This is a genomic window from Shewanella sp. MR-4 (genome assembly GCF_000014685.1).
Taxonomy (GTDB): Bacteria; Pseudomonadota; Gammaproteobacteria; order Enterobacterales; family Shewanellaceae; genus Shewanella.
In genome coordinates, this window is sequence record NC_008321.1 from 2833089 (window position 1) to 2948431 (window position 115343).

A 115343-nucleotide genomic window follows, 5' to 3' on the forward strand; every position below is an offset into this window, starting at 1 on the left:
AGTATTATCGTGGCGCACAATGCCGCCTTCGATCATGGCTTTGTGAGTAAAGCGATTGAGCGTTGTGACTTAAAACGCTCACCCTTCCACCCTTTTGCCACCTTTGATACGGCAACACTCGCAGGCTTAGCTATCGGCCATACCGTGCTGGCCAAAGCCTGCATCATGGCGGGGATCCCCTTTGATAATAAAGAAGCTCATTCAGCACTTTACGATACCGAGCGCACGGCGGAGCTGTTTTGCTATATAGTCAACCGCTGGAAGCATTTAGGCGGTTGGCCACTCTTAGCCGCTGGTGAGTCAGAGGATACAGATGGTGAAGAATAAGCGTTAATGCTTATAACCGCTGTCACACGCCCAATAAAAAAGCTGCCCAAAGGCAGCTTTTTTATTGGGCGAAAATCAGCAAATTACAGAGAGCTTGCGTTTTCTGCTAAGTAAGCCGCAACACCTTCGGTGCTTGCGTTCATACCTTTGTCGCCTTTTTCCCAACCTGCTGGGCAAACATCACCGTGCTCTTCGTGGAATTGCAGCGCGTCGATCATACGCAGCATTTCGTCAACGTTACGGCCTAATGGCAGATCGTTAACCACTTGGTGACGTACCATACCTTCTTTGTCGATCAGGAATGAACCACGGAAAGCCACGCCAGCTTCTGGGTGCTCAACATCGTATGCTTTACAGATGTCGTGTTTAACGTCTGCTACTAAAGTGTATTTCACTTGGCCAATACCCCCTTTTTCTACTGGGGTGTTGCGCCATGCGTTGTGAGTGAATTGAGAATCGATAGACACACCGATCACTTCAACACCACGCTTAGTGAACTCTTCCATGCGGTGATCGAAAGCGATCAACTCTGATGGACAAACGAAAGTGAAGTCAAGTGGATAGAAAAATACAACCGCTGGCTTACCTTTGATGGCCGCAGTTAAGTTAAAGCTATCTACGATTTCGCCAGAACCTAATACAGCTGCAGCAGTAAAATCAGGAGCCGGACGGCCTACTAATACGCTCATTTTATATCTCCATCTATGAGTTGAACTAACTATTAAAGTAAAACATCCCTTAAACACACTTGCGCTTACTTGCACGAGTGTATTTGAGAGCGCTTACCAATCAAATCTTTAGGCATTATAAGTCGTGCGTTTTGCCTTACAACCTATTTAAGACCAATATCACATTTTTCAAGGGCATTTTGACACTACTGCTTAAGGATAGAGCAATCTGGACGAGTGGTAAGCGTTGTTGAACACATTCGTCTAACAGTAAAAACCCACCCAATTCACATTTTCAGTTATTTTTCAGATTAAGCCGCCGTAAACTGGACAGACACTGCCTTTGCAGTCGAAAATAGTCCCTTTGGTTTACAGAATTAAGATATTGTCTATGAATGCAGTCGTTATTGCTGTGTGTTTGATGTTAGCCCTTAGTTTAGCGAGGGTGAATGTGGTTGTTGCGCTCACCATCAGTGCTCTCGTAGCCGGTTTAGTGGGGGGAATGGACCTACATCAAACAATTGATGCCTTTAATACCGGATTAGGTGGCGGCGCGCAAATTGCCCTCAGTTACGCCTTACTCGGAGCCTTTGCCGTGGCACTATCCCATTCGGGTTTAACGACACTGATCTCAAACTCCATCATTAAAAGCCTAGGTAAGGAACCTAATGCCACCAACACCAATTGGGTACGCTGGTTATTGCTATTATCCCTGCTCCTGATGTCGATGGCGTCGCAAAATATTCTGCCAATTCATATCGCCTTTATTCCGATACTCGTGCCACCACTGCTACATGTGATGACCAAGCTGAATATCGATCGCCGTCTGGTTGCCTGCGTGTTGACTTTTGGTCTCGTGACCACCTATATGATTTTACCCGTGGGCTTTGGCGGTATTTTCCTTAATGATATTTTGCTGTCTAACCTTACCAGTAATGGCTTAGTCGCCGTTCGCGAGCAAATTCCGCCAGCGATGCTGATCCCCGCAGCAGGTATGGTGACAGGTTTGTTGTTTGCCGTATTTGTAAGCTATCGCAAACCTAGGGTTTACGATGAAACTAAGGTACTGGCTGCCGAACCTGAAGAAACCCTCAATAAACGCAATATCGCTATCGCCGTTGTAGCAATACTTGCAACCTTGTTTGTCCAGCTTGAAACCGATTCGATGATCTTTGGTGCCTTAGTCGGCTTTATGATCTTCAGTTTTTCAGGCGCGCTTAAACACGTTGCCGATCAAGATATCTTCACTCAAGGCGTGCGCATGATGGCCAATATTGGCTTTATTATGATCTCCGCCGCAGGCTTTGCCGCAGTAGTGAAAGAAACCGGTGAAGTCGGCACGCTTGTCTCATCACTAAGTTCATTGATTGGCGACAATAAGGCCCTCGCCGCCTTTTTGATGTTACTGGTCGGCCTTTTGATCACTATGGGCATTGGCTCGTCCTTCTCGACCATTCCGATTATCGCAACCATTTACGTGCCATTAGCCTTAAGTTTTGGATTTTCCGTGCCCGCTACTATTGCGTTAGTCGGTACGGCTGCGGCATTGGGCGATGCAGGTTCGCCAGCGTCAGACTCAACACTTGGCCCGACGTCGGGCTTAAATGCCGATGGTCAGCACGACCATATTCGCGACAGCGTGATCCCAACTTTTATTCATTACAATATTCCCCTGCTTGTCTTTGGATGGATTGCCGCGATGGTGCTCTAGGGCTTAGACTCATGGGCGTTAACATACAAAAGCGTGGATAATTCCACGCTTTTGTATTTGCTAGGCACACAAGTCAGCTACGAATAACGACCGTCCCAGCTAAATAGTCATGAATGGCCCTGTTTTTCTCATTAAATAACATGGTAATGATTTCGAGTAGATGCCATATAAGGAAAGAAATACTTAAACCTATGATGGTATAAAGCTTCCAACTCGACATATCCTCTGCAGTCTCAAGCGGAAAAAATACACTGAAAAACACAAGTAAAATTAACATGATGATGGGAACACTATCCCTTAATAGGGCCTGATTAAAACTAATGGGTCTTTCAGTTTTATAGTCAACTACCTTGATATCAAAGATCATTTTCCCAAACGTTTGGCCATAAAGGGTGTGGAGCAGCACGGAATACAATGCAAATATCCAAGTATCGAAATAACTTAACGCGACTTGGAATACGGGCGCTACGTGCATAATCGCAGATACAATAATAACAGAACAAAGACTGATGATTACGCTATCGATTATAGAGGACCAAAATCGAGGACCAAACGTAGCGTACTTTTCTAATTCCGCTTGTTTATCCATGCACGATTTAATCTCAGGATCCTGAAGTTTTAGCGAAATAAGCGCATCAACCTCCGCCGCTGTATCAGGATATTTGTCGCGATTGATATTCCTTTGGACATCAATCAGTTCATCCAAGGTGTAGTTATTATAATTTGGAACAAAATCCATTAAATGCATTCTCCGTGCACATTTGTCTTCGCCTCAACCAAAAGCAATGATTAACGCTAGGCATATCATTAAACACAGAAAAATAGCATTGCCACCGTTCTAACTCAACAATTCATTAACACGTCAAAATATCAAAACTCAAGAGTCTTTAGATAAAAGCGCATAAAAAAGGGAGCCTAAGCTCCCTTTTGCAATTTAAGATAAGGATTAACCTATCAACAGATTATTTAGTACCAAAAATCTTATCACCCGCATCACCTAAACCAGGCAGAATGTAGCCCTTCTCGTTTAAGCATCTGTCGATAGCCGCAGTATACAGCTCAACATCTGGGTGAGCCGCTTCAAGGGCTTTAATCCCTTCGGGCGCAGCGACTAACACTAAAGCTTTAATCGACGTACAACCGCGTTTTTTCAGCAGGTCGATAGTCGCAATCATAGAGCCGCCGGTTGCCAGCATAGGGTCAACGATCAGCGCGATACGCTCGTTCATGTCGCTGGCCAGCTTCTCAAAATATGGCACTGGCTCTAAGGTTTCTTCGTCGCGGTAAATACCCACAACCGAAATACGCGCACTTGGAATATGCTCAAGTACGCCGTCCATCATGCCTAAACCCGCACGCAGGATAGGCACAACAGTCACTTTCTTGCCCTTGATCTGATCCACATCCACTGGACCATTCCAGCCTTCAATCGTAACAGTTTCGGTTTCGAAATCTGCGGTAGCTTCATAGGTTAATAAGCTGCCCACTTCGGCGGCTAGCTCACGGAAACGTTTAGTGCTAATGTCACCTTCACGCATCAGGCCGATTTTGTGACGCACTAACGGGTGTTTAACCTCGACAACTTTCATTTTTCTCTCCTACTGTTGTTCGCGAAATATCTTAGGCAAATTTTTCAGATTTTAGATGATTTGTTTATTGGGTAAAACATAAAGTTTTGCCATTCGAGCTAATCGTGAGCAATATCCCAAGAATTATTGCCTATCGCTTAAGATACACCCATTAAGACGCTATTTTATGACCAATTGCAGGATAGAAAATGTGAAATATCCCGCTGTGAAGCTAAAAATACTCCCGGCAAGTCGATAAATCCAAATCATGGCTTTCGACCCCTAGCACAAGCTGGTAGAATACCGCCGCATAAAAATCCAATAACGATGTACCCGAGAGGATCCTCCGTGAGCACTCCTACCCCACTGAGCTATAAAGACGCTGGCGTTGATATTGATGCTGGTAATGCACTGGTAAGTAACATTAAAGCGGCTGTTAAACGTACCCGTCGTCCAGAGGTAATGGGCAACTTAGGTGGTTTTGGCGCATTGTGTGAATTACCCACTAAATACAAGCAACCTGTTTTAGTGTCAGGCACCGACGGTGTTGGTACTAAATTGCGTTTAGCTATCGATTACAAAAAACACGACACAGTCGGTATCGACTTAGTGGCCATGTGTGTGAACGACTTGATCGTTCAAGGCGCTGAGCCGTTGTTTTTCCTCGATTACTACGCAACGGGCAAGCTCGATGTAGAAACAGCAACCTCTGTTGTTAACGGCATCGGCGAAGGTTGTTTCCAATCTGGTTGTGCGTTAATCGGCGGCGAAACCGCTGAAATGCCAGGCATGTATGAAGGCGAAGATTACGACCTCGCAGGTTTCTGTGTGGGCGTGGTTGAAAAGGCCGACATCATTGACGGGAGTAAAGTGGCTGCGGGTGACGCCTTAATCGCCTTAGCCTCAAGCGGTCCTCATTCAAATGGCTATTCATTAGTTCGTAAAGTATTAGAAGTCAGCCAAGCGGATCCTCAACAGGACCTCAATGGCAAGCCATTGATCCAACATCTGTTAGAACCAACCAAAATTTACGTTAAATCATTGCTCAAGCTGATCGAAGCATCGGACGTGCACGCAATGGCGCACATCACTGGCGGCGGTTTCTGGGAAAACATCCCCCGCGTACTGCCTGAAAACTGCAAAGCCGTTATCCAAGGTGATTCATGGCAATGGCCTGCTGTTTTCAATTGGTTAATGGAAAACGGTAACATTGCAGAATATGAAATGTACCGCACCTTTAACTGTGGTGTCGGCATGATCGTTGCGCTGCCAGCTGATAAAGTTGATGCCGCACTGGCACTGCTCGCCGCCGAAGGCGAACAAGCTTGGCTAATCGGTGCTATCGCTGCTCGCGAAGGCAATGAAGAGCAAGTGGAGATCCTGTAATGCCCCAAAGCTGTCGTGTAGTTGTATTAATTTCCGGAAATGGCAGTAACCTGCAAGCCGTTATCGACGGTTGTGACGATAATTTGCAGGCCGAAGTTGTCGGAGTGATCAGTAATAAACCCGATGCTTACGGTTTAATTCGCGCCCATCATAGTGAAATTGATACCAGCTGCGTGATTGCTCATTCAGGTGAATCTCGCTCTGATTACGATGCACGGTTAATGGCAACGATTGAAAAGTACCAACCCGATTTAATCGTGTTGGCTGGATTTATGCGTATTCTTACCAACGATTTTGTGAATCGTTACTTAGGACGCATGATCAATATCCATCCTTCATTGCTGCCTAAATATACCGGATTAAACACCCACCAGCGCGCCATCGATGCGAAAGACACTGAACATGGCGCCAGTGTGCATTTTGTCACCCCAGAGCTGGATGCAGGCCCTGTGATTTTACAGGCAAAAGTCCCTGTTTATGAGGATGATACCGCTGAGATGCTCGCCGCTCGTGTCCATGAGCAAGAGCATGCGATTTATCCTTTAGTGGTGAAATGGTTCAGCCATCAACGACTCAAGATGCAGGACGGTCAAGCCTATCTCGATGGCACGTTAATCGGACCTAACGGCTACGCCCCCGATTAAACACTGCCTCACGAAAAAAAAAGAGACCCTAAGGGTCTCTTTTTTTTCGTCTTGTCATACAAAATCATTGTTTTCTCGCCTAATGTGGCATTAGATAAGCTAACGAAAAGTGATTTTGTTCGGCATACAAGAGACTATTAGATGAAAAATATTATCTGCGATATCGATGGTGTACTCCTGCACGACAATAAGCTGATCCCCGGCAGTGATAAATTTATCCACCGCGTTCTCGACCAAGGCAATCCCCTCGTTATTCTGACCAATTACCCGGTACAAACGGGCAAAGATCTGCAAAATCGCCTCAGCGCCGCCGGGATAGACGTACCAGAAGAATGTTTTTACACCTCTGCCATGGCCACCGCCGACTTTTTAAAGCATCAGGAAGGCAGTAAAGCTTTTGTGATTGGTGAAGGCGCCCTCACCCATGAGCTCTACAAGGCAGGCTTTACCATTACTGACATTAATCCCGACTTTGTGATTGTGGGTGAAACCCGCTCCTATAACTGGGATATGATCCATAAGGCCGCAGGATTTGTCGCCCGCGGTGCCCGTTTTATTGCCACCAATCCCGACACTCACGGCCCCGCTTACAGTCCGGCCTGCGGCGCCCTGTGTTCACCGATAGAGCGGATTACTGGCAAAAAGCCCTTTTATGTGGGCAAGCCCAGCTCGTGGATTATCCGCTCGGCGCTCAACCATATCAACGGTCATTCCGAAAATACCGTGATCATTGGCGACAATATGCGCACCGATATTCTGGCGGGGTTTCAAGCGGGGCTTGAGACCATTCTGGTCACCAGCGGCGTGAGCAAGCTTGAAGATATCGATAAAGAGCCTTTCCGCCCTAATCATGTATTCGCCTGCGCTGGCGATATTGATGTAGTTTAATCCTTAAATCGTCCGATTCTCAGCACCTTAGCGTGCTGAGAACCACAACAGACCTGATACGGTAAAGCAACATTAAGTAACATTTTTCCCCCTGGCTCTCCCTTGTCCCCCATAAGCGCTTGCTTCATGATAAGGCGCGACATACCCCTTTGATATATGCGTGAAATACGCCCTAAAAACAACAGTAGGATTAACCTATGCGACGTTTGTATCCTGTCTGCGCGCTAGCCATGCTCAGCGCCTGCAGCCCTAATTCGGCCCAGCCCGATGCCAACAGCAGTGCAGCCCTGAAACCCGTGCAAATGAATGAAGCACGTTTTAGAGACGATATTAAAAACCTTTCCTCCGATGAGTTCGAAGGCCGCGCCCCCACCACCCACGGTGAAAAGCTCACCTTAGACTATCTGTCTAAAGCCTTTGCCGAGATGGGACTCAAAGGCGCCTATCAAGGCAGCTTTTTACAACCTGTACCTATGGTGAGTTATACCGCCTACGATGCGCAGCAAATCAGCTTGGCAGGATTGCCGTTAACCTATCGCAAAGATATCGTGTTAAATAGTCGCCACGATAACGGCGGCGTCAATATTGAAAACGCGCCCTTAGTGTTTGTTGGCTACGGTGTGAATGCGCCTGAATATGGCTGGAACGATTACCAAGATGTCGATATGAAAGGGAAAATCGCGGTGATCCTTGTGAACGATCCCGGTTTTGCCCGCCCTGACTCAGGTAAGTTTAACGGTAAAGCCATGACCTACTATGGTCGCTGGAGCTACAAATTTGAAGAAGCGAGCCGCCAAGGCGCGCTCGGGGCATTGATCATTCACGATACTGAGCCTGCGTCCTATCCTTGGTCCGTAGTTGAAAATAGCTGGACTGGCGCACAGCAAGATTTAGTCCTCAGCAAAGCCGAGCAAGACAGTCGCGTGCAAGTCGAAGGCTGGTTAACCTTAGATGCTGCTACACAATTATTTGAAAAAGCGGGTTTATCCCTACCAACGCTGATGGCGCGCGCCGCCGATAGTCCGATTAACTTACCCCTTGAGCAAACGGCCAACATCGCCTTTAAAAACAAAGCCGAATACGCCAACAGCTATAACGTTGTCGCTACCCTTCCCGGCACTCAGCAAGCCGATGAGCAAATCCTGTTTACGGGCCACTGGGACCACATTGGCAAAGATGACAGTAAAGAAGGCGATAAAATTTATAACGGTGCCATGGACAACGCATCGGGCATTGCGGGCATTTTAGAAATCGCCAGACAACTGGCCGATAACGCCAAACTGGGCCACGGCTTAGCTCGCTCGGTGACCTTTATCGCGACAACGGGTGAAGAGCAAGGTTTACTCGGCTCACGCTATTACGCCGCCAACCCAATCTATCCCATTGATAAAACAGTGGCAGTGCTCAACTTAGATAGCACCAATATCTATGGAAAAACCAAAGACTTCACTATCGTCGGTAAAGGCAAGTCCGAGCTTGAAAACTACTTAGTCGATGCCGCCAAACAGCAAAACCGTATTGCTTTGGGTGAAAAGAATCCTGCATCGGGTGGTTTCTTCCGCTCTGATCACTTCAGCTTTGCCAAACTTGGCGTACCTGCGGTCTTTGCCGGTGGCGGCAGCGAACCCATAGATGCCGCAACAGCAAGCTATAAGACTCAGATGCAGGCGACCATGAAGGGCTGCTACCACAATGTCTGCGACGAATACCATGAAGACTGGGATCTGAGCGGTGCGATTCAAGATCTCGAAGTTTACTATCAAGTGACTCGCAACTTAGGTAACAGCCAAGATTGGCCTGGCTATTATCAAGGCACTGAGTTTAACAGCCTGCGTCCTGCCAAAACGGAACTTGCCACGGCCGCAAAGTAAGCACTTGAAAACGATTCATCACTGAAACATCCCTATAAGGCACCTTGAGAGGTGCCTTATTATTTTACCAGCCGCCCCACTTTATAGTCACAGTTTGACCTTGACGGTAGCAACACGTGCAATGACCGCCGATAAGCTGGTTATTAAATCGGCAACATTTGCGCTTGGATCACTATCTTGCTCACATTTATGATGATTTTGCCAAAAACGGATTTTCTTGAGTCAACATTACGCATTTGCCAATATCCCGCTTTGCAACCAATGAACAAAAACACTTTATTCATAAAAATACGAAATAAATTAAATAAAAACCAATCAAAAGCATTTTAAAGATAAAATAAACTCACCAAAAACACCTAAAACCGAACGAATCATCAAAAATAACATTTGGCAAAATCCCAAATCGCTGGCACATTGATACTCAATTGAGACATCCTCAAATGAAATACAGCGGTTTAGGAGTTGCATTATGTGTTCGATTTTTTCAATTTTAGATATTCAATCCGATGCGAAAGAGCTGCGCCAAGTAGCACTGGAAATGTCCAAACTGATGCGCCATCGCGGCCCCGATTGGTCAGGCATTTACGCCAGCGATAAAGCAATTTTGGCCCATGAGCGCTTGGCGATTGTCGATATTGAACACGGTGCGCAGCCACTGCTTACTGAAGACGGCAGCCTTATCCTCGCGGTCAACGGTGAGATCTACAACCATAAAGAACTCAAAGCCCAGCTCGGCGATAAATACAGCTATCAAACCAACTCTGACTGCGAAGTCATCTTGGCGCTATATCAAGAATACGGCACTGAATTCCTTGATAAATTAAACGGTATTTTCGCCTTCGTTCTCTACGATAAAGCCAAAGATGCCTACCTTATTGGCCGCGACCATATGGGCATTATCCCGCTCTACACTGGGCGTGATGCGGCGGGTAACTTCTACGTGGCCTCCGAAATGAAAGCACTGATGCCCGTCTGTAAAACCGTGGCCGAATTCCAGCCTGGGCAATATCTGTACTCAAGCATCGGTGAGCCAGTGCAATACTACACTCGCGATTGGCAGAGTTTTGATGCGGTGAAAGATAACGGCGCCAGCCAAGAAGAATTACGCGATGCCCTCGAAGCCGCCGTTAAGCGCCAATTGATGTCCGATGTGCCCTACGGCGTGTTATTGTCTGGCGGTTTAGATTCATCAGTGATCTCGGCGATTACCCAAACCTTTGCCAAACGCCGTATCGAAGATGACGATCAAAGTGGGGCTTGGTGGCCACAGCTACACTCCTTTGCCGTGGGTTTAAAGGGCGCACCCGATTTAGCCGCCGCTAAAAAGGTTGCCGATGCGATTGGTACCATTCACCATGAGATCAACTTTACCTTCCAAGAGGGTTTAGATGCGATTAAGGAAGTCATCTACCACCTAGAAACCTATGATGTGACCACCATTCGTGCCGCGACACCTATGTACCTGATGGCCCGTAAAATCAAGGCGATGGGGATCAAAATGGTGTTATCGGGTGAAGGGGCCGATGAACTCTTTGGCGGTTACTTGTACTTCCATAAGGCACCAAACGCGCAGGCCTTCCATGAGGAACTCGTGCGTAAACTGGATAAACTGCATTTGTTCGATTGTCTGCGCGCCAACAAAGCCATGGCGGCATGGGGACTCGAAGCCCGCGTACCTTTCCTCGATAAGGAATTTATGGATGTGGCGATGCGTATCAACCCTGAGGCAAAAATGTCTAAGGATGGCCGGATTGAGAAACACATTCTGCGCCAAGCCTTTGAGCATAAATTGCCAAAAGAAGTCGCCTGGCGTCAAAAGGAGCAATTCAGCGATGGCGTGGGTTACTCTTGGATCGATGGTTTAAAGGCCCATGCTGCAGAGCAAGTAGACGACCTGCAACTGGCCAACGCGAAGTTCCGCTTCCCGTACAACACGCCAGAAACCAAGGAAGCCTATTTTTACCGTTGTTTCTTTGAGGAGCATTACCCCTTAGCTAGCGCGGCCGAAACCGTGCCCGGTGGCAAGTCAGTCGCCTGCTCTACTCCAGAAGCGCTGGCATGGGATGAAAGCCTACGCGGCATTATCGACCCTTCTGGCCGTGCCGTACGCTCAGTGCATGCCGCCAGCTATTAATCGCCAACGCATGTCATCAAAATAAAAGCCACCCTAGGGTGGCTTTTATCTTTCACTCATTTCTTTAAAAGTGGGATCTAGCTCTGCCACGCTAGGCAAATGCAAAGACGGCCAAACAATATTGCCTTAAGTGCTTTAGCAAGATAAAAACCTAATGACCTATGCCGATATTGCCAGTGGTGAAACGGGTGTCACATCTTTAACCTTGGCAATTTGCCGAGAGGACGTTGCAAGAAACGCCTTCCCCGCCTTTATCCCTTGCTGGTAATCAATCCGTAAATCCGCATCTGTGCTACCTAACAACTTGCTCTGCAATGGCGCCTTCGCAAAAATCTGCACAATTTCGACATCATCGGGAGGATTAGCAATAAAATCTAACTCGGCCTGATAGGCCTCTTCATGCTGCACTAAGTAATCAATGGTCTTAGGGCAAAAACCAGAAACACAGATCCACGATTTAAGCTTATGTACCCAAGCCGATTGAGCTTGAAAGTCTGCATTGACCGTCCTCACTACCACAATTTTGCGCGCACCCCGTTTATACGCCTCACGCACGGGCAGCGGCGCCGCTAAACCGCCATCGAGGTAAAAGTCTTGCTCGGGTTCGAGTGTCGCATCGCTATGATTGGCAGATTCAATCCCTAGCCAAGGCGTTAACCTCACTCCCTGTTTATATAAAAAAGGCAATGCACTAGAGGCTTTAAGTAACTCACGCCAGTGCTCATGACTGGTTGGACTCAAGAAATACCCTTGGCGATCGCTAACTCTCGTGGTGGTGATAAGGAGTTCTCGCCCATTGAGGGATTGACTCGCCGCGGCTAAATCCAGCTTAAAGCTGCCACGCTGAGTCTGCTCGAAATACCAGTCGAGATCGATAACATTCGCACCAATCAGACCGCGCCCTAGTTGATAGAAACGTTTATGGCGCGTTAGCCCCCGGATTAGTTTTTTGGCGTAACCCTTTTGTCTGGCTAAAAAGCTGGTCAAGTTTTGCGAGCCTGCGGAGGTGCCAATCAATAAGTCGAAGGGGTCGAACTCCGCCTCAAGCCAAGCATCGAGTACGCCTGCGGTAAAAATGCCACGCTGGCCGCCACCTTCTGCAATTAACGCCACTTTCGGCGCGGTAACAGATTGAGAGGCAGAAGATAAATGGCTAATCGGCGGCATAACTGACCTTATCGCAACAAAGACGCAATGGAGAATAGATAAGCTCAGTCTAAACAAAGATTGCGACAGAAAAAACCGGATAGAATCAATCGCGGTAATCGAAAATTAAAATAAGCTGCGAATGAGATGCATGATGCTGGCGTTATCATCTGGCGTGAACGACTCGCCAATCACGGGATGATTAAGGGTGCTGGTGAGAGTGAATGATTAACCATGCCAGCCGCACAGGATAAAACTAATCCTTGGCAGCGCATTCGCATGAGAAAACATGATAAAGAGATGAGCGAGTGATCAAATAAACATCGAGTAAAAGATAACGAGCCAACCCGAGTTAGCTCGTTATCTGTAAGGGTCTATCCCACTAGAACTTATGGCTCAGTTCAAGTGTGACATTGCGAGGCTCGCCAGGGAAATGACCATTGCGCTCACTAAATCCGCTGACAGCATATTCCTTATCGAAGATATTCTTCAGATTTACGCGCACTTGGGTTTGGTCCCACTGGGTCGTCCAGCTCATATCAAACACAGTATGGGGTTTTACCGTTTGACCATTGAGGCTAAATTGCTCGCCCACATAGTCCATCCCAAAGGCGATGGCCGAATCAATCGCTTGAATATCATAGCGTGTCCATAACCCTGCTTGATGTCGCGGCGCATTGGCAAAACGTTTACCGCCACCGAAGGTGTTGGTCAGGCTGTCGTTGGTCACGCCTTTGATCACTTCGGTATCGTTATAGGCATAGTTAGCGGTCATGGTCAGGTTATCGGTTAAGTCCCCCACCAGCGTCCATTCGACGCCTTGACTGCGCACTTCGCCTAAATTCACTAAGTCAGGAATTCCATCATCCTTGCCGGTATCGAGCGGGTTCGCCTGAGCCACGTTTTGTTTTTCAATACGATAGAGCGCGAGTGTGGTCATAAACTGGCCATCCAACCACTCGTTTTTCATCCCAAGCTCAATTTGATTACCGGTTTCAGGGTCAAGATAACCATCACCCCCTTCCTGCTCCTGATCGCTCAATGAGGCGGGATTAAAGCTCTCTGAATAGTTCAAGTAAAAGGACATAGACTCGAGTGGACGATAATTCAGGCCCGCCCTTGGGGTAATGGCATTATCGCTAAAGGAGAATCCGGTCTTCTTGTTGTAATCTTCAAACTGGCTAAAACGCAGACCCGCAATCAGTGACCACTGTTCGTTAAAATGCAGATGCTCTTGCAGATACAGGCCAAAACGGTTGGCACGGGTACCGTCAGTATCCATGTCTTTTAACTGATAAGTACTAGGATCAGTCTCACCGTAGTTAAGCTCATAAATATTCAGGTTACCGACGCCGGTTTTATCCGTCGCCAGTTTGTAATGGTACTCGGTTTCAACATAGTGATAATCGCCGCCGAACAGGAACTCATGCTCAAAACCTAAGGCATTAAAACGATAAACAAAGTCATTGGTTAAACTGATTTCATCATTAGCACGGGCTTGCACCCGATATTCACGTTTGATCGTGCCATCCGCGCTGTTAGCTTTGCCATCACCGTTGACATCAACCCAACCTCGGGACTCGTGGTACTGCTGATCGGAGTCATTCGTGAGATAACGGAGCTGCGTTTTCACCGAAAAATCATCCGTAAATTGATGATCGAGAATCGCTTGCAGCACCAAAGCATCCATCTTTTGGAAGTCGCTCTTCTCGTTAGCATTGTAGGAAGGATCAACCAGGAAATTCCCCGCATCATCCACGGGTACACCACGGAGTCGATTACCGCCCAAATCCTGTTTGATCAGATCGAATGTGGTGGTGAGCTTGGTATCTTCACTGATTTCATACAGTAAGCCACCCGCCACTTCGGCATTCATGCTATCGGCATTGTTACGAAAGCTATTTTCCTGCTGATAATAGCCCCCTAAACGATAGGCTAAATCCTCAGTTAAGCCACCGGTGAAATCCAGCGAGCCGCCCATCATGTCGTAACTGCCTGTGCTTAGGGTGAGCTCTTTACGCTCAACAAACGTCGGCTTTTTAGTGACATAGTTGATCATGCCGCCGGGTTCACCGCCGCCATAGAGTGCCGATGCGGGGCCTTTTAACACTTCAACCCGCTGCACGTTGAACAGTTGTGGCACCGAAAAGCCGGAATACGGATCGCCACGTACGCCGTCGTAAAACACGTTGGCATCGTCGCGAAAGCCACGAAAGGTCACACCGGAATAGCTAAATTCACTTACCCCCGCTATGGAGCGGTATAAGTCGGTAATATTGCGAGCGGCTTGGTCGTCAATCAGTTGTTCGGTCAGCACTTGTACCGACTGCGGCAGCTCCATCACATTGATTGCCGTTTTTGTACCAATTTCCGTCTCTTTATCGACGTACATTTGCATGGCGCGACCACGTACCACAATCCGCTCGGGCGCTTTAGTGTCAGTCTGAGCACTGGTTTGCGCTAAAGCTTGAGTGCTTGCTTGGGTAGCGGCTTGTGCCGCTGAAGCATTTTCTTGCTCGGGTTTGCTCTCTTGAGCGTTAGACGCTGCCGCCAAGACCAAATGCGGCATCAGGGCAAGCGTTAGTATTGAATAGGCAAAACGAGATTTCACAAAGTCCCCCAACCTCGAGTAGACCTGTGGTCTACTCCTGTCATCTTAAGTTGGCGTCATTATAAAGTTTGAATCATAAATGACAATAATTCTCATTTAAATTTACATCGACGGGGTTTTGTAACAATTGTAAAGATGGGCGTGTCACTCAAATGCAAGAGCGCAATTCTTATCTAGGCCAACGCCAGCATCAAAAAGCCAGCATCACTCTGCTGGCTTATTACTGTTTTTACTGGATATAACGCTTTGAATGTAAAGACTTAAAAAATAGCCTCGTCGAGCGTTGTTAACATCTCACTTGCCTGCTCCAACTGTTTACGCAGGCTACGGCTTTGCACGGCCCAATACGCCATATAAAAGTCCGCCGTTTTCAGTTTAGCTTGATAAAAGTCGGTCTCTTGCGTGCCATTTTCGAGCGCAGTCAGGGCAATCTTAGCCATACGAGCCCACATCCACGCAAGGGCGGTAATGCCAAATAACTCCAGATACGCCATCGATGCCGCGCCGATAATGTCGGGATTGCTCGCTGCATGGGTCGCTAAATAACCACTCGCCTTTTGTAAATCGGTGGCGCAATCCATTAGCCCGCTCACATAGGGCTGCATTTGCGGATCTTTGCCCTGTGATTGAATGAACTCAGTCACTAGCGCTGACCATTGCTGCATGGCAGCGCCGCGATCGCTCAGCAGCTTACGCCCAACTAAATCGAGCGCCTGAATGCCATTCGTGCCTTCATAAATCAAAGCGATGCGGCTATCACGCACAAACTGCTCCATTCCCCACTCGTGGATATAGCCATGACCGCCAAACACTTGCTGGGCATCCACACAGGCATTAAAGCCACGATTAGTGATAAAGCCTTTCACCACCGGGGTAAATAACGCCGCTAACTGGGCAGCCACTTTCGCCTTGGCAGGATCGCTATGGCGCTCAGCCTCATCGAGCCACAGTGCCTGCTGGCCAACGAGTGCACGGGCACCTTCATTAAAGGCTTTTTGCGATAACAACATCCGGCGCACATCACCGTGTACCAAAATCGGATCGGCGGCTTTTTCAGGCGCTTTAGCGCCACTGATGGCGCGGCTCTGCAATCTGTCCTTGGCATAGGCTAAAGCGTTTTGATAGGCGATTTCGGACACGCCTAACCCCTGCATCCCAACACCTAAGCGTGCTTGGTTCATCATGGTAAACATCGCGCGCAACCCTTGGTGGGGTTCGCCGACTAACTCACCGAGTGCCCCCTCAAATACCATCACGCAGGTTGAGTTGCCATGGATCCCCATTTTGTGCTCAAGACCGCTAGCATAGAGGCTGTTCGCCTCTCCTAAACTACCATCACTGTTCACTAACACTTTGGGCACGGCAAACAGTGAAATCCCCTTCACACCTTCGGGCGCGTCGGGTAAACGGGCGAGTACCAGATGCACTATGTTATCGGTAAATTGATGGTCACCCGAGGAAATAAAAATCTTCTCCCCAGTGATGGCAAAGTAGCCGTCCGCCGCGGGAACGGCCTTAGTGCGCAATAGCGCTAAATCGGTTCCGGCATGGGATTCGGTGAGGTTCATGGTGCCAGTCCATTCACCACTCACTAATTTGGCTAAGTATTTCTGTTTAAGTGCCTCACTGCCGTGGGCGTGAATGGCCGAATAGGCGCCATGGGTAAGGCCGGGATACATGGCAAAAGCCATGTTGGTCGAGGTTTGCATCTCGGTGGCAAAAATCCCGACCACTTCGGGCAGTCCTTGACCACCATAGGCGGGATCGCAGGTCAGTGTCGGCCAGCCATTGTCGACAAATTGCTGATAGGCGTCGGCAAAACCTTCGGGGGTAACCACTTTACTATCCACGAGTTTGCAGCCCTGCACATCCCCCACGCTATTTAACGGCAACATCACCTCAGTACTGAAATCCGCCATACCTTGAAGGATGGCATCGACCAGATCGGGGGCGATTTCATCGAAGCCTTTAAGAGCATCTTGCTGATAAATATGCAACATTTCATCGAGGATAAATTGATAGTCACGTAGTGGTGCTTGATAGACTGGCATAATCGCTTCCCTTTCTTGTTTTATGGCAATGGACTAAGTGCTCTGACCACTTTAGCTAAATCTGTTGAAAAAGGAAGCATCTGAGACTCTGTGCAGTACTTTTGTTTACACAATCGAACAGCGAAACCGTAAATTGATCGCAACAAAGGCTTATGCTCAAGTGCAAAAGTTTGTAAGCTAAGTGTCTGTATTGCTGATACGTCATCAGGTTGAGGATATTGTTACTATGGGTTCTGTTACCACCAAAAAACACGCAAACGGGCTCGATTATGTCGAAGTAAACACTGCGTTATGCCAAGCAAGGATTTTTTTACAGGGCGCGCAAATCGACCATTTTCAACCCGTAGGTAAGCCGCCCTTGTTATGGGTGTCTTCGGCGGATGACTATCAACCCGGTAATGGGATCCGTGGCGGTGTACCCGTCTGCTGGCCTTGGTTTGGCATGAGCAATCAAGCTAATTTTCCACAACATGGTTTTGCCCGTACCCGAATTTGGACACTCGAGTCGGTTGAGATGCGTAATCAATTGGTGGATTTACGTTTCAGTTTAACGATCAGCGAAGAAGACAAGGTCTTTTGGCCGCATCATACCCAAGTCAACGTCCTCTTTACCTTAGGTGAAACCTTAAGTATCAGCTTAGTTAACATTAACCTTGGCGATGTGCCCGTTACGCTCACCCAAGCACTACACAGCTATTTTCCGATTGAAGATATTCACCAGCTTAAGGCCACTGGTTTTAGTGGCGCTCAATATATTGAGTTTGCCGAAGGGCCTTTTCCGCAAACGACAGATGATGTGCTATTTGACCGCGAAACCGACCGCGTTTACACCAACCTAGGTCCAGTTCAACACTTACATACGCCCAAAGGTGTGATTGAAGTGAGCCGCGAAAATAGCCACTCGGCCGTACTGTGGAACCCTTGGATTGAAAAATCGACTCGCCTTGCTCGCTTTAATGACGATGACTATCTGACCATGGTGTGTCTCGAAGCCGCCAATGTGCTTGAAGATAAATTAACGCTGGCTCCCGGCGAGAGTCACAGTTTAGTTACCCATATTCGCTGGGCAGACTAATCCGTCTTTATCCCCCTGTCCCGTCCTAAGATAGGTTGACAGTTTTTAGGCCAGCTCCAGTAGCTGGCCTTTTCTATTGTGCACCTGATTAGGGGTTGCCATATTCAAACTCAGATGCGGTCTCATATCGTTGTATATTGCTATCGATTCTCTAACAAGTATCTTCAGCTCCGCAAATGTCCTACATCGGTGCAGTAAAAACTCCTGCTTCAGTATGCCATTCACTCTTTCTGCTAATGCATTTTGGTAGCAATCATAACCATCCGTCATTGATGGCTGGATTTGGCTCGCCTGAAGCGCATTCTGATAAACTGCTGAGCAGTATTGTAAGCCTCTGTCTGAGTGATGCACTGCGTTGCCGATATAGCGTTTATCTTTTATGGCCATTTTTAACGCTTTCACCACACTCTCGGCTTTCATGTCTTTACTCACGTGATGACCGACTATCTTACGAGAACTGGCATCGGTGACCAGTGACAGGTAGTGCACACCTTGGTCTGACTCAAGATAGGTGATATCACTGACCAGTACATGCCCTGCATCATGCAGTCCTTCCTCTTTCAGCAGATTAGGATGCTTCTTCATCCAGTGTTTGCTGAACGTGGTTTTTGTGTAGCTTTTCTTCGATTTAACCAGTAAACCTTCACTTCTCAAATAGGTAAAGAACCCATCTCGCCCGAGTTTAATATCGTGCTCAACCAGCCTGGATTTTATCAACGTGTAGAGCTTACGGGCCCCTAACCTTGGCATATATTTACGCCAGTACTGGACCCAGTCTTGGATGACCGATAGCTCAGCTCTACGACTTTCCATTCGAGCAACTGCCTGATAAATACCTTGCCTCGACATACCCGCAGCACGACATGCGGCAGCGAGGTTTATTTCGCCGTTGCTTTTTGCTTGCCAGACGTACCGGATAAGTACTTTTTTCTGAGGCCTGCTCCATATTCATTGTCCATGATATCAACCATACCATTGAGGATTTTGTTACGCAGTTTCTCTTCTGCTAACTCACGTTCAAGGCGCTTGATAGTTTCGGCAGGGGTTTCTTTTGACTTAGGCATAAGGGGATGCTGAAAAGGTTTCGACCAATCGAGTCTACCATGTTTTCTAAGCCAAACGAGTACCGTTGAACGGCCTTGAATACCAAAACGGGCTTGGGCTTGTTTGTACGTCATTTCGCCTTTTTCAACACGCTCTACAACGCCTAATTTAAAGGCTAAGGTGTAATCTCGTTGTGTGCGCTTACGGCTTGAGTTAATTGATGTTGTCATAAAGAAGTCCTCTTTATGTCAACGTATTTCAGGACTAGACACCCATCAATGCAAAAGCCCAGAGCATGACTGGGCTTTTTTATGCCATCAAACTTATGATGGCCATCTATTAGGCAACAACCTACTTAGTGCTTTTCTCTAAACGCGCTAACAAGCTAGAAGTATCCCAACGATTACCGCCCATGGCTTGAACTTCAGAATAAAACTGATCCACTAGCGCGGTTAAGGGTAAGTGCGAACCATTGCGGCGAGCTTCTTCTAGGGCAATGCCTAAATCTTTACGCATCCAATCGACGGCAAAACCAAAATCATAGTTTTGGCCCCACATGGTTTTGTAGCGATTTTCCATCTGCCAGCTTTGCGCCGCGCCTTTACTGATCACCTCAACCACTTTTTCACCGTCAAGACCAGCCTTACGGGCAAATTGCAGTGCTTCGGCAAGGCCTTGAACCACACCAGCGATACAAATTTGGTTGACCATCTTAGTGAGTTGGCCAGCACCAACCTCACCTAAACGCTCTGCGCAGCGAGCAAACGCTTCGATAACGGGCTTTACACGCTCGAATACGGCTTGATCGCCCCCAACCATCACGGTCAGTACGCCATTTTCGGCGCCAGCTTGGCCACCCGATACAGGCGCATCGAGAAAATCGACGCCTTTTTCGGCCAGCACTTTATGTAATTCACGGGCCACATCGGCAGAAGCCGTCGTATGGTCAACCAATACAGTGCCGGGTGCCATTCCATGGACCACACCATCATTGCCTAATACCACTTCACGCAAGTCGTTATCGTTGCCTACACAGGTAAAAACAATATCTTGGCCAATAGCCGCTTCTTTAGGCGTTGGGCAGCAACGACCGCCGTAGTTCTCGACCCAAGTTTGTGCCTTAGCAAAAGTACGGTTATACACAGTAACCTCATGGCCCTTGTTGAGTAAGTGTCTTGCCATGGGGTAACCCATTACGCCTAAACCAATAAATGCGACTTTTGCCATGAGGAATTCCTTTAATTGATAAACAAGGTGAAACGTTTTACACCACACATTTGCCCTGCGTTCATTAACATCGCTAAATTGACAATACTGAATTGACAACAATGGACTAACGACACGCAGAACGCGCGCTTATGTTACTCCGAGAAAGACCCGACCTAAACTAAAAAAATGCGAGCAAGTGTTTCAACTTAAAGGGTCAATCCGTAGCAGAAAACGCTGGCGGCAGTGTAGCACTCGCTTAGGCAAGCGTCAGAGTAAAAATGCCCTCGACAGCAAACGCAGTGTTCGACAGAAACAACAAAGGCGCACACTGGCGCCTTTGCTTTTTATCACGAACCAAAATCACTTTTGCACGTGGGCTTCCATTTCAGCGCCAATTTTCTTGCGCATTTCCATTAAGCGCAGCGCAGAATCACGCAGATGAATATCATGCTCAGTCTGCGGCACCCATTCAGGCACGGGTGTCGGTTGTCCGTTTTCATCCACGGCAACCATGATAACGATACAATGAGTCGTGAGATGGCGCTCAGAGACCTTGGGATCCCCTGCCCGCACATCAATCCCGATATGCATCGAGGTCTTGCCGGTATAAATCACCTTAGCGCTGACTTCGACAATATTGCCCACGAGGATCGGTTGTACAAATCGGATCCCCCCCGCATAGGCGGTAATACAATATTTACCACTCCAACCCGCAGCGCAGGCATAGGCCGCAAGGTCAATCCATTTCATCACAGCGCCACCGTGAACCTTACCACCAAAATTCACATCCGCAGGCTCAGACAAAAATCTCAGGGTAATTTGTCTATCGATACCAGCCATATAACCTCAACTTATTCAGCCTCTGTGGCTCAATGATTTTGCAATAAGTTGAGTTTACGATAGAAATGGTCAATAGCGTAAAGATAATTGCGATTGTCTTCGTGAAGATAACCGATTTAGCCAAAGTAGCTTATCAGCCCACAGGAGAGTAATAATCCCGGCAACGCTAAGCGATACAACCACAGCTGTAATTGGCTGCTGACAAAGCGAGTCCCCTTACCAAAGGTATAAAGCCCAAGTCCAAATAGAAACAACCCAATCACTTCAAATCCCGACGATAAATGGTTGTTACCACCGACGCTGATGGCAGTCACCAATAAGGCGAACCACACCAGCACATATGCCGCAATCGCAAAGGTGAAGGTCTTCATGCCGATATCCATATTAGGATGCCAAGCTTTAGATTCACCACGAATTAATTCGGTTAAATTAGCGGTTACCGCCCCAACGATAGGCACAAGCGGGATCACCAGAGGGTTTAGCATGACAAGCTTCCTTTTAAATAGAATATGCCTGTCATTATCGGCGCCAAGTAAGATTAAACAAGTAGGATGAACAAAGGTTAACCCTTAGGATATCAGCATGTTAGAAAGTGATATCCGGCACAATTCGAGCATAAAAAAATGCGCCCATAGGCGCATTTTTTTATCGATCTTATCGCTGTTTAGACTTTCTTAAACAGCAATGAACCGTTAGTGCCACCAAAACCGAAGGAGTTACACAGAGCATACTCTAACTTCACATCGCGGGCAGTGTGTGCCACGAAGTCTAAATCACAACCTTCGTCTGGATTATCGAGGTTGATGGTCGGCGGTACGGCTTGATCGCGCAGCGCAAGCAAAGTGAAAATCGCTTCAACCGCACCCGCAGCGCCCAGCAAGTGACCCGTCATAGACTTAGTCGAACTAACTAGCAGATTATAAGCGTGGTCGCCAAATACTGATTTCACCGCTGCTGCTTCGGCTTTATCGCCCGCTGGCGTTGAAGTACCGTGCGCATTGATATAACCAATTTTTTCAAATGGCAGCTTGGCATCATTCACCGCATTAACCATAGCCGCCGCAGCGCCCGCACCATCGCTTGGTGGCGATGTCATGTGGAACGCATCACCGCTCATACCAAAGCCAACAAGTTCGCCATAAATGGTCGCACCGCGCGCCTTAGCATGCTCGTATTCTTCCATCACCATCACACCCGCGCCATCACCGATGACGAAACCATCACGGTCTTTGTCCCACGGACGGCTAGCCGCCGTTGGGTCATCGTTACGGGTTGACAGCGCTTTAGCTGCGCCAAAACCACCTACGCCTAATGGACAAGTCACATCTTCGGCGCCGCCGGCGATCATCACATCGGCATCGCCATAGGCAATGGTGCGCGCCGCAAAACCGATGTTGTGCACACCAGTAGTACAAGCGGTCGTGACGGCAAAGTTAGGGCCAGTCATACCGTACATAATCGATAAATGGCCGGCGATCATGTTGATGATGGTACTTGGCACGAAGAAAGGTGAAATTTTACGAGGGCCACCACTTAATAACGCGCTATGGTTTTGTTCAATCAACCACATGCCCCCCATGCCCGCACCAATAGCGGTACCGACGCGGCCTGGGTTTACTTTGCTCATATCCAGACCCGAGTCTTGGATAGCTTGGATGCCCGCAGCCATACCATATTGAATAAAGAGGTCCATTTTACGGGCGTCTTTTTTGGTTAAGTACTGCTCGACATCGAAATCTTTTACAGAACCACTGAAACGAGTGGTGAATTCGCTGGCATCAAATTTGGTTATAGGTGCAATACCACTCTTACCCGAAAGCAGGGCTTTCCAAGTAGTGTCGACAGTATTGCCCACGGGCGTTACTAACCCTAAACCGGTTACCACTACACGACGTTTAGACACGGCAGTCACCTTTTGAATGCTAAATAGATTAAGTTATGACAGACAAATGCGGTTCTATCATTAAAAAGTCTTCGCCAATCTGCGGCGAGCATCTCATGGACAAATGCAACACAGATTCCAGAGACGATTGAATGGCACTATTGCAGAATTAGGCGGGGGTAAAACAAAAACAGGCGGCATATTTGCCGCCTGTTCTCTAGAATTCAGAATTACTGATTCTTAGAAACGTAATCGATCGCTGCTTGAACAGTAGTGATCTTTTCAGCTTCTTCATCAGGGATCTCGGTATCAAACTCTTCTTCCAGAGCCATAACCAACTCAACAGTGTCCAGAGAATCTGCACCCAGATCGTCAACGAAAGATGCCGCTGGTTTAACGTCTTCTTCTTTAACGCCCAGTTGCTCTACAATGATTTTCTTTACACGTTCTTCGATGTTGCTCATTAGTTTTCTTTCCTATTCAAATTACGCACTTGCGTAAGATTGCGAGTAGTTTATTAGATTTGGCTGACAATGCAAGCTTAGTTTTCGTGGTCTAACCACGAAATTTAGCGACCAATTGATACAGATCACTACTCAGTTGCGACAGTATCCCTGCCATCCGCCCTTAAACCATGTACATTCCGCCATTCACATGCAAAGTCTCGCCTGTGATATAAGCGGCAGAATCCGACGCCAAAAAGAGCACTGCATTGGCAATTTCTTGCGCTTGCCCTAATCGTTCCATCGGAACCTGAGACATGATAGCTTTTTGCTGATCTTCGGTCAGCTCATCAGTCATATCGGTCTGGATAAATCCAGGAGCGATAGCATTAACTGTAATTTGACGAGATGCAACCTCTCTTGCAAGAGATTTTGTAAATCCGATTAAACCAGCCTTTGCTGCCGAGTAGTTAACTTGACCTGCATTGCCCATAGTGCCTACCACAGAACCGATATTGATGATCCGGCCAAAACGCTTTTTCATCATGGTACGCATTACAGGTTTTGATAGTCTGAACAATGATGTCAGGTTGGTATCGATGATATCGTTCCATTCATCATCTTTCATTCGCATCAGCAAGTTATCACGGGTGATACCCGCGTTGTTGACTAGAATATCAACATCACCCGCTTTTTCTTTGATCGAATCGAATAAATCGGTGACGGATTGACTATCGGTAACATTAAGCACTAAACCAAAACCTTTGTCACCCAGATATTCTTGAATTGCTGCGGCGCCCTTCTCACTTGTGGCAGTTCCTACCACAATCGCACCAGCTTCGACTAAGGTTTCGGCAATCGCACGGCCAATACCACGGCTCGCGCCTGTCACTAAGGCAACTTTGCCCGCTAAACTCAGATTGATACTCATACAAACTCCTTATTCAGTTAACGCGGCAAGGGATGCAACGTCATTAACTGCTTGGGCAGAAAGAGATTTATTAATGCGTTTCGCAAGACCTGTCAATACTTTACCAGGGCCACACTCAACTAACTGTGTAATACCTTTTTCGGCCATTAATTCAACAGTTTCGCTCCAGCGCACTGGGCAATAAAGTTGACGAACAAGCGCATCTTTAATGTCAGCGACCGCAGTGGGTGATGCGACATCCACGTTATTGATAACAGTGATGCTTGGCGCATTAAACTGCACATCGTTCAAAGCAAGGGCTAGTTTATCAGCCGCAGGTTTCATTAATGCGCAATGTGATGGCACGCTGACAGGCAGGGCAACCGCCATTTTGGCGCCCGCCGCTTTACAGGCAGCAGCTGCACGCTCAACCGCCTCTTTTTGACCGGCGATAACCACTTGACCTGGGCTGTTGAAGTTAACTGGGCTCACCACTTCGCCTTGGGCAGCTTCAATACACGCATTAGCAATACCGTCATTATCAAGACCGATAATCGCGTACATAGCGCCAGTACCCGCTGGCACGGCTTGCTGCATCAGTTGACCACGTAGCTCAACCAGTTTGATCGCATCTTTAAAGTCGATGACACCGGCACAAACTAATGCAGAATATTCGCCTAGGCTGTGACCCGCTAACATCGCAGGCATGGCTTTACCTGAAGCAACGTAAGCGCGCCAAATGGCCACACTTGCCGCTAATAAAGCAGGCTGGGTTTTATCGGTTTCATTTAAGGTTTCAACGGGGCCGTCTTGCACTAATGCCCACAGATCATACCCTAACACCTCACTCGCTTCGGCAAAGGTTTGTCCCACAATCGGCTGTGCACCAGCTAACTCGGCTAACATGCCTAGGGCCTGAGAACCTTGGCCTGGGAATACAAAAGCTACATTTTCCATATCAAATTACCTATGGCGAACTTAATTTATTGAACACTAAACCGTTATCTTGGACATCTAACCAAGATAACAGTAGTCAGGAATGTATTCGTATACAGATACGGTTAAAAACGGATGAGCGCACTGCCCCACGCAAAACCGGCACCGAAGGCTTCAAGCAGCAATAGCTGGCCACGTTGGATCCGGCCATCACGCACGGCTTCGTCTAAGGCAATCGGTACCGACGCCGCCGAGGTATTACCGTGTTTAGCAAGGGTTAACACCACTTTATCTAAGCTCATGTCGAGCTTTTTCGCCGTGGCATTAATAATGCGGAAGTTAGCCTGATGGGGAACCAACCAGTCGATTTCCGACTTATCGATATTATTCAGGCGCAATGTTTCAGTAACGACATGGGATAACTGAGTCACCGCCACTTTAAAGACGTCATTACCTTTCATGGTCATAAAGCCAAGTGCTTCAGAGGTTTCCCCCTGACGAGGTGGGAAGGCACACTTGAGTAAGTCACCTTGACGACCATCGGCATAAATATGGGTTGAAATAATCCCAGGCTCATCGGAAGCGCCGATAACCGCAGCACCTGCACCATCCCCAAACAGAATGATAGTAGTACGGTCTTCTGGCTCACACAGACGGGATAATACGTCAGCACCAATCACTAATACTTTTTTCGCGGTACCATTTTTAACGAATTGGTCCGCCACGGATAAGGCATACACAAAACCTGAACAAGCCGCCGCAATATCAAAGGCTGGAATGGTATGTACGCCGAGCATGGCTTGGATTTCGCAGGCCGCTGCAGGGAACGCATTTGCCGCACTGGTGGTGCCACAAATGATCATATCTAACTCTGATGCTTCTATGCCGGCCATTTCGAGCGCCTTTAATGCCGCCTGATAGCCCATAGTTGAGACAGTTTCGTCTTGCGCCGCGATGCGACGCTCTGAAATACCTGTACGTTCAACAATCCATTGGTCACTGGTTTCCACCATTTTTTCCAAATCTTGATTGCTACGCACCTGCACTGGCAGATAACTACCAGTTCCGAGAATTTTTGTATGCATAAGGAGGAATCAGTTATTTATATCTAAAAGAATCGACTCCAAACGATCTTTTATCATTTCGGGGAGTCGACGTTGCGCTTCAGTCACTGCCAAATTAATTGCTTGTAAATAGGCAGTTTCATCCGCATTTCCATGGCTCTTTACAACTATGCCGCGCAATCCTATCAGACTTGCACCATTATAGTGGTCGGGGTTCATCTGGCTGAGGACCGCCTGAATGCGTGGAGCGATGAGTTTTGCCAAAAAACGCACGAAGAAACCTTGGGTTAGGCCACGTTTTAACTGATGGACCAATAACTTGGCAATGCCTTCAGAGGTTTTGAGCGTGATGTTACCCACAAAACCATCACAAACGATCACATCCACATTTCCCGAGTAGATTTCATCACCCTCAATAAAGCCGGTGTAATTAATCTGATCGGTGTTTTGCAGTATTTGCGCCGCTTGTTGAACCTGATCGTTGCCTTTGATTTCTTCTGTGCCCACATTAAGGAGTGCGACTTTCGGGCGGGATTTTTTATCCACCGCTTCACACAGCACAGAGCCCATTACGGCAAATTGGAAAAGTGTTTCTGAATCGCAGGAGATATTGGCACCTAAGTCCAATAAATAAACCGGCTTTTGCGTGACCGAGGGTAAACAACTGACCAACGCAGGTCTGTCCACACCGGGCAAGGTTTTTAATAACACCTTGGCCATGGCCATTAAGGCACCCGTATTGCCCGCACTCACACACGCCGCTGCTCGTCCATCACGCACCAGTTCAATCGACAAGCGCATCGAACTATTCTTACGGGTACGCAAAGCGTGCACGGGTCTATCGGACATGCTCACCACTTCATCGGTGTGAATGACTTCAATACGTGAGAGTAACGGTTGTTCTGCTTGACGCAGATAGACATCAATTTCAGTCTTATCGCCGACTAAAATGATTTTAAGAGAAGAGTGAGATTTTAGTGCCCGCAAGGCTGCAGGCACCGTGACGTGGGGGCCATGATCGCCACCCATCGCATCTAACGCGAGCGTCAGACTCGTCATTAGGAAACCAACAAATTACTTGTTGATTACCTTTTTACCGCGATAGAAACCATCAGCAGTCACGTTGTGACGCATATGGACTTCACCGCTGGTAGCGTCAACAGACAGCTGAGCAGTGCTCAGTGCGTCATGTGAACGGCGCATACCGCGCTTAGAACGAGATTTTTTATTCTGTTGTACAGCCATTGGCCCTGTCTCCTAGATTACTTGCTCTTCAGTTTTTCTAACACTGCAAACGGATTTGGACGCTCCTCTTGAGCGGGTTCGATCTCGCCTACAACTATGTCCATTGACCCGATGTTGCAATCAGTTTCTTCATGCATCGGGATGATAGGCATAGCGACTATCAATTCATCTTCGATCAATTGATGCAGACGTACTTCGCCAATCTCATTGCACTCAATTGGGTCATACGCATCCGGGAGCTCATCGATTTCTGCCTTAGTCCGGCATGGACCGAAGCAAAACTCGACCGTAACCTCAGTGGTAAATAGCGTCATGCAACGTTGACAAACCAGAGTGAGCTCCGTCACAGCCTTCCCTTTCAGGTAGACTATCCCCTGCAAATCTACGCCACATTCAATCGACACTGCCACATCGGAACAGTCGCCGGCACATAACTCATTTAATCTTTTCAATTGCTGCCCTGGCACTATCCCCTCATAGGTAGAACGGCTCGAGGCGGCGCGAATAGGATCAATTGAAACCGGTATCTTTACTGTTTGCATAAGGCGCGCATATTATAGTTTGAAAACGCTAGAGTCAAAGAAAAATTTCTAACTTAAGTCCCAGTTTGTGACTTAAATGATTCTCTAGCCCCAACATTGAATTAACGGAAGCGAAATTTTACCCAAGCACGGGGCGGCGCACAAGCGCTAGCCGTCTAAAATAGCCGCACTCACCGAAAGAATCCCTAATTAGCGACTTAAAGTGGCGACTTCTGTTACCGCGACTTGCATTCCATCATCCCGATTGGTGACAATAGGTGCAGTTTTCTTACGGATTATTAACGATGACGCCCCAGTTAATCCTCGCTTCCACCTCTGTATTCCGGCAAGCACTATTACAAAAGTTAGGTTTAGCCTTTGGATCTTGCAATCCAGATATCGATGAAAGCCCAATGACAAATGAGTCCGCCCAAGACTTAGTGTTAAGGCTTGCCAAAGCCAAAGCCAAAGCTGGTGCAACTCATTTCCCACATGGATTAATCATTGGCTCTGATCAGGTCGCGGTCATTGATGGCAAGATCATCGGTAAACCATTAAATCGAGAGAATGCGATTAAGCAACTCAGCCAAGCTTCGGGTAAAGTCATTACCTTTTATACCGGCCTTGCGCTCTATGATGCCAAGACTGGAGAAGTGACGGCTCAGGTCGAACCTTTCACCGTGCATTTTCGTCAGCTGACTGCCGCGCAAATCGTCGCTTATGTCGATAAAGAGCAACCTTTTTATTGTGCGGGCAGCTTTAAGAGTGAAGGTTTAGGGATTGCCTTGTTTACTCGCTTAGAGGGCCGAGATCCTAACACCCTGATTGGGCTGCCCTTGATACTGTTAACTGAAATGCTGCTCAATCATGGAATCGATGTCTTAGCCGACTAGCGTGAAGTGGTTATTAAGGTGGCATGATGTAAGTTCGGATCGAGATGGGCAAGTAAGATAGTTGTGTTTCACATATCTTTGCCCAGATAACTCAAAAAGCACTTAGGTTTTTAGCGATTCAGCTCAGCATTCGTCATTAATCGGCGCTGATGAGTCAATCACTATAAATGCAGCAAGAGTTTTTCAGGGGAATCAATTAAGGCGATGGGATTGGCTTGCTGGAGCATTTCTTCACTATGAGCGCCGTAAGTGACACCCACACCGTCGATACCCGCATTCGCCGCCATGGTTAAATCCAACAAAGAGTCTCCAACCATCAAGGCTCGTTCAGGCGGAATACCTAACTCCTGCAGCAAACTTAAGATCATTTCTGGGTGAGGTTTACTCTGCGCCTCATCGGCGCAGCGAGAAGCAATAAAATAGTGACCTAAGCCGGATTGCTCCCACACGCGCACTAAGCCTGCTTTCGCCTTACCCGTCGCGACAGCAAGTTGATATCCTGCTGTTGATAATGATTCGAGTAGTTGGGGGGCTTGGTTAAAAATCGGCGTTGGCGTGGTATCAAGGTGCAAATACTGCGCCTTAAACTCGGCGCGCATCTTTATATAGCAATCATCGGTGCCAACAAGCGCTTGAGTTGCCCCCGCTTGTGCCGCCCTGCTTGCACATCCGTTAAGCGGCGGCACAGAAGTCAAACCTATGGGAAATAACACCTGTAACGCCTGCGTCATCGACAAGCCAATCACATTGCGAATATCCGCCTCAGCAGGCACTGGTAGCGCCAGCGCCCTAGCCATATTCTCAATGCAAACAATAATCTTGCCGATGGAATCCATTAACGTGCCATCCCAATCAAAAATCACTAAATCATATTTTCGTTGGGTTGAATGACTCTCTGACACTTTCATGCTCTCAGGTTTCTATGGGTAATAGGCGCAGAAGCAAAAACTAAGCGCGCTTTAACTTACTTAACAGTTGCTGCAAATTATCATCCAGTGGTGCAGAGACTCGCATCACCTCATCGTTTTCAGGATGAATAAACATCAATTCTGCCGCATGGAGAAACAGTCGACTCAGGCCAAGTGCGCGCATACTGTCATCAAACGTCTGCTCGCTGTATTTCTCATCGCAGGCGATGGGGTGTCCCATATATTGACAATGCACCCGAATCTGGTGGGTACGCCCAGTGACAGGACTCGCCTGAACCAGCGTACAGCCTTGATAACGCTGCACAATCTTAAAGCGAGTTTCAGAGGGTTTGCCCTCGCCATTAACTCGAACGATACGCTCGCCCGACTTAAGCGTTAATTTTAACAGCGGCTGTTTAACTACTTTATCCTGCGCCGACCACTCACCTTTGACTAAGGCCAAGTAATCTTTCTGCATCTTTTTTTGACGCAGTTGATCGTGCAGATGCTTAAGGGCACTGCGTTTTTTCGCCACCAGCAACACGCCCGAAGTGTCTTTATCGAGACGGTGAACCAGTTCTAAAAATTTCTGTTGTGGACGTAAGGAGCGCAGCGCTTCAATCACACCATAATCGACGCCACTGCCACCATGTACCGCAATGCCAGCAGGCTTATTCAAAACAATCAGATGATTGTCTTCGTGCAAAATTCGGTCTTCAAGCTGAGACACTTTGCTCAGATTAGCAGAAGGCGCAGTACGATTATCCTGCTCAGCCATTCTGACGGGAGGCACGCGTACCACATCACCGATTTGTAATTTGTACTCTGGCTTAATGCGTTTTTTATTCACCCGTACTTCGCCCTTACGGACGATACGGTAAATCATGCTCTTAGGAACACCCTTTAGCACTGTGATTAAAAAATTGTCGATTCGTTGGTCGAGGTGGTCTTCGTCAATCGTGATCAACTGCACCTGTAGCTGTGGAGATTCTGTATTCATGATGTGCCATCTACTTATAACGACGGCCATTGTACAACAGTTAAGAAGAATTGTGCCTTTCCATTGCTGAATTTTTTGATTATTGCTATATTTCACCAGCGATTAGGGATAAGCCGTGAATAAAGTGTTCACAAGGTCCCAGTCCCAAGTGAAAAGCTTTATAGATTAAAAAAGATTTTCTTGATAGCAACTCATTGATTTGCAAATCGTATACTGAGTAAAAATACCACAAATGCGTTTTTTACGATTAAATCGAGAATCTAACCTTACTTTGACTAGGTTTATCTAAAGTTTTTCTCACCGATTTCGAAATATATTTTAACTTGTCGTCAGACAAACCGATTCGACTTGGGCATTACCGGAACGAAATGAAAGAATTTATGGGGTTGGTTGATGTTTTACAACGAATTCCTTGTTTTTGTAATCATTAAAAAATAAGCCATAAATAGGATGCGACACGCAGCGACTGCGTCTAACAGTAATGCGCACCTTGCCTAGCCACCAGCCGTGAGGCTTCGTTGACCTACTGCTAGGCCCGTAATGCAGCGAAACGCGATTGTTTGATGACCTCCATTTAAAGAAGAATGACGTCATCATGAAACGTATGTTAATCAATGCAACTCAATCAGAAGAGTTGCGTGTTGCCCTCGTTGACGGGCAACAACTGTACGATCTGGATATTGAAAGTCCTGGTCACGAGCAAAAAAAATCCAACATTTACAAGGGTAAAATCACCCGCGTAGAACCCTCTTTAGAAGCCGCTTTCGTTGACTATGGTGCCGAGCGCCACGGCTTCTTACCGCTAAAAGAAATCGCCAGAGAGTACTTCCCTAAAGGTTATTCTTTCCAAGGTCGCCCAAACATCAAAGAAGTGGTCAGTGAAGGACAAGAAGTTATTGTTCAAATTGACAAAGAAGAGCGCGGCAACAAAGGTGCTGCACTGACGACCTTTATCAGCCTTGCAGGTTCTTACTTAGTCCTGATGCCAAACAACCCTCGTGCTGGCGGTATTTCTCGCCGTATCGAAGGTGATGAGCGCACCGAATTAAAAGAGGCCATGGCCGATTTAGAAGTGCCCGCAGGTATGGGACTTATCGTGCGTACCGCGGGTGTTGGCAAAGAATCGACTGAACTGAAGTGGGACTTAAAAGTTCTACAACACCACTGGGCTGCCATTACCGAAGCCGCACAAAGTAAAGCCGCTCCTTTCTTAATTCACCAAGAAAGTAACGTCATTGTACGTGCAATTCGTGATTATCTGCGCCGTGATGTGGGCGAGATCCTCATCGACCACCCTCGCATTTTTGAAGAAGCCAAGCAGCATATCGCACTGGTACGCCCTGATTTCGTCGAGCGCGTAAAACTCTACGAAGCCGAAGTGCCATTGTTCACTCACTTCCAAATCGAGTCGCAAATCGAATCGGCATTCCAACGTGAAGTGCGCCTGCCATCGGGTGGTTCGATTGTTATCGACCCAACTGAAGCATTAACCTCAATCGATATCAACTCTGCCCGCGCAACGAAGGGCGGCGATATTGAAGAAACCGCATTAAATACCAACCTTGAAGCCGCCGATGAGATTGCCCGTCAATTGCGTCTGCGAGACTTAGGTGGTCTGGTCGTGATCGACTTTATCGATATGACGCCAGTGCGCCATCAACGTGAAGTAGAAAACCGCCTGCGTGATGCCGTGCACCATGACCGTGCCCGCGTACAATTAGGCCGCATTTCTCGCTTCGGTCTGATGGAAATGTCGCGTCAACGTCTGCGTCCATCCTTAGAAGAATCAGCTGCACATATCTGCCCTCGCTGTCATGGCCAAGGCACGATTCGTAGTACCGAATCTTTAGCGCTGTCGATTCTGCGTTTGATGGAAGAAGAAGCCATCAAGGAAAACACCTCACAAATCGAAGCCATCGTGCCTGTCGATGTGGCGGCCTTCCTGCTGAACGAAAAACGCAAAGCGATTCGTATCACTGAGCAACGCCATGATGTAGAAGTCTATGTGATCCCAGATCCGCACATGATGACTCCTGATTATCGCGTTATTCGTCACCGCACTGACGATGAAATCGATGAATCCAGCTACAAGCGCATCGAACAGCCAGAAGCTAAGTTATACGAACCCCGTAAACTGGAACGCACTGCTGCGCCAGCACCAGCCTTAAAAGGCTTCACCGCACCGCAGAAAGTCGAACAAGCCGCTGCACCTGTTGCCAACAAAGTGGAAGCAACCGAGCCAGGTTTCTTCAGCAAACTGTTCAGTGCCATTGGCGCCTTCTTCAGCTCAAGCGATAAACCTGCGGCAGAAAAGACCACAGAAACCAAAAAGTCTGACAGCCAAACGGCCAATGCGAACCGTCGTAATCGTCGTAATGACACTCGCCGCACTCGCAATAACCAAGATGCTGACAAAGCGAAAGAAGGCACCCGCGAGCCACGCACTCGCAATGCCAAGAAGTCGGCTGATGCACCTCAGGCTCAAGAGCGCCCAGCTCGTGAAAAAGATGAGAATGCAAAGCGCACTAAACCAGAGCCTAAGAGTCGTAATCAAGCACCAAAAGAAGTGGTAGCCGAGTCTCAAGACGACACACCAAAGCAAGAAGTGGCCCGTGAGCGTCGTCAGCGCCGTAACATGCGTCGTAAAGTACGCATCGATAACGCCAATGAAACGACCGAAGCGCCAATTCAAGAAGAAGTGGTATTAGCCGAAGTGGCCGCCGTTAATGCAGCCAATACTGACGTTGCAACTGAGCCACAAGCTGAGACGAAAGCACCTCGCTCACGTCGCCAGCCACGCAAAGATGCCGCTGTTGCCAATGAGACAGTAGAAGCGACTGACGCAGCAAGCCAAGTGGAAGCAAACGCTGAAGTTAGCGCTGAAAAGCCAGTGGTTGAAAACCGTGCTGAGGCCCCAGCTGACGTAACTGAAGTGAAGACCGAAGCCGAGACCGATGCGGATAACGCAGAACTCAGTGCCGATGCGGATGATAAAGCGAAACGCGAATCTCGCGATGGACAACGTCGTAGTCGCCGTAGCCCACGTCATTTAAGAGCGGCCGGTCAACGTCGTCGCCGTGATGAAGATGAGCAAGGCGTCTCTGCACCTGCACAATTCGTACCAAACGATGCACTCGGTGATGCTCAAGACTACCCTGCGCCAACCGCTCAAACTGCAGAAGCAGCTGAGACCACAGAAGCAAAAGCAACTGAAGTTGCCGCTGAACCGACTGTCACTTCTCCTGCAGCTGTAGTCGAAACGGCAGATGTCAGTGTGGTTGCTGAAACCAATAAAGCTGTTGAGACTGAAGTTGTTGAGTCAGTAGCTACCGAGCAAGTGGCCAAGCTTAAAGCTGAAGTTGCAGTAACAGAAGCTCCTGCTGACACTGCGGTAAATAACAAGCCAGAGACGAGCGTTAAGGCTGAAGACGTTGCTGTTGAGCCAGCTAAAGCGGTAGAAGCGGTTACAGAAGCCATTGTGACCCCAGCTGAAACTCCAGTTGCTCAAGCGAAAACAGAAACTGTCGCAGTTGAAGCTGTCGCGCCCGAAGTGGAAAAAGCCGAAGTGAAAGATGCCGTGAAATCAGTGGCCTCAGCTCCAATGGCAAAACCTGCGCCAATCGTTAAACCACAGGCGAAACCCGTTGTGACTCAAGCTGTCGCAGCCCCTGCAGCTGAAACCGTGGTGAGCAAACCCAAAGCCGCTAGCCGTTTTGGTTCAATGGTGTCATCAGAGATGACCAAGCCGACGGTAGAAGTCAGAACACAGGTAGAAGTGCCAAAAGGCCGCGAGTATGACAATACTGCCTCAGCCGAAGTCACTGCGCCTAAGCTGAAGCAAAGCAATAGCGCCGAATCGGATATGGCTCGTCCATAATCGCCAAGTTGTTGTTAAAAAGCCATGCACTTGCATGGCTTTTTTATTTTCAGCAAATTAAGCCATATTTAAGGTTTAGCTGAATAGGCTTTTTTGTTAGTATTCGCGGCTATTTTGCCAACACAAATGATTAACAGAGGTTTCATGTTCGATCTCTTTCGCCACAAAACATCTAGTCACAAAGCCGATATCCTCTCGGGTCTGACGGTCGCACTTGCACTTATTCCAGAAGCGGTAGCCTTTGCCTTTGTCGCCAATGTCGAACCTATGGTCGGCCTCTATGCCGCCTTTATAATGGGATTAGTTACCGCACTGATTGGCGGACGCCCAGGCATGATTTCTGGCGCGACGGGAGCGATGGCCGTAGTGATGGTGTCATTGGTAGTTGAACATGGCGTGCAATACTTATTTGCCGCTGTGGTGCTGGCAGGATTAATCCAAATCAGCGCTGGGGTCTTTAAACTGGGGAAGTTTATCCGCATTGTCCCCTATCCTGTGATGATAGGTTTTGTGAACGGCCTCGCCATTGTGATTTTCTTGGCTCAGCTCGGGCAATTTAAAGTCAAAAATGCCGCAGGGGAATTAGTCTGGCTACCGCAAGAGCCTTTGATGCTAACGCTAGGGCTAGTCGCACTGACTATGGCGATTATTTACTTTCTCCCCAAACTGACTACAGCTGTGCCCTCATCGTTAGTTGCGATTCTAAGCGTGACCGCCATCGTGGTCGGTTTTGACTTAGACACCCGAAATGTGTTGGATTTTCTTAAAACCATGAGTGGCGATGAGCATGCGACCATCGCAGGTTCACTTCCAAGCTTTGCGATCCCACAGGTGCCGTTTAACCTTGAGACGCTCTATATTATTCTACCCTATTCCTTTATTTTAGCCGCCGTCGGATTAATCGAATCCCTGTTAACCTTAACGGTTATCGATGAGATGACCAATACCCGCGGACGTAGCAATAAAGAATGTATAGGCCAAGGCGTGGGTAACATCACCAGCGGCTTTTTTGGAGCCATGGGCGGCTGCGCTATGATTGGTCAATCGATGATTAACATTAACTCAGGTGGACGTGGCAGATTATCCGGTATTACAGCGGCTATCGGTTTACTGACCTTTATCCTGTTTGGTGCATCTTTTATCGAAATTATTCCGCTTGCCGCTTTGGTTGGCGTGATGTTTATCGTGGTGCTCGGCACATTCGAATGGGCAAGCTTTAAGTTTATGGGCAAAGTGCCGAAACATGATGCTTTTGTCATTGTGCTCGTCACCACTGTGACCGTCTTTACCGATCTCGCCTTTGCCGTCTTTGTCGGTGTCGTGGTATCGGCGCTTGTGTTTGCATGGCAACATGCCAAACACATCAGCGTAAAAGTAACCTCAAATAGCCTTGGCTGGAAAGTCTATGAGCTGAACGGCCCACTCTTTTTTGGCTCAGTGGCCAGCTTCCTCGAACTCTTCGATGCCTCGCAGGATCCGCAGGATGTAGTGATCGATTTTAAGCATTCTCGCGTAGCCGATCACTCGGCGCTAGAAGCTATAGATACGCTTGCCGAACGTTATGTCGCACTAGGGAAAAAGCTGCATTTAGTGCATTTAAGTGCCGATTGTAAAGCCTTACTTCACAAAGCAGGCGATTTGGTTGAGGTCAATCTGCTTGACGATCCCCACTATAAAGTTGCGGACGATAAGCTCGACTCATAGATGAGCACTTTATCATTCCACAATAACCACTCACCCACGGTCTGAAGGCTAACTTCGCAGAAAGATCGTGGGTGAGTTGTTACACTTAAAACAGAATCTGATGTGTATCGACACCTGATAGCTTAACGTTCACACAAAAACCTATGCTAGGTAAGGATGAGCTAAACTGAGAAAGTAAGATATTGAGATATTGAGATATTGAGATGTTGAGATGTTGAGATGTTGAGATGTTGAGATGTTGAGATGTTGAGATGTTGAGATGTTGAGATGTTGAGATGTTGAGATGTTGAGATGTTGAGATGTTGAGATGTTGAGATGTTGAGATGTTGAGATGTTGAGAAAGAATACAGTCTAATCAACACTCTAGCATACAAAGCTATAACGTAGAAAAATTAAAAGCGACACAAATAAAAAGAGCCATGGAATAAACCACAGCTCTTAAATCCATTGCTATCAGCGCTTAGGCTAACAGCACTGAAAATTAACCGATTACGGTTACGTTTTCAGCTTGAGGACCTTTTTGACCTTGAGTCACAGTGAAAGACACTTTTTGACCTTCGTCAAGAGTTTTGAAACCGTCAGAGTTGATTGCACGGAAGTGAACGAATACGTCTGGACCAGATTCTTGCTCGATGAAACCAAAACCTTTGTCAGAGTTGAACCACTTAACTACACCAGTAACTTGAGACATGATATAAATCCTGTAAATAAAAAATTAAAGCCTTAACGGCGGTGGAGCTGGAAAATGCCGGTATTACTTATGTTTACAGGACGAACTGGTCGTATTGAACACATAAATATAAGCCCAACCTTCAAGCTAGTAAAACTATAAACCATTCTAAAGATAAGTCAACACACTGCGACACTTTGAAAAATTTATTTAAACCAAGCCAGTTTAAGGTTTTGCTACCGGCTCGCAGAACAGCATGTTCTTACGGCTTAAGCATCGACAGTTAAGCATTTTAAATACTTTATTTCAATAGCTTAAAATCAATCTCTAGACTGAAATGCGATGTACTTCAATCTGAAAATCTAATTCGCAGCTTAACCCACTTCGAGCAAATGCTTGCTTTTGTTCCGCAGAAAACTTCCAAGCATAGGGAGTCATTTCAAGAAAATGGCTAATATCTTCGCTGATATTTAGCTCAAGTTGTGACCTTAGCCGCTCTTGATGTAAGCAGTCGAAGCCTGCTATCTTTGCATCTGACACTGGATGTAATCTAGGTTCAGCATAAATTTGCTGTTTCAACGCAAAATGATGTAAAGGCCCAGGTGACACAGTGATCAGTATCCCGCCAGTCGCCATGATCCGCTGTAATTCTTCCACCTTTGATGGGGCATAAATGCGAATCGCTAAATCGATGCTGTTGGCTGGAATTGGCATTTCGTAGGCACTCGCCACACAAAAGCTTAAGCCAGGATAACGTTTGGCGGCATATTTTATTGCCGATTTAGAGATATCAACACCTTGTAATAGGCAAGGATGACCAGCTGCCAGAGTATCGTATAGACGATGGCTGTAATACCCCTCACCACAGCCGATATCTAGGATCCGCTGCGCCTCGCTGGCATACTCAAGTGCCAACGCATTCACTCTGTCACTTAAACTTTGATAGTAACCCGCATTTAAAAACTCCCTGCGAGCCAACATCATCTGCTGATTATCACCGGGATCTTTGGAATTTTTCTTCTGCACGGGGAGCAGATTCACATAACCTTCTTTGGCCATGTCGAACTTGTGTGCCTGCGGGCATCCCCAAGTTCGTTCAATCAAGGTGAGCGGCAAAGCACACAAAGGACATATATATTGCATTGGTTAACTCTTAAATGTTTGGAATGGCTAGCTTATGCCTCATCTTCCATTAGTCGCTCCACCATTTGCAGTAATTCAGGGGAGGCGAGTAGCTCAAAACATTCGAGCTTCCTTAAGGCTTTATCAATATTCAAACCGTCATTGGCGGCGCGACTAAAGTTTGGTCGCTCGAACATATGGGTATAAGTGCGGAACAGCCATTGTCGTTTTTGTTGCAGCAAGGGATCGAGTCGCACCGCCTCTTCGGCTAAACTGGCATGGCAGAGTCCTACTTCCCCCCGCAAAAACGCTTGCAGCTCAAGCCGGACTTGCTCGATCTCAGTCAAGCATACAGCAAGGGATTCGGCAGTGGCATTATAGTCATATTCCCGCGCTAAAATCGCTTTAGCCATCATTAGCACTTTGGGCTCGTGTAAACTCCGAACATCGGATTCGAGTGTGACTAACTCAAACTTAGACGCAGATTGTAGTGACAAAGCGACTCCGTCCGGCACATCCACTTTAATGGATATCCCTGTCCGCAGCTCTTGGGCACAAAATTTAGGTGCAGTCCCCAGACGAGGATAAAGCCGAACGCCCTGCCCCAGTTGCCGTAAACTAGATGTGGTAAAGCTTGCGGCATCAACCACAACTGCATTGAGCTTAAGTCCCAAAATAGGCTGGAAGCGGACGGCAATTTGCGGCTGTGGTGTTTCTGACACTACAATCAACTCGAGCAATGGTCCCCCCATCGCCTCAAGCACGATGAAATCGCTAATATTGCTGGGCAAGGTTAAAGTCAGCGTCGAGGCCTGCCCGACATCGAGTACCATAGGTTCATTAAGATATTGATGATGCATATGACTGATTCCCTGTTCAAGGGGGAATTGTAACTGTCAACCGAGGTAAAGATCACCTCTTAAGCGCTTATCTTTTCAATATAATTTTTCAATCTCGGTTTTTGCTAATGAATATTGCGGTGAGTTTAAGTGTTAAGATGCTATCATTCGATAAAACCGTCATTTGATTGAAATTATGTATACAGCATCTCAGCCAAGTATTTTTTGGCACGATTATGAAACCTTCGGAGCCACTCCAGCCAAGGACAGACCGGCCCAGTTTGCCGGGATCCGCACAGACTTAGATCTCAATATCATTAGTGAACCCGAGACCTTTTACTGCAAACAATCAACGGATTATCTCCCCTCGCCCGAAGCCATTTTAATCACAGGGATCACACCACAATTAGCCAACTTAAAGGGGTTGCCTGAAACCGAGTTTATGGGGCGCATCCATGCACTCTTCAGCCAACCGAATACCTGTGTCGCAGGCTATAACTCCCTACGCTTTGACGATGAAGTCACCCGTTATGGATTCTACCGTAACTTTATCGATCCCTATGCCCGCGAATGGCAAAATGGCAATACACGCTGGGATATCATTGATTTAGTGAGAGCTTGCTATGCGTTTAGACCAGATGGGATTCATTGGCCATTAAAGGAAGATGGCTCGCCCAGTTTTAAGTTAGAGCACCTGACGCAAGCCAATGGTTTAAGCCATGAAAAAGCCCACGATGCCATGTCCGATGTGTACGCCACCATCGCCATGGCCAAATTAATTAAAGAAAAGCAACCCAAGTTATATCAATACTATTTTGAGCTGCGCCGTAAGCAGGCCGTGAGTGCACAAATCGATGTATTGAATATGCAACCGCTTGCCCATGTGAGTTCCAAAATCAGTGCGCTGCAGGGGTGTACGACGCTGATAGCCCCCGTAACCCACCATCCAAGCAACAAAAACGCCATTATTTGCGTTAACTTAGCGATGGATTTAAGCCCGCTGTTTGAGCTGGATGTTGAGCAAATAAAGACTCGCATGTATACGCCAAGAGCCGAGCTTGCCGAAGATGAGTTACCTATACCGGTCAAACAAGTTCATCTTAACAAATGTCCTTTTATCACCTCAGCCAAGATTTTGGATGATGCCCAGGCAGAAAGACTCAATATCGATAAAGCCTTTGCCAGAGAGCAATACAAACGCTTAAAAGCTCACCCAGAATTGCGGGAAAAACTGGCGCAACTCTTTGAGCATGAAGGCGAAGTGACAACCACTGATCCTGACTTGATGCTGTATTCGGGTGGTTTTTTCAGCCCCGCCGATAAAGCCAAGATGGAGATCATTCGCCATACCTTGCCACAAAATTTAGCAGCGCTGGATCTGCAATTTGATGATGGGCGCATTCCCGAGATGCTGTTTCGCTATCGGGCACGTAACTACCCAGAACTGCTGAATGATCAAGAAGCCCAGCGTTGGCGCATCTTCTGCCAGCAACGTTTGAGCGATCAGGATTATTTACTCAAGCTTGAAAATCTGCTGCAAGATACCGAGGCCGATGAGTACAAACAAAAGTTACTCGCAGCCCTATGTCACTATCTACGCGGGCTCTAAAGCGACGCGAACGCTAAAACATCGATAGTGAACCGATAAGCAGATAGCTAAATAAGACCGTTAGTTAACGCCAGACAGTGATAACGACTTTCAGATGTAACCTATCTGGCGTTAAATTGAGGTGTAAACGCGAACTAACTCGCATTTATACCGTAACAAAATTACTAGAATGTTCTTCCATGAACTTAACAAACAAGGAGTCGGGAAATGCAAGATAGATTTATCAGAAGCATAACCCAGCTGCCAACACCATTGGCTGACGCATTAATTCCCCTATTACATCAAAACTTTGCGGGACATATTGATGCGCAGCAACTGGCAGAGTTAGTCCAAAGCAGCAAAATGACCGAAGCCGAAGTGTTACTGGCTCTGCTGCCTATAGCCGCCGCCTTAGCAAAACCGCCGATCAGCGAGTTTTATGTCGGTGCGATTGCTAAAGGGAAAAGTGGCGACATCTATATGGGCGCCAACCTAGAACTGCCCGGCGAAGCCCTGTTTCACTCTGTACATGCAGAGCAAAGCGCCATCAGCCACGCATGGTTAAGTGGCGAGAGCCAAATTGTCGACATGATCGTTAACGCCAGCCCCTGTGGTCATTGCCGTCAGTTTATGAACGAACTCGTCGAGGGTGGCCAAATTAAGATCCATCTGCCATCGCAAGACAGTCATTTACTGTCCTATTACTTACCCTACGCATTTGGGCCAAAGGACTTAAATGTGCAGTCGCCCTTGCTGGTCAAGCATGAAACCGAATTTGCCCTCGATAGCAGCGATCCTATGGTGATTGAAGCATTAGATCATGCAGGCCTAAGTTACGCGCCTTATACCCAAAGTTATGCCGCTGTAGTACTCGAAACCTCAGATGGTGCAACCTATTGTGGCCGCTACGCTGAAAACGCAGCCTTTAACCCATCTATGCTACCAATGCAGATGGCCCTATCGAATCTCACTCGACATAACCGTGATTTTGGCGAGATCCGCCGCGCGGTGTTGGTCGAGTCATCACAGGGGAAAATCAGCTTAGTGGGCGCAACCATGGATGCCTTACATGCCGTTGCCGCCATCGAACTTGAGCATATAGTGGTCGATCCTGTCTGACGAGAGTCCAGCGGCGCTTTAGCTTTACACTCTAGTATTGCTTGGCGCCGCATTTTTGATTATCCAGTAGCTAGCGGTTATGTTCCACTCCAATAACTAACTGTTACCTATTCGTTTTGCCTCAAATACCGCCTTTCGCTCAGCCATTCTCAAGTAACAATCATCACGCTGCGCCTGTGTCATGGTGCGCCACGCTAAGATCTCATCCAAATGCCTAAAGCAGCCCATGCAGATATCTTGCTGATCGAGGCAGCAATTTCGCACGCAGGGATGTTCGAGGTGATTACTCTGACCAGACCGCATATTCGTTGCCCGCAGGCTCGATAAAATGGAAACGCCGTCCACCGGGAAAACTGAAAATCGCCGTGCTGATTACACCGCCAGCCGCCTTCACCGCCGCTTGTGTCTGCTCTAAATCCTTGCTGTATAACACAATCAGCGGGCAGCCTTTTTCGAGGTTAAAACTCACCTCAGCTTGGTAAAAACCTCCGGTGATCCCCACATCAATAAAACAGCTGTACTGCGGCCCGTAATCCTCAAAACGCCAACCAAATACCGTATTAAAGAAGGTCTTGGAGCGGCTAATATCTGTGGTGGGGATTTCTAAATAATTAATGCTGTGATGATCCATAACCTTCCCTGCTAATGATTAATCAAACAAAAAAGGGAGCCAATGCTCCCTCAAAGTATGCTGGCTAATGCCAGATTAACCCTGTACCAGCGCGGCGACAAGTCCGATAGCGCCACCAAATACCCCGCCCCACACTACGAGCCAACCTAAATGCGTTTGGATCATCTCCTGCACGATTTGTTTAACCATTTGCGGGGTTAATTCATTCAGGCGTTGTTCAACGATATTGGCGATCTTCGTTTGCAGATCGGCCATCACATTTGGCTGCTCTATCTCTTGTTTCAATAAATTACGGAACTGCTCACTCTGGGACATTTCCACCAAAGAGGCTTTCATCTTCTCGATAAAGGGTTCCTTTAACGGCATTAACGCCTCAGTTCCGCCAAACATGGATAACATGCCCCCGAAGGAAGATTGTGCCACTGTGTTAATTAAGGCATCGAAGGATGGCGCCAAGTCCACTTTATCAATCACAGGGGCTAAATCGATTTGGCTAATTCCTTCTTTTTCCGACAGAAAACGGTCGATATTTTCCGTCGTGAAGAACTGCTTCATCATAAGATGTGCAATGCCGGCTTTGAACTCTTCAAAACGCGATGGCACTACACCCGAACCATATAAACCGGGCACCTTTTCAAACAGCATATACACAGCAAGCCAGTTAGTCATCGCGCCAGATAAGGCAAACAAACCGACATTAAACAAAATGGGCAGACTCAATGCGTATCCCAATACCACGCAAATGGCAGCCAACACATTTGTCACTAAACTCTTATTCAATCTTACTCCCCTCTTAAGCTATCGACTCGATTGCAAATGGCGCTAGTTTAGCAAGCTAAGGGGATGAAGGTCTAATGCTGAAAAAAGAAGAAAAGCGTGCCTATCGACAACAAAATAGAGGCAAAACCCAAGCAAACTCGAGCCGTGGGCATGCAGGGATAGAATCCATAACCGCTCGGCGAGTGAATTAGGTTATTTCATTAATTAACATTAACTTAGTTTAATGATCATGAGGAAAAAATAATTGCACATTTCTGAGTCGGCTTAGGAATTATTGAAAAGCATCGTCTACACTCAAGGTGACTATTCAGTCAGCTCAATAACTCAAAACATAAGGGATGCGCTTATGAACTCTGCATTTAATACCGCTGGTGCCTTAGGTTGGCATGAACTCAGTACCCACGATACCGAGGAAGCCATGCGCTTTTATGGCGAAGTGTTCGGCTGGCAGTTTAGAACGGTAAAAATGCCCCATGGCCAATATCATCTCATTGAAAATGAAGGCGTTGGCATTGGTGGGATCACAGATAATCTTATCCCCGCATTGCCTTGCCATTGGACGGGTTATGTCACTGTCGCAGATGTCGATATAGTGGCAATTAATGCCAAAAAGCTTGGCGGTGACATTCTCTTTGGCCCGGAAGATATTCCCAAAGTGGGTCGTTTTTGTTGGATCAAAGATCCGCAGGGTGCCATTATCGCGGCGATAAGTTATCTTTCAGCATAATCAGCGCTGAATGGGCGTACCTTCTCCGATGAAGGACATGAATGTCAGTTGAACTATTACAAAGCACAGAATTGTTACTACTGTTAGTCTTGGGTTATAACATGCTTATCGCTTATAACCCTAATGAGTTATGACAAGGTAATACTCAGATTTAATTAGAAAAATTCAAAACAAATCATGCACGCTTAAGCATTATTCGCTAAAATGGCCGCACTTATTGATAGATTTCGCGCCAGCGTGCGTATTGGAGCCTTAATCTCACTATGTTGACTCAGCTATCACGGTTAAAAATCGCCTTTTTTAGCCGACCTCGATACCAACGATTTCTCGTCTATTTAGCGATTACCTACTTAAGTTATCTTATCGTCCTTGGACTTGTGCTTCCCAAGGCCATAGTGTCGTTTACCCCTGAAAAGCTTACTCAAGTATTGGGCCGTCCTGTGACGTTACAGGATATGCGAATTAATCCTTTTACCTATAGAGTCAATATTGAGCAGCTCGAAGTTAAAGAGAAAGATAATCAAGCTTTTGCCGGATTATCTCAGCTGCAATTTGAAGTGAATTTTTGGCAGTCAGTGTTTAATCAAGCCCTGGTGATTGATCATATCCAACTGCAAGGCCCCTTTGCCAATGTCAGTCGTTTTCAGACCCAAGGGGTAACTCAGTTCAATTTTGACGACATAATTACTCGGCTCAACCAACCTAAAACCCCAAGCGAGCCAGACACAACCACTGAAAAGACTCGCCCGCTACGCGTCATTTTAGGCGAGTTGACCTTAACTTCGGGTAAGGTCAAATTTGACGACAAAATCACTCAAGCCTTGGTTGATTATCCCAATATCAATTTCAAACTCAGTCAGTTAGATACTGAATATTTGATGACGGCCAAACCCACTAGCCCTGCAAATAGTCAAGCGACTCAATCTCAGAATAAGCCTACAACGGCTGCGCCTACGGCTCAGGCCAACACGGCATCGAATCCTCCAAGCATTCTGCACAACCAATTTGTCGTCCAGCTACAGGATGCCCATGCGGGTGAAGTCAGCCTTGCCGGGCAATTCCAGCTTTTCCCCTTTAAACTTGTCGGCGATGTACAGCTCGCAAAACTGCAACTCGCCCCCTTCTGGCCATTTGTTGCCGACCAATTCAAGGTAAAACTTGCTGCGGGTGAGCTTAGTATCAACAGTCATTACCAAGTTGACTTACCAACGGAGGGCGACTTACAACTCACAGCCGATCGTGGTCAAGTCATTGTACAAAAAGTCGATTTACTCAATGGCGACCAATCCGCTATCGCCTTACCCTTGCTGGCGATTGATGGAATTAATCTCGATCTTGCTAAGCAGCGCATCGACATTAAGCAAATCCACAGTGAAGGTTTAAGCCTTAAGGCCAAGCTGGATGAACAAGGCATAGATTTAGCGCAGCTGTTAATGCCAAAATCTATGGCTACCAGCACAGATGAAGCAACGCCGAACTCGCCTGCAGAAGCGCAAACACAAGAAGCGCCAGCTGAAACGAACACGTCAGCCGCATCGCCTTCCCAAACGGCCTCGGAAAAGAGCACCACTGAACAGCAAGATGCCTGGTTAGTGACACTGGGCGGGCTGAGCCTCGAAAACTACGATATTCAGCTTGAAGAACATAAGCTCACCCAAACGGCGCAGCAATGGCGAGTCTATCCCCTTAATTTTACGACTCAAACCATAGTGAGCGATTTAAAGTCGCCGATCGACTACGAACTTTCCTTTGGCTTGAATGATAAAGGACGATTCATCTCCAAGGGACAAGTCGATGTGCCAGGTGAAGCCATTAGTGCAAATCTGAAAGTCGAGCAACTCGCCTTAGCCCAATTCCAACCTTACCTTGCACCCTATGTGAATATGCAGCTGAGCAGTGGCCTATTCAGCAGTGAGGGTAAGCTCAACGCCGATGGTAAAGGCAAAGCCATTTATCAGGGCAGTGTTGAACTGGATGAGCTGAGTATCCTCGACAACATTCGCAAAGTGCCCTTGGTCAAATGGCAAAAAATGCATATTAATCAGCTCGATTTTGACCAACAGCTAAATAAAATTAATATCGACCATTTAAGCTTTAATCAACCCTACGCTAAGGTGGTGATTGCTAAGGATCGCACAACTAATATCAGTAATCTGATTGTTGAAACGCCAGCGACTGACACGCCTAACCCTACTACGCAAACGACAAAAACAGAGGCGTCAACGCAGGCTAACCCCGATACCAAGGTTAAAAAGCCCGAGTTAAGCTTAGATATTCAGAAAATTAGCTTTAACCAAGGCTCAGCATTTTTCGCCGATAACTCCCTCACGCCTAACTTTGCCTCAGGCATTGAGCAGCTTGAAGGGCATATCAGCCACTTATCTTCAAAACCCGGTACTAAAGCATCGGTCGACATTAAAGGTAAAATCGACCGTTATGCCCCTGTCACCTTAAAAGGAGACATTAACCCACTGCTAGATAAACCTTATCTTGACTTAGACTTAGTGTTTAAGAGTGTAGAACTGACCTCAGTGAACCCCTATTCGGGCACCTATGCGGGTTATTACATAGATAAAGGCCAATTATCCTTAGCACTCAACTACAAACTGGAGCAAAACCAACTCAAGGGCAGCAACCACTTAGTGATTGATCAGCTCAAACTGGGTAAACGCAGCAACAGTGACTTAGCCACCAGTTTGCCCGTGACATTAGCGATTGCCCTGTTGCAGGACCGTCACGGCGTGATTGATCTCGGGATGGAAGTCTCTGGCGATTTAGATTCACCCAGCTTTAGTGTTGGTGGCATTATCCTGACGGCCATCACCAATGTGATCACCAAGGCCGTTACTGCGCCCTTCTCGTTCCTTGCGGGTCTTGTGGGCTCCGATGAAACCTTAGATAAGGTCCCCTTCGAACCGGGCCAACTTGTACTCACCCAGCATGAGCAGGAAAGCTTAGATACTCTCGCCAAAGGCTTAGATGATCGCCCTATGCTCAAACTGAGCCTCGAGGGCAGCGTCGATGCGATTAAGGATAGCCAAGCGATCGCCGAGCGCATGATGAAACGCAAGCTGGCCAACTTGGCGAATATACCGCTGACAGAATTACCTGCGAACCTGAGTCCGAGCCAATTCCCAACCGAGGGTCCACTGGCCGATGCACTGGTCAAACTGTACGAGCAGGAAGTCAAAACCAATCCGGATGATGTGAAAGACAATATTGTCGCCGAGACTAAAGATGTTCCCCTGAGCAAAGAGGAACTCACTACCCGTTGGCATATTGCCCTCTATAACCTCACAGTGAAAGCGCAAAATGTCAGCCAAGACATGCTTGGGGATTTAGCCCATGAGAGAGCGAAGTCGGTAAAAGCCTATCTTGTCGACAGCAAGGGGATCGCACCTGAGCGGATATTCCTGCTCGAGAGTCGTGTGACTCTTAACCAAGATGCGGCGCAGGTGAATATGAGCATCGACGCGAACTAACCCGCATATCAGCGCATAGATATAAAAACGCCCAGTTCACACTGGGCATTTATATCGCAATTCAATTCACTGACTCAATCTCAATCCCTTGGCCTCACGCATCCCTTAGGTTACACTCTGCGGCTTTATGCGAGCGGAATCACATTTCGCCAAGTCTTTTCGACAACGAAATGCCCTTTTGCACCACCCATACTGCGGCGCTTACACACTTTTACTCGAGGTAATTATGTTTATTATTCGCTGGATTTTAGGCCGGATCATTTTGTTACTGAACTTTGTCTTCGCCCCAAAGAAGCGCAAACGCCCACAGGCAGAGCAACAACAGATCGATGCCCAAACCCAAGCACTGGCCTTATATCAGTACAATGCCTGCCCTTTCTGCGTCAAAGTGCGCCGCGCCATGCGCCGTCAAGGACTCAATATCCAAACGATTGATGCTAAACAATCCCCGCACAAAGATGAGCTCATCGCAAAGGGCGGTAAGCAACAAGTTCCCTGTTTACGCATCGAAGAAAATGGCCAAGTACAATGGCTGTATGAATCGAAAGAAATTATTAACTACTTAGATCAACGCTTTGCCTAAATGAAATGCGCGCCCTATGGCGCGCTTTTTATTTACATCGCTTTACAGACACCACGTTTATTTGCGCCAAAGATATTCGCGATCGGAATAGTCAAACAACCATTGGGGTTGATACACCACCAATAGCGTCACCGCCATCCCATTTAACAGCGCCTCTGGAAAAGCTAACAGCGGGATCAACATCAGATAGTTATCAATCAATACGCCCCAGTCGTAATCCATTGACCACCAAAGCCAAAATGCCCAGCTGAACTGATGAAAAACCGTCGACAAACCAGCATTAATAAAAGCGCCGACAAAAATAAACACAAAAATATGCTTAGGAAACAAATGATAACTACGGCTGTAGAGAATAAAGGCGCAGAACAGCGGAATCGCAATCGCAAACAGGCTAAAGGCACCAAACTCGGCGGGCTGCTTTAACACAAACACACTGAAAAAAGCGCTCGGTAGCAGTAAGGCAACCGTGGCTAAACGCCAACCAAACATCAGTAGGCAAGTGACTATGCCTAAAAAGTGTAAATGCAATCCCACTTGAATACTGGCATTGAGTAACCACAGGGTATTCACCGCAATCAAGGTCAGTAACAGTCGCCATTGTAGGCCTTTGTCCCTCAGTACCTGTTGTAATTCTTCCTTGGGCCAGATGGCATAAATCCACAGTCCTAGCAGCAACAGACTCAGGCACTGCAATGGGCTGATATCCCATTCGATTTGTGTAAAACGATTCGCCCAAAAGTCCAACATGAGTAAGGCTCCCTCGGTACAGCACCATGCGGCGTGCTAAAGCGGTAAAGATAAGCGATATACGAGAGTGAGTATATCGCGAATAAAACCCATAATTGCATGATATTTCGCGGCATATTAAGGTATTCTTCGATAAGTGAATCATCTAAGAGTAATCCCTCATATGCCATTAAGATCGATAAGTCTGACACTGTTGAGCTGCTTTACCCTACTCGCCTGTAGCAGCGCCCCGATAGATCCCGCTGAATTTGCAGGTAAGTTTAAAGATAAACTCACCACAGATCTTCGCGCCGATGGGCTTAAACTCTTTACCTATCAAGCAGGTTTAGCCGAAGATACTTCGGAAAAGGATAGTGCCAATCGCCCCTTTCCCCATGAGGAGCGCATACGCCAAGTCGCCCAAGATCCTAGAGAGCAACGTCGTAGTCGTAAAGAGCAGGCCGAGTCACTCGAGATCTGGGGCAAACAAGTCGAGCTAGGGCTAGAAAAAACCTTAGAAATGACAGGTTATTGTCGTGAAGGTTATTATGAGTTGAGCCGAATTATTGAGTCTGGCCGGGGCGAAATTCGCGGAGAGTGTAAAGAAGGCGCCACCGAGGAAGACAAACAAAAATTCGTGCGCTTTTAGCAACCTTAAGTTGCTTCTCTTTTGCCAATATAAAGATAAAAAATAAGGGCGAAGTTATCGCCCTTATTTCAATGCATTAGACTTAGCTAACTGACCAAATGCTAATTCAACGCATCAATTCATACAGTAAAAATTAAACCGCTTCGTTTAAGGGGACTGCACGATTTTCGAGTAACACAGGGATCCCATCCGTGATTGGATAGGCTAATTTGTCTGCCTTACAAATCAATTGTTGCGTTGTCTTATCGTATTCCAATTTTCCCTTACACACTGGGCAAGCGACTATGTCTAACAGTTTTTTATCAAACGCCATGGGATTTTCCTTGTTTAGCTGCAGCCACAGAGCGTACACGGCTCAGCAGCTGTTGATCAAATTGTGGCGATAGCTTGGCATCCACGGCCAAATACCACCAGTTTTCTTGTGCAAAATCGCGACATTTAACCGCATCTTTTTCTGTCATCATCAGCGGCCGAGATGCCGCAAGCTCGCATAACACTTCTTTATCGTAGGCTTGGTGGTCGTCAAAGCCATGAGATAACGCGAGTTGAAAGCCTTGCTGGGTTAACGTCTCAAAAAAACGTGCAGGATGGCCAATGCCCGCCATCGCGACCACGGGTTGCGTTGGGTCAAACACGGCCACTGCCTTGGGATTCACCGGCAGCACAGCGCTAGGACTGAGTTGCATCTCATATTGATTGGCCTGCGCGGGCCCACCATTAACCACTACAAAATCGACTTGATTAAGGCGCCAAGCACCTTCTCGTAGCGGCCCTGCGGGAAGCAAATGACGATTCCCTAAACCGCGTTTTCCATCAATGACCACCAGCTCAATATCGCGGCCAAGGGCGTAATGTTGCAAGCCATCGTCACAGATAATTACATCCACGGCAAACTGTGCCAGCAAGGCCTTGGCGGTATCGACACGTTTGGCTCCCACCACCATCGGTACGCCGGTGCGCGCCACTATCATGGCAGGCTCATCGCCCACAGACGCCGCGCTATCCGCTGCGGTAACGACTTTTACCCCTTGCATATCCGCACCATAACCACGGCTGATAACGCCAGGGTTAAACCCCTGTTGCCGTAGCAATTCAATCAAATAAATGACTGTGGGGGTTTTACCGCTGCCACCAACGGTAATGTTACCCACCACAATAACGGGCACGGGTAATGGGGTTTGGGATTTGAGTCCCAAGCGAAACAGGCTGCGTCGGATGGCGGTGATTAAAGCAAATAGCACAGAAAACGGCAGCAAGAGCCACCGCAATGGGTGGCCCTCGTACCAAATTTTATTTACCAGTACCTGCATTTAGCTACCAAACTGCATTTGGTATAACTTGGCATACATACCGCCAAGTTCCAGCAGGGATTTATGGGTACCCCGCTCAACGATACGGCCTTGATCTACCACTAAAATTTGATCGGCACTTTCAATGGTAGATAAGCGGTGGGCAATCACAACAGAAGTACGATTCTGGCGTAAATTGTCTAGACCCTGCTGAATGGCCTTTTCAGATTCGGTATCGAGTGCCGAAGTGGCCTCATCGAGGATCAGCACTGGCGCATCACGCAGCATAGCGCGGGCAATCGCGATACGTTGTCTCTGGCCGCCCGATAATAACACCCCGTTTTCGCCCACTTGTGTATCTAACCCCTCGGGCAATTGCTCGATAAATTCCATCGCATGGGCCAAGGTTGCCGCCTGAATAATCTGCTCTCGGGTCGCTTCACCGGGATAAGCATAGGCGATGTTGTTGGCAATGGTATCGTTAAACAGTGTTACCTGCTGCGAAACTAAAGCCACTTGACTACGTAATGATTTCAATGAGTAATCATAAATACTCACATCATCAAGCTTGATATCACCAGATTCTAAGCCTGTGTAAAAACGCGTAACTAGACTGGCGATCGTAGATTTACCCGAGCCAGAACGCCCAACCAAGGCTAAGGTTTGACCTTGAGTGACTTCAAAATCGATTTTATCTAAGGCGCGACGCTCCTGCCCTTCGTAACTGAAAGAGACATTATCGAAACGTAAGTTACCCTTAGCGCGCTTGACAGTATAGGTTCCGGTATCGGACTCTGGCAGAGTGTCTAACAATTCAAAAACCGTGGTACAGGCCGCAATACCGCGCTGAAATTCGGCATTTACTCGGGTGAGGTTTTTGATGGGTTGTAGCATTGCCATCATGGCACCGAGAATAGTCGCGAAGGTACCCGCGGTCAGATCGGCTTTCATGCTATCGAGGCTCGCCGCATAGAGTACAAAAGCCAAGGCAAAGGAGCCAATCACCATAATAAGCGGCTGGCTAACCGCTTGCGCGACCGCAAGCTTCATATTTTGATGACGGTTTCTGTCATTAATTTTGGCAAAGCGAGCCGTTTCGGTTTCTTGTCCACCGAAGGCCAACACGTTTTTATGGCCTTTGATCATCTGCTCGGTTGCCGCACTGACATCGCCCATCGCCGTTTGAATTTGTTTTGACACCTTTCGGAAACGACGACTCACAATAGTGATCACTAGCCCCATAATCGGACCAATCACTAAGATACAGAGGGAAAGTTTCCAAGAGTTATAAAACATCAACCCCAACATACCGATAACAGTTACACCGTCACGCACGATTGAAATCAAGGCGCTGCCTGATGCTCGGGCAATTTGTTCGGTGTCAAAGGTGACTTTTGAAATCAGATTACCGGTGTTTTCCTTATCCATGTAGCTCACGGGCAAGCTCAGATAATGTTCAAACACTTGTTGGCGCATATCCATGATCAAACGGGCACTCATGTAGGAGATACCATAGGTGGACACGAAGTTTGCAAAGCCACGTAAGGAGAACATTAAAATAACCACTATCGGCGCCATTAATAGCACCTGATTGTCGGCATGAAAGCCTTGGCTAGTGGGGAGTGCAATACCGTTACTGATCGCTGGTGTACTGCTGGAAAAGCCTTTATCGATAAAAGGACCAATAAAGGAAATAAAGGCTGCGTCAACAAGCCCATATACAATCAGGCCGCAAACTGAAAGCAAAAACATGCCCTTCATCGGTTTGAGATAGCCCAGTAATCGTTTGAAAACTGTCCACATTTCGTCTTTAGGAGATGCTGTCATTGAAAACACTAAATTATGGCAAAGTGCTCATTCTACTCTGGATTAATCAAGTCACCAAATCTAAACAAGCGGTTATACCAAAATGGCGCTAAATCACGCCGATAGGTTTTCACCTCCAACCGCCCATTTGTAAAGTTGACACTAATTTGGCCTTCAAGCCCTGTCGTTAAATAGCTTATCTGCCGCGCCTGATAGCGTGCAACCACATCAGGCTTTGGGAAGCCATAGCGATTGTTCAAGCCTGCGGGAAACAGTACTAATTCAGGAGCGACGGCATCAATAAAAGCAGGCGTTGATGAGGTTCGGCTACCATGGTGCGGCGCAATTAACACTTTGCTTTTGAGCTCAGTACCTATAAGTGATTGTGCTATCAATAGGGCTTCGGTTTCCTTCTCTATATCCCCGCTGAGTAACAGGCTGTTCACGCCATCATCGATACGCAGCACACAGGAGGCGTTATTTCCACCTGTAGCCGTCGGTGGGGAAATAAAGCTTAGCTTTAATTGCAGCCACTGAATTTGCTGCGGCAAACAAGGCGTACCACCTAAGTGAGCCACATCAGTTATCCAGTTTGCGCTGGGATAGGCTTTGGCCAATACCTTTGCGCCGCCGGCATGGTCGTTATCGCCATGGCTCACGACAATATAATCCACCAGAGCCACCCCTTTACGATTAAGAAACGGGATAATCACCCGTTCGCTATAGCTAAAACCCTCACCATAGGCGGCGCCCGTATCATAGATAAGTGCCCGGTTCTCCTGTTCAATCACTACCGCTAATCCCTGCCCCACATCGAGTAGATGCAGTGTCCATTTAGGCGAAGAGGGTTCTGTAATACGCTGTAAAATTAATAATATAAGGGGAATAAACAGCAAGGCGATTGGTAAATGCCATAGCCCATATCGACAATGATGCGGAAGATAGCGCCACAATATCATCGCCAAGAGTGCACACAGGCTGCCCGCTAATAATGTTTCGGAAACAGCATACCAATGGGCGGGTAAATCGCCGCTGAGTTCGAGTAACTTGCCATAGGGTAATAGGGTTACATCTGCCAGATTAAAGAATCCGAACCATGATTGCCCGAAAAGTGTGCCTATCCACCAGATGATAAGAGCCAGCATCGACAGTGGAATAACGATAAGACTAAACCAAGGCACCACCAGCATATTAATCCAGAGACTATGCACACTCAAGCCGCCGAAAAAGATAGCCTGAACCAATCCTAATACCAGACTTAAACGCCATTGAATCGACCAAAATTGCGCGAATCTTATTCTCGCCCTAACCATAAAAGTGGCCTTATTTTCAATAGATTGGGCGACTGGCGCGCTTTCTAAGGTATATAAAATAATCGCTAGAGCACAAAACGACAGCCAGAACCCAGCACTCAAACAGGCAAGTGGATCGACTAAAAGCACAATAAAGAGTGCAAACAACAAACGGTCCCAAGCACTCGAGTAACGCCTTAATAGACTTAGTAGCATGATCAATAAAATCATCACTAGTGCACGTTGCGTCGAGACGGCAAATCCCGCTAAGTAGCTATAAAAAAAGGCGCTTGCTCCGGCGAGCAATAGGGCAATCACTAAATTACGCCTGCTAGGATGCGCCGCCACTCGAGTGAGTAAAAACAAAATACAGGAATACACCCAAGCGGTGATCACCGATAAATGTAGTCCCGATATCGCCACTAAATGCCCTGTTCCCGTTTGCCTCAAGTCCTGCCACTTGCTCGCTGATATGAGTTGCTTATCCCCCAAAATAAGTGCCAGCAAAATATCACCCTGCGCTAACGTCGACAGCTTGGGAGCTAACTGCTCGATGAGATGATTTCTTAATGAGAAATGTGATGTTTGCAGCTTGGCGTGTAGCACCCGCCCCTTGCCGACAATATGTTGGCTAATCAATTGCTTTTGTTCGTTGTAACCACCTTGATTCAACACGCTCGAGATACTTTTAGGCATCAGGGTAAAAGACCACACTTGCCCAACTTGCAGCGTCTCCGAGGATTGCCAGGTCAAACGCAATTTCGCCCTTGGCACAAAGATTAAATTTGGTTTATCGACAATAATATCGAAGCTAACCCAGTCGCTGTTTTGACTAACAAGTGATATGATTTCGCCCCTCACGTGAATAGGCTGTTGCGATAAAGGAAGCTCCTGGCGAGATAAGACTAAACAAAACCCAGTAAGCCAACACATCGCAAAGAGCACGCCTGACAAACTAGGTGCTTTTTTGAATAAGATGAGCGCCCCAAGGCAAAGGTAGGGTAAACAACTGATTGGCAGCAGCGAAGGCCACAACATCGCTGATAATAAGGTGGCACTAAAGCCAAAAATGAATCCATTCATAGTGAATTAAGTTAAGACAGCAATTTCAGCCTATGCCAAAAAAATTAATCAAAAAATATATGCCTAAGCCTGAAACCCTGCGTGAGCACAAACACCTACGCATTTTCGGTCGCTTGTTACATAACCCTAACCTGTGGGCGCTCAATCGTCGCTCTGCCCCAGGAGCTTTTGCCATAGGTTTGTTCGTTGCTTGGATCCCGATGCCTTTTCAAATGGTCGCTGCCGCTGCCTTTGCCATCCTATTTAAAGTGAATATCCCCGTATCCGTTGCACTTGTGTGGATAACGAATCCGCTAACCATGCCGGTTATGTTTTATGGGGCCTATTTATTGGGCGCCAAAATACTGGGCCATGCTCCACAGGAATTTGCCTTTGAAGCTAGCTGGCAATGGATTGAATCTTCATTGGCAACGATTGGCCCCGCATTTTTGCTTGGTTGCTTGGTTTTAGGAGTGGTATTTTCCGCCGTGGGATACCTGACGATCAGTAATCTCTGGAAATACTCCATCATGTTTAAATGGCAAAAGCGTAAGACAAAATAGTTTTGTAAACGCATTGTCGGCTATTTATATTGCTCATCCGTATCGCGTCTAAACATTTGCAAAGGTGCTCTGACTTTGATGAGCGACTGAGTAACACTGGCTTAACTTGTTGTATTAAAAGGTCGCTCGCCCATCTATTCAACAAGTTAAGCAATATCCTCCTGTCCTATCTTTCTTATCTATGGCCTTGATTAGCTCGCCGCTTGCTAAACTTGTAACTGTTAATTAAGGGGTCTATCTCCACTCCATCCTAGACCCTTCCCCTACGCCAACAAACGCCGAAATTCACCGCAATCATCACACTGAATTCACTGTTACTCATAAGGAGATATATACATTCATTTTATTTGCAGCTTAAAATAATCCCATGCTAACCATCACTCCCCATATTTATGCTGAATATTGATGAACCCGCACACCTACAGCCTAAAGTGGCCTTGTTCCGCTTAGGTTTTAGACCCTTTTTCCTGTTTGCCAGTCTATTTAGCCTATTGAGTTTAAGCATATGGGGCGGCTTACTTTCAGGTAAGTTGTTACTCCCAAACACACTCAATCCACTCTGGTGGCATGGCCACGAAATGATTTTTGGTTTTGTCTGCGCCGTCGTGGCAGGCTTTTTACTGACTGCTGTGCAAAACTGGACCGGGCGCCCCGGTGTTAAGGGTTTGCCCTTGGCGGGACTATTTATGGTGTGGCTGCTTCCAAGGTTGTTGCTTATTTTGCCCTTCAACATTCCGCTTGCCGTCATCATGGCTATAGATCTGCTGTTTTTACCGCTTACTGCCACCTTGTTAGCCATTTCGGTGATAGAGGTTCGCCAGTGGCGCAACTTTGTGTTTATCCCCATTCTGGGTTTACTCACTATATTCAATGGGATGAGCTATTACGGTTTAACCACCAACCAATTGAATTGGATGAATAATGGGCTTTATGCAGCAGTAATACTCCTTGCCGTGATTGTTGCGCTGCTCGGTGGACGGGTGATCCCATTTTTTACTGAACGTGCAACAAACTGGCAGAAGCAAACGCCTATTGCTGCCGTTGAATTGTTAAGTTTTGCGAGCCTGTTGGCACTCGTCGTAAGCCTCTTTTTAGTTGACACCTTGTTGACCCGAATCCTTGCGGGTATCGCAGGCTTAGTGCTGTTATTTCGCTGGTCTCGTTGGGGATGGCGCGCGAGCTGGTCTGTGCCACTGCTATGGTCGCTGCATTTAAGTTATTTATGTATTCCGATAGGGTTGATGCTCATTGCTGCCGGATTACCACTTTCCGTCGGCATGCATGCCATTACCGTGGGTGGACTTGGTGGGATGATCTTAGCGATGATGTCACGGGTATCACTCGGGCATACGGGGCGCTCCCTTACACCGCCGCGCCCGATGGCACTGGCTTTTGCCTTGATCCTCTTAGCGACTGTGCTTCGCGTTTTAGCAGGCTTACTCAGTGCCTGGTTTATCGAACTCATGCTCGCTGCAATTGGGTTTTGGATCTTGGCCTTTGGTTGTTTCTGCTACTGCTATGCACCTATGCTTTGCCGAGTGCGGGTCGATGGTCGCCCAGGTTAGAAGGAATGTCTAAATTCTTGCGCTTTAAACCTGTGACTTGATAAGCAATTGTTATCTTGTGAATTGAGTCACAGAGAATCGCGCCTCTTTTCCCTACCTAAGGTATTTTTACTGTTACTATTTATAAAAATATTCAGTAGGGAGTACCTATGCCATTTTATCGTCAATACGGTGCTAAGGGCTTAAAAGCCGTTGAGCATCTCGTATTAATCATCATTGCTATTGCGACCGTCGTGGCTATTGGGCAAGAAATTGTCCATGTCTTTAACGTTGGTGCCGTTGCCCTTGCCGATCTACTGTTACTGTTTATTTACCTCGAAGTGCTCGCCATGGTGGCCAACTACGCCGAGTCGGGCAAATTACCCGTACGTATGCCACTGTATATCGCCATTGTCGCCCTTGCCCGATATTTAATCTTAGATATGAAGAGCATGGATGACTGGCGAATTGCAGCCATTTCACTGTCGACCTTGATCCTAGCGGCAACGGTTATCGTTATCCGTTGGGGCCAATTAAAAATGCCCTACCCTAAAAATCAAGAATACGATAATTAAGCTTTCTGCGCGCCATTGCCACACAAACGCAATGGCGCATTGCTCCTGCCACTAAAATCCCCGCCAAAGACCTCGCTTTCACGTTGGTATTCTGCCAAAAAGCAATTATGCTAGTTTTACTGAGATCAATTATTTACGGGGCAATTGAGTTATGGGTGACCATCCAACAGGATTTGAAGAAAAACGTGGGTCGCTTCGCGTTGATATGGAAGCCGAACGTGTACTTATACATTGGACTGACAATGACGGCGTTGACCATACCGACCAAGGCGTATGCATCGATTTAGCCCGTCGGGGTATTCTGTTTGATTACAAAAAACCGTTCTCACTGGGTGATTTAGTTCAAATAACCTTTAATCCCGATACCGACCATGAGAATAGTGTTAAAGGTCAGGTCTGCCGCTGCTCTAAACGTCATGATCAAAGTTATCATGTCGCCATGCAATTGCTTTAATTTCAATCCAGCTACGCAGGGTCGATTGAGCTGTTCTACACTGAATTAGTTGAACTATTCGTACAGGGGACATAGCTATGATATTGCTGGTGGGTGGTGAAAAAGGTGGCAGTGGCAAAAGTTGCCTCGCGCAAAACCTAGCGGTTTATATTAAACAGAAATTTGCCGCCAATGTACTGATGGTCGACTGTGACCCACAACGAACCACATCCGATTGGATCCAAGCCCGAAACAACGACCCTAGTCTCCCTGCCATTAACTGTATCCAGCTCTACGGCAAGATCCGTAACGATTTGCTCAGCCTCAACGAGCGTTTCGACTATGTCATCGTTGACTGTGGTGGCCAAGATAACCTTGCGATGCGCGCCGCCATGTCGGTAGCTACATATGTGGTGATCCCCCTAAGGCCTAAGCGTCGCGATCTGAAAACCTTGCCCCATATGGAAGACATGCTCAGCACCTGTAAGATGGTTAACCCCAAAATGGTGGCAACCATAGTGCTTACCCAATGTCCCGCGTTGCCCACACAGGTCAAACGGATCCTTGAAGCGAAAGAAGTTGTCCAATCCTTCGGGCTACGCGTGCTCAACTCGGTCACATTCTGCCGCAACATTTACGATGACAGTGAGGAAAAAGGATCGTCCGTGATGGAAATAGAGCCTGATGGAAAAGCGGCCGACGAGATCCGCGCAATTGTGGATGAGCTGTTCACCTTACCTCCAGAAAATAGTTATGAGCTTAACTGATCTTAAACGTAAGAAACCCAAACAGGTCATCAAAACTGTTTCTGTTGATGATTTTATTGAAGATGCGAATAACTACGCTTTAGGAAAGGCGAGTCTTTTAAGCACAGCGTCACTCGCACTACCTAAGGGCCTAGATAAAAAATCCACTAAAATTTATCGCCACGCCACTTTTACCTTAACCGAAACCAGTATTTCTCAATTAGATGGGCTTGCAAAGGAAACCAAAATCGCGAAGTCGCGTTTGCTGCGTATTCTGATCGATGAGTTCAGCCGAAGAAGCACAGAGGAACAACTGAGAGTGGTTAACAAAAGTAAGAAAGATGAAGCTTGACCGATAAGCTTAATTCTTAAAAAACAAAAGGTAACCCTTAGCAGTATTGCTGAGGTTTAAGATGTTCCCACATCAAAAACACCGATAATGCGACATCCTGCTTAACGGGTTAATCAATGGCCACACTAATGCGGCCATTGATATAAACAAACTTGTGTTAGATGGGCTTGATTTTGATTGACATCAATTGGCTAGAATAACCCGGGCCATTTCAATGGGAATGATGACACTGCCGCCCCGCAACCAATGTCAAACCTTGCGCTGACTCCAGAATTTTCCCTTTGCCAACCAATAAGCTAATAAGCTCTTCCGCCTGCAAATTTTCGGCGCTGCAGGTATGATAACGCGCAGTTTCACCAAAGGTTTGTGCCATCAAGGCGATAAACTCAGGCTTTAAAAGCGGATTTTCTTGCGCTACCATCAGCGCCATAACGTCATGACCGTGAACAGAATCGGACATAGTCTCTCCAAAAGATGTAAATAAGATTAGGCTTTATATCCGAACTGTTGAATGTTAACCCTGATCTTGCGCACATTCTGCCGATTTCAACACCTGCGCTAACCGCGGTGACAATAAAGTGAGCCACTATGTCCTTGATCTTGCTCCTGACCCAACAGATGTCACTCTATTTGGTAATAGTGTATCTGGTCAGTAAAACGCCGCTTTTTAAACTGTTCGCCGAAACAGCACCACGCCTGCCCCACAAGGTGTTCATTTATCTCATCTTTTCAAGCTTTTGCATCATGGCGACCTATTTTGGTGAGCAAACCTCGGGTGCCATTGCCAATACTCGCGCCATGGGCGCCGTGTTAGGTGGCTTACTCGGTGGCCCTGTCACCGGATTATTGGTTGGACTCACGGGAGGTTTACACCGCTACAGCATGGGCGGCTTTACCGATGTAGCTTGCGCCATCTCCACTACCCTTGAGGGGTTCTCAGCGGGAATGATCAGCTTTTATCTGCGCCGCGCGGGTAAGAGCGAGCTTATCTACAATCCACTCTTAGTCTGTCTCGTAACTTTCTACGCAGAAATGATGCAGATGAGCATCATTTTGCTGATTGCTCGCCCCTTCGATGATGCCTGGGAGTTAGTACGGCAGATTGCGCCGCCGATGCTCTTAGTTAACTCCATAGGTGCAGCGCTATTTATGAGCATGATCCGTGATCAAAAAACCATGTTCGATAAGCTCTCCTCCACCTTCTCCACCAAGGCGCTAAAAATTGCCGAGCGCAGCGTTGGCTTACTCTCTAAGGGTTTTAACGAAGAAAGCAGCGGTAAGGTCGCACAAATTGTGATTGAAGAAACCAATGTCGGCGCAGTAGCCATTACCGATCGCGAAAAACTCTTAGCCTTTATTGGCATAGGCGCAGACCATCATATTCCCGGCACGCCAATTTCCTCAAAAATTACCCTTGAAGCCATCAACCAGAACAAAGTGATGTTTGCCGATGGGGTAGAGATGCCCTACTCCTGCTCGATTTCGAGCCAGTGTAAGCTCGGTTCGAGCCTTGTGATCCCACTTCGCAGCGACACCGAAGTCATAGGCACCATCAAGTTATACGAGCCTAAAAATAAACTGTTCTTGAACATTAACCGCACCTTAGGGGAAGGTATTGCACGGCTATTATCGAACCAAATTCTGTATGGCCGCTTTGAACAGCAGCAAAATCTACTGACCCAAGCCGAACTCAAATTGCTGCAAGCTCAAGTGAATCCCCATTTTTTATTCAACGCACTCAATACCATCAGTGCGATTATTAAGCGCGATCCCGATATGTCGAAGCAACTGTTGCAACAGTTGTCGCAGTTTTTGCGGATCAATTTAAAACGTACCACAGGTTTAGTGACTCTCGGGGATGAGCTTGATCACATCGCCTCCTATCTCACCATTGAGAAAGCCAGATTTATTGATAAATTACAGGTAAACATTGCTATCCCTGAGTCACTCTATCACTGCAAAGTACCCGCATTTACCCTGCAACCTATCATTGAGAACGCCGTAAAACACGGTACCTCCCATATGATTGACCAAGGGCAAATCAAGGTGACAGGCCGGATGGATGAACAGGTATTGGTCTTAGACGTCACTGATAATGCGGGGCTTTACCAACCCATTATTGGCTCTGAAGGGCTAGGCATGAACTTAGTCCATAAACGGATCCAAAACCTGTTTGGCGAGCAATATGGCATTCAGGTGGAATGCCAGCCGGATGAGTACACCAAAGTTACCATCCGCTTACCCATAGAACATACGGAAACTAGCACGTGATCACTTGTTTAATTGTCGATGATGAATTGTTTGCCCGCGAGGAGCTTGCCGATTTGCTCGGCCAAGAAGCCGATATTGAGATTATCGGCCAATGCTCCAATGCAATTGAAGCACTGCAAACCATCGCCAAAGAAAAACCCCAACTGATTTTTCTCGACATCCAAATGCCGCGGATTTCCGGCATGGAGCTGATTGCTATGCTCGATCCTGACACTTTGCCTAAAATCGTCTTCGTGACCGCATTCGATGAGTTTGCCATAAAAGCCTTTGATAATCATGCCTTTGATTATCTGCTCAAACCCATAGATGCCGAGCGCCTCAGCCAAACCTTAAAACGGGTGCGAAAGGATCTCACCCCGCAAGCCGTGAATCTTATCGCGCCAGCCACTCTGGAGCATTTACCCTGTTACAGCGGCAGTAAGTTAAAAGTGATACCCATTCAAGATGTTGAATATGTGTTTAGCGATTTAAGCGGTATTCATGTCGCCTGTACCAAAGGCAAGGTCCATACCCAACTCACCCTTAGAGTGTTGGAAGAAAAAACGCCGCTGGTGCGTTGCCATCGCCAATATCTGATTTCACCAAAAGCCATTGCCGAGATAGAACTGCTCGATACAGGAGCCGAAGTCACCACCTTGCTTGGCGACAAAGTGCCCGTGTCCCGCCGCTACCTCAAAAGCCTTAAGCAATTGTTTGGCTTCCAATAGTCCGATAATTAACCGCTGATGCTCATATCCTAACCGCTCGGGGCGTTTAATACTTATGAATGACATACGTATGCAACCGCTCACCCCATTCTATTGCCGCTGAGTCAGCATTATCGACCTCTCACTCAATTAGCGCTGTTTTGTGTAAACAACTTGTTTACACTCTGCACAACTCAAAATGGGGAGATAACTAAAATGATGTGGTTCCTACTCTGCGTCGGTCTGTTGATCGGCGGTTACTTTATCTACGGTGCTTTTGTCGAAAAAGTATTTGGTATTAACGAAAAACGTCAAACGCCGGCCTTTAGCCAAACCGACGGCGTGGACTTTGTGCCTATGTCCAAGGGCAAAGTGTACTTAATCCAATTACTCAATATCGCGGGTGTCGGTCCAATCTTCGGCCCAATCCTAGGTGCGCTCTACGGTCCAGCGGCTATGTTGTGGATTGTGATCGGTTGTATTTTTGCTGGTGCGGTGCACGATTACTTCTCGGGCATGCTATCGGTACGCAACGGTGGTCAATCTGTGCCAAACCTTGCGGGTAAGTATTTGGGCAAGAGCGCCAAACACTTTATGAACGTGTTTGCCATCATCCTGCTGTTACTTGTGGGCGTGGTGTTTATCTCTGCACCAGCGGGCCTATTAGGCAAGCTAACTGGTTGGGATGTGAGCATTTTCGTTGCGATTATCTTCGTTTACTACCTGATTGCCACTGTGGTACCTGTCGATAAAATTATCGGCCGTCTGTATCCCTTCTTTGGCGCGCTGCTGTTCTTCATGTCCTTCGGTTTAGCCTTTGCGATCATATTATCGAGCGAACATACCCTGCTGCCCAATGTGCAAGCGGGTGACTTCTTCCAAAACTTAAACCCTAAAGACATGCCACTGTGGCCAGCACTGTTTATCACCATTGCTTGTGGTGCGATTTCAGGCTTCCACGCGACACAATCGCCTCTGATGGCACGTTGTGTTGAAAACGAAAAGAACGGCCGTTTCGTGTTCTTTGGCGCCATGATAGGTGAAGGTATCATCGCCCTGCTCTGGTGTGCGATTGCACTGTCTTACTTCCACGGTGTTGAAGGGTTAAGCACAGGCATGGCGGGCAACCCTGCAAACGTAGTATACGAAGCCTCTACCGGTCTGTTAGGTGCTGTCGGTGGCTTTATGGCAATCCTTGGGGTAATTATTCTACCAATTACTTCAGGCGATACCGCTTTCCGCTCTGCCCGTTTGATCTTGGCTGAGTTCTTTAAAATGCCACAAGTAGCGTTACCAAAACGTTTAGCCCTGGCCATCCCATTATTTGTGATTGGTGGTTTACTGACTCAAGTTGATTTCGGCGTGATCTGGCGTTACTTCGGTGTGGCTAACCAAGCAACCGCAGTATTAATGCTCTGGACGGCCTCAGCTTACCTACTGCGTCACAACAAGCTACACTGGATAACCACCATTCCAGCGATGTTTATGACCACAGTGGTTATTACCTTCCTGCTGAACTCGGCAACCTTAGGCGCGGGCTTACCTATGACCCTTTCGACCATTGCGGGAACCATTTCAACCTTAGTGATCACAGGCTTACTGATTGTGAAAACCAAAGGCAAAGGTGAAATCGATAGCGACAACGAATTACCCGATGAAGCCTAATTTCTAGCAAACCTTGTAGAAATAACGCAATTCAAATGGAACGGGCACTGATAGTGCCCGTTTTTTTATCCATCGTCTTAAGCCTCAGCCCATAATACTGGTATAATCCCGCCATTGTTCACGGCTGTTTATTCAAGATGACTCAATCAAATAACCCATTACACGGCATCACACTCGAAGCCATAGTCACCCAACTGGTCGAACACTATGGCTGGGAAGAACTCGGCGCTCGCATCAAAATCCGTTGTTTTACCGAAGATCCGAGCATCAAATCGAGCCTACGTTTCTTAAGAAAAACCGACTGGGCGCGGGAAAAGGTGGAATATTTGTATTTAAAAACCAATAAACTGCCGCTGCCAGCCGCAAAATCATCCAACGCCCCGGCGAAAACACTGGCCAAAAAGCCTACCAAACCTGCACAAAAACCTGCTCAGGCGAACGCAGCGGCATCGACAACGGATGGCCAGATCAATAGCCATATCTGGGGCAAGCGCGACTAATTTCGCGAGCATATTCAAAGCGTACTAGGGCGTGTTGACGTTTCAGGGTTATTTTTGCAGCAATTTGGCTGGAGTTTATGCAAGGCAGAGTCCGTGCGGTGTAGTTATTCTACATAAACGGACGATAACGCCGCAGAAAAGCCAGCCAAATGCTGCCCGAAGGGTTCGTCTGGCAAGCCCTTGCTCTTTGTCACTCGTCATTTGAGTAGAATAACTACACATCATTCCTCCTTTCGCGAGCACGAGCTTGCCAGAACGAACAAAATTTAATCTCGAAACGTCAACACGCCCTAATAAGAACAGACAACAATGCGCGGGATAATTCACTCGATTATCCCGCGCATTATTTTTTAAGGGGTTTATCAGTAGGATTTGCGTTTAAGACTTTACCTTTAGGCTACTTTGTCTGCGGATAAGTCACACGGTAAATTGCCCCCGCATAATCATCCGACACCAGTAAACTGCCATCTGCCAATTCGGCAAAGGCCACAGGGCGACCAAAGGTTTGTTCATCCTGCATAAAGCCAGTTAAAAATGTGGTGTATTTGACCACCTTGCCTTGCTCTATCGTCGCCACGGCAACTTTATAGCCCGCTTTCTTAGTGCGATTCCACGAACCATGCTCGGCCACAAACAACTGTTGTTGATAGTCGCTAGGGAACTGTTTACCAAGATAAAAATGAATGCCCAGCGGTGCCACATGCGCGCCTAAGGAAAGCGCAGGTGCAGTGTACTTGGCGGGATCGTTACCATTGCCAAACTCAGGGTCGAGAATCGTGCCAGCATGCACATAAGGGAAACCAAAATGTTCACCCAAGTAACTGACCTTATTGATTTCGCAGGGAGGAATATCATCGCCCATCATGTCGCGGCCATTATCGCTAAACCAAAGAGTTTGAGTGCCGGGCTGAAAATCAAACCCGACGGAATTACGAACGCCTTGGGCGATAGTGGTTAATTTTTTGGTCTCAAGATTCAGCGAGAAAATGCGCCCATAGCGTTCATTCTCCGCGCACACATTACAGGGCACGCCCACTGGAATGATTAACTCGCCTGTCGGGGAAACCCCTAACACTTTCCAGCCATGGTGGGTTTCACTTGGAAATCCATCAAACACCATCTCAAATTTGGGAGAGTTTAAATTGTTGTCTATATCCTTGAATCGAATAATGCGCTCGACTTCAGAGACATACAGATCGCCATCTTTGATGACCACGCCCGAAGGTAGCTTAAGCCCTGAGGCAACCAGGATTTTCTCATCGGCAACGCCGTCCTGGTTGCGGTCGATTAGGGCATAAACATTCCCCGCCTTCATCGACCCCGCATAAACGATACCTTTATCGGATACGGCAATTTCGCGCGCATTTTCAACGTCATCAGCGAATAAACTCACATTAAAACCTTCGGCAACCGTCAGTTTATCTAAGATATTCTTGGCCATCGCCGGAACACTCACTCCAGTTAAAGCAAAAAGTGCGGCGAGAGTTATTTGCAGTTTACGAACCATATCCTTCACATCCTTATTAGTAAAAAGTGAATGACCTTAACGATTAATCACCTAACCTATCCTAGATAAGCCTTCCGTATCAAATATGATTCTCAGAACTTAAGTTTTTTATCTTAAAGCCGATAATACAATGAACAAACCTTCAGGTACTTAAGGGAGCCTATAGTGAACATTAATGGATTAAATACTACTGTAACCAGCGGCGCCTTTAAGTCCTTATCTACGGCCTATGTTTCAATCCCACCCGCCTCCCCAACTAATACGACGGCAAACGTTGAGCCTGAGTCAGACACTCAATCCAGCGTCAATATTTCAAATGCAGGCAGGCAAGCGCTTGAAAACGATCTTAGCGCAACCTTAAGGAGCGCATTTGCCGACAAGTTGCAACAGTCAAAAAGTAAGGAAACGGAAGAAGAACCCACATCGCTTATTGATGAGCAAATGAAGCGTATCAAAGAGCAGATCAAAGACTTGCAGGAAAAACTCACTAAACTGAAGGGGGACAATTCAGAGGCCGCGGCTCAACAGCGCAAGCTACTACAGGATCAAATTATGCAGCTTAGCGGTCAAATCACTACCTTGATGGAGCAAAAAGTACGTGAAGCCAAAAAATCGGCTGGTTAATTTCGAGATGAACCACAAATAATGACCAATCGATATCGCGTCTAATACTTGATTTGAATAGCAAACTAAATGGGAAAACTAAATAATAGTCGCCAGATATTTAACCCATCGCCGGTGCGATAACTGATCCCAATTCTATCTATGCCGAGGAGTTCACCGCCCAAAGGCTTAGAAAACGCTAGCGTGGCACCAATCTCATAGCTGCCGGAAACTATGGTTTCATTTTCAGCATCTTGGCTAAAATCTAGCTCGTTGAAATACCAATAACCAACCGCAAAGACTCGCGGCTGCATCTGAATGTTCAACCATTGCCAGCGCGGTGAAAGACCAATATCCACCCCCGATTGCAGCACCGCAAATTGGTCGGTTAATTTACCCACTCGCTCACTGTAACCCGCAAACCTTAGTCTCGACACCCAGACGCTGTCCTCACCCGCGAGACTAAAATCATACAAGCTACTCACACCCGAGGCTAAAATGGCCACATTTGCATCGGTATCAAAATTCGTTCCAAAACCCACATCCAGATAGGCTTCCATTCGCGTGTTTGCCGTTGCCTGCCAATGGTGCTCGATACCGGGCGTCATCGTCATAGTGCCGACTGAGGAAGGTAATTCGCCATCGGTAATATCTTTGGCTAAGTAGTCAAAAAAACCGAAGGATAAGGGTAAACGCAGCCAAGTTTGACTGCTCTCATCCTTTAAGAACTCGAAGCTCAATGGAATGCTCACCACAGTGGCATTTTGCTCGGCAGCCCGATATACCCCTGTGCCAAGATAACTGCCAAAGGCATAAACTGAGTTAGGATTATTTTGGCCGTCGACCGGCGATTCGGGGCTCATTTGAGCAAACGACTGAGGAGACTGTGCAGTTAATACCGACTGAGATGTGCTATGGCTTGCAATGGGAGTTGTCGACGCCAACAGTGGAAAGACACTCCCCATTGATAGCGCCAAACAGGAAAATATGTAAACGAGTAACCGACTAAAAGTTGTCTTCAATTTTCGCAAACAGGTCCTGATTTGCTAAGCCAAATCGGTAATCGCTTGTCTTAAAGACTAATCTTCATCCGTAAAATGATACTCAGACATCATATGGCCAAGTTCAGTGGATTTGGTCTTTAAGTAAGCTTCATTGTAACGGTTCTTACCGACTTGCAAGGGAACACGCTCAACCACTTCGATGCCAATTTCTTTCATCGCTTTGACTTTGCGAGGATTATTGGTCATTAAGCGTACATGCTTTACGCCAATTTGTTCAAGCATAGGTTGGATCATATCGTATTTACGCATGTCCGCTGGGAAACCTAATTGCTCGTTCGCCTCAACCGTATTGGCGCCTTTATCCTGCAACTCATAGGCACGGATCTTATTCAGCAGACCAATACCACGGCCTTCTTGGCGCAAATATAAGATAAATCCACTGCCGGTTTCGGCAATGTTTTGCATCGCGGTTTGCAGCTGGAAGCCACAGTCACAGCGTAAGCTGAACAAGGCATCGCCCGTAAGACATTCAGAGTGAATACGACCTAATACGGGGGCATCGCTACTTAGGGTGCCAAATGTGAGGGCAACATGCTCTTTACCGGTTTCGGTATCTTCAAAACCGTGCATGGCAAAAACGCCCCAGGGAGTGGGTAATTTTGACGTCGCGACATATTTTATCGACATGACTTAACCTTAACGACTACTCTCATTCCATGAGACGGAAGGAACATCCATAAACAAAACGATGATTGGGCTCTTCGCCTACTGAGCGCCTATTCTAAAGCGTTTTCCGTGTTCACGAAATACTTTAGTAATTTAATCAACTATAAATCTAAGCCTGCGGCGCTATCACGGGTATAGCTCAATCTGTCGAACAACCATTCAAGGCGCTGCAAAATAGGCATGTGCCTTATTTTGCAACTCAATGAATAACTTGCCAATAAAACTTAAAACTTAGCTGGCGCAAAACCTGTTACTTCGGTTAAGCCCATTTCGCGTCCTAATGCTGTCATAGGATGCACAACCACTAGGCCTTTGACTGACTTTTTCAGTTGACCCATGTCGGCTTGCTCAGCTTTGGTGAGAGCGCGGTGGAATGGCAAGTGTTGAATATCTGTGCCTTGCTTTTGTAAAAGACGCGACTGCTGCGTTTTTACACTATTGATTTGCTTAGTGACCGCCGCAATATCGCGTTTAAATTGCGCCACAATAACGGCATCGCCACGTTGCTCTGCTGCCGCCAGTTTACGACGAAACTTATCTAACTTATCGTTAAGCTGCTGCAGTTCTTGCTTTAAATTCATCATTTTACCTTAAATTACTTAAGTGAATCCCAGTCGATATGTGCACCATTTTGGGCCTGAATGTCCGGGTCACTGTGTCAAGGTGTGGGATTATAACAGCAAGTTAGCGATCCTCGTTACCGCTTTTATAAGAAACGGATCACCTGATTGCTGCTGCCACGATATGGCAAACTCGGATCGGCAAGGCTCTGCTCGAATTTACCATCCACCAGCACGTCCACATATTCCAGTACCGCACGCTGCTTATCCGTTAGCGCATCCCAGGTATAACCCGTCCACAGCCAAATATCTTTACCCGGACATTCGGTTTTCACCCGCTTTACTAACGCGAGGATCCCCTCAAGGTTAGCTGGCAAGAGTGGATCACCACCAGAGAGTGATAAGCCACGGCGTACAATACGTTCATCCTGTAGATCGGCAATTAGCTTATCTTCCATTGCCTGATCAAATAAATGCCCTGAGCGCACATCCCAAGTAGTTTGATTATAGCAACCTCGGCATTGGTGCTCACAACCTGACACAAACAGGGTTACCCGGGTGCCAGGACCGTTCACCACGTCAACGGGATAATATTGGTGATAGTTCATTGCTGCGTCCACTTTAACGCCCAGTTTAACGACGGGCTAAAAATCAAAGCACAGTCGCCACCAGTGCAACTGTGCCAGTGTAACAAAACAAACAAGGCAAAAGTGTTACAAGTGTTTGATCCTGCGTTTCACTTCTTCTTGCTTGCCATGGTTGAATGGTCTGGCGTCGGGGCTACCTAAGTAACCGCACACTCGGCGGGTAACGGACACTCGGCTTGGCTCATGGTTACCGCATTTAGGGCAAGTAAAACCTTTACTGGTACAGCTAAACTCGCCGGTAAAACCGCAGTCGTAGCATTCATCAATCGGCGTGTTAGTACCGTAGTAAGGCACGCGGCTATAACTGTAATCCCACACATTTTCGAGCGCTTCGATGTTGTGCTGCATATTCGGGTATTCGCCGTAGCAGATAAATCCGCCATTGGCGATCGCAGGATATGGCTGCTCAAAATCAATTTTATCGTAGGGATTCACCCGCTTTTCCACATCCAAGTGGAAGCTATTGGTGTAATAGCCCTTATCGGTGACCCCTGCAACCACGCCGAATTGACGCGCATCGAGCTTGCAGAAACGGCTGCAGAGGCTCTCACTCGGGGTGCTATAAAGGCTAAACCCATAACCGGTTTCGGCCTTCCATGCATCGGTAGCCGCTTTAAGGTGCGCGACAATCGCCACTGCTTTTTCACGAAGCTTGGTATCATCAAATACATGGGTTTGTGTGCCATAGAGCGCATTGATGGTTTCATGCAAACCGATATAGCCTAATGAAATCGATGCCCGACCATTTTTAAAGATTTGGGCGATATCATCATCGGCGCGCAGGCGCACACCACAGGCGCCTTCCATATACAGAATCGGTGCAACTCTGGCTTTAACGCCGTTTAATCGTTCGATGCGGGTGTCTAATGCGCGGCGGGCAAGCAGTAAACGCTCATCTAAAATGCGATAAAATTCAGCCTCATCGCCATTGGCCTCGAGGGCAACTCGGGGCAAGTTTAAGCTCACCACCCCAAGGTTATTGCGCCCTTCATGAACTAGCTCGCCATTTTCTTTATAGGAGCCTAAAAAGCTGCGACAGCCCATAGGGGTTTTAAATGAACCCGTGACCTTTTCCACTTGCTCGTAGTTCAAAATATCCGGATACATGCGCATGCTGGCGCATTTAAGAGCCATTTGTTTGACATCGTAGTTGCAATCACCAGCCTTGTGGTTAATGCCATCACGAATCGCAAACACCAGTTTAGGGAACACGGCAGTCTTACGATTTTTACCTAGGCCCGTCATACGAACTTTCAACATGGATTGCTGAATTAAACGCGACTCCCACGAAGTCCCCAGACCAAAACCAAAAGTCACAAAGGGCGTTTGTCCATTGGCGGTATGTAAGGTATTCACTTCATATTCAAGGGATTGGAAAGCGTCATGACATTCTTTTTCGGTGAGCGCCGTCGCATAGGCCTTGGCGTCTTTAATTTGCCAGTTAAGTGCCACTTGATAGTGTTTGTCATAGCTCTTCGCCACAAAAGGCGCGAGCACTTCATCAATACGATTAATCGTGGTGCCGCCATAAATATGACTGGCCACTTGGGCAATGATCTGCGCCGTTACCGCCGTAGCGGTGGAGATGGACTTTGGGGTCTCAATTTCGGCGTTGCCCATCTTAAAACCGTGGGTCAACATGCCCGCCAAATCAATCAACATGCAGTTAAACATCGGGAAAAACGGCGAATAATCGAGATCGTGGTAATGGATTTCACCAAGTTCATGGGCGGCCACCACATCCTTAGGCAGAATATGGCTCTTGGCGTAATGTTTAGCGACGATACCCGCGAGTAGATCGCGCTGGGTTGGGATCACTTTAGAGTCTTTATTGGCGTTTTCATTTAACAGCGCCGCATTGCTCTGCTCCACTAAACCACGGATTTCAAGATTGAGTTTACTGGTCGCATCGCGGCAAATATCTCTGTCATGGCGATACTCGATATATACCCGCGCCAGAGACTTGTAAGGCCCTTCCATCAGTAGGTTTTCAACCGCATCCTGTAAATGGTGGATCTCGACTTCTGCCAGATTGGCCACTCGCTCCCTCACACAAGCGGCAACCGTCGCGGCATAGTCAGCATCCTCTATCCCAACCGAGTTTGCAGCCGCTATCACTGCATCTCTTATCCTTGTTTCATCAAAAGGTGTGCGGCAACCATCCCGCTTGATCACGACTGGCATTGTTCAGTTCCTCTCCATTCCGATTAAAATTAACACTACATATAGTGTTTACATAATCAATAAACACTATATCTAGGCAATTAAGCGGCATCGCCGCCTAAAATTCCATGATCCAGATCATGATTTATGGGATGGATAAAAAGAACAAAGAAGAACTGTAGCTAAACCCAATGATCTCGGTTTTAAGCCTTGACCTTGGCCATAAAGCAAGATAGCGGACGCTAAAAATGGGAACCTATAACGGCAAAGGACCTTGGCTTAAAAGCCAAAGTCCTTTGTTTTAAAAAAATATATTGCAGCTTGTCTAAAGTTAACCCCTTGTTAACCTTAGCGCTTTGCTAAAGCAAGATAACTACTCAATTGCCCCGATGCCGACTGCTGCATTCCCATGGATGAGGCCACTTGCATGGTCGACTTAAGTCCCTGCCATAACTGCTTTTGGCTATCGCTCAGTGTGGGGTTGCTATTCAGATAATCGGTTAACTGGCCAAACACCTTGGTGGCTTTTTGTGCCAGCACAGGAGATTGCGCATCGTCCATATTCGACAGCACGTTTTTAGCATCGACTAAGGTGTTGATCATCGGACTGTTTGGCGACTTTTCCGCCAAAGACTTTAGCTCGTCGTCGATAAAATCCTGCAAAGATTGCTTGCTAGGGTTTTGGCTCGGCAAACTGATACCGTTTTGCGACAGTCGATCGACCTGTGCATCGGACAAAATGCCGTCCTTTTGCAGCCGAGACACTAGGGCTGGGATATCTGACACACTAAACTGGCCATCGGCAAAAAAGTCCTTCGACATCGCTTGGATTTTTTGCGCCCTAAGCGCGCGGGGTGACAAGGCAATGTCATCGCTCGGTTTAGTATCAGTCTTAGGTGTATCCTTGACGGATGACTTAGCCTCCGTGCTGGACTCAGTCTTACTTGTGTCTGTCTTACTCGTGCCCGTCTTCTTGCTGTTCAGGCCATAGGCATCGGCAACACTGCTACGGTTCAGATTTAAGGCATTTAAAAGAGGATTCATCGTCAATAATTCGGCATCTAACACTGTGTGATTGAGCTAAAGCAAAAAATAAGCCAATCAAACAATCACTTGCCTAAATCAATATGTAACGATGAACCATCCCTGTCGATTAACCTTTCCAAATTGCCGCTTCAATCAAGTGCGCCGCCTTAGCGACAGCCGCTTCTCCTGCGGCAATTGCCTCGTCGGCGCGGTGAAACTCCATAGTGCCGATATTAGCGACTTCAGGCACGACCAGAATATCGGGAGGATCACCCATCAAACGCGCCCGCTTATGACGCTGCTCTAAAATCCCCATCGACTGTGACATTACCGCAATCATGCCAGGGTTAGATTTAGTGCCGAGGGAAAACTTGTCGGTTAAGCTGCTGACATATTCCCGCCCTCTCGCAAACAAATCCATAAAGCCAGTTTCTTGGCGAGCGGGCATTTCATTTTCTTCCTTTGGCGCCTTATGGCTGGTCATGTTGACGGGCAATACCTGCAGCCGCCCAGAATGAAACCCATGCAAATCAACGGCAATCACTATATCGACGCCCATAGCACGGCTCACAGACACGGGCACAGGATTAACAACGGCGCCATCGACGAGCCAACGCTCCCCTTGTCGTACGGGGGCTAATATTCCCGGCATTGAGCACGAGGCGCGCACGGCTTGGCGTAAATCACCATGGCGAAACCAGATTTCTTGCCCTGAATATAAGTCCGTCGCAATCGCCGCAAAGGGTCGGTCCAAATCCTCAATATTGATATCGCCGATACGCGATTGCAGTACATCGAAGACTTTCTCACCGCCGATCAATCCCCCTTTACGCCAGCGAATGTCCATCAGTCCGAGGACATCCCAACTCGAAAAGCTGCGTACCCACTCTTCAAGCTCGGCTAAATGATTATGAGCATAGGCTGCGCCCACTAAGGCTCCTACTGAGCAACCGGCCACCTTATCGGGTTTTATCCCCATATTGGCGAGCCCATTAAGTACGCCAATATGTGCCCAGCCCTTGGCGGCTCCGCTTCCTAAGGCAATACCTATTGTCGGTTTTGTCCCTTTGCTCATACTATGTTTCCCTTAACAACTCTATGATTTGAATAAGCTAAATTCCGCCCAGAACAGTGTCAATCATTAATGGTTTATTATTCCGCATGCCTAAGCAAAGGCCTGTATCCAACACTCTTCAATCGAGCATCATACACATCCATTGCGAGAAGGCGCGCACTAAGTTTGTTAGCAAGCAAATTGTTCGGAGTAAATGGATGCTCGAAATGAAGTCTGCCATATCAGCCGTAATTTAGCGGATCCAGTAAGATAATGACCAATCAAGATAGCTGAGCATAGTGATTTAAGGCTATAATCTGCCCTCACTCAGATTTAGGGGATATACCTTTGCAGTTTACTGATTTTTCTCTGGACCAGCGTCTGTTACAAAGCTTAAAGCATATGGGGATTGCAACCCCAACCGCCATCCAGGAACAAGCACTGCCTATCGCATTGGCAGGTAAAGATTTAATGGCATCATCAAAGACTGGGTCAGGTAAGACCTTAGCGTTTTTGTTGCCAGCATTGCAAAGGGTTATCTCCACCCGCGCTTTAAGTAAGCGCGATCCTAGAGTACTGATTTTATTACCTACCCGTGAATTAGCCCATCAGGTGTATAGTCAGTTACGTTTACTGGTGGCGAACACCCAATACAAAGCCATTAGCGTATTAGGCGGTGAAAACTTTAACGATCAAGCCAAAGCACTGGCAAAAGAGCCACATTTTATCGTGGCAACGCCGGGACGCATCGCCGATCATTTAGAGCAAAAAAACCTCTTCCTCAATGGATTAGAACTGCTTGTCCTCGATGAAGCAGACCGTATGCTGGATCTGGGTTTTGCGCCGCAATTAAAAGCCATTAACGCTGCTGCCGATCATAAGCGCCGTCAAACCTTAATGTTTTCGGCCACCTTAGATCACAGTGAAATCAATGAGATTGCGGCAGCATTACTTAAAAATCCGTCGCATGTTGCGATTGGCGCAGCCCACACTGAGCATCAGGATATTACCCAGCGTATTTATCTGTGCGATCACTTAGATCACAAAGAAGCCCTGCTCACACGTCTGCTTAGCGATGAAACTCACAAGCAAGTGATTATTTTTACCGCCACCCGCGCCGACACCGAGCGCTTAGCGAGCAAACTCTCGGCGCAGGGTTTTGCCACAGCCGCCTTAAGTGGTGAGCTTAAACAAGCGGCACGTAATCAGATCATGGATCAATTTGCCCGTGGCCAGCAGCAAATTCTGGTGACTACAGATGTGGCATCCAGAGGCTTAGACTTACTCAATGTCTCCTTAGTCATTAACTTCGATATGCCCAAATTTGCCGAAGAATATGTCCATCGCATAGGTCGTACTGGACGCGCAGGCGCCAAAGGTGATGCAATCTCCCTCGTTGGTCCTAAGGATTGGGATAACTTTAAGAAAGTACAACTCTTCCTGAGAAAGACCTTTGAGATCAGCGTGATTAAGGGGCTCGAAGCTAAATTTAGTGGTTTAAAAGACAAGCCTAAAGCCGCCGCAGCTAAAGCGGTAACCAAGGCAGGAACAAAAACCAAAGCGAACGCCAAGTCAAAAACCGTTAAAGCAGCTCCCTCAAGGGATAAACGCTTTATCACTGGGGTTGATGTGGGTGATGCGCCAATGCGTAAAAAACCTGCGGCGCCATTGCTGCAGGATCATGACGACGAGCGTTAATGATTTACTCACGAGAGTCCATAGTGCAGACTCTCGATATTACGGGCGGGAATATGCTCCTGCCATATGTAAGAAATGTTGATATTTAAAGGTGTAACATGCGAATTTGTGGTGTTGAATTAAAAGGCGGCGAAGCCATTATCAGTCTGCTGAGCTACGAAGGTGAAACCTTCAACGTACCAAGCTGCCGTAAAGTGTCTTTTAGCGTCGCTCAATCAGCCTCAGCGGAAACGATCCGTGAATTTCACTTCGCTTTCCATAAGTTAATGGAAGATTATAAGGTCGATGAAATCGTCGTTATCGAGCGCGAGCAAAAAGGCAAACTGGCTGGCTCTGCCACCAGCTTTAAACTCGAAGCCGCAATTCAACTCGGCGATCTGCCGGTGACCTTGTTGTCGCCTGTTGCGATAAAGGAACAAAACAAGCGTAATCCACCTCAAGTTGATTTTGACAGCTTAGATCTCAAACGCGTCCAACAACCCGCCTTTGAGGCGGCCTACGCTCAGCAAAATCGCCGTATCTTCGGTAAAGCTTAAGCGTGTGAGCTTAGCGCAACTGTAGCGCTAAGCTCGTTTCCCCACAGCTAGAAACAATGCAAACCTTAAAATATTTAAGCGGTTATAGTCCGGATATCCAACGCCAAGTTCAGCAACTACTCGAAGGTGGAAAGCTTGCGGATGTTTTGCTGCGTCGTCATCCCACGGTCCATGAGATCCGCAGCGACAAAGCTCTCTATGACTATACCCAAGGGATAAAAAATCAGTTTTTACGCCAATCCTCTCCCCTGTCAAAAGTGATCTTCGATGACAAAATTAGCATGAGTCATCATGCACTTGGCTTACATTCTTACGTCTCTAGAGTGCAGGGGAATAAAATCAAGGCTAAGAACGAAATCCGTATCTCTTCACGTTTAAAGCGCGTCCCCGAACCCTTGCTCAGAATGGTGGTGGTACACGAACTCGCCCATTTAAAAGAGAAGGATCATAATAAAGCTTTCTATAAGTTGTGTACTTATATGGAGCCCGATTACCATCAATTCGAATTCGATCTGCGTTTATTGCTAACCTGTATCGACGCTAACCAATCGCCCTACTCAAACTAAATAAACTTTTTCAAGTAAGCTCGCATTTTTCTCGTCGATTTCTCACACTCAGTTGACTGATAATAATTTTCATTTAGAATGAATCTGTCTTATTCGTTAGCACACAAAAGCAGTGTAAAAGTCGTATGAAAAAGCAAAAAATTGGTAAAAAACTGGAAAAGTGGTGTAAAAAACAGGCCAAGAAACTGCAAAAACAGCAGGCAAAATCTAATAGCCTTGTTGAATTGCAAAACCTTTATTCGGCAAATACCCCAATAATGCATGCGACTCGCGCTCAACATAAAAAACAGCAGCGTAAACACTTAAGCCAATTATTGTCCGAATATGTGGCGAAACAGCAAATCCAAACTCTCGATAAGACCGCCCGCAAGAAACAACTTAAATTAGCTAAAGCCCATTTTAGTGCCGCGAATGATGCTAAATTTTTATCATCCGCCGTTATTAAGCATATCCGTCCATTAGCCACTGAACGCAGTTTTGCACTTCGTCCTTATAAAAAATCCCCCTGCGGAGGCTGCCCAGCTTTAAAAGGTCGTCTGTGTAAGTGTGCTTTAAAGGTAATACAGAAACGTCAGGCCAGTTAATTCATTGGAATTGACGGTTTATTCTGCGTAACTTAATCAAACAGATACAAGCTAATGTAGCACCAAGCGACTTCTTATATCGGCAGTCGGCGCATCTATAAAGCGATATTAGCATTTACCTGTTTATGCTTAGATGCGCATTAATTCGACCCACTTAACTCTATCCATCGCTTATATTAAAGCAGTAAAGCTTCTCCCTAATCCGGTTAAACATCCTTACTACTTAACCAGTAGTTTAATGAATACAGCGTTTTCCAGCCGTTATCACTACACGCAGCGCAAATAAAAACGCCGATGAGATCAGATCCATCGGCGTTTTTATATTCGGTTCGCGCGGGTTAATGAATAGATTAACCTAAATTCATTAACGCTTGGCGGCTCTTCACGATATTGGTGAAGGTACGTAATTCTTGATTCGCTAATTGGCTTGCCATCGGGATATCGGCTCTCATTGGGTCCACAGGTCTACCATTAACGTGGAATTCATAATGCAAATGTGGACCGGTAGAACGTCCAGTATTGCCTGATAAAGCAATCACTTGGCCACGAGTCACTCTCTGACCTTTACGCACTAATGCCTTAGAAAGATGTAAATAACGTGTACGGTACTTACCACCGTGTTCAATCACAATATATTTACCCGCGAATTGGTGATCGGTGACTAAGCTTACGACACCATCGCCAGGAGCAATAACTTTAGTACCAATAGGCACTGAAAAGTCGGTACCGTTATGGGGAGAAATACGGCCAGTAATAGGATGTTTACGCGTCGGGTTAAAACGAGAACTCATGCGTGGTTGTTTGGCTAATGGAATACGTTGGAAGGCACGCACTAAGCTTTGGCCTTTAGCATCGTAATAACTGCCATCGGTATGTTGGAATGCACTAATTTCGGAGCGACCCGTTTTAATGCTCACGCCTAATATTTGACTGCTTCCCGTTGCTTCGCCCTCAACATATTGATCATTTACCAAAACAGAAAATTTATCACCTGCACGTAAATCCCGTGCAAAATTCACTTTCTCTTTGAGTAAATCTTCAATCCGCTGAATATCGGCCGCCGCTAAACCCATTTTTTGCGCTGAAACGTAGAATGAGCCTTTAATATCGCCAGTGAGAATACGGTTTTGCCACACACCTTCAACGTTAATTTCTTCAACGTTAAAGCTGCCATCTTCATAACGAGTAAATACTACTTGGCGTGCGGCGTTAAAATACAGCTCTAACTTCTGCAGTTGGCCTTCATTATCCAGCCAAAATTGAATACGGTTACCGGGTAATAAGGTATCTAGCGCTAGAATGTTTAAATCGGCTTCTAATACCTTATACATGGTTTGCTGATCGACACCCGCCTTAGAAAATAAAGCGCTTAAAGTATCACCAGAGGCGATGACACGTTCAAAATGCGGGGTATTATCGACAATCGGAGCGGTTTCTACAGGCTCTGATATCTGTGGCAATATAGTCTCAATATCGAGCGCGACGGGAATACGTTGAGCAGTAGGTACCACATGATTAGCATTCGGCATTAACATCGCCGCACCGATTAATAGACCTCCAACAAGGAGAATATTTTTCTGGGCTGAAGATAAGTTCTGCAAACGAATTTGCGGAAAATTAGCCAAATTGGGTTTACCTGTCTGCAACGCTTTCACCTTTTGTTATCGTTATTGCGTTATATTTTTGAATCAGTCCCACTCCCACAGGGGGAAGCCCGAATTTTCCCAACTTATCCCAAAAAACCGATTATGACAAACGCTATTTTGCACTTTTCTAGCACTATTTACTAAAAACATGCGTCAGTTAGCACTTTAAACCGATTGTGTGTTCTGTATATAGATGTTAAATAGCGCAAAATCTCGTTTGTCATATCAATAAAAACAATGTGTTAAGCTAATATTTCTCCGCTTAAGTTAGACTAAGGCAAAATCACCTTGATTTCACTCCCATGGGAGGTTTTCAAGATATCAATTCGAGTGCCTATCTGTTCTTTCATTTCGGATACATGGGAAATCACCCCAATCATCCTCCCCGCCGACTGCAAATCCATCAGCGTGCGAATGGCAAGTTCGAGGGAGTCCTGATCTAGGCTGCCAAAGCCTTCGTCGATAAATAAGGTATCGAGTTTTATCCCCCCTGCGTAGGCTTGAACCACATCCGATAAGCCCAAAGCCATCGACAAGGCTGCCATAAAACTCTCACCGCCACTTAAGGTCGCCACGGGACGCACTTTAGAGGTGTAGGCATCCTCGACTTCAAGCTCTAGCCCTGAGGCCTTATTGCCCTTCGCCCTGTCCTCTTTGCGCAATAATCGGTAGCGCCCTTTACTCATTAAATGCAGCCTCTGCGTTGCCGCAAGCAACACATCGTCGAGCAATACGCTAAGCACAAAGCGTTGCAGGGAAATTTTGTTGCCCGTATTACCATTGGCAACATCGGCCAAGGTGCCAATCACAGCGTATTCATCCTCGAGGGATTTGGCCTTTTGATCGACCACCGCCAGCTGAGTTTGGGTATTGTTAAGCAGGGTGAGCCGAGTATTCAGTTGACTCCATAGCTCTTCCGCATTTTTAAGCTGCGCGAGTCGCTCAGTGAGCAAGGCCTCTAAGGCGTCAAGATCGGGTGATGTCGACTCGCTCAACTTGGTTGTAAGCTGAGTCAGTTGCGACTGATTTAAGGCGCACTGTCTGTGGTAGGTTTCTTTACCCTCGGCCAGCGTCTGCATTTGCTCATCGGTTAACAAGGCTTCGCGCAATGCATCCCTATCAATAAAGCCCGCGTTATCGAGCGCCGTCTGAAGTGTCTGCTGTGCTTGCGCCTGCAGCTCTACCGTAGCATGACAACGCTCTATCGCCGCCGATAATGCCGTTTGCGCCGCCACACTCTGCTGCGTTGCCTGCTGCTGCGCGGTTCTCAATACATCAATCTGACGTTTTATCTGTTCAAGTTGTTGCTGGTTATTCGCAATCGCTTGATTCAATACATCCAGTGTTCGGTATTCTTCTGGGATCCTCAGCGCTTTTTCCGCAAGTTGACCCGATAGCCGCTCGACTTTGCCTTCTTGCTCACGGTAACGCTCACGCTCAAGTTCGAGTTGCTGCGCCAAAGTCGACTCTTGCTGCTGCAAGGTTTTGATCTGTTGCTGTAACAGCTGCAGCGCTTGCGCCGCATCATCGGCTTGCTTCGCTTGCTGCATGAGCCTTTCTAAGGTTTGGCTATGGGATTCGAGTGACAACTCAACCTTATCACCAAGGGCTGTTGCCAGATCATTCGCCTGCTGTTGCTGTGCTTCTAATTGCTTTTGCAGCCCACGATATTCTGCCCGCGCTTTATTGAGATTATCGAGCGCCAAGGCCTCGGCATCCTGCGCCGCCTGCAATTGTAGATCCGTTGGTAAATCCTCATGACTCACCGCGGGCTGAGGATGGGTCGAACTGCCACAAACCGGGCATGGCTCATGGGGTTTTAACTCTCTAGCTAAAATGGCTGCCTGACCTTGAAACCATTTCAGTTGCAAAGACTTGTAAGCCGTTGAAGCTGCTTGATATTGGGTATTAAGCGCTTTTCCTTGTAAACCGACCTGCTCAAGAACCCCTTGAGTATGCGCAACTTTGGCACAGATCTGCTGCCACTGCTTGAACTGCTCGAGCATATGACGGTGCTGCTGCAGCGCCTGCGCAGTGGCAAGTTGCTGCTCACTTTGCGATTGCAAGGCTGGCAGTTGATTCTCACAATGACCGCGCTGTTCAACTAAGGTGGCAAGTGCAGTTTTACTCTCCTGCCCCTGCAATTTGGTGTGTTGCAGTATCTCTTTTGCCTGCGCTAAAGCTTGTTCCAGGCTGGCAAACTCTGCCAGCTGCGGCACTAACGCACTGAGATGACTATTTTGCTGCTCAACCTCACGCAGCTTATGTTCAAGGGGGATAATTTCCTGCGCCGCAGTTTCAGCATGAGAGAGTGCGAGCTTAGCGGCATCGAGCGTCAACTGTGCGCTATCGCGCTGAGCGGCTGCAACACTCGCTTCTTGCTCCCGCGACAAGGCATTATCTAATAAGGGTTTTACCCGCAGTGCTTGCTTGGCCACCTCAAGCCGTGTCGTTTGGGTTGCAATTTGCGCTTGCTGCTCATTAAGGCTAAGCGCCTCAGCCTGCAATTCCTGTAAGCGAGTAAATTCAGCAAAGAGTTGCTGCGCGCTATCACGCTGTTTTAATGCCGCCAAATGCGCCGCAACGCTCTGCTCTTTTGCTGCCGTCGCCGCCGCGAATTCGGGTTCAATGCGACTCAACTCTGCAGTAAGTTCATCATCGGATGTGAGTGCTGCCGTTTGCAAAATACCGTCACGGCGGGCGCGCTGCTCTTTGACAAGATTGCGAATATCCGCCGCCTTAGCCTTTAGAGTATCTTCGATGCGCTTATAGATATGGGTTTGGAATAATTGGCTAAAAATCTGCTCACGCGCCTTAGAGTCGGCCATCAGCAATTCGCGAAATTTCCCCTGCGGAAGCACCATCACTTGGCGGAACTGCTCCACATCTAGGCCGGTTAATGCCTCAATTTCGGCCGTGGCGTCTGACACTTTACTGGCGACGATAAGGGTTTCACTGCCATCCGGGGCAATCTTATACAGCTGCGCCTCACTCTTTTGTACCGTTGAGCCATCACCGCTTTTCTTTAATCTTTCCTGCTCGGGGACGCGGCGAATACGATAACCCGTACTACCTAATTGAAAATGAAAGGTCACCTCAGTCAGTACGCTATCATCGGCCATATCGCAGCGCATCTGGCTGCCTTCACGCTCGTTACCCGTGGTTTTTCCATAGAGCGCAAAACAAATTCCGTCGAGCAGCGTGGTTTTGCCCGCGCCTGTTGGCCCGTTGATCAGGAATAAGGGGTTATTCCCCAGTTCGGTAAAATCAATGGTTTGAGTCGAAGCAAAAGGACCAAAGGCCGACATCGACAGCGAGAGTGGCTTCATGCGGATTGCTCCCCTTTTGCTGCAACGCGAGTAGATTCACCGCTATCGCCTTCATCCCTGTGAAGCTTAGTTAAAATCTCATCCATAACCGCTTGCTGCGCATCACTCAATTCCTCGCCAGAAACCTGACTGAAAAAATCACGGAACATGGCCATTTCGCCTTTTTTGATATGGTCACGATTGAGTGCGACGGCCTGTTCGCCCGCCATTAATCCAGTACGTTCTAGATGCAGCACATTGGGATAGACACTGCGCAATTTGCCCATGGCATCTAAAATGGCGTGCTTATCAAGGAGTCTAACCATCAGATAATCCTCACGCTTGGCATCGGTCTTCCCAAGATCTAATAAATGCGCCAATTCTCCTTCGATAATCCGCACATCGCGCAGCGCAGTTAAGGGCAAGAGTTGGATCTGCGCCGGAGTGTGCGCCGCGACATCGACTAAGGTGACAGACTTATGTTGATGCTGTTCGCTAAAGGAGTATTTCAAAATCGAGCCAGAATAACGTACATGTTCACTGCCTTTATATTGCGGTCCGTGTAAGTGGCCGAGGGCGACATAGTCAAACTCACTAAAAAGCCGTGGGGAAATTTTATCGGCGCCACCAATACTCAATGGCCGCTCGGACTCGGACTCACTGCCACCATCTAAAAAGCAATGACTAACAACGACCTTAGGTAACCCTTGGCTGTCGTGGCTGCGGACTTGTTCTAGCAGTAGCGCCATAGCCTCTTCATGGCTGGACACGCTGAGCCCCTTAGCATCCGCCTCAAATACTTGGCGCACGGTTGCAGGTTCGGCGTAAGGCAGCGGATAAAAGTAAGCATCGCCACTTGAGCTGGTTAAGCGGATCGGCGTTAAATCAGCCTGAAGCGGCCCAATAATGTGCAAGCCACTTGCCGCCATTTGTTTAGCCGCAAAGCCTAAGCGTTCGTGCCCGTCGTGGTTACCGGCAATCATCAGCACTTGTAATCCTAACTCTGTGATGAGGCGATTAAGCACCTCATCGAGCAAAGCCACGGCGCTGGCAGGAGGAATCGACCTATCGTAAATATCCCCGGCAATAATCACCGCATCGACAGTGTGCTGCTCAGCCAATGTCACGATTTGATCAAGCACATAGGCTTGGTCTTCTAAGAGTGATTGATTATGTAACTGGCGACCAATGTGCCAGTCCGAGGTATGGATAAATCTCATCGTTGCTAAACCTTAATGGATACTAAGCCGATTCTATCGCGTGGGCGCTTACCGTTTAACTTGTGAAGTCTCAGGCGCAAACGCTTGGCAATAACACAGCCAATTGCCCCTAAAAACGCTTTAAAAATGCTAGGTTATCCTAAACATGACTGCGGAGTATAGCGAATACCAAGGGAGTGAAGAGATTTGCAGCAATAAGGCCGAAAACTGTGCTCATGGACTATGCAGCACAAATAGGCAATCGGCCTTACTAGGGAGAGTTAAATATAATAGAGGCTATATCAAAACAGGTGATATTGGCTGGCTAACAGCTTCACACTCATGGCCAAGGACATAGTCACCACTAATGGCTTAATGATCTTAGTGCCTTTGGTCACGACTAAGCGCGAACCTAAGGTCGCACCGATTGCCTGCCCAGCAAGCATCACTAAGCCGAGCACCCAAATCACTTTGCCACCTAAGGTAAAGAAGATAAGCGAAGCAATATTGGTCGAGAAGTTTAACACCTTGGCGTGTGCCGTCGCTTTTGCCAGACCAAAACCGGCCAAGGTCACAAAGGCCAGCGCGAAGAAACTCCCTGTGCCAGGGCCAAAAAAGCCATCGTACAAACCCACACCGAGCGCGGCGGTAAAGGCAAAGGCGGTAGGCGTTAATACTTGGTGGCGGTCATCTTCCGAAATCTTTTTCGAAAACAAGAAATAACAACCAATCGCGAGGATTAAAAAAGGTAAGACTAACTCCAGTACTTTGGCATCGACCAACTGCACCAGTATAGTGCCTAAGGCGGCGCCCGCAAAGGCACAGATAAGGGACAGTTTAACGGCCTTCAAATCAACTAATCCCTTACGCACAAAGTACAAACTCGCAAAAAAGCTGCCACCGCAGGCCTGTAATTTGTTAGTCCCGAGCGCCACCGCTGGCGGTAAACCCGCCCACATTAACGCAGGGATAGTCAGCAATCCCCCGCCGCCAGCGATAGAGTCGATAAACCCCGCCACCATAGCCACGCCAAAGAGTAATGCCGCAATTTGTAGAGTCAGTTCAAATTCCATGATTGTTATTATTGAGTAATAGGAGCTAAGGCTTCGCATTAGACTGCGTTTGCCTTATAAACGCAAAGGAGTTATTGTCGCGCTAGCGTGAGCAAAGTTCACACTAAATACCCTTATCAATTACTCGATTCGGATACGCCTATGTTTACTTCCTTGCCGCCCCTCAATGCATTACGGGCTTTCGAGTCTGCCGCCCGCTTGCAAAGCATGACTCTTGCCAGCAAAGAACTGCATGTCACCCACGGCGCCATCAGTAAACAAATCCGTGTACTAGAAGAATTCTTAGGTTTTGCCCTCTTCGTGCGCCTGCATAAAAAAGTCGCACTCACGGACGAAGCCAAGCGCTACTTGCCCCATGTGCAAGCGGCTCTGCAAACTTTGTCCAGTGCCACCGCCGATTTACGTAGTCAAGGCTCGCGGCCACAAACTTTAGCGATCAATGTGTTACCCAGTTTAACCATCAACTGGTTAATCCCCCGGATGGAGCAATTTAAATCTCGGCATCCGCATGTGTATGTGGATCTTTCGATTGGTGACTTCGCCGTCGATTTCAGCCAAGGCCGTTACGACATCGCCATTCGTAGCAGCACTCAACTCCCCAGAGGGGTTAACTACATCAAACTGATGGATGAAGACTTGTGCTTAGTGTGCGCGCCGTCACTCGCGCCTAAGCTCAAAAGTATCGAAGACATCAATCAGGTCACCCTGCTGAAACACACCACACGGCCAGAGCTTTGGGAATATTGGGCAGATAAAGTGGGACTGGTACTCACGCAGGCGCAAACCTTTGGCGTCGAGCATTTTTATATGTTGAGTCAAGCCGCAGCCAGTGGCATGGGCGCTGCGCTGATCCCACGTTTTTTTATCGAAGATCAATTGGCCAATGGCAGCTTAGTGATCCCGTTTCAAGCGCCTTTTACCAGCCCATACGCCTATTACTTACTCACGCCCAAATCCCCTAGCTTACCGCTAAAGGTGCAAGCCTTTATCGATTGGATGCTCGAGTTATTTGCCCCATATCGGCAATCGTCAGATATCGACAAAGCTTAGATAGCAAAAAACCACCTGAGCGGTGGTTTTTTAACGCTTATCCGACGATAGGCTTAGTGATGGCAATGTTCATCGTGAACATGGTCGTCATCCATAAACTCATCATCACCTTCTTGATGTTGCATCACGCCCCATCCATCGGTCATGCCGCCAAACTCGGCCGCAAAATCATTGAGAATGGTCTCTTGTTCAACCAAGTCATCGTAGTCTGGCACCATGTTGATGCATACGATGATTTCCCACTTACCGAGTTCATCGTTAAGGTTTAGCTCAACTTCGCCTTCTAAATCGGAGTTAGCTAACTCTTCGAGTGCAGTTTCAGCATCGCGCTGATCATCGAAAACTAAAAAGAAATCAACATCGAGGGCTTTAGTGAGGTCAATTCCGGCTTCGGCCATCGCAGCCAGCATTTTGCCATTATCGTCGTCTGGAAATTGCATATCCTACTCCACAGTCTCTGGCTTATTCAGCCGCAATGATTTGAACCGATTCACCATTAAAGCTAACGATGTCACCCGCAACGACTTTTTTACGTTTGCGCGTTTCCACTTCGCCATTGACGGTAACCAAGCCTTCATCAATAACATGCTTGGCTTCGCCGCCGGCATTCGACATGCCTTGTACCTTTAATACTTTGTACAATTCAATAAAATCTTCGCCAGGATACAAAGCTAACTGATTAATTTGCGCCACTTAAACACGCCTCAAAAAATAAACCTGCGGCATTATAGCAGCATGTCCCATGGGATGCAGATAATTTAACTTATCTTTGCCTTTCATCGGCGAGCAGCCCATAGGCGGATTCATCTAGCCACTCATCGCCTATCTTAAAATGCTGCCGAAATACGCCCTCGAGTTCAAAGCCACATTTCTCCATTACCCGGGCTGAGCCGATATTCTCTTTAGCGCAGTACCCAACCAATTTATGGACTGACAGACTTAAACAGGCCCAATCGACAACCGCCTGTAAACTCTCAGTGGCATAGCCTTTACCTTGCCCTGCGTGCGCCAGTAAATATCCGACCTCGGCACGTTGCTCCTCCACACTTTGGCAATGAAGGCCGGTTAAACCGATAAACTCACCGGTATCCAGCGTTTCGATCGTCAGCGTAAGCCAATCGCCAGAGGTATAGTCCCAGGTGACTGAGCGCTGCTCAAACTTTTGCCGGATCACTTCGGCAGATTCAGGAATACGCACATAGCGATTGATGTCAGGATCTTGGTGTAATGCCAAGAAATGTGGCCAATCCTGCTCTTGTAAACTGCGAAGTCTTAATCTATCGGTATAGAGTTCAAGCATAGCGGCTCCCCAATGGATGGACGAACTAAAAAAAATGGCAGCCAAACGCTGCCATTGTCTCGGCAAGAAGACGATTAACCGCGGCTGGTGACTTCGAGTAAGTGGTAACCAAACTGGGTTTTAACTGGACCTTGAACCACGTTTAATGGCGCACTGAATACCACTTCATCAAACTCACGCACCATCATGCCTGGGCCGAATGAACCTAATTCACCACCTTGTGCACCCGATGGACATGAAGAATGGGCGCGGGCGATTTGCGCAAAATCGGCACCGTCGAGGATCTGTTGTTTAAGTGCTTGGCACTGCTCTTCGCTGCTCACTAACAAATGTCTTGCTGTAGCCTGAACCATGATAAAACTCCCTGAATAATCCTGAGACATTTGCCCCAAATATCATATGGTTCCCGTTTTTATGACTGAAAACGGGATGTGAATGTTGAGTATAAAAACATTCTGTTTAATTAAAAAGTCTTAAACCGCGCCGTCATTAATTTTGTTATCGATAACGGCGCAGCAGAATTGACTCAGTGTTAAGCCTTAGTCGCAGCAATCCAACGGTCGATCTTCTGCTCCATCACCGCCATAGGTAATGAGCCAGAGGTCAGGATCTGATCATGGAAAGCCTTAAGGTCAAACTTATCACCCAGGGCTTTTTCAGCACGCTCACGTAGGGCTAGGATTTTTAGCTGGCCCACTTTGTAGGAGAGTGCTTGACCCGGAATCGCCATGTAACGTTCAACCTCGGCAATAATATCCGACTCGGCCATGGGCGAATTATCCTTCATATATTGAATCGCTTGTTCGCGGCTCCAACCTTTGGCATGTAATCCCGTATCCACCACCAAACGCATCGCACGCAGCATTTCGTCTGAAAGCTTACCAAAGTACTGATAAGGGTCGCTAAAGAGCCCCATTTCGATGCCTAAGTATTCAGCATACAGCGCCCAGCCCTCTTCGAAGGCGGTATAGCCACTGAAACGTTGGAACTCAGGAACGCCTGTTAGCTCTTGCTTAATGGCGATTTGGAAATGGTGGCCAGGCGCGGCCTCATGTAATGACAAGGTCGTCATACCCCATTTCGGCTGAGCTTTTAGGTTATAGGTGTTGATATAAAACACCCCAGGACGGCTCCCATCCACAGCGGGTGATTCATAGGAAGCACCCGCAGCAGATTGCTCTCTAAAGCTTTCAACCGGTTTAACCACATAGTCGGCCTTTGGCATTACATTAAAATACTGTGGCAATACTTGGTTAATCTTATCTTTCAACACCATATAACCATCGATTAAGCCTTGGCGATCGCCATAGAAGTATTGTGGCTCAGACGATAAAGAGGCAAAAAAGGCTTTTAAGTCACCTTTAAAACCCACTTGCTCACGCACTTTGTCCATCTCAGAAAGAATACGTGCGACCTCATTCAGGCCGATTTGATGAATTTCATCCACTGGCATGGTTGTGGTGGTATGAGAATTGGCTAAATGCTGATACCAAGCCTTACCGTTTGGTAGACCAGACCAACCGTCCGTCGCGCGGGACTTAGGCAAATAAGTCTGCTTGAAGTAATCGCGCAGCCCCGTTAATGCAGGCACTAAACGCTCATTAATCATCGCCTGATAACTTGCTGTTAGCTCTGCTTTATCTTGATCCGAAAACCCTTCTGGGAAGTGATTAATCGGTGAATAGAAAATACTTTGGCTAGCATCTGTTGTGAGCATGGCATCTAGCTGTGGAATAACCCGCTCGACTAACACGCGAGGTAACACCACTTTGCTGGCAATACCTTCGTCCATACGATTTTCGGCCAATTGGATCCAATCAATAAAGCCGTTAACGCGCTGCTCCCAGTTACGATAATCCTGCACTGTGTTAAACGGCTGCGCACTCTCACCACTACCCAGTTGCACCATAGTGATCACAGTACTGTAGAACTGGCTGATCGGCATAAAGCGTGATGGGTAAGTTTCATCGACTAAAGCCATTTCGCGGTCATAAACAAACAGCGCGTAACTGAGTTGTAAATCGGCTGGCAATTGCTCAAGGTCAATCGCCCTCACTTGTGCTAAATAGCGGGTATTAAGATCATGACGCGCCTTAAGATATTCCTCGGTCAAGTCTCCGCCGAACTGCGCATTGTAGTCATTAACACCGACAAAAGTGGCGTAAATCGGCTCTAACTTTAAGTAATCTTTAAAATAGGCATCGACTAAGGCGACGTATTTAGACTCTGCGGTTTGAGTTTCAGTTTGCGCCGAAGCGGCTTGGGTCGAGCCTTCTTGTACCGCAGCCGTTGTTTCCGGCTTTGAGCAGCCTTGTAAAGCAAACACTAACGCTATCGTTCCCGCCAATAAACTTAATTTCATCTTTTATATTTCTCCTTTTGGGTCCGTGATAGCCAAACTCTTCCTATACTTAGTTCAAAGTCTGCTTACGGGATTCATCTATGATCTACTCATTTCGTAACTCAGGTTTTAGGGATCCTGAAACAGGGGTCTATAACCAAACCTATTTCATGGAAGTATTCAACCGAGAGTGGCACAGGCACATACGTGAGCAGCAAAGCTTGGCGTTATTGTATCTGTGCCCTCACATTCATGAAACCGTCAAACAACCCCATTTACTCGAATTCTTTACTAAACAGGTACAAGAAGCACTGCTACGGGCGACAGATTTGATTGCAAGGTTAGATCATAACCATTTTGCGTTAGGACTTTTCAATATTGATGAGGAAGGTACTGAGGTGGTGTTAAAGCGCATAGAACAACATATTCAAGAGTTTAATCAAGAATTTGGTAAAAATCACAAACTGAAAATTGACTATAAGCTCGCAGCTTGTTTGTGCCTACCCACGCAAGAAAGGCGAATTGAATCTTTGTTTAACAATGTCTCTAAGCTGTCACTGGAACTTGAACGGAATCAGCAACAATCCCAAGTGCTTATCAAGCTGCAATAAAGAAAAAGCCCCTTACGGGGCTTTTTAGATCTGCATTGCGAATACAGTGAATTACAGTTCGACGTTATGCATACGTGCTTTCTCTTTAATATAAGAGATATAGCTGTTTGCACTCTTCTCAGTCTTCTTATCCTTCGCAGCTAATACAGCGCGGTTATAAGCAGACTTGTACTGTTTCAAACTTAAATGGGCTAACGCCAATTCGAAGTTTGCTTCACCTGGATGGTCAATACCTAAAGAGACGGCTTTTTCAAGCACTGGAATCGCTTCAGCATATTTCTCATTCAAGCTCAGTAAACGGCCTTGTTTCAGATACAGCTTGCCATCATTGTTGATGGCAGCCGCTTTTCCGTAAAACTCAGCAGCTTCTTTAAACTCTTTCGCGTTTTGGTAGAAACCAGCCAAAATCTCATAGGATTTAGCATCCTGTGTGATCAGACCTGACTTCATGTTTTTCTCAAATACTTTAGCTGCTTTATATGGCGCACCTTTTTGAGCCATCAGCTGAGCTAAACGAGTGATGTTAGCTCCAGTATCCAAGAAACCATTACGGTAAGCCAAATCATAAGTCGCTAACGACTTATCATAGTCTTCTACCATCAGATAAAACTGTGCTAACTGAACCCATAATCTGCCATCATCCGGGAATAAAGGCACCATGACTTCTAACACACCAACGGCTTTTTTATACTTCTTCTGGTTGAAGTAAGACGTCAGTTTCATCTGATACAGACCTTTATCAGGAGCCTCAGCAAGTGAAAGGCCTTTATCAGCCACTTCAATCACTTTGTCCCACTGTTTCAGTTCTGTGTAAGCAATACCGATACGACGATACATTTGAGAATCAGCCTTACAAGTGAAGTCCATCCACTTGTAATAGTAAGGAATCGCTTCCTTAAACTTCTTCTCTTGTAACAATAAGTCGGCATAGAGGCGCAATGTTGCAGCATGATCAGTACCACCTAAAATATCAGCCTCAACTGCTTGTTTTAGGTATTTGATCGCGGTATCCATCTTGCCTTTTTCGGCATAGAAGTTACCGAGCATACGCGCAACATAAGCTTTATCGAAATCGTTCTTTGGGTTGGCTTCTAACAAAATAGCAATAGCTTCATCAAGCTGGCCATTTGTATAAGCTTCAAAGGACTTCTGAACCTTCTTAGCAGCACTCTCGCCTACCGCTTTAGATTGACGCTTATCGATTTCACATTTCTCAGCCGCTACAGCCGAAGAAACAGATAATGCGCCACCACAAAGAGAGAGCAATAACGCAACTGCGATTTTATGAGCATTACGCATTGTTATTTGCCTCCTTTATCTAAAGTGAAGTCGAGTTGTACTGTCATGCCTGGTTGCTTAAGTGGCTTGCCATCAACAATCTTTGGCTTGTACTTCCACTTCTTCAGTGCGCGGATTGCTTCTTTATCGAATAAACGCTTCGGTTCAGCGTTGATAATTTCAACATCATCAACACCACCTAACTCGTTAATCGTAAAGCGCAATTGCACCCAACCTTCCTTACCATCACGTGCTGCTGCAATTGGGTATTGTGGCTCGATACGAACGATAGGTGTTGCATCACCATCGCGAGTCATCATGTTACCCAATTTGAAGCCACCAGTACCGTGACCACCAGCTTCAACACCACCCATATTGAACGACATAGACGTATCAATATTTGATGAAGTGTCTGGTGGCGTAGTATCAGGCTTCTGTGGTTGCTCTGGTGGTGGTGGCGGCTTAGGCACTACCCTTGGCTTATTCTGTGCTTTTGAATCCTGTCTATCCATGGTGATTTCAATTACAGGGGTCTCGGCCGATGTTTCAGCGCGTTGCGCCCCACCACCGACCAAGAACGCCATAAAAGCGAACAGACCAAAAGTCACAGCAGCACCAATAATGATTGATACTAGTGCTCTTAGCATATTAATCGTTCCCCGCAGATACCGAAATCTTATCTATACCAGCCGCTTTGACCTGGTCTAGAACTTTAACAACTAAGCCGTGTTGCGTATCTTTATCCGCCTGGATCAGCACAGCTGCTTCAGGCGCTTCAGCTAGCATACGCTCAACGTTTGCAGTTACACGCTCGATATCAACCTGACGGTTTTCCATCATGATCACGCCAGTTTTGCTGACGCCGATAAAGATGTTAGCCGAAGGCTTAGAAGTCGCTTGTGAAGCTTTTGGTTTGTTATAGTCCAAACCAGATGGTTTCACGAATGACGTTGTTACAATGAAGAAGATCAGCATGATGAACACGATGTCGAGCATCGGTGTCATATCAATTTGCGCTTCCTCGTCTACACTGGAATGCTTTTTACGTGCCATGTTCAATCTCTCTCTAGTGGTGCGGCATGCTGTCTTTTAGCTTTTCTAAGCTGATTTTCATTTTGGCATCAAGGCGAGTACTGAAGAATACTCCCGATAATGCTGCAACCATCCCCGCCATAGTGGGCATTGTTGCCATTGAAATACCAGCCGCCATTAAACGAGCATTACTCGTCCCCTGAACTGCCATCACATCGAACACTGAAATCATACCGGTAACAGTACCTAACAAACCTATCATAGGACAAATCGCTACTAAGGTTTTAATGACCAGCATACGTGCATTCAAATCTTGCTTCGCTTGGGACAGCCAAGCTTCACGGATACGGTGTGCATACCAAGAGGTGGTTTCCTCTCTTGCATCCCATGCAGCTATGATTGCTTTATGTTGCTTTGGTGATATCCAATTAAGATACCAGTAACGCTCAAGCATCAATACCCACATTAAGAACAGCACAAACGCTACTAACCAGAGGACGTCGCCTCCGGAGGCCATGAAGCCCCTGACGGAATCCCATATGTCCATCAGGTAGATCATCATTAGTCAGCCCTCTTCTCAGCGTGCGCTGCGATGATACCAGCACTTTGCTCTTCAAGAACTTGCACGATTGACTTGCTACGAGCAACAACAACTGCGTGCATTAACATCAGAGGCAGAGCCGCAACCAGACCTTGAACTGTAGTGATCAGCGCCATAGAAATACCGCCAGCCATCAGTTTTGGATCGCCAGTACCGAACAATTGGATACTTTGGAAGGTTGCAATCATACCGGTTACTGTACCTAACAGACCCATCATAGGTGCGATAGCGGCCAGAACTTTGATGATTGAAATGCGAGACTCTAACGCTGGCGTTTCTTTCAGAATCGCTTCGTCAAGTTTTAGCTCTAACGTTTCAACGTCAACGTCTTTGTTCTCTTGATACACTTTCAGGATACGACCTAATGCGTTGTTACCTGGCTTATCAATGTTCTTACGTTGGCTGTTAACACGAGCGCCGATGATAGTCATAGTCACTAAACGTTCGATAGAGATCAACAGACCTAATGCTAACAGAGCGATAATGATGTAACCGATAGTACCACCCGCTTCTAAACGATCTTCAAAGCTTGCTTTGTTAGTGAAGATGTTTAACAGCACGCCACGAGCTGGGTCGATGTAGAATGGCGCAGTACCAGAAGTGGTTTGTTCCCACTTACCTACTGCACTAACTTGGTAACCTTCAGGCTGTTGTGATAACTCTTGAATCAGACCTAACTCATGGTTGTAAACAACATACTTGCCATCAGCAGTTAAGTTGTAAGTACCGATACGGTGAATAGTGGTGTTTTTAACACTACCGTCGATACCCGTTACAGAACCTTCGAATTTAACAACCTTACCAGATTGTGCCATTTCGAATAATTGTTCTTGCCAGAATTGCTCTAACTCTTCGATTTTTGGTAATTGCTTACGTGCACCTAAATCAGCGATGAATTTATCACGATTTGGGTATTGAGCACTTACGTTTGAGCTCGCTAACTTACCAGCGAAATCGCCCGCTTCACCTTTAACCACACCGAACATCTCACCCAAGTCACCTTGAGCAGTTTTCAGGTCTTCTTCTAACTGAGCAATTTTACGCTCGTTATCTAAGAAAGCTTGGTTCAGGTCTTTGCCACGTTGCTTCTCAGCCGCTAAAGCATCTTTTTCACGCTTTAACAGTGCCGCTTTATCGCCACGCTCAGCTTGGAACTCTTGTTCACGTTTGCTGTTAACTTTGCCTTCAGCAGCGCGATCAACTTTAACTTGCTGCAATAATTGATCGATGGTCTTAGGCGCATCAGCAGCGCTAACCATACCAGCAGTTAAAGAAAAACTTGCAGCTAATACAGCTGTAGTAATTAACTTCTTCATTATTGTGCAGTCTCCGCAGCAGGAATTGGTAACGCGAATAGATCTAGAGCGCCTTGTTTACGGGCAATGCGGATACCTTTTGTCAGTTCACGCAAATAGCTGTCATCTAACTTATCCCAAGCCTTAGTTTGAGAGTTGTACATCCAGCCAGTCTTTTGATCTAAGCTCTGTGCGTATAAAGCAACACGACCTAAGTTAAAGAAGTCTACTAATACTTCTTTACCATCTAAGGTCAATTTACCTTGGTTAACTGCAACAGCACTACCGTACTCACGCTCGATGCTGTATGCATCTAGGATCAAACGGTATTTTTCAGCCAAAGTCACTTCAGCTGTGTTTAACAGTGTTTTTAACTCTTTAACGCGGTTAGCACGAACTTCAGAGTTGAATGGTAAATCTAATTGAACGAACTGTTCTAAAGACTCAACCATTTTAAACATTAAAGGCACAACGCCCTGACGCAGTTTATCTACACCGTTAATGTCATTTTGAATCGCGTCCATTGTTTTTTGTTGATCAGCAACTAAGCTGGCAACGTAATCGTTATATGACTTCAGTGATTCACGCTCGTCAGCAACTGAACCATACTCAAAGAGCATGTCTTGTGCTTGATCGAAATACTTATCAACATTCTTTTGCGACGCAGCAGCATCAGCATGGATCATACTATCCGCTTTTTGCACGTCGGTAAGAGGATCTGCAACTACTAAGTTGCTGCTCGCTAATGCCAGCACGCCAACAAGTGCAGTAGCGATTTTTGTTCTATTGCTTACCTTGGACATAGTTCCCAACCAATTTGAAGTGAATAAAAAGTTAACTTAACAGCAACATCACTTAAAGCAAGACCTACTTTAGCAAATGCTTACCGTAAGTGTATCTTTCTCTTGTGATTCTTAGTTTTTTCTTCCCTTTCCTATGCCTTTACAGGCATAGACCCGCTGGCATCATTTCACAAAATGTTGACCTGTGTCAACATTCGAGACACGTAAAAACTTGTGTAAAGAAGTCTTAGTTATGAATTTTTTTACGAAAGGCGTTTTTTTGAGCACAACAGGAAGATTAATCATAGTTACACCGAGTAAAACGAAGATAATTCTTATATAAACAGTTAGATAGAAAAACTCAAGACTTAAGAATGTGCAAATTGATCACATCTAAGCCTAAATATACGAACTAATCCTACTTCAATAGCTATTAATTAAGCGCTACACTTATTTTTTAGCACAGATAAGCTCCGTTTTTATTAGAGTTAGTTAGATATCTAATATTTGTTTTTTATATAGATTAAACTAAAATGCTATCGGACTGACTTAGGAGCACTAACCCAAAATTTTTCCATTTCCGACCCCAACTACAAAACCATAGGCGGGAAAACTAAAACCAACTCTTAATTAAATCACCACTAATTCCCTAGACCTCTTTTTAGTTAGATAGGCTAGCTAAAAAGAGGTGTTTAAGTACCATAAACAAAACCCTGAACAATTAAAGGTCTAAGCAGTGTAGCAAAGTCACAATTGCCTACCATTATGTTGCTGTCGCTGCTCAGCGCTGTAGGATCCCCTCATAATTCATAGCCCCAACAACCATGAGTCAATGAGAGTTGGGCTAGTTTCTTCGCAGCACAAAGTAAATCATCTGCTGATATGGGGTAGTCATGTCGTCGCCGCAGCAGTTCTTTGCCCATCCTGATTGTTGATAGCACATTCCTTTTCTTTACCGTGTTGGCTTGGAAGTGCCGCTGTAGTTGCTGTGTTTCTCCGTATAATCCTACCCACCAAAATGCCAGTTGCACCAATAATGCTATCAATAGCAGTATGTCCATCCTCGCCGCATAACGTGTGCTGCTATGACGTAAACCAAAGCCATAAGCGGGGCTTTTTAAATCTCTAAAGGTTTCTTTTATTTGCATCCGTTTTTGGTAAATATTAACCAGTTTTTGAGGCGACATGGCTTCTATGGTCAAGTTGGTCACCAGTGCCCAAGGCTCTTTGGCTGTCAGTTCATACGTCCATTGCGCCGTATGGTGACAGTCAGTTGTCGTACTTCGCTGACCTTTTCTGCCTTTACTTGGGGCTCTGAACAACACCATCTCGCATAACAAGGGTTTCTTTACCGATAACGCCACCCGTCCAACATGTTTTGCACGACAACTGGCTTTGGGATAAAGCGCTTTTAGTGAAAATTGGCGACCAGAAGGATGCGGCCGATAGACACTTAATCCTCTGACACGACCCAGCCAATACCAACCGAGCTGCTCGACTTTGCGAAACCATGGATTACGGAAGCCCGCGTCAGTGACTATCAGCGGGGTAATGTTATCAGGTAACACTTGTCTGAGTTCATTCAGAAACTGATTATGCGCAGTTTGAGTGCCTTGCAGGATTAACGGAAATGTTCGCTCGTAGAGCGTGATAGAGCGGCCTTTGATAGCAATAGAGGCGCGTAGTGCAATCAGCTCACGACCTTCACGCATATCTGACCAATCCACTAGTATGGTCGGCATAGTATGAGTAGTCAGCAGCCACTTTGCATGCCACTGATAAATCGCCAGTCTTTCATGGTGAAGGTGCAGGTTGCCCAATAATCTATCCATGCGTTTTATTGAGTGTTTTGTATGAGTGCTGGAGCCATCAATGTGCCGCCCTAAATGGGTTAGGGTGAGACAATCCGCATTGATGAGGGCTTTGCAGGCGACCATGAGTGTATTCAGTCGCTTTTGATGGATTTCTGGACAATGTTGATAGAGAGATTGATGTAAGGTAGTTAACACTTGCACCTTGATGCCCTGTGATTGATGTTTGTTCGCACTTCCATCTGATCACACTTCAAGGTGCAAGTTCACTCTAATTTAATGATTTATCTGAAAATCATCAGGGGATTCTTCAGTGCTCAGCGTTCAGGGGCCCCCATAACTTTTCTGCTTGAATTAAACGCTATCGGTAAAATCTGAAGGGCGCCTTCTGCAGTCTGCTTAGCACTCTGAAATTAGACTATTACAGTAAGGGCTTAAACGAGTTACTGAAGAACGTGCCCCGTTAAAAAGCCGCAGCGTATTTCGCAAACATCCCTTAATTAGATACGCCTTTATTCAAGAGCATCAGCACCGCTACTCTGTACGACAGCTGTGTCAGCGGTTTGATGTTCATCAAGTGAGTCTAATGCAGGAAAAGCTGTACCAAATCGAAGCGACAACCTGATTGATGAGCAACTCACATGTCAACTCCAAAAGTCTTAGCTTTAGTCTGGCGGGTCTTCTATGGATGCCGTCAAGATTATTGAGATCAGTGTCATCTTAGCGAGCAATACGATATTAATCGTCTACATACCCTGCTGCCAAACAGTACGAAGAGCACAAGTTGACTATCGCAAGCCTAGGCTCGTAATGGATAACAGAAGGCGGTAACGCCAAATCCTTTAGAACGATAACTCAATCAGATAACACTCAAAAAACTTGAGTGAGAGATATTACATACACCAAAAACATGAAGGCTGATTGCCTTTAGGTGTGCTAATGGACTTGATTTCACGTCGTATCATTTGGGCAAGAACTCGCGTTAGATGCCTTATTATTACGGTATGGCACCATAAACCTGATGTGGTTCATTCAACTAAGCGAAACCAATACACGAGTCACTATTAGAGCTAGTTTCAGAGTGCCCATGCTTTAGAAGGTAGCATTACCGTCTGGGAATATCCATGATAACGCTGAAGTGGAAAGCTTTTTCAACCACTGAAACTTGAGAGGAACAAGCGGAACGCTCCAATAATGGACTATAGCCATTAGAGCATGAATGCCTATATTTTAACGAGTAAAAAAGTCGCTTAGTGAGTAAGTGGAAACTCACGTAACACTTATACAAGTAGCTTTGTAGGACTAATAATAAAACTTACTATTCAGGTATTAATAGTATCAAAGTAAAGAATCCACCTTCTGAAGAAGGTGGCTTTGTTTTAACCCCCTAAAAGGGGGCCTTTATTCAAGAGCAAGTTGACCCTGCTCTTGCCGCTCTACTTTCTCTTGATGCCTAACGTATCTACGGATTATTTCCTCGTTAATTCCAATCGAATCGACGAAGTATCCTCTCTGCCAAAAATGATTTCCCCAAAGTTTATTCTTACGTAGGTAAGGAAATTTACTGAATATTTTCAAAGCTACCTTACCTTTTAACGCCCCCATTAAATTCGATATAGATATCTTCGGAGGTACCTTCACCACTAAATGGACATCGTCAACTTGAACATTTAGCTCCATGACTATGCATCCCATTTGATGGCAATAAACCTGAATGCATCGATAAACCTCTTTTCCGACATTACCTTTCAATATCCGAAAGCGGTACTTTGGTGTCCAGACTATATGATATTGACATCGCCAGAACACATGCGATGCTTGCTCGTATCTACTCATGTTATTTGCCTCTTTTGACTTCGCTAAAAATCAAAGATGCATTTAACATGGGTAGGTATACAGGCAAAGCCTCAAATGATGATAACCACCTACTGAAGTAGGTGGTTTTGGGCTAAAAATAAAAATACCAGCTCTAAAGAGCTGGTATTTTTCAATTAAATCTTAGTTTAGAACTTAACGTTCACTTTAGCATACCAATACTGGCCTGCAGTGTCGTAAGAAACAGGGATAGTATTCATGTCTTGGTTATTAGTAATATATGGTGCTTCTTGGTCAAATAAATTACGAACACCCACCGTCAAAGCTGTATTTTCAAAGACATAATAAGTACCTTGAACATCGTGATACCATACAGCATCAGCAATATTATCTAAATTACTAGCACTTGCGTATAAATCTTCACCTTCAGATTGGTAACGAGTTTGCCAACCCACTGACCAATTATCCATTGTATAAGTTAAATTTAAGTTTGTGCGTAACTTAGAGAAAACTGCAAGAGTTGTTTCCCATTGATCCGCTGCAACTTTTCCTGCAGCTTCGACTTTATCAGCACCATCAAATGGTGTGTAATCATACTTCTCAAGGTATGTTCCATTTAAGGTTGCTGAAAAACTACCACTCATTAAATCAGTTTTATAAGTAAAATCGAAATCATAGCCAGCAGTTTCAAATGTTGATAAGTTAGCATTTGTCAATAATACCCCTGCAACAGTACCAAGTGCAGAGCGGTATGGTGAGGTTGCATGTGGAGCATCGCCAGTTAAACTTGGCCCCTTAACAAATTGGCACAATGGACTAGAGAAGTTTTCAGAACTCCAACAACCATTGATGACGTTATCAGTACCAGCAGTTCCAATGCCGTTTGTAATTTCAATATTGAAATAATCAACGCTCATAGTAATACCAACATCATGGCTATATACAAAGCCAGCAGTAAAACTATCAGATTCTTCTGGTTTTAGATCAGGGTTCCCGCCTACAACTGTACTAGACTGGTCGGATGATAGCGTAAAGTTACCAGGTAATCCTTCCGCGGCACAGTTTGCCTTAACGATGGCAGATTGCGAACCTGTGGCATACTGTTTACAAGGTTCAGTATATGCTAAGTTTGTTTCACTTTGAGGAGAAAATAATTCACCAATACCGGGAGCCCTGAAGCCTGACGCTATCGTAGTACGTAGCATTAAACCATCAACAGGAACCCATTCCAATCCAAATTTAGTATTCGTTGAACTATCGTCCAAGAAGTCAAAATCAGAATAACGAACAGCTGCCGTTGCACGTAATGATTCAGCAAAAGCGACGCCTTCTAAAATAGGAAGGTCTAACTCTGTATAAAGCTCATTCACAGAATATTTACCGGAGGTTGGCTCACCTGCAACAGAATATATTTGACCAATTGATGCAGCACCATCAGGTGTATTCGAGTACTCTTCCCAACGTTTTTCAAAACCCGCAGCAAACATAATTTCACCACCAGGTAATTCAATTCCCACGCCACCAGAGATGTTACCTTGTAATTGACGTGTTTCACCACGCACGACAGGTGAGTTAGGTACTAACATGTATGCTAACATTGCGTCAGTAAGCGTATTTTCTTCTAATATATTCCATACTCCAGGACAATCAGAGTCAGCCGCACATAAATCAGGATCTAGCATTGTATCCACACGAGTTGGGTTAACTCGACCGGTATCTAAGCGAGTATCAACATAACGAGCAAAGTTATATGCTAAATCCCAGTCATAATTACCAAGAGAGCCCTCAAAGCCAAACACCATTCTATAATCAGAAAAGTCTTGAGAAAATCCTCGGCCACCAGTTTCAGATAAACGGCGTACTACGTAAATATCTTCACCTGTGACGTTGTAAGGATTAGACGCAGGCATTAATGGTCCCCAGAAAGTTCCTTCAGGAGCCATTAATTGATCAGATTGACGGTTAGTGAAACCACCTTCAATAAAAGTAGACAGTGTATCTGTTATTTCATATCTTCCCGCACCATTAATACTAAATACTTCTTGTGGTGTTACCATGTAACTAGCTGGAGAGAAGTTATATGCATCTTTTGTAGGATCAAATAAACGAACTTGTCCTGTTGTTTTATCTTTTACATAGCCATCTGAGGTTGGAGTTCCATCCGCGTAAAAAAACTGCCCTTGCGGAATAGTGCCAGAACCACCACAATATTTACCGTTAGCATTTTCAGAGATTGGACATGAAGAAAAATCACGGTCTCCCTGCCCAATAGCCTTACGATCTGTATATTGCAGAGATAAAACTACGTTACCACGTTCAGACGATGTTCCAGTTGTTAGAGAAAATAATGTTTTATCACCATCACCTTCACCAGTAATGTCATACTGAACATTAAATTCGGCACCTTCGAAGTTCTTTTTGGTAATAAAGTTAATTACACCAGCAATCGCATCAGAACCATATACCGTCGAAGCACCATCACGTAAAACCTCAATACGCTCAACATATGCAGTAGGAATGGAGTTTAAGTCTCCAGATGCAAATCGACGACCGTTAATTAAAACTAACGTACGACCTGAACCTAACCCACGCAATGATGCAGTCGCATAGCCACGGCTACCATTGTTAACCGAGGAGCCTTCGGCACCACCGTTGATTGCAGGAATATTCTGCACAAAATCTTCTAAAGTTACTGCCCCAGAAGCAGCAATATCCTCCGAAGAAAACACAGAAATAGGGCTAGCAGTTTCTAAGTCTGTACGTTTGATGCGAGAACCTGTTACTTCAATTCGTTCAACCTTCGCACCATCTTCATCAGCTGCAAATACTGCTGGTGCATTTAATGTTGTCACTGCCACACCGCTAATCAACGCTAAACGCACTGATTTCGCAAGTAAATTACTCTTATGCATTGTCTATCTCCCTGGACATCATATGTCATTATTATAATCCGCTCTGTTTACGAGCGGTTTCGAACAGGGGCATCCCAAGAAATTATGGTCCACTCCACAAAAACAATAAAATCACATAGGCGAAAGCTTTGCAACAAAAAACAAACAACTGGAACAAACTTAATACACATTTCTCAGGAATCAGTTCTTAGTTTTGTAACAAAAACGCCAGTCATTGCTGACTGGCGTTTTTTAGTACTGAGTTATCTAACATCTACTCAATAGTTAAATCTGAGGCTTATAGCGTATAGCGAATACCAATCGCGATGCCGTCGTCCTCTGATAATGACATTCTGGCTTCTTGTGCTTGATCGGCGCTGGTAAAGTCGCTGTAGTCTTTACGTGCTTCGACATAAAGAACTGTGTTTGGATCCCAAACAAAGTGTAAACCTACAACCACAAACTGACGCTTGAACACATCGTTAGGATCGGCGTTAAAGTTTGGTTGAATAACATAGTCTTTACCAGCATCCAGAATGTTATAAGAAACAAATGGACGTAAACCGTTATCAAACTTGTAAGAAACTAAAGTTTCAACACCGTAGGCATCTTTAATCAAACGGCCGATGTTGTCGGTATCATGGTTCTCTTCTTTGTGAACGTTCGCGGCAGCATATAAGCCATTCTTGTCGAAATCGCCCCAGGTCGCACCCACACCGTAGATTAAATCAACAGCGGTTTTTTGCTCACCATTACCATAGGCAATATCAAATTCACCACGGTTGACACCCGCCATCAAGCTGAGTTTTTCGGTCGCTTTATAAGTCACCGAACCGCCATAGGTGTAATCATAGGTAACTTGTTGTGCTTCTTTCTTACCAGCGTTCCATTCAACTTCACAGGCTTCCTCTGTGATATTCTCAATATCACAAGTGTAGAAGCTGCTGTTTTTCAATTGCGCCTGAACCGCAAAGCTAACATCACCTATGCTGTTACGGTATTGAACGACTTTATCACCACGACCAACGCCGTTTACCGCACCGTCATCTTTGTTAAAAGTGTAAACACCAGCTGAGTTACCATCCCACACAAAACCGTAGTTAGTGTTATAAACCACGTCATACCAAGCACCCCATTGTTTACCAATGGTGATAGTACCGTATTCATCGTGGCTTATACCTGCATAACCTAAACGATTGTAGAAAAACTCATCTTGCACAGATTCAAAGCGGTTGTTATAGACAATGTCGCTGTTGCCAACAGGGTTCACACCCCATTCCAATTTGGCAAATGCATTCCAACCATGGGTTAACTCACGGCTGAAACCAAAATTAATTCGAGAAGCACCATTAACAACTTCAGTTTCACCTTGGGTATTGATTACGCGCACATCAATAAATCCACCAATTTCTACTGCATTTTTATCATCTTTGTAGATTTCGATTGCAGATACTGATGGAGCGAGAAAGAGTGCTGCTAGCGCAGTTGCTACTAACGTTTTGTTCATTTGGTGCTTAACCTTTTCGTTTATGTTTTATCAACGTCATTCCGTTGTTATATTTCCTTACAATTTCCCAGTGAGAGTAGCAAATTTTCATTACACTCTCCAAGTGAAACCTAAAAATTATGTAGAGAAACATCACAAAAACTACGCGCTTAACCTCTACAAAACAGGTTAAAACACTACAAACCTCCTAAAACAAAACACAAAACACACAAGCAAAACACTAAATTAACAACAGCTGTTTAGAGGCAATCTGTGTGTAATTTAATTTCATAATTGAAAAAACTGGCTCTGCAATAGGAGTAATCTGCTTATCAACGTAGTATTGATAATCAATTGTAGACGATCTATACGAAACTGGTTCAGGACCGTTTACAGTGATCACATAATCAATCTGCGCGCCTCTCTTGCCATAGGATGCCTTTCCTGTTAACTCACAAAGCTGACGTGCGACTTTCACATGGGGAGAAGACTTGGCAGTGTATTCGTCTAGATTACGGCGCATACGTTTGCTAAAAACTAACTCATTATCACGCTTCCCAGCCTGCAGTTCGCCTATCACGTCCGTCAAATAGCCACTTATATCCCGTTGATTAAACATACGTTCGTAGAGTTCGGCTTGCACCTTTCGCGCCAAGGGGCTCCAATCACTGCGAACCTGCTCCATCCCCTTAAAAGTGATTTCTAGCGCACCATCCTTATTGCGCCAAGCACCAACATAACGCTTCTTACTGCCCTCCTCCGAGCCCCGCAGGGTCGGCATAAAAAACTGTTCGTAATGGCGTTCAAACTGCAATTCGAGGAAGCTTTCTAGCTGAAAATCCTTTGCGATTTTACTCTGCCATTGCTGATTGATTTGCGCAGCAATCTGTTTACCTAAGGCATTAATATCACTGAGATCTGGCTCTGGGCCTAAATAGACGAAGGTAGAGTCAGTATCTCCATAAATCACTTGATAGCCCATCTCCTCGATCCAAGCTCGGGTTTGCTTCATGATTTGATGACCACGCATGGTGATGGAGCTTGCCAGTTTCGCATCATGGAACACACAGCCTTGGGAACCTAAAACCCCATAAAGCGAATTCATAATGATTTTAATCGCTTGCGATAAAGGCGCATTCGCCTCCCGCTTGGCTTTTTCTCGCTGTTCGGAGAGGTTCTGAATAAGTTTTGGCAGGATCGGTTGCTGCCGATTAAAACGAGCGCCTAAAAAGCCAGGAACAATTTCAGCCTCATCCAAAGCCTGTTCCTCACTGTTATCCAAGCCTTCAATTAATCCCTTAGGATCTATCAAAAAAGTCCGGATAATTGATGGATAAAGACTTTTAAAGTCAAACACTAAAATATGCTGGTAGAACCCAGGGACAGAATCCATCACATAACCGCCAGGGCTTTCAATTCCTTGGCTGGCCGGCTCTGCGGGCGCAACGAAGCCTGCTCTATGTAAATGCGGTAAATACAGATGATTAAATGCCGCGACTGACGCACCTACGCGCCCGAGTTCTAACCCCGTTAACTCGGCGCGAGCAAGGGCAAAGTCCCACAATTGAGTATGCTCGAAGATATCCCACACTAAGCGGCTATCGGTGAGATTATAATGTGCAAGCCCTTGTTTATTTTCGGCAAATAGCGCATCAATCTCTTGGGATCGATTTTCTACATCATGAATCGCTTTGCCTTCACCGAGTAAAGTTTGGGCAACAAACTCCAAGGAGAAACGTTCGAATTGATAAAAGGCCGCCTTTAACCAATCGATACCATCGAGCACCACTCTTCCCGGCAAGCTTAAGGTTTCTGGCCGAAATTTATTTTCAACCTTCCATTCGAGAAGCGCGCCACCGCGGCCGATACGCAGCGGGATCCGGTGCAGCAACGCACGCCGATATAATAGGGCCAAATCAAAGGTCACCACAGACCAACCAATGATCACATCGGGATCAAACTCAGTAAACCAAGCGATGAGACGATGGATAAGCGCCGCTTCATCGCTCACCCATTCGATGTAGATTGCAGCATCAAGCTGCGGCTCACCCACCATAATGACTTTTTCATAGGGCTGAGATTGCGCATCGCGCCCATAAAGGGCCACGGAATAGAGTAATCCGTCAAAACTGCATTCAAAATCGAGGGAGATTGAACGCAATTTTATTTCTGGCTGCGGCGCAACGGCTTTCGCGCGTACAGCGCTAAAAATGGGCAATTGTTCATCTATGCCAGCGTTGCTGACAAAATGCCCTAAAAATGCCACATCGAGCGCGACAAAACGCTCGATTAAAAAACGCTGCTCGGGACGGATATCCGCCTCAAATAAGGGAATGCCAGCATCCGTCGCTATCCGCTGTAAGTGACGATACACACTGCTCGACTGGGCATAAATCGCCGCCACGGATTGTCTTTTAAAGCTTTTAAGTGCAAGCGGTACAAAGCGCAGTGCCTGCCCCGGCGTTTGTAACTGCAATGCCGACATATCGCTTTGATGACAAAAACAAATGTACTCAGAGCCAGGTAACTCCACCAGCACAGGGCCTGAAACGGTGGCGAGATAATACTGCAGCACAAGCGTTGCACCACGCGTAATAGCATGGCGCGTGAGGACGCGTCCCTGTACACTCACTGGCGCAGCCGTTTCAGGCGTCAGACTCTCGGGGGGATTCAACTGCGGTTTCACTCTAAGGCTCTCGCTGCTTATTGATTCTCGGGACACAGAATAAAATTGCCATAAAATGGCAGAAAAGTTTCTTAGGCTATGCAATCACTGTTATTATGTACAGCATTAATTCGATAAAGTAGTGCCGCATGTTACCTGACAACGTAAAAAACCAGATCCGCGCTATCTATAAAGATATTGCCGCCGCTTTGCCTAATTTTAGGCCACGCCGCGAGCAAAATTTTATGGTGGCAGAAATCTCTAAGACTCTTGCTGGCGACTATGACAAAGATAGACGCATCATAGTGGTCGAAGCGGGTACGGGGATTGGTAAATCATTGTCTTATATTTTAGGCACCATTCCGCTTGCACTTGCGAGTAAGAAAAAGGTCTGTATCGCCACAGCAACCGTGGCGCTGCAGGAGCAGTTACTGCACAAAGACTTACCGTTTTTTCTCGAACAATCAGGGCTAAACTTTCGCTTTGGTCTGGTAAAAGGGCGCCAGCGTTATGTCTGTTTATCCAAACTTGCCATGCTAATCGGCGATGATAACAGTACCCAAATGGCCATGTGGCAAACAAAGCCAGATAACAGCCAAATTGCCATGTTGCAGGAGCTGCTAAGCGACTTTAATGAAGGCCGCTGGAACGGTGAAATCGATACGTTATCGACACCGATACCGGACCATCTCTGGCAACAAATCGCCTGCGATAAACACAGTTGTCATCGGCAACTTGCCAGTCATCGTAATTGCCCGTTTCACAAGGCCCGCGAGGATGTGGACACTTGGGATGTACTGATCGCCAACCACAGTTTGCTGTTTGCCGACTTAGAGCTGGGGGGCGGGGTGATTTTGCCCGATCCCGAAGACGTATTTTATGTCATTGACGAAGCTCACCACTTACCTATCGTCGCCCGGGACTTTTCTAGCGCACAGGCAACGCTTAGAGGCGCCGCCGACTGGCTCGAAAAAGTCGGTAAGACCAGCGCCAAGTTACAAAATCAGATAAAGAGCAACAATATCATTGCCCCAGCGCAGGCGATGCAGGATCATATCGGTGACTTAATCGCTCAGCTCAATCAAGTCGCCCACTTCTGTGATACCCAGACCAAGCAGTTTGCTAATCCTGAGAGCCGCTATCGGTTCGAACACGGCAAATTGCCCGATGCACTGAAAATCCCCGCCGAGAATCTCGCGGCCACCTCCAATCTTGCCCTCAAGCAATTTAACAAGATGCAATTATTGCTGGCTGAGGCGATCAAAGATGGCGACATTCCTAAGCACCAAGCGGAAGCGCTACAGGCCGAAATGGGCTTTATGTTGCAGCGACTCGAAAACCTGCAAAAGCTCTGGAAAATGATGGCAAAGGAAGATTCTACTAAAGGCGCGCCCCTCGCCCGCTGGATTGAATTGCTCACAGGCAAACAGGTCGATTACTTGTTTAGCGCCTCGCCGATTGAAGTTGGTTTTATGCTCGAATCCATGCTGTGGCAAAAGGCGGCTGGCGTCGTGCTGTGCAGCGCAACCCTGCGCGCGCTGAATAACTTCGACCATTTCGCCCATCAAGTGGGATTATCGGTAAAGGACGGCAGTCGTTATCTCGCCCTGCAATCGCCCTTCGATTATCCGAATAACGCCACGCTCTACTTACCTAAGATGAAAACCGAGCCGACGGACGATGCCTATACCGCAGAGCTTGCCGAGCACATTCTAGAGCTGATTGACGGCGAAATGGCCACCTTAGTGTTGTTTGCATCTTACTGGCAAATGGAGAAAGTGGCCGAATTGCTTGAGGGCAAACTCACGCAGGAAATCCTTATTCAAGGAAATGCCCCACGCCAGCAATTGCTTGAGACCCACAAAGCCAAGTGTGACAAAGGTGAGCCGAGTATTTTGTTCGGCACGGGCAGTTTTTCTGAAGGTCTAGACTTACCCGGAGATTACCTCACCAACCTCATCGTCACTAAGCTGCCCTTTGCGGTGCCGACATCGCCCGTTGAGCAAGCCCATGCCGAGTATGTGAAAATAAAGGGCGGAAATCCGTTTCTGCAACTCACCATTCCAGATGCATCGCGAAAGCTTATCCAAAGTTGTGGTAGATTACTGCGTAAAGAGCAGGATTATGGCCGAGTCACTATCCTTGATAGACGATTAGTGACCAAACGTTACGGCAAATCCTTGCTAGACGCACTGCCCCCCTTTAGACGAGTCATTGAGTAGGATTAAGATTTGGAGTTGTTACTCGAGCCCAGTAACTGGGCCCTGTTGGCTGTCATTGGCTTAATTGCAGGTTTTATCGATGCCGTAGTCGGTGGTGGAGGCCTGCTCTCCATTCCTGCCCTGCTCACCCTCGGGATCCCGCCCCACACCGCCTTAGGTACCAATAAATTTGCCGCCAGTTTTGGCTCCTCCATGGCGGCTTGGACCTATTATCGCCAACATCTGCTCAAACCCAGTTTTTGGTATATGGCGTTTATCGCCACCTTTATTGGTGCAGTACTCGGCAGTGTGTTGGTGTACTTGTTAAATGCACAGTGGCTTGAAAAAGCCTTACCACTGCTCATTATTGGCATCGCGATTTACAGCCTGCTGAGCCCAAATGCCATCTCGGATACCGATTGTCAGGCACCAACAAAAGCTCAATCTAAACTCAAACAAAGTCTGCAAGGGCTCCTGCTGGGTGGTTATGATGGTTTTGCCGGCCCTGGCATTGGCGCCTTTTGGACTGTAAGTTCAGGCGCTTTATACAAACTACCGCTGTTGCATAGCTGCGCGCTTGCCAGAGCCATGACCTTTACCAGTAACTTAACGGCGCTGGCGATCTTTGGCTTTCTAGGGCAAGTCCATTGGCAAATCGGTTTGTGGATGGGGTTATCTATGATGCTCGGCTCCTTTATCGGCGCCCGCTGCGCGATAAAATTTGGTATGCCTTTTATTCGGCCTTTGTTTATATTAATTGTCCTGTCAATTGCCGCTAATCTGGCATGGAGCGCATGGTTTTGAACACTTCGCAGCTAATCAGCACGTTGAAAAATCAGCTCACAACACTTGAGCAAGAGGTACTGCAACATGATAGTCATCTTGCGCCGAGCCAGCGTAAACTTCTGCAGGATATTGAGCGCTTTAATCAGTCGCTGTTTATTCAAAATGGCGCCCAACTGATGCCCTGCATTGAACAAATTCGTAATAGTATCTGTCAGTTAGAGAAACAAATCGCCCTAAAACTCGCGCCGCAAACCATCGCCTTAAGCTGTGAACGTATTCAAGACCGTTTTACCGCGGTTAAACGAGCACTACTGACGACCTCAATCGATATAAAGTCTAAAAATCAACAACGTGCCAGTAAACGCGCGCGTTTTGCCCAACAACAGACCCAATCGCACCAAGCCAGTGGGTTTGCTTGGATTGCCAGCAATGTGTTACAAAATAGCCACGAAATCTATGCCGAACTGAATAAGCATCTGAATTGGGCTAAGAAATTTGAACAAAAAATTGCAGAAATGGAATCAAAACTTGAAAACTGTCATAGTGCTGACAAAATCCGTTTGCAAAATGACATCCTTTTGATGCATCGTCGTTTGGGTAAATGCAGGCAAGCCATCAGTTATATCGAAGATCGCATTCAAGCATTCGAACGTCCGCATCAGAGTCATAATCGTTAAGGAGCAACAATGAAATCACTTTTGCCAATCAGCAGCCTGCTAGTGCTACTCGGCTCTGCCTCAGCCTTTGCCGCAGATCTGAATATCCCTATGTCCTTCGAATACCTTGCCCTCGATGGCAAAAAAGTCGAGTCCAGCGTATTCAACCATAAAAGCAGCTTAGAGTTGGCGCCCGGCACTCACAAAATCGCGATCCGTTACCATGAGATGGTTGAAGACGATTTCAGTGACAGCCAGACCTTCGTAAAGTCTTCCCCTTTTATCGTGACCTTAGAAGTCGACGGCGATCATCAATATTATTTGCAAGCCGCTGAGGGCAAGGTCATTAAAAAGCCTAAAACCTTCGCTCAAAATCCTCAGGTCGTATTAACCCGCTCTGACAAAGGTCAGGTGAATTACAAAGTGACAAACACCGACATTGAAGAAGAGAGCTTTGTCTCCCGTCTCTTTAGCGGTAACCAAGCGGTAGATGTGTCAGGCACTGCAGCCGCAGCAACGGGCGCAGCAGGCACAGCGGCGGTTGTTGCCACGCCAGCCCCCACTTCTGCCCAGGCAGCTGTGAACGCCACCTCATTAACCGCTCCGGTTGATACTTCTAAAGCGGCTGGCGCGAATCCACAACAGATGTTGCAATACTGGTGGTTACAAGCCGATGAGAAAACACGTAAAGAGTTTATGAGCTGGGCTATTTCACAACTCTAATCAAGATGATCCCATTGGTTTATCACGCCAGCTACTCCAAGCTGGCGTTACCCTCCCACCACCGCTTTCCCACGACCAAATACGCACGCCTTTATCAGTATCTGCTCGATAATCAACTGGCTGTACCGGCTCAATTCCATACTCCCTCGCCGATGACGGCAGAAGATGTAATGCAGGTGCATCAGCAAGATTATGTCGAACAATTTATCCAAGGCAGCTTAGCCAGTACGGCCTTAAGACGCATCGGCTTTCCATGGAGTGAAGCCTTAGTCGAGCGCACTTTACACTCGGTATCGGGGACGAGTTTGACCGCACATTTAGCCTTGCAAACGGGTATTGCCCTTCACTTAACGGGCGGTTATCACCATGCACACTATGACTTTGGCAGCGGCTACTGTATTTTCAACGACTTGATTATCGCCGCCCGCAAACTGATGGCCGAGCAGCAATTACATAAGGTGCTAATTTTTGACTGTGACGTGCATCAAGGTGATGGCACAGCCACCCTCAGCCACAGGCATCAGGGCATTATCAGTTGCTCCATCCATTGCAAAGAGAATTTTCCCAGTCGTAAACAGCAGTCACACTATGATATTGAACTGACGAAAGGTGCAGATGACAACGCTTATCAGGAAACCGTCGAACAGACTCTCGAACTGCTGATTCGACTCCATCAGCCAGATCTCATCCTGTATGACGCCGGCGTCGATATTCATCAAGATGATGACTTAGGGCACCTAAAGATCAGCAAGCAGGGATTGTATCAACGTGATCTAACCGTGTTATCGATGGCAAAAGCGGCAAATATTCCTGTTGCGGCGGTAATTGGCGGCGGCTACAGCCGAGACGAACTACAATTAAGCCAAAGACATAGCCAACTTTTTATTGCAGCCAACCATTTGTGGTAGCAAACTCAATAAAAATCATCATGGAGCACAGCGATGCAACTCGAAATCCGTAACTATTACGAAGTTCTCTTAATGGAAATGTTATCCGATGAAGGCCTGATGGATGAATTACCGGAGGATTATTTAGCTGATCTCTGCTGTGTGACACTCAATCAACTGCCAGTGCGCTATATTCGTCACCTAGTCGACACCTATTTCTTCGAAGATTACAACGAGTTGCAAGAGCTCAAACGAGAAATCCAAGCAGCATTAGAGAAATCACGCGCCTTTCTTAAACAGAATCTACAAAAAAGAATGCAGCAGGAAGAAGCCGACAGCTAAGTCATACGAAAGTGGCATAGCTACATCGATTTGCAACAAGCTTTTACGAGTAAATTCAGTAGTGTTGCTAAATGCTAAGCTGGCTAGTTGCTGAGTTAAAGATAAAAAAGATTGGAAAAGAATGGGGGAAATTTGGAGGTTCCCCTAGAGCCGACACCCCGGCACACGAGTCGCTTGCTGCGGTTGCTCCCTTCCGGGCCTGGCCGAGTTCACAAGTTATCATTGCGGGGGGACCCTAGGGTCACCATAACTTCGAGTGTATCACTTGGTGGATGATCACCGAACGACGCGGATTATCCCCCATGGCTCCTATGGGATCAAGTGCTAATCCGTCCGTTTGGCAAATATCCGGTTTAACTGGACAATCTATAGGCAAACTAGCCAAGTGAAAATGATAAAAGCCTGCTAATGCAGGCTTTTTCTTATAAGGGCTCCAGCACCAAGAGTCAGGAGGCGCCTTATCCCTAGAGCTTTATCATATGGCGATTTTGCTCAATCAACTTAGCGCCAATGCCTGAGACATTGGCCAACTCATCAATGGCCTTAAATTTACCATTCTGCGTTCGATAGTCTATGATGGCCTGCGCCTTGGCCGCCCCAATGCCCTTGAGCATTTGTAACTGCTCAGACGAGGCGGTATTGATATTCACCTGAGCCGAATCAGGCATGGCTTGCTTAGCATCCATTGCCATACTTTTAGCATCGGTCTTAGCTTGAGTTTGTACTTTACTGGCTTCTTTAACGGGATCGGCCGCCATCGCAGGTAGTGCAAACAGGGCTGAAAAGACAATGGCACTCACCATTGCGGGTAAACGGTGTGTTATTTTCATAATGCTTCCTCTCTCCTTGAAATTCGGCCTTTCGTCCTACTTCCGTGGCCGTCAATCAAACATAGACGAAGCTTTTATGAATTTCCAAACAGCTCAAAACAAATATTGCGAATCGCTAACATAACCCATTCTTTGCAGATAGCGTTGTTGGTGATGTAGGTGGTGATATAGCAAATTGCGTCGTGCCATCAAACAAATAGGATGCCATAAGGGCATCCTTTCACTAAACCTAACAGAGCCTTATGCCAGCATGGCCAAGGCTTGGTTTAAATCCTCGATGATATCGTCACAATCCTCTAAACCGATTGAGATCCGCAGTAAATTATCACTTATCCCCGCGGCTTGGCGAGCCTCTGGCGTGTAGGGCGAATGGGTCATGGAAGCTGGGTGCTGAATAAGGGATTCCGCATCCCCCAAACTTACAGCGATTGAAAACAGCTTAAGGTAACCCACAAAAGCCATGGCTTGCTCAAGAGAGGCGGCTAACTCAAAGGCAATCACGCCACCAGCTCTCGCCATCTGTCCACCAATAAATCGGTGCCCTGAATGAGATTTAAGCCCTGGATAATACACCCGAGTCACAGCAGGATGTTGCTCCAAAAACTCGGCAACACGCTGGGCACTGTCACAATGGCGCTGCAAACGCACATCTAAGGTTTTCAGCCCGCGCAAAATCAGCCAAGCATCGTGGGGAGACATGACGGCGCCGATATCTTTTAGGATTTCATATTTCACTCTGTGCAGCTGCTCTTCACTGCCACACACGACGCCGGCAATTACATCGCCGTGTCCATTCAAATACTTAGTCGCACTGTGTACCACTAAATCGATACCGAATGCCAAGGGTTGCTGCAGCAGCGGCGTCATAAAAGTATTATCGACAATGCTGACAAGCTGATGCCGTTTCGCAATATCGGCGATACCTTTGAGATCAAACACCTGTAAATGAGGATTAACCGGAGTTTCGCAAAAAATCACCCGAGTGTTGGCTTTGATGGCCCGCTCAATGGCCGCTAAATCGGTAAAATCGACTAAGGTGACTTCGATACCGAAGCGGGCAAATTGGCTGGTCATAAGGGCGAAGGTGCAGCCATAAACCGCATTGGAAGCCACTAAATGATCGCCCATCTGGAGGTTAGCCAACAGCGCCGCCGATACGGCCCCCATGCCAGAAGCCGTTGCTGCCGCCGCTTCTGCCCCTTCTAAAATCGCCATTTTACGTTCCAGCTCGGCAACTGTCGGGTTACCTAGGCGAGTATAAATATAACCGGGTTCGTTGCCAGCGAATCGCTCACCACCTTGCTGCGCCGACTCAAAGACAAAGGTCGCCGTTTGATAAAGTGGCGTCACCAAAGTACCAAAGGCTTCGCGCTCATGCCCGGCATGAATGGCTTGGGTTGCGGCTTTCCACTGCTTGCTTGATTCATCTTGCATTGCTCACTCCTTGTTGTCGCAGAGCCTCATTCGCTTGTTGTGTCATTGTTCGTTTTAATGAGGCCATGCTTAGGGTCTTGATAAGTCCTATTGATAAGTTAATGAAACATTAGCCCTATCGAATAAGCACTAACATACCCCGCCGAGCGGGTGAAACCAGTGCCATGGTGAAAATAGCATCAGAGGTGCTGTAACTAAGTTGTTACATTCAGGCATTTAGGGCTGAAAATCGGCGACAAAAAATGCGCTAATGAGAGGGTCATTAGCGCATTAGCATTTAGCCTAAAGTGCACTCGCGGTGTTGTGCGTTCGGCTAAGTTATTTCTCTTTGGGTGTTGAGCCTGTTTTAAGTTCAGCAGCCTCTAATTGGCTCTTAAGTGCATCTCGTCCGTCTTTAGTCAATAACTTACCGGCAAACTGTTTAAGCTCAATCAACAACTCTTGATGAACTTTCGATAATTTGGGGCGCTGCTCCTCCCTAAACTGAATAGGTCTACATAGCGCCATGGCTTGATACCCTAAGCGCGCTGTGAGCAGCCCCCCACCTAAACCTTGAGCAAGCCGTGCGGATAATTTCCCCGTCATCTCAACCGACAGCAGTTGGGTCCCCAAATCGGTCACTAACTCGCTGGTACCGGCATAGATGATGTTAATAATGATGCTACGAATGAGTTTTATCCGGCTCCAATAGCCTAATTCTATCCCATAACAGGCGGCGACATCACGCAGCATGCGTTGGTTACGCCAAAGAATAATGGCCATATCCAATGCAGCTAGCGGACTCGCGGCAAGCAACACGGCTGACTCGGCCGCGTATCGACGGACGATTTTTTTCGCCAGTTCATCCCGCTCAGTAAGCACTAAATCCTCAAATAACAGCACTTTTTCAGCATCGTTATGTTCATCTTTGAGCGACTGACGCAGTCGCTGTAGCCCCTGACTATCGGGATAATGGCGCACTATATTATTGATAAAACCATCGGCCTCGCCCATTTGCATACTGAGGGCAAGCCTTGCACCCGACTCTTGCGTATCGGCAACCTGCTTGAGGCGTTTTAATTTACGGTATTCGCCCAAGGCTCCGACCATAGCCCAGCTGCCGACTAAACTGAGTACTGCGCCATAAAAGCTAAATAACCAAGGGCTTGATAACCAAGCGTCTCGCAAACCTAATCCCGTTTGCACTAAAACCAGTAGCAATAACCCAAAGACGGATAAACGCGCCAGCCAAGACCAACGGCGAGATTGATGCAGTTTTGGCCGAATGGATGATACATCCAATGCTTGCGGATGAGCCGCTAAGGCATCATCGACAACTTCATCCGCCGCTTTTAAGGGTGTCAGTGGTGCAAAAGCTTGGGCACTCTTAAGCTCATCAGAAGCAGACTGAAGTTTGACCTTATCAGAATCAAATACTTGTTGTTTTTTGAGCGGTTGGCTTCCAAGTGTATTTTCAGACATTGGCTTATCGAGCCCGTTTGTCTCTGACTCACTTGAAGGTGGTAACGAATCTAAACTCATTCCAATTTATCCCCCACGAGATACTGCAGAAGGTGATCGAGACGGATATGGTCAAAATGCACCGAAGATGGGTCCACATTGCTGTTATTCGGCGGAGCAAATCCCATAAAATGAAACCCTTGGTCGCGCCAAAAGTTGGGCTCGGGTAAGCGAGTGGGCACTTCGCCTGGAAAAAGCGTCAGGGCTTGGCCGTTCAATCCAATCCCCTGCACGACTTCCACATCCCCTTCTTGAGTGGTCACCATGCCATGACGCGTCGCCTTAATGGCACTAATGGCCATAGTCTCAACTTTACAACCATCGAAACTGGCAAAATGTTGGCTATGTTTGAGCATATCGGTGAGCAGGGATAACACATGACTTTGCTGATCCCGCGTCACATGGTCAACCTTACTGGCGGCAAATAATAATCTGTCTATCCGCGGCGCAAACAATCGGCGTAAGTAACTGGATTGGCCGTATTGAAAACTCTCCATAATGGCATTTAATGCGGCGCCCATATCCTCAAACTGGGTTTTGCCGCGGTTTAAGGCGCTGAAGCAATCAACCAGCACTAACTGGCGGTCAAACCCCGCAAAATGCTGCTTATAGAAAGGTTTAACGACCTTAGCCACGTATTCTTGGTAGCGTTTTTCTAGGACATGAAAGGCGCTGTGTTTATCGCTTTGTTTGAGCTCGCTCCACTGATTGTCTGTCACCGATAACAGCGGAAAAAACGCCAGCAGCGGCGCGCCTTCCCATTCCCCTGGTAATAACATGCGTCCGGGTTGTGCCTGATAATAACCCTGCACATGCACTAAATCGTGCAAGAGTTGCTGATACTGATCGGCAATGCGTTTAAGCTGCAGC

Annotated in this window: 104 protein-coding genes and 1 other RNA gene (2 of these 105 cut by a window edge); 40 read left to right on the plus strand and 65 right to left on the minus strand. The window is 46.8% G+C overall.

Going from position 1 to position 115343, the window contains the following annotated elements; all coding sequences use genetic code 11:
• Positions 1-327, plus strand: partial view of a ribonuclease T gene (gene rnt / locus SHEWMR4_RS12510; protein WP_011623135.1) — the 3' portion only. 342 nt of this gene lie to the left of the window's left edge; the window shows 327 of its 669 coding nt (coding positions 343-669); its start codon lies beyond the left edge, outside the window; the stop codon is at positions 325-327.
• An 83-nt stretch (positions 328-410) separates the two neighbouring features.
• Here rnt and SHEWMR4_RS12515 read toward each other — a convergent pair whose 3' ends face one another.
• Positions 411-1016 (minus strand): peroxiredoxin, encoded by a 606-nt coding sequence (locus SHEWMR4_RS12515; RefSeq protein ID WP_011623136.1) that lies wholly within the window; start codon positions 1014-1016, stop codon positions 411-413.
• A gap of 370 nt (positions 1017-1386) precedes the next feature.
• On the opposite strand from SHEWMR4_RS12515, the gene SHEWMR4_RS12520 reads away from it, so the two are divergent.
• Positions 1387-2706, plus strand: a complete 1320-nt coding sequence (locus tag SHEWMR4_RS12520) for a Na+/H+ antiporter family protein (protein WP_011623137.1) — start codon at positions 1387-1389, stop codon at positions 2704-2706.
• A 73-nt stretch (positions 2707-2779) separates the two neighbouring features.
• Here the strand turns inward: SHEWMR4_RS12520 and SHEWMR4_RS12525 are convergent, their stop codons facing one another.
• On the minus strand, positions 2780-3445 hold the full coding sequence (locus SHEWMR4_RS12525) for an RDD family protein (protein ID WP_011623138.1): 666 nt from the start codon (positions 3443-3445) through the stop codon (positions 2780-2782).
• Positions 3446-3668: 223 nt separating this feature from the next.
• Entirely contained in the window at positions 3669-4295 is a 627-nt protein-coding gene (upp, locus tag SHEWMR4_RS12530; protein ID WP_011072698.1) for a uracil phosphoribosyltransferase, read from the minus strand.
• A gap of 327 nt (positions 4296-4622) precedes the next feature.
• Between upp and purM the strand changes: the two genes are divergently transcribed.
• The 5 genes from purM to asnB all read left to right on the plus strand — a co-directional run bounded on the left by purM (position 4623) and on the right by asnB (position 11197).
• Complete coding sequence (purM, locus tag SHEWMR4_RS12535; RefSeq protein WP_011623139.1) at positions 4623-5660, plus strand: phosphoribosylformylglycinamidine cyclo-ligase; 1038 nt, start codon at positions 4623-4625, stop codon at positions 5658-5660.
• A complete protein-coding gene (gene purN, locus SHEWMR4_RS12540) occupies positions 5660-6304 on the plus strand; it encodes a phosphoribosylglycinamide formyltransferase (RefSeq protein ID WP_011623140.1) in 645 nt (214 codons plus the stop codon). Before purM ends, purN begins: the two co-directional genes overlap by 1 nt.
• A gap of 141 nt (positions 6305-6445) precedes the next feature.
• Entirely contained in the window at positions 6446-7192 is a 747-nt protein-coding gene (locus SHEWMR4_RS12545; protein WP_011623141.1) for an HAD-IIA family hydrolase, read from the plus strand.
• Positions 7193-7389: 197 nt separating this feature from the next.
• On the plus strand, positions 7390-9063 hold the full coding sequence (locus tag SHEWMR4_RS12550) for a M28 family metallopeptidase (protein ID WP_011623142.1): 1674 nt from the start codon (positions 7390-7392) through the stop codon (positions 9061-9063).
• 469 nt (positions 9064-9532) lie between these two features.
• Positions 9533-11197, plus strand: a complete 1665-nt coding sequence (gene asnB / locus SHEWMR4_RS12555; RefSeq protein WP_011623143.1) for an asparagine synthase B — start codon at positions 9533-9535, stop codon at positions 11195-11197.
• Between the two features lie 159 nt (positions 11198-11356).
• Here the strand turns inward: asnB and SHEWMR4_RS12560 are convergent, their stop codons facing one another.
• From SHEWMR4_RS12560 to SHEWMR4_RS12570, 3 genes are all read right to left on the minus strand, one after another.
• A complete protein-coding gene (locus tag SHEWMR4_RS12560; RefSeq protein WP_011623144.1) occupies positions 11357-12364 on the minus strand; it encodes a patatin family protein in 1008 nt (335 codons plus the stop codon).
• A 361-nt stretch (positions 12365-12725) separates the two neighbouring features.
• Positions 12726-14954: a TonB-dependent siderophore receptor gene (locus SHEWMR4_RS12565; RefSeq protein WP_011623145.1), complete on the minus strand. Its 2229-nt coding sequence runs from the start codon at positions 14952-14954 to the stop codon at positions 12726-12728.
• A gap of 260 nt (positions 14955-15214) precedes the next feature.
• A complete protein-coding gene (locus SHEWMR4_RS12570; RefSeq protein ID WP_011623146.1) occupies positions 15215-17005 on the minus strand; it encodes an acyl-CoA dehydrogenase C-terminal domain-containing protein in 1791 nt (596 codons plus the stop codon).
• 226 nt (positions 17006-17231) lie between these two features.
• Between SHEWMR4_RS12570 and SHEWMR4_RS12575 the strand changes: the two genes are divergently transcribed.
• Positions 17232-18080 (plus strand): D-hexose-6-phosphate mutarotase, encoded by an 849-nt coding sequence (locus tag SHEWMR4_RS12575; RefSeq protein ID WP_011623147.1) that lies wholly within the window; start codon positions 17232-17234, stop codon positions 18078-18080.
• 45 nt (positions 18081-18125) lie between these two features.
• On the opposite strand, the gene SHEWMR4_RS20815 is transcribed toward SHEWMR4_RS12575, so the two are convergent.
• The 12 genes from SHEWMR4_RS20815 to yceD form a co-directional block, all read right to left on the minus strand.
• Positions 18126-19354, minus strand: a protein-coding gene (locus SHEWMR4_RS20815) for an IS3-like element ISShes2 family transposase (protein ID WP_086022261.1) whose coding sequence is annotated in 2 segments (ribosomal slippage) — positions 18126-19003 and positions 19003-19354 — 1230 coding nt in all. Because the reading frame shifts where the segments join, the coding sequence is not laid out codon by codon here.
• A gap of 121 nt (positions 19355-19475) precedes the next feature.
• Positions 19476-20351, minus strand: coding sequence for an NAD(P)-dependent oxidoreductase (locus SHEWMR4_RS12590; protein ID WP_011623148.1), 876 nt, complete (start codon positions 20349-20351; stop codon positions 19476-19478).
• A 342-nt stretch (positions 20352-20693) separates the two neighbouring features.
• Positions 20694-21173, minus strand: coding sequence for an acyl-CoA thioesterase (locus SHEWMR4_RS12595; RefSeq protein ID WP_011623149.1), 480 nt, complete (start codon positions 21171-21173; stop codon positions 20694-20696).
• 116 nt (positions 21174-21289) lie between these two features.
• A complete protein-coding gene (locus SHEWMR4_RS12600) occupies positions 21290-21658 on the minus strand; it encodes a hypothetical protein (protein ID WP_011623150.1) in 369 nt (122 codons plus the stop codon).
• 179 nt (positions 21659-21837) lie between these two features.
• Complete coding sequence (gene fabF / locus SHEWMR4_RS12605) at positions 21838-23076, minus strand: beta-ketoacyl-ACP synthase II (RefSeq protein ID WP_011623151.1); 1239 nt, start codon at positions 23074-23076, stop codon at positions 21838-21840.
• 209 nt (positions 23077-23285) lie between these two features.
• The gene (gene acpP, locus SHEWMR4_RS12610) at positions 23286-23519 is read right to left on the minus strand and encodes an acyl carrier protein (protein WP_006081231.1); all 234 of its coding nucleotides are present in this window, start codon (positions 23517-23519) and stop codon (positions 23286-23288) included.
• A gap of 163 nt (positions 23520-23682) precedes the next feature.
• Entirely contained in the window at positions 23683-24417 is a 735-nt protein-coding gene (gene fabG / locus SHEWMR4_RS12615) for a 3-oxoacyl-ACP reductase FabG (protein ID WP_197062292.1), read from the minus strand.
• 21 nt (positions 24418-24438) lie between these two features.
• Positions 24439-25365, minus strand: a complete 927-nt coding sequence (gene fabD / locus SHEWMR4_RS12620; RefSeq protein ID WP_011623153.1) for an ACP S-malonyltransferase — start codon at positions 25363-25365, stop codon at positions 24439-24441.
• Positions 25366-25469: 104 nt separating this feature from the next.
• On the minus strand, positions 25470-26429 hold the full coding sequence (locus SHEWMR4_RS12625) for a beta-ketoacyl-ACP synthase III (RefSeq protein ID WP_011623154.1): 960 nt from the start codon (positions 26427-26429) through the stop codon (positions 25470-25472).
• 9 nt (positions 26430-26438) lie between these two features.
• Positions 26439-27467, minus strand: coding sequence for a phosphate acyltransferase PlsX (gene plsX / locus SHEWMR4_RS12630; protein ID WP_011623155.1), 1029 nt, complete (start codon positions 27465-27467; stop codon positions 26439-26441).
• Between the two features lie 15 nt (positions 27468-27482).
• Entirely contained in the window at positions 27483-27653 is a 171-nt protein-coding gene (rpmF, locus tag SHEWMR4_RS12635; protein WP_011072715.1) for a 50S ribosomal protein L32, read from the minus strand.
• Positions 27654-27670: 17 nt separating this feature from the next.
• Positions 27671-28195, minus strand: coding sequence for a 23S rRNA accumulation protein YceD (yceD, locus tag SHEWMR4_RS12640; protein ID WP_011623156.1), 525 nt, complete (start codon positions 28193-28195; stop codon positions 27671-27673).
• A gap of 284 nt (positions 28196-28479) precedes the next feature.
• Here yceD and SHEWMR4_RS12645 point away from each other — a divergent pair, with 284 nt between their 5' ends.
• A complete protein-coding gene (locus SHEWMR4_RS12645) occupies positions 28480-29067 on the plus strand; it encodes a Maf family protein (RefSeq protein ID WP_041408796.1) in 588 nt (195 codons plus the stop codon).
• Between the two features lie 161 nt (positions 29068-29228).
• Here the strand turns inward: SHEWMR4_RS12645 and SHEWMR4_RS12650 are convergent, their stop codons facing one another.
• Both SHEWMR4_RS12650 and rluC read right to left on the minus strand, forming a co-directional pair.
• Positions 29229-29975, minus strand: a complete 747-nt coding sequence (locus tag SHEWMR4_RS12650) for an HAD-IA family hydrolase (protein WP_011623158.1) — start codon at positions 29973-29975, stop codon at positions 29229-29231.
• A 40-nt stretch (positions 29976-30015) separates the two neighbouring features.
• Positions 30016-30975, minus strand: a complete 960-nt coding sequence (gene rluC, locus SHEWMR4_RS12655; RefSeq protein WP_041408797.1) for a 23S rRNA pseudouridine(955/2504/2580) synthase RluC — start codon at positions 30973-30975, stop codon at positions 30016-30018.
• A gap of 595 nt (positions 30976-31570) precedes the next feature.
• Here rluC and rne point away from each other — a divergent pair.
• A complete protein-coding gene (gene rne, locus SHEWMR4_RS12660) occupies positions 31571-34852 on the plus strand; it encodes a ribonuclease E (RefSeq protein ID WP_011623160.1) in 3282 nt (1093 codons plus the stop codon).
• A 144-nt stretch (positions 34853-34996) separates the two neighbouring features.
• Complete coding sequence (locus SHEWMR4_RS12665) at positions 34997-36556, plus strand: SulP family inorganic anion transporter (protein WP_041408799.1); 1560 nt, start codon at positions 34997-34999, stop codon at positions 36554-36556.
• Positions 36557-37037: 481 nt separating this feature from the next.
• Here the strand turns inward: SHEWMR4_RS12665 and SHEWMR4_RS12670 are convergent, their stop codons facing one another.
• From SHEWMR4_RS12670 to SHEWMR4_RS12680, 3 genes are all read right to left on the minus strand, one after another.
• Positions 37038-37247 carry a cold-shock protein gene (locus SHEWMR4_RS12670; protein WP_011072720.1) on the minus strand — a complete coding sequence of 70 codons (210 nt, stop codon included), beginning with the start codon at positions 37245-37247 and terminating at the stop codon, positions 37038-37040.
• A 306-nt stretch (positions 37248-37553) separates the two neighbouring features.
• Positions 37554-38369 carry a 23S rRNA (guanine(745)-N(1))-methyltransferase gene (gene rlmA, locus SHEWMR4_RS12675; protein WP_011623162.1) on the minus strand — a complete coding sequence of 272 codons (816 nt, stop codon included), beginning with the start codon at positions 38367-38369 and terminating at the stop codon, positions 37554-37556.
• A 32-nt stretch (positions 38370-38401) separates the two neighbouring features.
• The gene (locus SHEWMR4_RS12680) at positions 38402-39208 is read right to left on the minus strand and encodes a hypothetical protein (RefSeq protein WP_011623163.1); all 807 of its coding nucleotides are present in this window, start codon (positions 39206-39208) and stop codon (positions 38402-38404) included.
• Positions 39209-39383: 175 nt separating this feature from the next.
• Here SHEWMR4_RS12680 and sbcB point away from each other — a divergent pair, with 175 nt between their 5' ends.
• Positions 39384-40796, plus strand: a complete 1413-nt coding sequence (sbcB, locus tag SHEWMR4_RS12685; RefSeq protein ID WP_011623164.1) for an exodeoxyribonuclease I — start codon at positions 39384-39386, stop codon at positions 40794-40796.
• 207 nt (positions 40797-41003) lie between these two features.
• Positions 41004-41894 carry a cytidine deaminase gene (cdd, locus tag SHEWMR4_RS12690; protein WP_011623165.1) on the plus strand — a complete coding sequence of 297 codons (891 nt, stop codon included), beginning with the start codon at positions 41004-41006 and terminating at the stop codon, positions 41892-41894.
• A 96-nt stretch (positions 41895-41990) separates the two neighbouring features.
• Here cdd and SHEWMR4_RS12695 read toward each other — a convergent pair whose 3' ends face one another.
• From SHEWMR4_RS12695 to SHEWMR4_RS12705, 3 genes are all read right to left on the minus strand, one after another.
• Complete coding sequence (locus tag SHEWMR4_RS12695; protein ID WP_011623166.1) at positions 41991-42197, minus strand: DUF1289 domain-containing protein; 207 nt, start codon at positions 42195-42197, stop codon at positions 41991-41993.
• Positions 42178-42525, minus strand: coding sequence for a VOC family protein (locus SHEWMR4_RS12700; protein WP_011623167.1), 348 nt, complete (start codon positions 42523-42525; stop codon positions 42178-42180). The genes SHEWMR4_RS12695 and SHEWMR4_RS12700 overlap by 20 nt, the downstream gene beginning before the upstream one ends.
• Before the next feature lie 75 nt (positions 42526-42600).
• Positions 42601-43305: a DUF445 domain-containing protein gene (locus SHEWMR4_RS12705; RefSeq protein ID WP_011623168.1), complete on the minus strand. Its 705-nt coding sequence runs from the start codon at positions 43303-43305 to the stop codon at positions 42601-42603.
• A 346-nt stretch (positions 43306-43651) separates the two neighbouring features.
• Between SHEWMR4_RS12705 and SHEWMR4_RS12710 the strand changes: the two genes are divergently transcribed.
• From SHEWMR4_RS12710 to SHEWMR4_RS12720, 3 genes are all read left to right on the plus strand, one after another.
• Positions 43652-44032 carry a VOC family protein gene (locus SHEWMR4_RS12710; protein WP_011623169.1) on the plus strand — a complete coding sequence of 127 codons (381 nt, stop codon included), beginning with the start codon at positions 43652-43654 and terminating at the stop codon, positions 44030-44032.
• Between the two features lie 263 nt (positions 44033-44295).
• Positions 44296-47514, plus strand: a complete 3219-nt coding sequence (locus SHEWMR4_RS12715) for a DUF748 domain-containing protein (protein WP_011623170.1) — start codon at positions 44296-44298, stop codon at positions 47512-47514.
• Positions 47515-47740: 226 nt separating this feature from the next.
• Positions 47741-48097 carry a glutathione S-transferase N-terminal domain-containing protein gene (locus SHEWMR4_RS12720; RefSeq protein WP_011623171.1) on the plus strand — a complete coding sequence of 119 codons (357 nt, stop codon included), beginning with the start codon at positions 47741-47743 and terminating at the stop codon, positions 48095-48097.
• A gap of 57 nt (positions 48098-48154) precedes the next feature.
• On the opposite strand, the gene SHEWMR4_RS12725 is transcribed toward SHEWMR4_RS12720, so the two are convergent.
• Positions 48155-48844 (minus strand): energy-coupling factor ABC transporter permease, encoded by a 690-nt coding sequence (locus SHEWMR4_RS12725; protein ID WP_011623172.1) that lies wholly within the window; start codon positions 48842-48844, stop codon positions 48155-48157.
• Between the two features lie 163 nt (positions 48845-49007).
• Between SHEWMR4_RS12725 and SHEWMR4_RS12730 the strand changes: the two genes are divergently transcribed.
• On the plus strand, positions 49008-49472 hold the full coding sequence (locus SHEWMR4_RS12730; protein WP_011623173.1) for a hypothetical protein: 465 nt from the start codon (positions 49008-49010) through the stop codon (positions 49470-49472).
• Positions 49473-49605: 133 nt separating this feature from the next.
• Here SHEWMR4_RS12730 and SHEWMR4_RS12735 read toward each other — a convergent pair whose 3' ends face one another.
• From SHEWMR4_RS12735 to SHEWMR4_RS12750, 4 genes are read right to left on the minus strand one after another with little or no spacing between them, the layout of a single operon-like run.
• Entirely contained in the window at positions 49606-49785 is a 180-nt protein-coding gene (locus SHEWMR4_RS12735) for a Trm112 family protein (protein WP_011623174.1), read from the minus strand.
• Complete coding sequence (gene lpxK, locus SHEWMR4_RS12740) at positions 49775-50782, minus strand: tetraacyldisaccharide 4'-kinase (protein WP_011623175.1); 1008 nt, start codon at positions 50780-50782, stop codon at positions 49775-49777. Before lpxK ends, SHEWMR4_RS12735 begins: the two co-directional genes overlap by 11 nt.
• Positions 50783-52588: a lipid A export permease/ATP-binding protein MsbA gene (gene msbA / locus SHEWMR4_RS12745; RefSeq protein WP_011623176.1), complete on the minus strand. Its 1806-nt coding sequence runs from the start codon at positions 52586-52588 to the stop codon at positions 50783-50785. It abuts the gene before it with no gap.
• 32 nt (positions 52589-52620) lie between these two features.
• Positions 52621-54942 carry a DNA internalization-related competence protein ComEC/Rec2 gene (locus tag SHEWMR4_RS12750; protein WP_011623177.1) on the minus strand — a complete coding sequence of 774 codons (2322 nt, stop codon included), beginning with the start codon at positions 54940-54942 and terminating at the stop codon, positions 52621-52623.
• 32 nt (positions 54943-54974) lie between these two features.
• Between SHEWMR4_RS12750 and SHEWMR4_RS12755 the strand changes: the two genes are divergently transcribed.
• The 6 genes from SHEWMR4_RS12755 to SHEWMR4_RS12780 all read left to right on the plus strand — a co-directional run bounded on the left by SHEWMR4_RS12755 (position 54975) and on the right by SHEWMR4_RS12780 (position 59134).
• Positions 54975-55484, plus strand: a complete 510-nt coding sequence (locus tag SHEWMR4_RS12755; protein ID WP_011623178.1) for a DUF2062 domain-containing protein — start codon at positions 54975-54977, stop codon at positions 55482-55484.
• Between the two features lie 392 nt (positions 55485-55876).
• Complete coding sequence (locus SHEWMR4_RS12760) at positions 55877-57049, plus strand: NnrS family protein (protein ID WP_011623179.1); 1173 nt, start codon at positions 55877-55879, stop codon at positions 57047-57049.
• Positions 57050-57198: 149 nt separating this feature from the next.
• Entirely contained in the window at positions 57199-57603 is a 405-nt protein-coding gene (locus tag SHEWMR4_RS12765; RefSeq protein ID WP_011623180.1) for a phosphate-starvation-inducible protein PsiE, read from the plus strand.
• A gap of 151 nt (positions 57604-57754) precedes the next feature.
• Positions 57755-58057, plus strand: coding sequence for a PilZ domain-containing protein (locus SHEWMR4_RS12770; protein ID WP_011623181.1), 303 nt, complete (start codon positions 57755-57757; stop codon positions 58055-58057).
• Between the two features lie 77 nt (positions 58058-58134).
• Complete coding sequence (locus SHEWMR4_RS12775) at positions 58135-58803, plus strand: AAA family ATPase (protein WP_011623182.1); 669 nt, start codon at positions 58135-58137, stop codon at positions 58801-58803.
• On the plus strand, positions 58790-59134 hold the full coding sequence (locus SHEWMR4_RS12780) for a hypothetical protein (RefSeq protein WP_011623183.1): 345 nt from the start codon (positions 58790-58792) through the stop codon (positions 59132-59134). Before SHEWMR4_RS12775 ends, SHEWMR4_RS12780 begins: the two co-directional genes overlap by 14 nt.
• 211 nt (positions 59135-59345) lie before the next feature.
• Here the strand turns inward: SHEWMR4_RS12780 and SHEWMR4_RS12785 are convergent, their stop codons facing one another.
• Positions 59346-59594 carry a YecH family metal-binding protein gene (locus tag SHEWMR4_RS12785; protein WP_011623184.1) on the minus strand — a complete coding sequence of 83 codons (249 nt, stop codon included), beginning with the start codon at positions 59592-59594 and terminating at the stop codon, positions 59346-59348.
• 128 nt (positions 59595-59722) lie between these two features.
• On the opposite strand from SHEWMR4_RS12785, the gene SHEWMR4_RS12790 reads away from it, so the two are divergent.
• The 4 genes from SHEWMR4_RS12790 to SHEWMR4_RS12805 all read left to right on the plus strand — a co-directional run bounded on the left by SHEWMR4_RS12790 (position 59723) and on the right by SHEWMR4_RS12805 (position 64256).
• Positions 59723-61405: a sensor histidine kinase gene (locus SHEWMR4_RS12790; protein WP_011623185.1), complete on the plus strand. Its 1683-nt coding sequence runs from the start codon at positions 59723-59725 to the stop codon at positions 61403-61405.
• Entirely contained in the window at positions 61402-62112 is a 711-nt protein-coding gene (btsR, locus tag SHEWMR4_RS12795) for a two-component system response regulator BtsR (RefSeq protein WP_011623186.1), read from the plus strand. Before SHEWMR4_RS12790 ends, btsR begins: the two co-directional genes overlap by 4 nt.
• 195 nt (positions 62113-62307) lie before the next feature.
• Positions 62308-63756: a carbon starvation protein A gene (locus tag SHEWMR4_RS12800; RefSeq protein WP_011623187.1), complete on the plus strand. Its 1449-nt coding sequence runs from the start codon at positions 62308-62310 to the stop codon at positions 63754-63756.
• A gap of 137 nt (positions 63757-63893) precedes the next feature.
• Complete coding sequence (locus tag SHEWMR4_RS12805) at positions 63894-64256, plus strand: VF530 family DNA-binding protein (RefSeq protein ID WP_011623188.1); 363 nt, start codon at positions 63894-63896, stop codon at positions 64254-64256.
• Positions 64257-64653: 397 nt separating this feature from the next.
• On the opposite strand, the gene SHEWMR4_RS12810 is transcribed toward SHEWMR4_RS12805, so the two are convergent.
• Positions 64654-65763: a PQQ-dependent sugar dehydrogenase gene (locus tag SHEWMR4_RS12810; protein WP_011623189.1), complete on the minus strand. Its 1110-nt coding sequence runs from the start codon at positions 65761-65763 to the stop codon at positions 64654-64656.
• Between the two features lie 165 nt (positions 65764-65928).
• Between SHEWMR4_RS12810 and SHEWMR4_RS12815 the strand changes: the two genes are divergently transcribed.
• Positions 65929-66387: a hypothetical protein gene (locus SHEWMR4_RS12815; protein WP_011623190.1), complete on the plus strand. Its 459-nt coding sequence runs from the start codon at positions 65929-65931 to the stop codon at positions 66385-66387.
• A gap of 65 nt (positions 66388-66452) precedes the next feature.
• Here the strand turns inward: SHEWMR4_RS12815 and SHEWMR4_RS12820 are convergent, their stop codons facing one another.
• The 7 genes from SHEWMR4_RS12820 to rssA all read right to left on the minus strand — a co-directional run bounded on the left by SHEWMR4_RS12820 (position 66453) and on the right by rssA (position 73567).
• Positions 66453-67331, minus strand: coding sequence for a hypothetical protein (locus tag SHEWMR4_RS12820; protein WP_011623191.1), 879 nt, complete (start codon positions 67329-67331; stop codon positions 66453-66455).
• Positions 67332-67445: 114 nt separating this feature from the next.
• Positions 67446-68057, minus strand: coding sequence for a GTP cyclohydrolase II (gene ribA / locus SHEWMR4_RS12825; protein ID WP_011623192.1), 612 nt, complete (start codon positions 68055-68057; stop codon positions 67446-67448).
• A 263-nt stretch (positions 68058-68320) separates the two neighbouring features.
• Complete coding sequence (locus SHEWMR4_RS12830) at positions 68321-68677, minus strand: YibL family ribosome-associated protein (protein WP_011623193.1); 357 nt, start codon at positions 68675-68677, stop codon at positions 68321-68323.
• Positions 68678-68802: 125 nt separating this feature from the next.
• Complete coding sequence (gene nrdG / locus SHEWMR4_RS12835; protein ID WP_011623194.1) at positions 68803-69264, minus strand: anaerobic ribonucleoside-triphosphate reductase-activating protein; 462 nt, start codon at positions 69262-69264, stop codon at positions 68803-68805.
• Positions 69265-69369: 105 nt separating this feature from the next.
• A complete protein-coding gene (gene nrdD / locus SHEWMR4_RS12840; protein WP_011623195.1) occupies positions 69370-71487 on the minus strand; it encodes an anaerobic ribonucleoside-triphosphate reductase in 2118 nt (705 codons plus the stop codon).
• 327 nt (positions 71488-71814) lie between these two features.
• Positions 71815-72510, minus strand: a complete 696-nt coding sequence (locus tag SHEWMR4_RS12845) for a hypothetical protein (protein WP_041409080.1) — start codon at positions 72508-72510, stop codon at positions 71815-71817.
• Between the two features lie 109 nt (positions 72511-72619).
• Positions 72620-73567, minus strand: coding sequence for a patatin-like phospholipase RssA (gene rssA / locus SHEWMR4_RS12850; protein ID WP_011623197.1), 948 nt, complete (start codon positions 73565-73567; stop codon positions 72620-72622).
• 327 nt (positions 73568-73894) lie between these two features.
• Here rssA and SHEWMR4_RS12855 point away from each other — a divergent pair, with 327 nt between their 5' ends.
• The 4 genes from SHEWMR4_RS12855 (at position 73895) to SHEWMR4_RS12870 (ending at position 76930) form a co-directional block, all read left to right on the plus strand.
• Complete coding sequence (locus SHEWMR4_RS12855) at positions 73895-75244, plus strand: DEAD/DEAH box helicase (protein WP_011623198.1); 1350 nt, start codon at positions 73895-73897, stop codon at positions 75242-75244.
• 98 nt (positions 75245-75342) lie between these two features.
• Positions 75343-75780: a DUF3010 family protein gene (locus SHEWMR4_RS12860; RefSeq protein WP_011623199.1), complete on the plus strand. Its 438-nt coding sequence runs from the start codon at positions 75343-75345 to the stop codon at positions 75778-75780.
• 56 nt (positions 75781-75836) lie between these two features.
• Complete coding sequence (locus SHEWMR4_RS12865; protein WP_011623200.1) at positions 75837-76346, plus strand: M48 family metallopeptidase; 510 nt, start codon at positions 75837-75839, stop codon at positions 76344-76346.
• 125 nt (positions 76347-76471) lie between these two features.
• The gene (locus SHEWMR4_RS12870) at positions 76472-76930 is read left to right on the plus strand and encodes a hypothetical protein (RefSeq protein WP_011623201.1); all 459 of its coding nucleotides are present in this window, start codon (positions 76472-76474) and stop codon (positions 76928-76930) included.
• Positions 76931-77280: 350 nt separating this feature from the next.
• On the opposite strand, the gene SHEWMR4_RS12875 is transcribed toward SHEWMR4_RS12870, so the two are convergent.
• From SHEWMR4_RS12875 to SHEWMR4_RS12890, 4 genes are all read right to left on the minus strand, one after another.
• Positions 77281-78576: a peptidoglycan DD-metalloendopeptidase family protein gene (locus tag SHEWMR4_RS12875; RefSeq protein WP_011623202.1), complete on the minus strand. Its 1296-nt coding sequence runs from the start codon at positions 78574-78576 to the stop codon at positions 77281-77283.
• 272 nt (positions 78577-78848) lie between these two features.
• Positions 78849-81905 carry an SbcC/MukB-like Walker B domain-containing protein gene (locus tag SHEWMR4_RS12880; RefSeq protein WP_011623203.1) on the minus strand — a complete coding sequence of 1019 codons (3057 nt, stop codon included), beginning with the start codon at positions 81903-81905 and terminating at the stop codon, positions 78849-78851.
• Positions 81902-83104: an exonuclease SbcCD subunit D gene (locus SHEWMR4_RS12885; RefSeq protein WP_011623204.1), complete on the minus strand. Its 1203-nt coding sequence runs from the start codon at positions 83102-83104 to the stop codon at positions 81902-81904. Before SHEWMR4_RS12885 ends, SHEWMR4_RS12880 begins: the two co-directional genes overlap by 4 nt.
• A 281-nt stretch (positions 83105-83385) precedes the next feature.
• Positions 83386-84156: a TSUP family transporter gene (locus SHEWMR4_RS12890; protein ID WP_023267800.1), complete on the minus strand. Its 771-nt coding sequence runs from the start codon at positions 84154-84156 to the stop codon at positions 83386-83388.
• A 141-nt stretch (positions 84157-84297) separates the two neighbouring features.
• Between SHEWMR4_RS12890 and SHEWMR4_RS12895 the strand changes: the two genes are divergently transcribed.
• Positions 84298-85206, plus strand: coding sequence for a LysR family transcriptional regulator (locus SHEWMR4_RS12895; RefSeq protein ID WP_041409081.1), 909 nt, complete (start codon positions 84298-84300; stop codon positions 85204-85206).
• 53 nt (positions 85207-85259) lie between these two features.
• Here SHEWMR4_RS12895 and SHEWMR4_RS12900 read toward each other — a convergent pair whose 3' ends face one another.
• The 5 genes from SHEWMR4_RS12900 to SHEWMR4_RS12920 all read right to left on the minus strand — a co-directional run bounded on the left by SHEWMR4_RS12900 (position 85260) and on the right by SHEWMR4_RS12920 (position 88868).
• On the minus strand, positions 85260-85646 hold the full coding sequence (locus SHEWMR4_RS12900; protein ID WP_011623207.1) for a ribonuclease E inhibitor RraB: 387 nt from the start codon (positions 85644-85646) through the stop codon (positions 85260-85262).
• Positions 85647-85668: 22 nt separating this feature from the next.
• Complete coding sequence (locus SHEWMR4_RS12905; protein ID WP_011623208.1) at positions 85669-85899, minus strand: RNA-binding S4 domain-containing protein; 231 nt, start codon at positions 85897-85899, stop codon at positions 85669-85671.
• 70 nt (positions 85900-85969) lie between these two features.
• Positions 85970-86506, minus strand: a complete 537-nt coding sequence (locus SHEWMR4_RS12910; RefSeq protein WP_011623209.1) for a GNAT family N-acetyltransferase — start codon at positions 86504-86506, stop codon at positions 85970-85972.
• Positions 86507-86580: 74 nt separating this feature from the next.
• Positions 86581-86859 (minus strand): peptidylprolyl isomerase, encoded by a 279-nt coding sequence (locus SHEWMR4_RS12915; RefSeq protein ID WP_011623210.1) that lies wholly within the window; start codon positions 86857-86859, stop codon positions 86581-86583.
• 179 nt (positions 86860-87038) lie between these two features.
• The gene (locus SHEWMR4_RS12920) at positions 87039-88868 is read right to left on the minus strand and encodes a DUF885 domain-containing protein (protein WP_011623211.1); all 1830 of its coding nucleotides are present in this window, start codon (positions 88866-88868) and stop codon (positions 87039-87041) included.
• 80 nt (positions 88869-88948) lie between these two features.
• On the opposite strand from SHEWMR4_RS12920, the gene SHEWMR4_RS12925 reads away from it, so the two are divergent.
• Positions 88949-89458, plus strand: coding sequence for a diguanylate cyclase domain-containing protein (locus SHEWMR4_RS12925; protein ID WP_011623212.1), 510 nt, complete (start codon positions 88949-88951; stop codon positions 89456-89458).
• Between the two features lie 51 nt (positions 89459-89509).
• Here the strand turns inward: SHEWMR4_RS12925 and SHEWMR4_RS12930 are convergent, their stop codons facing one another.
• The 11 genes from SHEWMR4_RS12930 to SHEWMR4_RS12980 all read right to left on the minus strand — a co-directional run bounded on the left by SHEWMR4_RS12930 (position 89510) and on the right by SHEWMR4_RS12980 (position 105123).
• Positions 89510-90757: a tetratricopeptide repeat protein gene (locus tag SHEWMR4_RS12930; protein WP_011623213.1), complete on the minus strand. Its 1248-nt coding sequence runs from the start codon at positions 90755-90757 to the stop codon at positions 89510-89512.
• A gap of 2 nt (positions 90758-90759) precedes the next feature.
• A complete protein-coding gene (locus SHEWMR4_RS12935) occupies positions 90760-91383 on the minus strand; it encodes an energy transducer TonB (protein ID WP_011623214.1) in 624 nt (207 codons plus the stop codon).
• 1 nt (position 91384) lies between these two features.
• Positions 91385-91789 carry an ExbD/TolR family protein gene (locus tag SHEWMR4_RS12940; RefSeq protein ID WP_011623215.1) on the minus strand — a complete coding sequence of 135 codons (405 nt, stop codon included), beginning with the start codon at positions 91787-91789 and terminating at the stop codon, positions 91385-91387.
• Between the two features lie 13 nt (positions 91790-91802).
• Entirely contained in the window at positions 91803-92330 is a 528-nt protein-coding gene (locus tag SHEWMR4_RS12945; protein ID WP_011623216.1) for a MotA/TolQ/ExbB proton channel family protein, read from the minus strand.
• Positions 92330-93685 (minus strand): MotA/TolQ/ExbB proton channel family protein, encoded by a 1356-nt coding sequence (locus tag SHEWMR4_RS12950; RefSeq protein ID WP_011623217.1) that lies wholly within the window; start codon positions 93683-93685, stop codon positions 92330-92332. Before SHEWMR4_RS12950 ends, SHEWMR4_RS12945 begins: the two co-directional genes overlap by 1 nt.
• Positions 93685-94467, minus strand: coding sequence for a DUF3450 domain-containing protein (locus SHEWMR4_RS12955; RefSeq protein WP_011623218.1), 783 nt, complete (start codon positions 94465-94467; stop codon positions 93685-93687). The genes SHEWMR4_RS12950 and SHEWMR4_RS12955 overlap by 1 nt, the downstream gene beginning before the upstream one ends.
• 779 nt (positions 94468-95246) lie before the next feature.
• Positions 95247-96461 (minus strand): IS4-like element ISShes6 family transposase, encoded by a 1215-nt coding sequence (locus tag SHEWMR4_RS12960; RefSeq protein ID WP_011623219.1) that lies wholly within the window; start codon positions 96459-96461, stop codon positions 95247-95249.
• A 1197-nt stretch (positions 96462-97658) separates the two neighbouring features.
• Positions 97659-98093, minus strand: coding sequence for an IS200/IS605-like element ISShes8 family transposase (gene tnpA / locus SHEWMR4_RS12965; protein WP_011623220.1), 435 nt, complete (start codon positions 98091-98093; stop codon positions 97659-97661).
• Between the two features lie 167 nt (positions 98094-98260).
• Positions 98261-100984, minus strand: coding sequence for a TonB-dependent receptor plug domain-containing protein (locus SHEWMR4_RS12970; RefSeq protein WP_011623221.1), 2724 nt, complete (start codon positions 100982-100984; stop codon positions 98261-98263).
• A gap of 277 nt (positions 100985-101261) precedes the next feature.
• A complete protein-coding gene (locus tag SHEWMR4_RS12975; RefSeq protein WP_011623222.1) occupies positions 101262-102470 on the minus strand; it encodes a porin in 1209 nt (402 codons plus the stop codon).
• Between the two features lie 220 nt (positions 102471-102690).
• Positions 102691-105123 (minus strand): DNA polymerase II, encoded by a 2433-nt coding sequence (locus tag SHEWMR4_RS12980; RefSeq protein WP_011623223.1) that lies wholly within the window; start codon positions 105121-105123, stop codon positions 102691-102693.
• 140 nt (positions 105124-105263) lie between these two features.
• Between SHEWMR4_RS12980 and dinG the strand changes: the two genes are divergently transcribed.
• From dinG to SHEWMR4_RS13010, 6 genes are read left to right on the plus strand one after another with little or no spacing between them, the layout of a single operon-like run.
• A complete protein-coding gene (dinG, locus tag SHEWMR4_RS12985) occupies positions 105264-107336 on the plus strand; it encodes an ATP-dependent DNA helicase DinG (RefSeq protein WP_011623224.1) in 2073 nt (690 codons plus the stop codon).
• A gap of 9 nt (positions 107337-107345) precedes the next feature.
• Complete coding sequence (locus SHEWMR4_RS12990) at positions 107346-108119, plus strand: sulfite exporter TauE/SafE family protein (protein ID WP_011623225.1); 774 nt, start codon at positions 107346-107348, stop codon at positions 108117-108119.
• The gene (locus SHEWMR4_RS12995; RefSeq protein WP_011623226.1) at positions 108110-108778 is read left to right on the plus strand and encodes a primosomal replication protein; all 669 of its coding nucleotides are present in this window, start codon (positions 108110-108112) and stop codon (positions 108776-108778) included. Before SHEWMR4_RS12990 ends, SHEWMR4_RS12995 begins: the two co-directional genes overlap by 10 nt.
• A 9-nt stretch (positions 108779-108787) precedes the next feature.
• Positions 108788-109480, plus strand: a complete 693-nt coding sequence (locus tag SHEWMR4_RS13000) for a DUF2057 domain-containing protein (RefSeq protein ID WP_011623227.1) — start codon at positions 108788-108790, stop codon at positions 109478-109480.
• A gap of 5 nt (positions 109481-109485) precedes the next feature.
• Positions 109486-110388: a histone deacetylase gene (locus SHEWMR4_RS13005; RefSeq protein ID WP_011623228.1), complete on the plus strand. Its 903-nt coding sequence runs from the start codon at positions 109486-109488 to the stop codon at positions 110386-110388.
• A 33-nt stretch (positions 110389-110421) separates the two neighbouring features.
• On the plus strand, positions 110422-110709 hold the full coding sequence (locus tag SHEWMR4_RS13010; RefSeq protein ID WP_011623229.1) for a late competence development ComFB family protein: 288 nt from the start codon (positions 110422-110424) through the stop codon (positions 110707-110709).
• A 141-nt stretch (positions 110710-110850) separates the two neighbouring features.
• Here the strand turns inward: SHEWMR4_RS13010 and ffs are convergent.
• The 5 genes from ffs to SHEWMR4_RS13030 all read right to left on the minus strand — a co-directional run.
• Positions 110851-110948: signal recognition particle sRNA small type (ffs, locus tag SHEWMR4_RS20620), an RNA gene on the minus strand.
• A gap of 225 nt (positions 110949-111173) precedes the next feature.
• On the minus strand, positions 111174-111539 hold the full coding sequence (locus SHEWMR4_RS13015; protein WP_011623230.1) for a ComEA family DNA-binding protein: 366 nt from the start codon (positions 111537-111539) through the stop codon (positions 111174-111176).
• A gap of 240 nt (positions 111540-111779) precedes the next feature.
• The gene (gene megL / locus SHEWMR4_RS13020) at positions 111780-112973 is read right to left on the minus strand and encodes a methionine gamma-lyase (RefSeq protein WP_011623231.1); all 1194 of its coding nucleotides are present in this window, start codon (positions 112971-112973) and stop codon (positions 111780-111782) included.
• Positions 112974-113291: 318 nt separating this feature from the next.
• Positions 113292-114494 (minus strand): TIGR01620 family protein, encoded by a 1203-nt coding sequence (locus tag SHEWMR4_RS13025; protein WP_011623232.1) that lies wholly within the window; start codon positions 114492-114494, stop codon positions 113292-113294.
• On the minus strand, positions 114491-115343 hold the 3' portion of the coding sequence (locus SHEWMR4_RS13030) for a YcjX family protein (RefSeq protein WP_011623233.1). Its footprint extends 608 nt past the window's final position; only the last 853 of its 1461 coding nucleotides appear in the window; its start codon lies beyond the right edge, outside the window; it ends in the stop codon at positions 114491-114493. Before SHEWMR4_RS13030 ends, SHEWMR4_RS13025 begins: the two co-directional genes overlap by 4 nt.

Coding starts and splice junctions, on each gene's coding strand:
- rssA (WP_011623197.1), bottom strand. CDS start 73,567: ATGAGCAAAGGGACAAAACCGACAATAGGTATTGCCTTAGGAAGCGGA.
- SHEWMR4_RS12575 (WP_011623147.1), top strand. CDS start 17,232: ATGGGTTCTGTTACCACCAAAAAACACGCAAACGGGCTCGATTATGTC.
- SHEWMR4_RS12885 (WP_011623204.1), bottom strand. CDS start 83,104: ATGAGATTTATCCATACCTCGGACTGGCACATTGGTCGCCAGTTACAT.
- SHEWMR4_RS13010 (WP_011623229.1), top strand. CDS start 110,422: ATGCAACTCGAAATCCGTAACTATTACGAAGTTCTCTTAATGGAAATG.
- SHEWMR4_RS12955 (WP_011623218.1), bottom strand. CDS start 94,467: ATGTCCAAGGTAAGCAATAGAACAAAAATCGCTACTGCACTTGTTGGC.
- SHEWMR4_RS12525 (WP_011623138.1), bottom strand. CDS start 3,445: ATGGATTTTGTTCCAAATTATAATAACTACACCTTGGATGAACTGATT.
- SHEWMR4_RS12665 (WP_041408799.1), top strand. CDS start 34,997: ATGTTCGATCTCTTTCGCCACAAAACATCTAGTCACAAAGCCGATATC.
- SHEWMR4_RS12700 (WP_011623167.1), bottom strand. CDS start 42,525: ATGGATCATCACAGCATTAATTATTTAGAAATCCCCACCACAGATATT.
- SHEWMR4_RS12625 (WP_011623154.1), bottom strand. CDS start 26,429: ATGCATACAAAAATTCTCGGAACTGGTAGTTATCTGCCAGTGCAGGTG.
- SHEWMR4_RS12645 (WP_041408796.1), top strand. CDS start 28,480: ATGACGCCCCAGTTAATCCTCGCTTCCACCTCTGTATTCCGGCAAGCA.
- SHEWMR4_RS12680 (WP_011623163.1), bottom strand. CDS start 39,208: ATGCATCATCAATATCTTAATGAACCTATGGTACTCGATGTCGGGCAG.
- yceD (WP_011623156.1), bottom strand. CDS start 28,195: ATGCAAACAGTAAAGATACCGGTTTCAATTGATCCTATTCGCGCCGCC.
- SHEWMR4_RS12870 (WP_011623201.1), top strand. CDS start 76,472: ATGAAAAAGCAAAAAATTGGTAAAAAACTGGAAAAGTGGTGTAAAAAA.
- SHEWMR4_RS12915 (WP_011623210.1), bottom strand. CDS start 86,859: ATGGTTCAGGCTACAGCAAGACATTTGTTAGTGAGCAGCGAAGAGCAG.
- SHEWMR4_RS12515 (WP_011623136.1), bottom strand. CDS start 1,016: ATGAGCGTATTAGTAGGCCGTCCGGCTCCTGATTTTACTGCTGCAGCT.
- megL (WP_011623231.1), bottom strand. CDS start 112,973: ATGCAAGATGAATCAAGCAAGCAGTGGAAAGCCGCAACCCAAGCCATT.
- sbcB (WP_011623164.1), top strand. CDS start 39,384: ATGTATACAGCATCTCAGCCAAGTATTTTTTGGCACGATTATGAAACC.
- rne (WP_011623160.1), top strand. CDS start 31,571: ATGAAACGTATGTTAATCAATGCAACTCAATCAGAAGAGTTGCGTGTT.
- SHEWMR4_RS12670 (WP_011072720.1), bottom strand. CDS start 37,247: ATGTCTCAAGTTACTGGTGTAGTTAAGTGGTTCAACTCTGACAAAGGT.
- SHEWMR4_RS12805 (WP_011623188.1), top strand. CDS start 63,894: ATGACTCAATCAAATAACCCATTACACGGCATCACACTCGAAGCCATA.
- SHEWMR4_RS12860 (WP_011623199.1), top strand. CDS start 75,343: ATGCGAATTTGTGGTGTTGAATTAAAAGGCGGCGAAGCCATTATCAGT.
- SHEWMR4_RS12735 (WP_011623174.1), bottom strand. CDS start 49,785: ATGGCGTTTGATAAAAAACTGTTAGACATAGTCGCTTGCCCAGTGTGT.
- nrdD (WP_011623195.1), bottom strand. CDS start 71,487: ATGCCAGTCGTGATCAAGCGGGATGGTTGCCGCACACCTTTTGATGAA.
- SHEWMR4_RS12775 (WP_011623182.1), top strand. CDS start 58,135: ATGATATTGCTGGTGGGTGGTGAAAAAGGTGGCAGTGGCAAAAGTTGC.
- purN (WP_011623140.1), top strand. CDS start 5,660: ATGCCCCAAAGCTGTCGTGTAGTTGTATTAATTTCCGGAAATGGCAGT.
- SHEWMR4_RS12550 (WP_011623142.1), top strand. CDS start 7,390: ATGCGACGTTTGTATCCTGTCTGCGCGCTAGCCATGCTCAGCGCCTGC.
- SHEWMR4_RS12865 (WP_011623200.1), top strand. CDS start 75,837: ATGCAAACCTTAAAATATTTAAGCGGTTATAGTCCGGATATCCAACGC.
- SHEWMR4_RS13015 (WP_011623230.1), bottom strand. CDS start 111,539: ATGAAAATAACACACCGTTTACCCGCAATGGTGAGTGCCATTGTCTTT.
- SHEWMR4_RS12950 (WP_011623217.1), bottom strand. CDS start 93,685: ATGAAGAAGTTAATTACTACAGCTGTATTAGCTGCAAGTTTTTCTTTA.
- lpxK (WP_011623175.1), bottom strand. CDS start 50,782: ATGCAGGTACTGGTAAATAAAATTTGGTACGAGGGCCACCCATTGCGG.
- SHEWMR4_RS12760 (WP_011623179.1), top strand. CDS start 55,877: ATGCTGAATATTGATGAACCCGCACACCTACAGCCTAAAGTGGCCTTG.
- SHEWMR4_RS12755 (WP_011623178.1), top strand. CDS start 54,975: ATGCCAAAAAAATTAATCAAAAAATATATGCCTAAGCCTGAAACCCTG.
- SHEWMR4_RS12595 (WP_011623149.1), bottom strand. CDS start 21,173: ATGGCTGGTATCGATAGACAAATTACCCTGAGATTTTTGTCTGAGCCT.
- SHEWMR4_RS12820 (WP_011623191.1), bottom strand. CDS start 67,331: ATGGGGAGTGTCTTTCCACTGTTGGCGTCGACAACTCCCATTGCAAGC.
- SHEWMR4_RS12975 (WP_011623222.1), bottom strand. CDS start 102,470: ATGAACAAAACGTTAGTAGCAACTGCGCTAGCAGCACTCTTTCTCGCT.
- SHEWMR4_RS13025 (WP_011623232.1), bottom strand. CDS start 114,494: ATGAGTTTAGATTCGTTACCACCTTCAAGTGAGTCAGAGACAAACGGG.
- SHEWMR4_RS12845 (WP_041409080.1), bottom strand. CDS start 72,510: ATGAATCCTCTTTTAAATGCCTTAAATCTGAACCGTAGCAGTGTTGCC.
- SHEWMR4_RS12880 (WP_011623203.1), bottom strand. CDS start 81,905: ATGAAGCCACTCTCGCTGTCGATGTCGGCCTTTGGTCCTTTTGCTTCG.
- SHEWMR4_RS12895 (WP_041409081.1), top strand. CDS start 84,298: ATGTTTACTTCCTTGCCGCCCCTCAATGCATTACGGGCTTTCGAGTCT.
- ribA (WP_011623192.1), bottom strand. CDS start 68,057: ATGTCGATAAAATATGTCGCGACGTCAAAATTACCCACTCCCTGGGGC.
- SHEWMR4_RS12900 (WP_011623207.1), bottom strand. CDS start 85,646: ATGCAATTTCCAGACGACGATAATGGCAAAATGCTGGCTGCGATGGCC.
- SHEWMR4_RS12785 (WP_011623184.1), bottom strand. CDS start 59,594: ATGTCCGATTCTGTTCACGGTCATGACGTTATGGCGCTGATGGTAGCG.
- SHEWMR4_RS12800 (WP_011623187.1), top strand. CDS start 62,308: ATGATGTGGTTCCTACTCTGCGTCGGTCTGTTGATCGGCGGTTACTTT.
- SHEWMR4_RS12710 (WP_011623169.1), top strand. CDS start 43,652: ATGAACTCTGCATTTAATACCGCTGGTGCCTTAGGTTGGCATGAACTC.
- SHEWMR4_RS12520 (WP_011623137.1), top strand. CDS start 1,387: ATGAATGCAGTCGTTATTGCTGTGTGTTTGATGTTAGCCCTTAGTTTA.
- rlmA (WP_011623162.1), bottom strand. CDS start 38,369: ATGCAATATATATGTCCTTTGTGTGCTTTGCCGCTCACCTTGATTGAA.
- tnpA (WP_011623220.1), bottom strand. CDS start 98,093: ATGAGTAGATACGAGCAAGCATCGCATGTGTTCTGGCGATGTCAATAT.
- SHEWMR4_RS12545 (WP_011623141.1), top strand. CDS start 6,446: ATGAAAAATATTATCTGCGATATCGATGGTGTACTCCTGCACGACAAT.
- acpP (WP_006081231.1), bottom strand. CDS start 23,519: ATGAGCAACATCGAAGAACGTGTAAAGAAAATCATTGTAGAGCAACTG.
- SHEWMR4_RS13005 (WP_011623228.1), top strand. CDS start 109,486: ATGATCCCATTGGTTTATCACGCCAGCTACTCCAAGCTGGCGTTACCC.
- SHEWMR4_RS12770 (WP_011623181.1), top strand. CDS start 57,755: ATGGGTGACCATCCAACAGGATTTGAAGAAAAACGTGGGTCGCTTCGC.
- msbA (WP_011623176.1), bottom strand. CDS start 52,588: ATGACAGCATCTCCTAAAGACGAAATGTGGACAGTTTTCAAACGATTA.
- SHEWMR4_RS12750 (WP_011623177.1), bottom strand. CDS start 54,942: ATGAATGGATTCATTTTTGGCTTTAGTGCCACCTTATTATCAGCGATG.
- cdd (WP_011623165.1), top strand. CDS start 41,004: ATGCAAGATAGATTTATCAGAAGCATAACCCAGCTGCCAACACCATTG.
- SHEWMR4_RS12725 (WP_011623172.1), bottom strand. CDS start 48,844: ATGTTGGACTTTTGGGCGAATCGTTTTACACAAATCGAATGGGATATC.
- SHEWMR4_RS12590 (WP_011623148.1), bottom strand. CDS start 20,351: ATGGCAAAAGTCGCATTTATTGGTTTAGGCGTAATGGGTTACCCCATG.
- SHEWMR4_RS12830 (WP_011623193.1), bottom strand. CDS start 68,677: ATGAATTTAAAGCAAGAACTGCAGCAGCTTAACGATAAGTTAGATAAG.
- SHEWMR4_RS12730 (WP_011623173.1), top strand. CDS start 49,008: ATGCCATTAAGATCGATAAGTCTGACACTGTTGAGCTGCTTTACCCTA.
- SHEWMR4_RS13000 (WP_011623227.1), top strand. CDS start 108,788: ATGAAATCACTTTTGCCAATCAGCAGCCTGCTAGTGCTACTCGGCTCT.
- SHEWMR4_RS12935 (WP_011623214.1), bottom strand. CDS start 91,383: ATGCTAAGAGCACTAGTATCAATCATTATTGGTGCTGCTGTGACTTTT.
- SHEWMR4_RS12890 (WP_023267800.1), bottom strand. CDS start 84,156: ATGGAATTTGAACTGACTCTACAAATTGCGGCATTACTCTTTGGCGTG.
- nrdG (WP_011623194.1), bottom strand. CDS start 69,264: ATGAACTATCACCAATATTATCCCGTTGACGTGGTGAACGGTCCTGGC.
- SHEWMR4_RS12720 (WP_011623171.1), top strand. CDS start 47,741: ATGTTTATTATTCGCTGGATTTTAGGCCGGATCATTTTGTTACTGAAC.
- SHEWMR4_RS12560 (WP_011623144.1), bottom strand. CDS start 12,364: ATGCCGCCGATTAGCCATTTATCTTCTGCCTCTCAATCTGTTACCGCG.
- SHEWMR4_RS12925 (WP_011623212.1), top strand. CDS start 88,949: ATGATCTACTCATTTCGTAACTCAGGTTTTAGGGATCCTGAAACAGGG.
- SHEWMR4_RS12695 (WP_011623166.1), bottom strand. CDS start 42,197: ATGCGGTCTGGTCAGAGTAATCACCTCGAACATCCCTGCGTGCGAAAT.
- SHEWMR4_RS12940 (WP_011623215.1), bottom strand. CDS start 91,789: ATGGCACGTAAAAAGCATTCCAGTGTAGACGAGGAAGCGCAAATTGAT.
- SHEWMR4_RS12995 (WP_011623226.1), top strand. CDS start 108,110: ATGGTTTTGAACACTTCGCAGCTAATCAGCACGTTGAAAAATCAGCTC.
- SHEWMR4_RS12910 (WP_011623209.1), bottom strand. CDS start 86,506: ATGCTTGAACTCTATACCGATAGATTAAGACTTCGCAGTTTACAAGAG.
- SHEWMR4_RS12570 (WP_011623146.1), bottom strand. CDS start 17,005: ATGCCAGTCTATCAAGCACCACTACGTGACTATCAATTTATCCTCGAT.
- SHEWMR4_RS12945 (WP_011623216.1), bottom strand. CDS start 92,330: ATGATGATCTACCTGATGGACATATGGGATTCCGTCAGGGGCTTCATG.
- SHEWMR4_RS12600 (WP_011623150.1), bottom strand. CDS start 21,658: ATGCTAAACCCTCTGGTGATCCCGCTTGTGCCTATCGTTGGGGCGGTA.
- SHEWMR4_RS12970 (WP_011623221.1), bottom strand. CDS start 100,984: ATGCATAAGAGTAATTTACTTGCGAAATCAGTGCGTTTAGCGTTGATT.
- SHEWMR4_RS12920 (WP_011623211.1), bottom strand. CDS start 88,868: ATGAAATTAAGTTTATTGGCGGGAACGATAGCGTTAGTGTTTGCTTTA.
- upp (WP_011072698.1), bottom strand. CDS start 4,295: ATGAAAGTTGTCGAGGTTAAACACCCGTTAGTGCGTCACAAAATCGGC.
- SHEWMR4_RS12780 (WP_011623183.1), top strand. CDS start 58,790: ATGAGCTTAACTGATCTTAAACGTAAGAAACCCAAACAGGTCATCAAA.
- rpmF (WP_011072715.1), bottom strand. CDS start 27,653: ATGGCTGTACAACAGAATAAAAAATCTCGTTCTAAGCGCGGTATGCGC.
- SHEWMR4_RS12810 (WP_011623189.1), bottom strand. CDS start 65,763: ATGGTTCGTAAACTGCAAATAACTCTCGCCGCACTTTTTGCTTTAACT.
- dinG (WP_011623224.1), top strand. CDS start 105,264: ATGTTACCTGACAACGTAAAAAACCAGATCCGCGCTATCTATAAAGAT.
- plsX (WP_011623155.1), bottom strand. CDS start 27,467: ATGACGAGTCTGACGCTCGCGTTAGATGCGATGGGTGGCGATCATGGC.
- rluC (WP_041408797.1), bottom strand. CDS start 30,975: ATGAATACAGAATCTCCACAGCTACAGGTGCAGTTGATCACGATTGAC.
- SHEWMR4_RS12790 (WP_011623185.1), top strand. CDS start 59,723: ATGTCCTTGATCTTGCTCCTGACCCAACAGATGTCACTCTATTTGGTA.
- SHEWMR4_RS12650 (WP_011623158.1), bottom strand. CDS start 29,975: ATGAAAGTGTCAGAGAGTCATTCAACCCAACGAAAATATGATTTAGTG.
- SHEWMR4_RS12930 (WP_011623213.1), bottom strand. CDS start 90,757: ATGCGTAATGCTCATAAAATCGCAGTTGCGTTATTGCTCTCTCTTTGT.
- asnB (WP_011623143.1), top strand. CDS start 9,533: ATGTGTTCGATTTTTTCAATTTTAGATATTCAATCCGATGCGAAAGAG.
- SHEWMR4_RS12715 (WP_011623170.1), top strand. CDS start 44,296: ATGTTGACTCAGCTATCACGGTTAAAAATCGCCTTTTTTAGCCGACCT.
- fabD (WP_011623153.1), bottom strand. CDS start 25,365: ATGGAAAATGTAGCTTTTGTATTCCCAGGCCAAGGTTCTCAGGCCCTA.
- SHEWMR4_RS12765 (WP_011623180.1), top strand. CDS start 57,199: ATGCCATTTTATCGTCAATACGGTGCTAAGGGCTTAAAAGCCGTTGAG.